The organism is Bacteroidales bacterium, from assembly GCA_012519055.1.
GTDB lineage: Bacteria > Bacteroidota > Bacteroidia > Bacteroidales > Salinivirgaceae > JAAYQU01.
Genome location: JAAYQU010000049.1, coordinates 1 through 99,021 on the forward strand (window position 1 = coordinate 1; position 99,021 = coordinate 99,021).

76 protein-coding genes, 4 tRNA genes and 1 other RNA gene are annotated in these 99,021 nt (G+C 35.8%); 60 read left to right on the forward strand and 21 right to left on the reverse strand.

The window, feature by feature from the left end:
• Window positions 1-119: 119 nt before the first annotated feature.
• Complete coding sequence (locus GX311_10460) at window positions 120-1,685, reverse strand: mechanosensitive ion channel (GenBank protein ID NLK16807.1); 1,566 nt, start codon at window positions 1,683-1,685, stop codon at window positions 120-122.
• A 177-nt stretch (window positions 1,686-1,862) separates the two neighbouring features.
• Window positions 1,863-6,752: a hypothetical protein gene (locus tag GX311_10465; GenBank protein ID NLK16808.1), complete on the reverse strand. Its 4,890-nt coding sequence runs from the start codon at window positions 6,750-6,752 to the stop codon at window positions 1,863-1,865.
• A gap of 189 nt (window positions 6,753-6,941) precedes the next feature.
• Here GX311_10465 and GX311_10470 point away from each other — a divergent pair, with 189 nt between their 5' ends.
• The 4 genes from GX311_10470 (at window position 6,942) to GX311_10485 (ending at window position 16,977) form a co-directional block, all read left to right on the forward strand.
• Window positions 6,942-9,143: a hypothetical protein gene (locus tag GX311_10470; GenBank protein ID NLK16809.1), complete on the forward strand. Its 2,202-nt coding sequence runs from the start codon at window positions 6,942-6,944 to the stop codon at window positions 9,141-9,143.
• Between the two features lie 200 nt (window positions 9,144-9,343).
• Window positions 9,344-11,080 (forward strand): hypothetical protein, encoded by a 1,737-nt coding sequence (locus GX311_10475; GenBank protein NLK16810.1) that lies wholly within the window; start codon window positions 9,344-9,346, stop codon window positions 11,078-11,080.
• A 65-nt stretch (window positions 11,081-11,145) separates the two neighbouring features.
• Window positions 11,146-14,280: a DUF4981 domain-containing protein gene (locus tag GX311_10480; protein ID NLK16811.1), complete on the forward strand. Its 3,135-nt coding sequence runs from the start codon at window positions 11,146-11,148 to the stop codon at window positions 14,278-14,280.
• 366 nt (window positions 14,281-14,646) lie between these two features.
• Complete coding sequence (locus GX311_10485) at window positions 14,647-16,977, forward strand: family 20 glycosylhydrolase (GenBank protein NLK16812.1); 2,331 nt, start codon at window positions 14,647-14,649, stop codon at window positions 16,975-16,977.
• 535 nt (window positions 16,978-17,512) lie between these two features.
• Here GX311_10485 and GX311_10490 read toward each other — a convergent pair.
• Both GX311_10490 and GX311_10495 read right to left on the reverse strand, forming a co-directional pair.
• Window positions 17,513-18,478, reverse strand: coding sequence for a methionyl-tRNA formyltransferase (locus GX311_10490; GenBank protein ID NLK16813.1), 966 nt, complete (start codon window positions 18,476-18,478; stop codon window positions 17,513-17,515).
• A gap of 7 nt (window positions 18,479-18,485) precedes the next feature.
• Window positions 18,486-19,886, reverse strand: coding sequence for a family 16 glycosylhydrolase (locus GX311_10495; GenBank protein ID NLK16814.1), 1,401 nt, complete (start codon window positions 19,884-19,886; stop codon window positions 18,486-18,488).
• Between the two features lie 406 nt (window positions 19,887-20,292).
• On the opposite strand from GX311_10495, the gene mutL reads away from it, so the two are divergent.
• Genes mutL through GX311_10515 form a run of 4 tightly spaced genes read left to right on the forward strand, consistent with a single transcriptional unit; the run spans window position 20,293 to window position 24,977 of the window.
• Complete coding sequence (gene mutL / locus GX311_10500) at window positions 20,293-22,116, forward strand: DNA mismatch repair endonuclease MutL (protein NLK16815.1); 1,824 nt, start codon at window positions 20,293-20,295, stop codon at window positions 22,114-22,116.
• Window positions 22,117-22,125: 9 nt separating this feature from the next.
• Window positions 22,126-22,938 (forward strand): rhomboid family intramembrane serine protease, encoded by an 813-nt coding sequence (locus GX311_10505; GenBank protein NLK16816.1) that lies wholly within the window; start codon window positions 22,126-22,128, stop codon window positions 22,936-22,938.
• An 18-nt stretch (window positions 22,939-22,956) separates the two neighbouring features.
• Window positions 22,957-23,853, forward strand: a complete 897-nt coding sequence (locus GX311_10510; protein ID NLK16817.1) for a rhomboid family intramembrane serine protease — start codon at window positions 22,957-22,959, stop codon at window positions 23,851-23,853.
• Between the two features lie 17 nt (window positions 23,854-23,870).
• Entirely contained in the window at window positions 23,871-24,977 is a 1,107-nt protein-coding gene (locus GX311_10515) for an endonuclease/exonuclease/phosphatase family protein (GenBank protein NLK16818.1), read from the forward strand.
• Between the two features lie 23 nt (window positions 24,978-25,000).
• Here GX311_10515 and ispG read toward each other — a convergent pair whose 3' ends face one another.
• Both ispG and mnmE read right to left on the reverse strand, forming a co-directional pair.
• Window positions 25,001-26,908, reverse strand: a complete 1,908-nt coding sequence (ispG, locus tag GX311_10520) for a (E)-4-hydroxy-3-methylbut-2-enyl-diphosphate synthase (GenBank protein NLK16819.1) — start codon at window positions 26,906-26,908, stop codon at window positions 25,001-25,003.
• Window positions 26,909-26,950: 42 nt separating this feature from the next.
• The gene (mnmE, locus tag GX311_10525) at window positions 26,951-28,366 is read right to left on the reverse strand and encodes a tRNA uridine-5-carboxymethylaminomethyl(34) synthesis GTPase MnmE (protein ID NLK16820.1); all 1,416 of its coding nucleotides are present in this window, start codon (window positions 28,364-28,366) and stop codon (window positions 26,951-26,953) included.
• 139 nt (window positions 28,367-28,505) lie between these two features.
• On the opposite strand from mnmE, the gene GX311_10530 reads away from it, so the two are divergent.
• The 4 genes from GX311_10530 to GX311_10545 all read left to right on the forward strand — a co-directional run bounded on the left by GX311_10530 (window position 28,506) and on the right by GX311_10545 (window position 32,691).
• Window positions 28,506-28,760 carry a (2Fe-2S) ferredoxin domain-containing protein gene (locus tag GX311_10530; GenBank protein ID NLK16821.1) on the forward strand — a complete coding sequence of 85 codons (255 nt, stop codon included), beginning with the start codon at window positions 28,506-28,508 and terminating at the stop codon, window positions 28,758-28,760.
• 127 nt (window positions 28,761-28,887) lie between these two features.
• Window positions 28,888-30,750: a 4Fe-4S binding protein gene (locus GX311_10535; protein ID NLK16822.1), complete on the forward strand. Its 1,863-nt coding sequence runs from the start codon at window positions 28,888-28,890 to the stop codon at window positions 30,748-30,750.
• 89 nt (window positions 30,751-30,839) lie between these two features.
• Complete coding sequence (locus GX311_10540) at window positions 30,840-32,045, forward strand: SpoIIE family protein phosphatase (GenBank protein ID NLK16823.1); 1,206 nt, start codon at window positions 30,840-30,842, stop codon at window positions 32,043-32,045.
• Between the two features lie 100 nt (window positions 32,046-32,145).
• Window positions 32,146-32,691: a hypothetical protein gene (locus GX311_10545; GenBank protein ID NLK16824.1), complete on the forward strand. Its 546-nt coding sequence runs from the start codon at window positions 32,146-32,148 to the stop codon at window positions 32,689-32,691.
• On the opposite strand, the gene GX311_10550 is transcribed toward GX311_10545, so the two are convergent.
• Complete coding sequence (locus GX311_10550; protein NLK16825.1) at window positions 32,688-33,377, reverse strand: cell wall-active antibiotics response protein; 690 nt, start codon at window positions 33,375-33,377, stop codon at window positions 32,688-32,690. The two genes, GX311_10545 and GX311_10550, sit on opposite strands and share 4 nt — an antisense overlap.
• Window positions 33,378-33,705: 328 nt before the next feature.
• Here GX311_10550 and GX311_10555 point away from each other — a divergent pair, with 328 nt between their 5' ends.
• Window positions 33,706-34,995 (forward strand): DUF4407 domain-containing protein, encoded by a 1,290-nt coding sequence (locus tag GX311_10555; GenBank protein ID NLK16826.1) that lies wholly within the window; start codon window positions 33,706-33,708, stop codon window positions 34,993-34,995.
• Between the two features lie 59 nt (window positions 34,996-35,054).
• Here the strand turns inward: GX311_10555 and GX311_10560 are convergent, their stop codons facing one another.
• Window positions 35,055-35,453 (reverse strand): DUF1987 domain-containing protein, encoded by a 399-nt coding sequence (locus GX311_10560; GenBank protein NLK16827.1) that lies wholly within the window; start codon window positions 35,451-35,453, stop codon window positions 35,055-35,057.
• Between the two features lie 466 nt (window positions 35,454-35,919).
• Here GX311_10560 and GX311_10565 point away from each other — a divergent pair, with 466 nt between their 5' ends.
• Together GX311_10565 and GX311_10570 are read left to right on the forward strand one after the other, a co-directional pair.
• Window positions 35,920-36,735 (forward strand): hypothetical protein, encoded by an 816-nt coding sequence (locus GX311_10565; protein ID NLK16828.1) that lies wholly within the window; start codon window positions 35,920-35,922, stop codon window positions 36,733-36,735.
• A gap of 40 nt (window positions 36,736-36,775) precedes the next feature.
• Window positions 36,776-37,597 (forward strand): hypothetical protein, encoded by an 822-nt coding sequence (locus GX311_10570; protein ID NLK16829.1) that lies wholly within the window; start codon window positions 36,776-36,778, stop codon window positions 37,595-37,597.
• Window positions 37,598-37,663: 66 nt separating this feature from the next.
• On the opposite strand, the gene GX311_10575 is transcribed toward GX311_10570, so the two are convergent.
• Complete coding sequence (locus tag GX311_10575; protein ID NLK16830.1) at window positions 37,664-38,263, reverse strand: bifunctional metallophosphatase/5'-nucleotidase; 600 nt, start codon at window positions 38,261-38,263, stop codon at window positions 37,664-37,666.
• A 129-nt stretch (window positions 38,264-38,392) separates the two neighbouring features.
• On the opposite strand from GX311_10575, the gene GX311_10580 reads away from it, so the two are divergent.
• Complete coding sequence (locus tag GX311_10580) at window positions 38,393-38,905, forward strand: GtrA family protein (protein ID NLK16831.1); 513 nt, start codon at window positions 38,393-38,395, stop codon at window positions 38,903-38,905.
• A 270-nt stretch (window positions 38,906-39,175) separates the two neighbouring features.
• Window positions 39,176-40,213 carry a hypothetical protein gene (locus tag GX311_10585; GenBank protein ID NLK16832.1) on the forward strand — a complete coding sequence of 346 codons (1,038 nt, stop codon included), beginning with the start codon at window positions 39,176-39,178 and terminating at the stop codon, window positions 40,211-40,213.
• Between the two features lie 75 nt (window positions 40,214-40,288).
• Here the strand turns inward: GX311_10585 and purS are convergent, their stop codons facing one another.
• From purS to GX311_10625, 8 genes are all read right to left on the reverse strand, one after another.
• Window positions 40,289-40,540 carry a phosphoribosylformylglycinamidine synthase subunit PurS gene (gene purS / locus GX311_10590; protein ID NLK16833.1) on the reverse strand — a complete coding sequence of 84 codons (252 nt, stop codon included), beginning with the start codon at window positions 40,538-40,540 and terminating at the stop codon, window positions 40,289-40,291.
• Window positions 40,541-40,603: 63 nt separating this feature from the next.
• Window positions 40,604-41,308, reverse strand: coding sequence for a CDP-diacylglycerol--serine O-phosphatidyltransferase (pssA, locus tag GX311_10595; protein NLK16834.1), 705 nt, complete (start codon window positions 41,306-41,308; stop codon window positions 40,604-40,606).
• Window positions 41,309-41,310: 2 nt separating this feature from the next.
• The gene (locus GX311_10600) at window positions 41,311-42,285 is read right to left on the reverse strand and encodes an adenosine kinase (protein NLK16835.1); all 975 of its coding nucleotides are present in this window, start codon (window positions 42,283-42,285) and stop codon (window positions 41,311-41,313) included.
• 181 nt (window positions 42,286-42,466) lie between these two features.
• Entirely contained in the window at window positions 42,467-44,677 is a 2,211-nt protein-coding gene (locus tag GX311_10605; protein NLK16836.1) for a sodium-translocating pyrophosphatase, read from the reverse strand.
• A 386-nt stretch (window positions 44,678-45,063) separates the two neighbouring features.
• Window positions 45,064-45,137, reverse strand: a tRNA-Arg gene (locus tag GX311_10610).
• Window positions 45,138-45,198: 61 nt separating this feature from the next.
• A tRNA-Pro gene (locus tag GX311_10615) sits at window positions 45,199-45,273 on the reverse strand.
• A gap of 32 nt (window positions 45,274-45,305) precedes the next feature.
• A tRNA-Ser gene (locus GX311_10620) sits at window positions 45,306-45,392 on the reverse strand.
• A 116-nt stretch (window positions 45,393-45,508) separates the two neighbouring features.
• Window positions 45,509-47,638 carry an RNA-binding transcriptional accessory protein gene (locus GX311_10625; protein NLK16837.1) on the reverse strand — a complete coding sequence of 710 codons (2,130 nt, stop codon included), beginning with the start codon at window positions 47,636-47,638 and terminating at the stop codon, window positions 45,509-45,511.
• Between the two features lie 159 nt (window positions 47,639-47,797).
• Here GX311_10625 and GX311_10630 point away from each other — a divergent pair, with 159 nt between their 5' ends.
• The 6 genes from GX311_10630 (at window position 47,798) to GX311_10655 (ending at window position 54,324) form a co-directional block, all read left to right on the forward strand.
• Entirely contained in the window at window positions 47,798-48,568 is a 771-nt protein-coding gene (locus tag GX311_10630; GenBank protein NLK16838.1) for a PASTA domain-containing protein, read from the forward strand.
• A 93-nt stretch (window positions 48,569-48,661) separates the two neighbouring features.
• Entirely contained in the window at window positions 48,662-50,497 is a 1,836-nt protein-coding gene (locus GX311_10635; protein NLK16839.1) for a T9SS type A sorting domain-containing protein, read from the forward strand.
• A gap of 9 nt (window positions 50,498-50,506) precedes the next feature.
• The gene (locus tag GX311_10640; GenBank protein NLK16840.1) at window positions 50,507-51,568 is read left to right on the forward strand and encodes an RluA family pseudouridine synthase; all 1,062 of its coding nucleotides are present in this window, start codon (window positions 50,507-50,509) and stop codon (window positions 51,566-51,568) included.
• Window positions 51,569-51,596: 28 nt separating this feature from the next.
• Window positions 51,597-51,899, forward strand: coding sequence for a hypothetical protein (locus GX311_10645; GenBank protein ID NLK16841.1), 303 nt, complete (start codon window positions 51,597-51,599; stop codon window positions 51,897-51,899).
• A 26-nt stretch (window positions 51,900-51,925) separates the two neighbouring features.
• Window positions 51,926-53,062 (forward strand): lipid-A-disaccharide synthase, encoded by a 1,137-nt coding sequence (lpxB, locus tag GX311_10650; GenBank protein NLK16842.1) that lies wholly within the window; start codon window positions 51,926-51,928, stop codon window positions 53,060-53,062.
• A gap of 56 nt (window positions 53,063-53,118) precedes the next feature.
• Entirely contained in the window at window positions 53,119-54,324 is a 1,206-nt protein-coding gene (locus GX311_10655) for a SpoIID/LytB domain-containing protein (protein ID NLK16843.1), read from the forward strand.
• Between the two features lie 71 nt (window positions 54,325-54,395).
• On the opposite strand, the gene GX311_10660 is transcribed toward GX311_10655, so the two are convergent.
• Window positions 54,396-55,217, reverse strand: coding sequence for a hypothetical protein (locus GX311_10660; GenBank protein ID NLK16844.1), 822 nt, complete (start codon window positions 55,215-55,217; stop codon window positions 54,396-54,398).
• Between the two features lie 323 nt (window positions 55,218-55,540).
• On the opposite strand from GX311_10660, the gene GX311_10665 reads away from it, so the two are divergent.
• The 21 genes from GX311_10665 to GX311_10765 all read left to right on the forward strand — a co-directional run bounded on the left by GX311_10665 (window position 55,541) and on the right by GX311_10765 (window position 77,333).
• Window positions 55,541-55,801 carry a hypothetical protein gene (locus GX311_10665; protein NLK16845.1) on the forward strand — a complete coding sequence of 87 codons (261 nt, stop codon included), beginning with the start codon at window positions 55,541-55,543 and terminating at the stop codon, window positions 55,799-55,801.
• 173 nt (window positions 55,802-55,974) lie between these two features.
• Window positions 55,975-56,685 carry a YebC/PmpR family DNA-binding transcriptional regulator gene (locus GX311_10670; GenBank protein NLK16846.1) on the forward strand — a complete coding sequence of 237 codons (711 nt, stop codon included), beginning with the start codon at window positions 55,975-55,977 and terminating at the stop codon, window positions 56,683-56,685.
• A 25-nt stretch (window positions 56,686-56,710) separates the two neighbouring features.
• Window positions 56,711-57,556 (forward strand): transketolase, encoded by an 846-nt coding sequence (locus GX311_10675; GenBank protein NLK16847.1) that lies wholly within the window; start codon window positions 56,711-56,713, stop codon window positions 57,554-57,556.
• A 49-nt stretch (window positions 57,557-57,605) separates the two neighbouring features.
• The gene (locus GX311_10680) at window positions 57,606-58,952 is read left to right on the forward strand and encodes a CDP-glycerol--glycerophosphate glycerophosphotransferase (protein NLK16848.1); all 1,347 of its coding nucleotides are present in this window, start codon (window positions 57,606-57,608) and stop codon (window positions 58,950-58,952) included.
• A gap of 97 nt (window positions 58,953-59,049) precedes the next feature.
• Window positions 59,050-59,646, forward strand: coding sequence for an HAD-IB family phosphatase (locus GX311_10685; GenBank protein NLK16849.1), 597 nt, complete (start codon window positions 59,050-59,052; stop codon window positions 59,644-59,646).
• The gene (locus GX311_10690) at window positions 59,619-60,251 is read left to right on the forward strand and encodes an NTP transferase domain-containing protein (GenBank protein NLK16850.1); all 633 of its coding nucleotides are present in this window, start codon (window positions 59,619-59,621) and stop codon (window positions 60,249-60,251) included. The genes GX311_10685 and GX311_10690 overlap by 28 nt, the downstream gene beginning before the upstream one ends.
• 3 nt (window positions 60,252-60,254) lie before the next feature.
• Window positions 60,255-60,893: a class I SAM-dependent methyltransferase gene (locus tag GX311_10695; protein ID NLK16851.1), complete on the forward strand. Its 639-nt coding sequence runs from the start codon at window positions 60,255-60,257 to the stop codon at window positions 60,891-60,893.
• A gap of 98 nt (window positions 60,894-60,991) precedes the next feature.
• Window positions 60,992-61,073 (forward strand) — tRNA-Leu (locus tag GX311_10700).
• A gap of 218 nt (window positions 61,074-61,291) precedes the next feature.
• On the forward strand, window positions 61,292-62,638 hold the full coding sequence (locus GX311_10705) for a hypothetical protein (GenBank protein NLK16852.1): 1,347 nt from the start codon (window positions 61,292-61,294) through the stop codon (window positions 62,636-62,638).
• 12 nt (window positions 62,639-62,650) lie between these two features.
• The gene (gene clpP / locus GX311_10710; protein NLK16853.1) at window positions 62,651-63,340 is read left to right on the forward strand and encodes an ATP-dependent Clp endopeptidase proteolytic subunit ClpP; all 690 of its coding nucleotides are present in this window, start codon (window positions 62,651-62,653) and stop codon (window positions 63,338-63,340) included.
• Window positions 63,340-64,554, forward strand: coding sequence for an ATP-dependent Clp protease ATP-binding subunit ClpX (clpX, locus tag GX311_10715; protein ID NLK16854.1), 1,215 nt, complete (start codon window positions 63,340-63,342; stop codon window positions 64,552-64,554). Before clpP ends, clpX begins: the two co-directional genes overlap by 1 nt.
• 268 nt (window positions 64,555-64,822) lie before the next feature.
• Complete coding sequence (locus tag GX311_10720; GenBank protein NLK16855.1) at window positions 64,823-65,947, forward strand: hypothetical protein; 1,125 nt, start codon at window positions 64,823-64,825, stop codon at window positions 65,945-65,947.
• Between the two features lie 357 nt (window positions 65,948-66,304).
• Window positions 66,305-68,395 carry a methyl-accepting chemotaxis protein gene (locus tag GX311_10725; GenBank protein NLK16856.1) on the forward strand — a complete coding sequence of 697 codons (2,091 nt, stop codon included), beginning with the start codon at window positions 66,305-66,307 and terminating at the stop codon, window positions 68,393-68,395.
• Between the two features lie 383 nt (window positions 68,396-68,778).
• Entirely contained in the window at window positions 68,779-69,585 is an 807-nt protein-coding gene (gene bamD, locus GX311_10730; protein NLK16857.1) for an outer membrane protein assembly factor BamD, read from the forward strand.
• Between the two features lie 21 nt (window positions 69,586-69,606).
• Window positions 69,607-69,930: an RNA polymerase Rpb6 gene (locus GX311_10735; protein NLK16858.1), complete on the forward strand. Its 324-nt coding sequence runs from the start codon at window positions 69,607-69,609 to the stop codon at window positions 69,928-69,930.
• A gap of 11 nt (window positions 69,931-69,941) precedes the next feature.
• Window positions 69,942-71,141 (forward strand): bifunctional phosphopantothenoylcysteine decarboxylase/phosphopantothenate--cysteine ligase CoaBC, encoded by a 1,200-nt coding sequence (coaBC, locus tag GX311_10740; protein NLK16859.1) that lies wholly within the window; start codon window positions 69,942-69,944, stop codon window positions 71,139-71,141.
• Between the two features lie 5 nt (window positions 71,142-71,146).
• The gene (locus GX311_10745; protein NLK16860.1) at window positions 71,147-72,046 is read left to right on the forward strand and encodes a DUF4835 family protein; all 900 of its coding nucleotides are present in this window, start codon (window positions 71,147-71,149) and stop codon (window positions 72,044-72,046) included.
• Between the two features lie 130 nt (window positions 72,047-72,176).
• Window positions 72,177-73,844 carry a DNA repair protein RecN gene (gene recN / locus GX311_10750; GenBank protein ID NLK16861.1) on the forward strand — a complete coding sequence of 556 codons (1,668 nt, stop codon included), beginning with the start codon at window positions 72,177-72,179 and terminating at the stop codon, window positions 73,842-73,844.
• 24 nt (window positions 73,845-73,868) lie between these two features.
• A complete protein-coding gene (locus GX311_10755) occupies window positions 73,869-74,696 on the forward strand; it encodes an SDR family oxidoreductase (GenBank protein ID NLK16862.1) in 828 nt (275 codons plus the stop codon).
• Between the two features lie 209 nt (window positions 74,697-74,905).
• Complete coding sequence (gene rocD / locus GX311_10760; GenBank protein ID NLK16863.1) at window positions 74,906-76,117, forward strand: ornithine--oxo-acid transaminase; 1,212 nt, start codon at window positions 74,906-74,908, stop codon at window positions 76,115-76,117.
• Window positions 76,118-76,472: 355 nt separating this feature from the next.
• Window positions 76,473-77,333, forward strand: a complete 861-nt coding sequence (locus GX311_10765; GenBank protein NLK16864.1) for a hypothetical protein — start codon at window positions 76,473-76,475, stop codon at window positions 77,331-77,333.
• Here GX311_10765 and ffs read toward each other — a convergent pair.
• Window positions 77,334-77,432, reverse strand: an RNA gene (gene ffs / locus GX311_10770) — signal recognition particle sRNA small type.
• Window positions 77,433-77,646: 214 nt separating this feature from the next.
• On the opposite strand from ffs, the gene GX311_10775 reads away from it, so the two are divergent.
• Entirely contained in the window at window positions 77,647-78,501 is an 855-nt protein-coding gene (locus GX311_10775; protein NLK16865.1) for a hypothetical protein, read from the forward strand.
• Here the strand turns inward: GX311_10775 and xseB are convergent.
• Window positions 78,474-78,671 (reverse strand): exodeoxyribonuclease VII small subunit, encoded by a 198-nt coding sequence (gene xseB / locus GX311_10780; protein ID NLK16866.1) that lies wholly within the window; start codon window positions 78,669-78,671, stop codon window positions 78,474-78,476. The genes GX311_10775 and xseB overlap by 28 nt on opposite strands.
• A 232-nt stretch (window positions 78,672-78,903) precedes the next feature.
• On the opposite strand from xseB, the gene GX311_10785 reads away from it, so the two are divergent.
• The 5 genes from GX311_10785 to GX311_10805 all read left to right on the forward strand — a co-directional run bounded on the left by GX311_10785 (window position 78,904) and on the right by GX311_10805 (window position 85,610).
• A complete protein-coding gene (locus GX311_10785) occupies window positions 78,904-80,046 on the forward strand; it encodes a glycosyltransferase family 4 protein (protein ID NLK16867.1) in 1,143 nt (380 codons plus the stop codon).
• A 390-nt stretch (window positions 80,047-80,436) separates the two neighbouring features.
• On the forward strand, window positions 80,437-82,047 hold the full coding sequence (locus tag GX311_10790) for a hypothetical protein (protein ID NLK16868.1): 1,611 nt from the start codon (window positions 80,437-80,439) through the stop codon (window positions 82,045-82,047).
• 25 nt (window positions 82,048-82,072) lie between these two features.
• The gene (locus GX311_10795) at window positions 82,073-83,623 is read left to right on the forward strand and encodes a hypothetical protein (GenBank protein ID NLK16869.1); all 1,551 of its coding nucleotides are present in this window, start codon (window positions 82,073-82,075) and stop codon (window positions 83,621-83,623) included.
• A gap of 301 nt (window positions 83,624-83,924) precedes the next feature.
• Window positions 83,925-84,731, forward strand: coding sequence for a 3'-5' exonuclease (locus GX311_10800; protein NLK16870.1), 807 nt, complete (start codon window positions 83,925-83,927; stop codon window positions 84,729-84,731).
• A 264-nt stretch (window positions 84,732-84,995) separates the two neighbouring features.
• Window positions 84,996-85,610, forward strand: coding sequence for a fumarylacetoacetate hydrolase family protein (locus GX311_10805; GenBank protein NLK16871.1), 615 nt, complete (start codon window positions 84,996-84,998; stop codon window positions 85,608-85,610).
• Here the strand turns inward: GX311_10805 and GX311_10810 are convergent.
• On the reverse strand, window positions 85,607-88,075 hold the full coding sequence (locus tag GX311_10810) for a response regulator (GenBank protein ID NLK16872.1): 2,469 nt from the start codon (window positions 88,073-88,075) through the stop codon (window positions 85,607-85,609). The genes GX311_10805 and GX311_10810 overlap by 4 nt on opposite strands.
• 385 nt (window positions 88,076-88,460) lie before the next feature.
• Between GX311_10810 and GX311_10815 the strand changes: the two genes are divergently transcribed.
• The 10 genes from GX311_10815 to GX311_10860 all read left to right on the forward strand — a co-directional run.
• Window positions 88,461-90,758 (forward strand): UvrD-helicase domain-containing protein, encoded by a 2,298-nt coding sequence (locus tag GX311_10815; GenBank protein NLK16873.1) that lies wholly within the window; start codon window positions 88,461-88,463, stop codon window positions 90,756-90,758.
• Window positions 90,759-90,914: 156 nt separating this feature from the next.
• A complete protein-coding gene (locus GX311_10820; GenBank protein ID NLK16874.1) occupies window positions 90,915-91,544 on the forward strand; it encodes a DUF4290 domain-containing protein in 630 nt (209 codons plus the stop codon).
• The gene (murA, locus tag GX311_10825; GenBank protein ID NLK16875.1) at window positions 91,544-92,851 is read left to right on the forward strand and encodes a UDP-N-acetylglucosamine 1-carboxyvinyltransferase; all 1,308 of its coding nucleotides are present in this window, start codon (window positions 91,544-91,546) and stop codon (window positions 92,849-92,851) included. The genes GX311_10820 and murA overlap by 1 nt, the downstream gene beginning before the upstream one ends.
• A 133-nt stretch (window positions 92,852-92,984) precedes the next feature.
• The gene (locus tag GX311_10830; protein NLK16876.1) at window positions 92,985-93,497 is read left to right on the forward strand and encodes a TlpA family protein disulfide reductase; all 513 of its coding nucleotides are present in this window, start codon (window positions 92,985-92,987) and stop codon (window positions 93,495-93,497) included.
• 137 nt (window positions 93,498-93,634) lie between these two features.
• Window positions 93,635-94,888, forward strand: a complete 1,254-nt coding sequence (locus tag GX311_10835; protein NLK16877.1) for a mechanosensitive ion channel — start codon at window positions 93,635-93,637, stop codon at window positions 94,886-94,888.
• A gap of 88 nt (window positions 94,889-94,976) precedes the next feature.
• Entirely contained in the window at window positions 94,977-96,059 is a 1,083-nt protein-coding gene (locus GX311_10840; protein NLK16878.1) for a DUF1573 domain-containing protein, read from the forward strand.
• A gap of 105 nt (window positions 96,060-96,164) precedes the next feature.
• Complete coding sequence (meaB, locus tag GX311_10845) at window positions 96,165-97,256, forward strand: methylmalonyl Co-A mutase-associated GTPase MeaB (protein NLK16879.1); 1,092 nt, start codon at window positions 96,165-96,167, stop codon at window positions 97,254-97,256.
• Window positions 97,257-97,288: 32 nt separating this feature from the next.
• On the forward strand, window positions 97,289-97,702 hold the full coding sequence (ruvX, locus tag GX311_10850; protein ID NLK16880.1) for a Holliday junction resolvase RuvX: 414 nt from the start codon (window positions 97,289-97,291) through the stop codon (window positions 97,700-97,702).
• A complete protein-coding gene (gene def, locus GX311_10855) occupies window positions 97,699-98,250 on the forward strand; it encodes a peptide deformylase (GenBank protein NLK16881.1) in 552 nt (183 codons plus the stop codon). Before ruvX ends, def begins: the two co-directional genes overlap by 4 nt.
• A gap of 197 nt (window positions 98,251-98,447) precedes the next feature.
• Window positions 98,448-99,021, forward strand: a 574-nt coding sequence (locus tag GX311_10860) for a hypothetical protein (protein ID NLK16882.1), incomplete at its 3' end; no start/stop codon positions are given.

The following is a 99,021-nucleotide window of genomic DNA, read 5'->3' on the forward strand; positions in this document are numbered from 1 at the left end:
AGTTATGTCAGATTCATGTTGATTTGGGAAACTTTTTTGATTTGTCATATTCAATTTATTGATTAAGTGTGGCAAATATAAGTTATTTTACATTTATACCAATGGTTTAGTCCTAATGTTCAAGCTGCTTTTATCAATAATTCGTGGGCAACTTGCCATGGTACTTCGTAACCGACAGCTACGTTTGCATGTACTATCAAGCCGTAATCGCTTGCAGAAAGAGTTAGGTTGGTTACCTGTGACGACAGAATTGAGGAGTTAGGCATGGTTATTATCTCATTTCGTGGTGTTTTTAAGCGTGTTACAAATGGCGTTTTTTCAATTACATCGCCAATTACCTCACCAAGCTTGATTCTGTCGCCAATTCTGAATGGTCGCATATATGTGATTACTAGTCCAGCGATGATATTGCCAATTGCGCTGCCAGAACCTAATGAAACTATTAGACCTACAAATACTGAAACTCCTTGAAAAACGCCTGAACTTGAACCTGGAAGGTATGGATATATCATTGCAATCATAAATGCAATTAACAAAAACCTGACAATGTTGAATGTAGGCATTGCCCAGTCGGGATAAAATCCTGGGATTTTAAGACGTTCTCCTTCGATTTCACTTGCCAAAAATTTCACTCCCCTGATCAAAAATTTTATCAAGTAATAGATTATGATAATCGTGAAAAGGTTTGGTATATAGCCTATTACAGATGCAAAGATTGATTTAAGGGGCGTAAGAATATATCCAAACAGAGTCATTGCCAGATGCTTTGTCTGCGGAAAAATAGAAAAAAGTATGGGTATAGATATAATTAACTGTATTAGAATAATTATATAACGAAATATGGAGAATAAAAACATAATGATCTGAGTTAATCTTTTAACAGTCAGCAACTCATAATCTCTAATAGAGATTGGTTTAAGTTTTTTCTCTGCATATCTGGCTACTCTATACCGAACTTTTCTGTATAGCCAATTTGTTCCGTAAATAAGTGCCACTTGGATAGCAATAACTAACAGAAAAAGCCCTATCCGTTTTAATATGTGTATAAAACTGTTTTTTTCATGTAGTTGTTTAACGACATTGACTATGGCATCTCTATCTTTTTTGGCAAGGGAATCTAACGACATGCCTAACCACATAGCATCTTCTTTTAAGACAGATGTTATTACCTTGTTGGCATACATAATTTCGATTTGTTCGCCATCATCAACCTCTAAAAGGTAGATTGAGTCGGGTTTAACACTACGAGTATCACCCAAGAGAAGAATATTGTGAGTGGTGTTAGCTACTCTGACAGGTACTGTAAAACCACCATAAGAGGTGTAAAAAATGCGTATCGTGTCATCTTCAATAACTACCGGCGTACCTTGAACAAATTGCTTTAAAGAGTCGATAATATCCTTTTTTCGTTGTTCGTGTAGAGAATCTGCGAAAAGCATACCTTTAGTTTTCTCTAACTCAAGCAGATAGCTGGCTTCATTTTGTTTAAGCTGTTGTATTTGTTCGGTTAGCTCAGCTATAATTTGGGAGTCGGATTTTTCGATATTTTCTTCTTTTATCCCTTCCAAAGCATCTTGCTCGGTTCCGAGTATTGCATCTGTGATTTTTGAAAGCTGCCCGTATGCAGGTGTTATAGCCGTAATGACGGCTATCTGTAATGCGAAAAGTAGTTTATATATCTTCATAAGTTTATATTAGTTAAAAGTTAAAAGTTAAAAGTTAAAAGTTTATAAAGTTAAAAGTAGAGACAGAGCATGCCCTGTTTTTACAAAAGTTGAAAGTGTTTGTTGCGACTTCCCTTCACTTCGATTACGCCCAGTGCACTACTTTTACCTTTCTCCTTGCACCTTTTACCTTTATATTTATTTCATTAGGAACATTTTTCCGAACTCTTTGTTGAAAAATTTGTCGATATTTGATGATCGATGTTCAATATTTGTGCCATCAATTGTTGATATAACCCTAAAAAAATAGACACCATTTGCCAATCTGTCACCGTACTGGTCTGTGCCGTCCCATGCAAATTGTGTTAGGTTTTGACCGATTCGTAATGGTCCAAGCTCCGACATCTCAATTTCGCGGACAACTCTGCCCGATACGGTAAAAATCTGTATCCTTAATTCATCGGGCAACCTGTGTCCTGTGATTGTAAAGGCAAAACGTGTGCTTGTGGTAAATGGATTTGGATAATTAAGCAAATGCGTTATGGTACTGCGATTTACAACCTCAAAGCGGATTGCGTAACTGTTGTCGCCAGCCGTGTTGCCGGTTATATCTTTTGCTTTAACTTGCAGTTCGTAAAATCCGTCTGTATCGAAAATGGGATTCCATATTACCTTACACTCGTTTAATGTTCCTGTTGAGGGATACCAATGCAGGCGATTTGCAGCCATTTCGATATCGAACCATATACGTTCGGCTGTTTCGGTATCGGGCTTGAGTAGCCAAATTTCAAATACCGATGTGTCGTTCAATGGTATATACGGATTTTGGTCGTTAAGCGTTATTGTGATATCGGGGCGCGAGCTTACGATTTCGTTATTCATAACGTGTCTGCCGTCGAACATAACGGTTAAAATTGGTTGCCTATCGTCAGGGGTAACTCTGAAGGGCTTCCAGCCGATATTGTTAAATGTAAAAGGTTCGGGAAAGCTTTGCAGTTTAGTGTTCGGGTAGTTTGCTTCAATTTGTAAGAAGTTGTTGCCACTGTTTTGCAAAGTACTAAACTTAATGGTGTCAATATATGAGCTAAAAGGCTGAAGTGAATCTATTGTAACTATACTCTCTTCAAACGCCTTTGTATCAGACTTTAAGTACTTGTAGTTTACCTGAAATTGGTCGGCTTTCTGTTCTGTAACATTTGTAATCGCAACAGCTAAGGCGAGAGAGTCGCCCTCTATCAGCTTGTCGGCGTGAAATGAGTAGCCTCTGTTTGGATTTATCGCCAACTCGGGATACTGTACATATTCGATCATAAACTTTTCAGGTGGAACGGGTGTCTTTTGCTGCAAATCGTAAGTGAAATACTCGAATTTTAAATAATTGATTTCCAGATTGTTAATAAACGAAATATCATAAACGCTATCTTTTACAGTTAGCGAAGCTATTAGCGAGTCGGCTGATGTGGCTGATTTTGCATAAATGTTTAACAAAACGCTGTCACTGCTTTGATAATCAGATATTTTAGGACTCCAGTTTAAGGTGCCCCACTCCCTTGCAGGTCCAATCCAAGGGGTTGTCATAAAACCGTAATAGAAATTTCCCGTCAAAGTTTTTTCTATTGAAATAATTGCGTTTTCGTTGTCGCCAACGACCTCTTCGGCAAAATCGGGGAACCCTTTTTTGCCAACAAATATATAGGGATAATTATTTGGGATAGTGCGTATTGCCGTTGCTCCCATTGTTTCAAACGCCAGATAATCATTGTTTGTCCAGGTCTCGAATTGAGCATTACCAACAGAATATGCCAGAACATAATTGCCATGTTCAACCACATTATTCAAGAAGTTTACCATATTGCTGCGACCTGTTTCGTTTGCCTGAAATGTGAAATAGTTGTTTGGTCGCGTTCGTGGAAAACATATTGGATAATCGATGTGTCCGTAATCACCTCTGTCCGATTTCCACGGTGTTATGGTTATAGAATCAATAACTACTAATACTATTGAAGCACTACCTGCACATGAGCCGTAATCTTGGTTTCCGTCAATATCGAAATTTATGTAGTTGACCATGCTGCCAGTTGCCGAGCCAATATTGTTGCATCTTAGTTTGCGTGGTGTTGACACAAATTGTAATTCGTTGTCGTGGTTGTATTCCATAAATTTAAGCTCATTGCTACTAAACTGACTTTGATTTATTTGTGCCCAACCTGTTTTAGTCCCCGATTTCACAAACGTTGATGAGTGCCACACCATCTGTTCAGTATCCGCCAATTTTTTAGCAACACGCCAAAAATATGGCTTAGCAAAGAGTAACTCTTGCTCTACCTCATATTCAACAACACCGCCACCAGATTGTATTGTTTTAGAAACGGTGTTTGATGGCTCAAAATCGGGCTGCGTAGAGAATTGAAATTCATACGATTGTACTTGCTCGAAAGGATTGCCAGTAGAGGCTTTTAATACCGTCTCAGTTTGACTATGCAGTGCAAAATTGAGCGGATAAATAGGATATATATCGGTCGAAGCAATTGAAAAACTTATGGTTTGTTGATTATTTGTTTCCGAAAGCTCCTCAATTTCGTTTAAATAATCTAACATAACATTTATTCGATTAATTCCCACAGCATTAGACCTGTCAATCGGGAAGTAAATCATAACTGTATCACTGTAATAAAGTTTATCTAAATAAACAATTTTTGTTTGCGTTTGTCCATTTGGTAACAACCGCTCGGCATAAATACTTAAACTATCAGACAGTGCTCTTCCAACGTTTGCTGCGATAATATTCACAGCAAAAGAATCAATCTCGGTTGTAACATTTTGAGGAAAAAGTTTTACGGAATTCTCTCCTAACATAGGGTCGGGCAAGGACCACGTAACAGGTACTACCGCAGGGTCGCCATGAAATATAAACTCTAAACAGTTGCTAATCATGTATGGCGTCGGTGTCTCGTTGAGTAAATCTCTATTTGCTTGCAGAATGCTTTTACCAAAACTTTCGCCGTAGAGTTTCCAAGCAATATTTTTGTAAAACTCTTGTGCGTAACGATTTAAATAGCTGGGATAACCCAAATGTACACTAGCAAGAAACACTATTGCGCCACGATTTGGTGTTAATATCCAATTTTCGCTTACTGTCCTAACTCCCGAATTGAAAAGATCTCCTGAGTAGCACGAGTTTGCTATTATCAATGGGTATTTTCCTTGATTGTTGAACGATTCGGGTTCATCTATATTCTGGTCGAAACCACCTGTCCAGCCGTGACCAAAGAAAGTCATCAAAAGTGGGCCGTTTTCTATTATTGAGCGAATACTGTCTGATTGTGAGCCAATAATAGGTAAAGAACTGTTTTTTAGGAAAGTGCTTACAAATCCTCCAAAAAGAGTATCGGTTATGATTGTTTCGTAGCCTCTCAGATAACCGGCAAATAGCTGTTGCTCCTGTGCATTGTTGCCACCGCCCATATGCAAAACATTTTTCGCCCCCAACGATGGTTCACGTTCAGCATGTTCTCTTACTTTATTAAGATAGGCGTTAACATCTTCATTTGTGAGGGCAGCCAATCGTCCAACCATTACTTCAGGAATTTTGTCATTTTTTGTCAGTCGGGTGGTTAAAAGCATATCCGAAGGCGGTGCTCCACAAACGGGAACTAAGTTTAAATTCCCCAATTGCGGGTTTGCTCGTAATCTTCCCAAGGCAATGCCTTTACCAATTAGAAACAGATATGTTGGTTTTGGGTGTCCACTTTCAATATAACTTTTAAGGAAGTATCTGATAGCCAAAGGGTGTCCGTTTATTCCGTAGGCGTAGCGATTGTATAAAACATCAACGTCAACGGCAAATCCCCCGCGATATGAGGCGTATTGTTGTGCGCTTGACATTAACGATGAGTGTGTTACTACTATAAAGTCAGCGGAGATTTGACTATAAACCATTTGTGCTGGTTTTATTTTTGAAGCCAATATTGTATTTGGCGTCAATCCCACATTAATAACCAGTTCGCTATCTGAGGCTGGTATAGTTACAGCCCAACCTACTGTTGTGTAAGTTGGGATTAGTCGCCAATTTTTGTTAGGAATATAAATTGTAGGTTGTTGATTTTCAGTTAGCCCTGTGAAGATAATTTTTCTCGGTTCATTTGAACCCTCAATTTTGTATCGTGTTTGCTTATCCGGAGAAATATTAAACAGTGCAGGATAATCAACTTCTATCACCGCAACAGCCATTCGGTCAACCGATAGCGACAAATCGTTTATACTTTTAAACTCCAATATCAGCGATTGTCCAACGTCAGAGGCATTGGTAAAAAACTCTCTGCTAATTTTTTTTCTTCCACTAAATGTTGTGTCTAAAAGAACTGTTGTGCCATGTTTTATTTGCAGGTGATGGTTATATCCTGTTGGTGCGGGAGCATCGCTTATGCCAACAACTGTGGGCTTAAATCTAATAACCCCCTCGTTTGCTTTATTTTCAAGAGCAACTGTACGCGAAGTTGTACCTCCAAGGCTAATCTCGGGCAACGAAAACCAACCGTCAGATGTGCCAAATTCGGGACCTATCTCGTCGCTGTAAAATCTGCCTTGTTGTTGGTAAATAATATCTCTATATCCGACTGTTATTTGTGGTGCGCTACTGTTGCCGGAATAGCTTATTGGCTGATATCGTAAGTTTGAAAAACTGTTGTTCCATGTTAAAAAATAGGCTGAAGTATCGGTAACCTGCGAGAAGTGCGGATTTGTTTGCGACAGCGGTGTGACGTACATTCCCGTATCAAGCCAGCCATCGTTTTTTTGACTGATAAATTCGATATACTCAATGCTTCCTTGCGTTTCTCCCTTAATGTAAATGGGTATCTCCTCTCCGCGGAAAAAAATCTGCACATTTTGCGGAGCAAAGGCACTAACGGGAATACCCGCCTGAGTCAGAGCAGCAACAGGTACTTGCACTATTCCATCTGTGGCGCTGAATATTTTAAAATAGCTCTGGGAGTCGTTTATCCAACTATCGGTCTGCTGCGCTTTTAGTGAAAAAACAACAAGAAAACTAACTAGTAAAAAAGATATTCTGCGGAATATTCTTACCATAAAGGGTATATTTATTGTCGAATTAACCAATAAATTCTTGAAACAAAACAAGCTCAAAAATAGTGTTTTTTCGGTATATTCGACATTTCAAACTTAATTTAAAATCAATATGTTAAATTATGTAACAAAAAACATTTCAAATAAAATTACGTTTATATTTACCTTTGTCTAAACTAAAACAATGAAAGTATGAAAGCTATAGAAAAATATTTACATGGAGATGTAAAAAAAACGATTAGGACCGATGGCTTTTGCTCCGACGTAAAAGGAAGTTATGTTATAAAATCACAATCACGTATAATTTTGTTTTTTGTATTATTCTTTGCGCAGATAACCAATCTTGTAACAGCGCAAGATAACAAATACGTTTGGTTTTTTGAAAAAGGATACACCGAGAGTGATATCCTCTACAAGCCACAGGATTACATAGAACAAGAAAAGATTTTTGATGATTTGATAATAACCGCACCATTAGAAACCAATGTACTATCGCCTGTAAACGGAACTATTTCGCGTTTCCAATATACGTATTTTAATAGTCTGAGTTCAAACGTTGTATTTGGAGAGAAACCAACAAATTATAAGGCTGATTCACTGCTTTTTGCCAAGCAATCAACCTATGATGTTAAATTTATTTCAGTATCAATTTCAATAAAAACCAATGACGGTAAGGTTATACATATCAGCGGAATAAGACCAGTCAGAAGTTTCAAAACTGGCGAAAGAGTTAAAGCAGGAGATATTATTGGTAAAATTGGTTACTTCTACAACAAGATTAGTAAACCTGCTATTCGTTTTAGCATTACTGAAAAAGAGAAGCCAATCGATCCGATGTCTCCCTTTGGTTTAAAGAGTAGTTTTGTTGATTTTAAAGCAAAAGAGGTAACCTTTTTATCGAAAGAGGAAGCGAATTACGACTTCGATCTGTTTATCGGTGCGCTGAAAGAGATTATGCCCGATATTTATGACTATGTTTCTGAATCGGATTTTGAAAAGTTTGTAACCTCGAAAAAAGAGGAGTTAAACACACAGGTTCACATTCGTGATTTTGAGAGAGTTATTGTAAACACAATTAATATAATTCGCGACAGCCATTTAAGTATACTTTCGCAGTCTTATTCAAATAAAGACCCATACAGAGCGACTATCTCTTTTGGTTGGCTTAATGATTCTTTATTTGTAACACGAACAACGCTTGATAATTCAAAGTATTATAAAAGGAAGATATCTGAAGTTGATGGGATAAGTGCAGATTCTCTAAAAAAATTAATAAAAACCTATACTAGATCTGCAGGCGGATATGTTGTCAGTGTTCCGGAATTTGCTTTGCTGACAGTTGGTCATCTAGATTATTTCCTATATGGTCAAAATGCGGCAAGCGACCATAGTCTGAATATTAAATTTGATAACGGCGAAATCAAATATTTTGAAGGCATAAAAACCTCTCCGGGTTCATGCGTACCTTTATTTCCAGACTGGAAAGAATTTTACCTTACAAACCGTTATCGTGAAAAATATTTAGTCGATAGTTTAGATAAGCAAACTGCATATATCGGGTTGAGTACGTTTGAATTAAATGAAGTTGAAACTGATAATATAGAAAGTTTTATAAGAGAGATTTCACAAAAAGAGATTCCAAATCTAATTATAGATTTGCGAAATAATCCGGGGGGATATGCATCGGTACTTTCCAAACTCTTCTCTTTTATTGCTCAAGAGCCATTTTATCTTGGCTGCTATACGAAAGTTAATAAGAGAGGCGGATATGAGTATTTTAGCCATTCCTTGAATGATAAAGACAATACTTCTATATTGTTTCCCGATTATCACAAAATGCCCGATAGAAACGGTTTTTACAAATATTACAGAAACGAAATTCAGCCCGATACAACAACTAATTACAAAGGCAGAGTATATGTTTTAACAGATGAAAGATCATTTTCTGCATCAACAGACTTTGCAGGATTATTAAAAAAATATCGGCGTGGTGTAACTGTAGGTCGGGAAACAGGCTCAACGTATCATCAACTAAAAGCAATAAGATTTACCAATTTAAGATTGCCAAACTCAAATATTGATATCAGAATTCCAATGGTTAAGACTGTATTTGACACTGTTGTTAATAATACTTTCCCTTGGGGGCGCGGTGTACTGCCTAATTACGAAGTGAAATTAACTTTAGAGGAGTTGGCTTATGAAAATGGAGACACCATATTAAACTACACCAAAACCTTAATATCTGAAAACAAATACATTATAGAACAGGAAGAGACAAGTTCTGAAACCGTCTCAGAAACCACCAATAAAACAAAACAGGCAATTGCTGTGGCAACTTTGTTGCTTGTGGTTGTGTTGATAGTGATTTTTAAAACACGACGTGGGAAAAAATGAAAATTGTTTTTTATGTTTGTGGGAAGCCAATCCAAATTTTAATTATACCGAATTAGGTACAATTAAAAGAAAACGACTGATAGCAATAACTTTGTTGTTTTGATCAAAATAGTAGCTGTTGATGTGATAGCCTCTTTTATTGCTTTCAACACTTCGACTACGCTCAACGCAACGCTTTACAAACTTTTAACTCAATTAATATGAGAGCATTTGGAAATATTTACAGGTCGGTGAAATATGTGATAATAACTATTATTGCTTTTTTTGTTTTTCAGTCATGTACTTCGGAAAAGAAACTGCCAAATAGGAACAATCAGATTTTTAAAGAGAATTATACATATTTCGCAAATGATGAGTTAAAGATTTCATTAAAATATTTTGCTGATTACGATTTTCAAGAAGTTTATGACCGTAACATAAAACGTTCTTATGACAGCCGTGTTATGAGAAAATATTTCAAAAAGAAATATTTTGTCTATGCTAACAAAACATTTATAGAGCCTTTATTTGAAAGTGCTCTTTTTATCGTACCTGAAGCTAAGTTTAACAAATCAGATTTAAGGTCGTTTACTGAACACAAATTGGAAAATCAAAATATTTTTTATCAACACGTTGATAGCTTGGATTATACAAAGTATAGAATATATCCGTATGCCGAGCAGAACAGTTTTCTGCTTTTTGCATATAAAGCAAAAAACAGGTCGCATTTTTTTAATATTAAAGAGTTTGAAAATTATATTTTTCCTTCGTTAACAATGGGTGCGAACTATAAAAAACATGTTCTGCAATCTCCATTCGATGCGGCTAATCAATCATTTTTTGCAATTGACAGCTCACTGAACTATCTTGCTCCTGTTGCAATGTTGGAAATGTATAAAAAGCAGTTTGAAGAGCAGTACCATGTGTATATTCAGGCATTAGCAACATATACCTCTTTTGTCGAAAATCACGACTCTTTACAAAATTATTTAAAATTCTGGATTGATAATACAAAATATCGGCTAAATAGAGATATTTATTTCGATACCTCAAAAATGGCTTTTGATGAGAGTTTTATCGAGCAGTTGAAAGTTATTGCCGATACAAATCGGGTAATTATGCTTAACGAAAATCACTTTGTTCCGAAAGACAGATTGATGATGTATAACTTGCTGGATTTATTTGCAAAGAGGGGATATAAGTATCTTGCGATCGAAGCTATTTGGGAAGATGGAGACACCTTAACTCAAAGAGGTTATCCTATTTTATCGTCAGGATTTTATACCCGTGAACCGACCATGTCAAATATGATTAGAAAAGCTATCTCTTTGGGATTTAAGATAGTAAATTACGATGCGTGGAAGGGAAATAGAGATTCTTTGCAGGCGAGAAACATCTTTGAAAAAACAATACAACAAGATAGTAGCGCGAAAGTTTTAGTACATGCCGGTATTGGGCATATTAACGAAACAAGAGAACATGGTAAGAGAAAAAACATGGCAGGCTATTTTTACGATATTTCCGGAATCAATCCATTTACAATAGATCAATTAGAGTTTATGCCTCTATTGCATTTGTTTGAAAATCACTACGTAGGGATTATACAAAAAAATGATTTCCCACAAAATGGAAAAGTTATTAATGTAGATGCCTATCTTTTGAACAATCTTGATTTCGAGAATGATTATTTCGGCAATTCAAGAGAGACCTTTGTCGTAAAAATAGACTCGCTCGATAATCCCTATGAAGATGAAACTTTTGTTGCATATTTGTACATAAAAAGTGAATATGAGCAACATGCCAATAAAGCAATTCCAATATCTGTAAAATTAATTAACTATCGACAAGAAAAGGTAATATATAAAATAGACTTATGTGACAAAAACGAACTGCTGTTCATAGTTCGCGACAGATTTAACCAAATTGTATTTGTAAAACCAGTTTCGTTAATAAGATAATAGTAAAGACGGAGCATGCTCCGTCTCTACGATACTTTACAAACTTTTAACTTTTAACTAACCCAATGAAAGCAAAAACATTTCCAATTTTAGCAACACTATTATTAGTATCCAATTCGCTACTCTTCTCGCAAAACGATTGGGAAAATCCCCGTGTTTTTAAAATCAACAGAGAGGATGCCCGTGCAACATTCTTTTCGTTCGATTCCGAACAGCAAGCAATAACAGGCGATTTAAACGCAAATGCCAACATAAAAACTTTAAACGGAAAGTGGAAGTTTAACTATGTAGGCAGAGCCTCGCAACGCCCAACAGATTTTTACAAAACCGATTACGATGTTTCGTCTTGGGACGATATTGATGTTCCGAGCAATTGGGAATTGAGTGGCTACGGCTACCCGCATTATTTGAATGTAGAGTATCCGTTTAAACGTAATCAGCCGTACATTGCCGATGAGTACAGCCCTGTAGGGTCGTACGTTACTTTCTTCAACCTGCCAGCAAGCTGGAAAGATAAGGAGGTTTTTATTGAGTTTGGTTCTGTTAAATCGGGATACTACCTGTGGATCAATGGCAATAAGGTTGGATATAGCCAAGATTCAAAACTTCCGTCAGAGTTTAATATTACGAAATATTTGGTCGAAGGTGAAAACAGATTGGCGGTTCAGGTATTTCAGTTTACAGATGGTAGCTACCTTGAAGATCAAGACTTTTGGCGAATTTCAGGGATACAAAGAGATGTCAGGCTCTATGCGAGAAACAAATTACACGTTGCCGACTTTTTTGCTAGGACCTCGCTTTCAGACAATTACCAAAATGGAGTTCTCGATTTAAACGTTTTGATTAAAAACTACAATAGTAAAAATGTATCGAAACACAATTTAGCGTATAAAATTGAAGATGCTCTCGGAGATGTAATTGCTTCCGAGAGTGCGGTTGTTGGTGTTAAAAAAAATGCATCAGAAGCTGTTAATTTTAAGCATGTTATAAGTGATGTAGAACAATGGTCGGCAGAGATTCCTAATTTGTACAGGCTAACAATTGTTTTGTCCGACCAGAACAACAGGGCTCTCGAGTATATATCTACAAAAATAGGTTTCAGAAGTGTTGAAATAAAGGGTGGTCAGTTATTAGTCAACGGTCAACCTATTCTTTTAAAGGGTGTTAACAGACACGAACACGATATGCATTACGGACATGTTGTTGACGAAAAAATGATGCGTAAAGACTTGGAGCTTATGAAACAACACAATTTTAATGCTGTTCGTACCAGTCACTATCCCAACAACCCTGTGTGGTACAAACTATGCGATGAGTACGGCATCTACCTGTACGACGAGGCTAACGTAGAGTCGCACGGATATGGCTATGCAAGAGAGCACACATTGGCAAACAAGCCTGAATGGGAAGCTGCTCATATCGAGAGAATTATGAATATGGCAAAAAGGGATAAAAACCATCCTTCTATTATTGTTTGGAGTATGGGCAACGAAGCCGGCACAGGACCCACGATGCTCAATGCGTACAAAATGCTTAAAGAGTTTGACGATAGTCGTGTTGTGTCATACGAAAGAGCCGAAATGGAAACCGATGTGAAAGAGAGACATACAGATATTGTCGGACTGATGTATTGGTCTGTTAAAAGCTTGAAAAAATACTGGGTGGGAAGAGACCCAGACCGCCCCTTTATTTGGGCAGAATATTCTCACGCTATGGGCAATAGTAACGGACACTTTCAGGATTATTGGGATTTTGTTGAATCGGAGCGTCAAGTACAAGGTGGCTTTATATGGGATTGGGTTGACCAAGGCTTGGCAAAATATGACGAGCACGGCAAACTCTATTGGACTTATGGCGGGCATTACGAGCCCGAAGGGATAAACCACGACGGAAACTTTTGTCTGAATGGAGTTATCAATGCAGACAGGACAGTCCATCCTGCTATCTACGAAATTAAAAAAGTGTATCAAAACATCGGTTTCAGCAATCTTGATATCGATAAAAACAAAATCACCATAAAGAACAAATACTTTTTTAAAAATACCGAATATTATCTGTTCAACTGGGAAATAGTTGCAGACGGAAAGATTATACAACAAGCCCCATTGGTTGTTCTAAGTTCTATTAACCCGCAAGAAGAAAAAATTGTCGATTTAGATATTAACAAACTTGACCTGAACAAGTACAACGAAGTGCTTTTCAATATTTATGCCGTTAATATGAAAGAGACTATAGGAGTACCATTTGGGCATATCGTAGCTTCAGAACAGTTTATCATTAAAGAAGCCGATTTGAAACCCGATTTTTATAAAGGCGATAAAAAAGTTACAGTTTCCGAGAATAAAAATGAAATACTTTTGTCGGGCGAGAATTTCTCTATAAAATTCGATAAAAATATAAACGCAATAAACAGCTATATACTAAACGATTATGAAATTCTTGAAGCTCCGCTAACAGCCAACTTTTGGCGCGCTCCAACCGATAACGACTACGGCAACGGAATGCAAAAACGCTGTGCCGCATGGAAAAATATTGTTGAAGAGAGCAAAAACTACAAACACGAAATTGTTACAACGGCTGACAGCAGTATTGTTTTAAAAACCTCGCAAATTTTAAATAACAACTACGGAACCCTTGATATTGACTATCAAATTGCCGGAAACGGACAAATTATTGTTTCGTACAAATACACACCTTCAGATACTACAATATCCGAAATTCCAGTTATAGGAATGAAAATGCAATTAAAAAAGTCGATTAACAAATTGCAATATTACGGTCGCGGTCCTATGGAAAACTATATTGACAGAAACAGTGCATCGTTTATAGGGTTGTACAATTCGACTGTACAGGGGCAATATTACCCCTACGCCCGTCCGCAAGAAAACGGATATAAAACCGACACAAGATACCTTTCGCTTACAAATATTTTCAATCTAGGCATTAGAGTTGATGCTATTGATAATTCTTTATGTTTTAGTGCCTTACACTACTCCATTGCCGAATTAGACGAAGGACCTAAAAAAAGGCTAAGAACAATAAAAGATGTTAAGGAAGGCAACTTTACCGAGCTACGCATAGACCACAAAATGATGGGATTGGGTGGAGACGATAGTTGGGGATCAAAACCTTACAACATACATCGTATATTTCCTAACAAAACGTACAGCTATAGTTTTTGTATTACTCCTTTACTGTAAAAGCAATGAGTAATTTTTTATTTATCAGTTGAATGTCAGGATAATGTAGAGACGGAGCATGCTCCGTCTCTACTTCTTAATATTCCTTAACTCCTTATACCGATTGGACATACACGATAGTCCAAACTTCACTATTGTTCGTTTGAACAATGTGTCTGTAACATCGGTATTTACAATTGTAAAATTTTAAAAAGATTAGGCTATTTTAAAATTACAATTGGTATTAATGGTTCAGAAACAAAAAAAATCAGTATAAATCCGTCTAAACTGTGTTTTCTGTGCTCCTAAAAAGGGCATTTGTAGCAAAATAATTTTGAACTGAATTACTTTTGTGCTTACTTTGTATATACCAAAATCATAAGAAACATGGAAAGTGAAAAACAAGTCAATTCAGGATATTACAACAAATCCGATTATATCTGGATATCGGTTGCCTCAATATTTTTGATAGTTCTTATAATCATAGGTTTAACCCGGGAAAGTGTTCAGGAGCCATATAATCAAGGGATAAATATTATTCCGAAACCCAACAGTATTATTATGGGAGAGGGTGTTTTTGAAATAAACAGAAAAACGGTTTTTGTTGTTGCAGAGAGTTTGCAAACAGTGAAAACTATAGTAAATCTGAAAAACAAGATAAAAACAGCCACTGGATTGAATTTAAAAACGGTCACTGTAAAGCCCAAATCAAATTTTATTGAGATATTTTTGGATCATGCAGACACTAATGGAACAGAGGGTTATACATTAGTAGTTAAACCAAATTTCGTAAAAGTTAGCTCTTCGGCATTAGCGGGAATTCATAATGGATTACAAAGTCTTTTGCATCTTTTACCTGCAGAAATAGAGTGTCTTAGAAAAAAGGCTACAGTTGATTGGCTTATACCTTCGGTAACAATAAACGATTCTCCCCGTTTTCGCTGGAGGGGCATGCACTTAGATGTTTGCCGTCATTTTTTACCTGTCGAGGAAATTAAAAAGCATATAGACATGATTTCCAGATATAAGCTAAATACGTTGCATTTGCACTTAACAGATGATCAGGCGTGGCGTATCGAGATAAAGAAATATCCTTTGTTGACTCAAATTGGCTCGAAAAGAATTGAGGGCGAGGGGTTTGAGCATAGTGGATATTACACACAGGAGCAGATTAAAGATATCGTTCAGTACGCAGCCGACCGATTTGTAAATATTGTTCCCGAAATAGAGATGCCGGGACACGCTTTAGCTGCATTGTCGGGATATCCGAACCTATCGTGTACAGGAGGACCATTCACTCCGCGTATTATTTGGGGAGTGGAAGAAGATGTTTTTTGTGCAGGAAAAGAGGAGACCTTTCAGTTTTTGGAAGATGTTATTAACGAGGTGGTTACGCTGTTTCCATACGAATATTTTCATATCGGAGGCGATGAATGTCCAAAAGACCGATGGAAAGAGTGTGAACTATGCCAAGAACGTATTAAAAATGAGAACCTTAAAGATGAGCATGAATTGCAAAGCTACTTTGTAAAGCGAATTGAAAAGGTTTTGCTATCGCATAATAAAAAGATGGTTGGTTGGGATGAAATTCTTGAAGGAGGGTTGGCTTCATCTGCAACCGTAATGTCGTGGCGTGGAGAGCAGGGAGGAATAGAAGCAGCCAATATGGGACACGATGTTGTTATGACACCCGGAAGTCACTGTTACTTAGACCATTATCAAGGCTCGCCTAAGGTCGAACCCGTTGCGATTGGTGGTATGACAACCTTAGAGAAAGTTTATAGCTACGAACCGATACCAGATAAAATAAATCCCGAAAATACTCACCATATACTCGGAGCTCAGGGAAACAATTGGTCTGAATATCTTTATAAGCCTGAGAGAGTCGATTATATCGTATATCCACGCATTTTTGCATTAGCAGAAGTTAATTGGACAACACCAGAATTGAAAGACTTTAATTATTTTCTCATGCGACTTGATAATCATCATGTTCGTATGGATTTGAAGAAAATTAATTATCATATTCCGTTACCAGAAGGTCCTGCAAATGTAGAAGCATTTGTAGATTCTATCATTATTGCATTTACAACGTCACGAGATATAGATATTGTTTATACAACTGATGAAAGTGAACCTCACCATAAGTCTGAGCGCTATGAAAGACCGTTGGTTTTTAAGGAAAGTGCTATTTTAAAAGTGGCAACCGTGTTAAAAACCGGTAAAACAAGTCCGGTAAGGACAATAAATATCATTAAGCAAGAGTACGCGCCATCAGTAAAATCGGAGGAAATTACAAATGGGATAAAAGTTTCTCTAACCAATGGAATATTCCGCAAAGTAAGCGATATTGACAAAGTCAAAGAGTGGGCAGATACAACTATTGAAAATATGAACCGTTTTCATAGACTTTTTAATATAAAAAAACCTTCTGCCGCTATTGCTACAGGATTTATTAAGATTCCTGAAAATGGTGTTTATCGGTTCTCCACAAATGCCGATCACTTTTATATAAATGATAATCTGCTGATTAACAATGAGGGAGAGGTGAAAAAATATTCCCGTAACGACGCAACAATTGCTCTTGAAGCAGGACTACATCGTGTAAAATTTATTGTTATTAATGGTATAACTGGAGGCTGGCCCCAAGCCTGGAATGGTCGCTGGTTAGATATATCAACTGACGGAAAGAATTTTACGGCTGCGGAGTTTTATTAGAGTTTATAATGTGCTAAATATCAAATACATGTAGGAAAATGTATCCGCATTCTTTAATTGTGCAAGTGCCACTTGCACAAATTATTTGGTATCATTGTATCAGTTAAAAATTAAGCAAGCCAAATTTTTTCTCTAAAGACTTAGAGTTTTGGTCTTTTTGGGATAGAATCGTACCTTTGTTTGTCCGTAGGACAACATATGATTAACCATAGGCGCAAGCCTATGGGTGTGCTACAGCACACAACCCCACCCGTAGGGTGGCACATTGCTTTATCGCATAGTGTCGCCCTACGGGCGAAAGTCGAGGGGGGGACACCGTTTCCGTAAGATAAATCTTACGGTTAATCACATATTGTCCTACGGACAATTCCTAATTCCGACCTCACTTCGATGGTTTTTGAGCCTGTGTTTCGGTGGTTATTGAGCCTGTCAAAATATAAAATCAGTGACCGTTTCCCAGTGCACCGCTCGGCTCCCACTTGTACCTTGCACCTTTTACCTTGTACCTTTCTTGCACCTTCTACTTGTCTATCACCTAAGATAAGTTCTCAAACTTCTCAAGCATCTGATTATTCAAACCATTTAAAAAGTCGACAACGCTCATTCGCTTTTTCCCTGCTTGTTGTAGTTCAGTGATATGATACCAACCATCTGATACTGCAACTTTTATGCTGTCTTTGTTGCTTACTACTGTACCTATTCCTTTATTGTTGTTTGAATTTTCATAAAAGCCGTCGTATATTTTTATTCCAACTGTTTTGTCAGCCAAAACCGTCTCTGTATAAGCACCCGGATATGGGTTTAATCCTCTAATGAAATTGTGAATTACCTCGCCCTTAGCGTTCCAATTAATACGACAAAATTCTTTGTCTAATTTCGGCGCGTTTTTTAATTTTTCGTTCTCCAAAACATTTTGCGGAGTCTCCTTATAGCTACCCTTAACAATTGATTCGACCGTGTGATGTAGAACCTTAGCGCCCTCAATCATCAATTTATCGTGCAGTGTTCCAGCGTTGTCGGTGGGGAGTATAGGAATCTCTTTTGAGTCGATAATGTTTCCTGTATCTATTTCGTGTTTCAGGAAAAAAGTTGTTACACCTGTTTTTGTTTCACCGTTGATAATAGCGTGGTTTATAGGCGCAGCTCCACGGTATTGCGGTAACAAGCTCGCATGCAGATTGATAGAGCCTAAGCGTGGCAGACTCCAAACTGATTCAGGCAACATTCTGAATGCCACAATTACCGCCAAATCAGGGTTTAAGAGCGCCAAAGCTTCTATAAAATCGCTACTTTTCAGATTTGTTGGTTGCAAAACCGGAAGACCTACCGATTGAGCAAACTCCTTAACCGGAGTGGGAGTGAGCTTCTGTCCGCGTCCGCGAGGTTTATCGGGAGCTGTAACAACAGCAACTATATTAAAATGTTGGTGCAATATTTTAAGTGACTCCACAGCAAAGTCGGGTGTTCCCATGAACACTATCTTAAAATTATCAGCTGTCATCGACGATTTATTTTTGCTTTTCGTAAACCCTTATTGTATCAACTATTAAGTTTGCGGGCAAATTTTCGGTTTTTTCAAGCAATACGCTCGACAAACCCAAGTATAATGGATGTCTTGGAAGTATTCCAGAATATTCGGCTACGGTATATCCGTTTATTTGCCACCTTAAAAAATTATGACCCCATTCAAGTGAATACAAAAAGTTTGATGCCAGATTTATTCCGGTTATTGTTTCCTCAAAATCGGGTTTATTTTGGTTTTTAAAAAAGAGTCTGACTTTTAATCCTTTTTTCGAGCCAGAGCAAAAAACTTCGATATGTGGAGTAATTGTTTCTGATCTTAAAAACATAGCATGAATGACCTCTTTTGATGATGTCATTCGGGCAAGAACCTCTATTTTGCCCTCTTGGAACCTAAAGCTGTGACCAGTATTTATCATTCCCGAAGTGTATTCAAAATCGCGCATTTTAAATCCAGAAGAGACCTGCCAACGTAAACCTCTAACATTCTCTTTTCTGGTTTCGATATTTATGCAACCGTCCTCAAATTTTAAATTTTTACCGTCTGTGTGAAACTGCAAATTTCCTTCTGGGACATAGCTTCTGCCTTGCAAATTTAGCATCCCTTGGAAAGGAATAGGTATCCACTTACTGTCATCAAAACCTTCAAAAGTATCTTCGAATATTGGATTCCACTCTCTTGTAGCATCAAACTTGTTAGATTTTAGGAGTTTGAAATACCAATTAATTTCTTTGTCTGATTTAAGCTCTTTCAGCTCTTGTTCGTTCCTATAACCTTCTGACTTTTCAAATTTTTTGGGATCTAACAAATATTCTTTTCTATCTTTAAATTCGTCTGAGTTAATATACGATTTTAGCTCGTTATAACGATTTAAAGCAGAGCCGTTAAGAACCTTTTGATATGTTTTGTACTCTTTTGAGTTTTTATATTTATTGTAAAACTTAATATCCTCGTTTCGCTTTAATTCTTTGAAAGCTTTAATTTGTTCTTTATCTTTTTCAATCCCTTTCGAATTAATCAAGCTCTCCATTTCGGTATATTTGGATAGAAAATCAGAATCTTCTATCCTTTTGAATCGAGACAACGCCTCTTCATCTTTAACTTTAAAAAATAATTTTAGCTCTTTGTTTTTGCAAAGATTTTTAAACTCAAGTTCATTTTTATGCTCCTCGCTTCCTTCATACTTGAGCTCTTGCAACTTTTTCTTAGTGTCGTAATGCTCTCGACTTTGCACAATTCTTTCTAATTCGTAGTACCGATTTAGTTTTTCGCCTTTAGCAAATGCGTCAAATTCGTTCATCTCTTTACGAAGCATCTCATTTTGCTTCACATATTTTTCAGTAGCAGGTAGCTGTCCGAAAAGTTTTTTAAAAAACAGGTTTACCATATCTTGTGTCGATAAATTGTTGTTTACTTAATTTTGGTTAGTTTGTTCAACTACTTATTACTCTGATTTCTAACAATATGTTTATTTTTATAAACAATTCGTAGAATTGAGTTTTAGGGGTTAAAGATACAAAACCGTATCGAAAAAACATTATGAAAGTAAAAATTTCTTAATTATTTTGATTTTTATGGACTAAATTAAACTACAAATTTATAAAAAAATTGTGCAAAAATCGAAAATAGAATGCTTATGACACAAATGAAAGGATAAAGTAAAAGTTGTTGTATTTTACAACTTTTACTTTACAAACTTTTAGCTCGATAATTGTTATATTTGCCACTTGTTTAATTGAGAGCTTATCAAAATAAAAAATTACTTTTAAAATCACAGATAAACACCTGTATCTATGAATGTTATATTTCAGCTTCCCGATTCAATAGCGAATCAAATAGCAGCCGGTGAGGTAGTACAACGTCCTGCTTCGGTTGTGAAGGAGTTGATGGAAAATTCTGTCGATGCAGGTGCAACAGCAATAAATGTGGTTATTTACGATGCCGGTAAAACGTTAATTCAAGTGTCGGACAACGGTGTAGGTATGACCGATATTGATGCACGAATGGCTTTCGAGCGGCACGCTACAAGCAAAATACGTACAGCTGCAGATCTATTTAAAATCAACACATTAGGGTTTAGAGGTGAAGCATTGGCATCTATAGCAGCCATATCAAATGTTACACTTCGTACCAGACATAAAAGCTCGGAATTGGGAGTCTCTATTGATGTAAGCGCGTCAACGGTGAAAGCGCAGGAAGTGGCTCAGTGTCAGCAGGGTTGCGTTATTTCGGTTAAGAATTTGTTTTTTAATATTCCTGCAAGACGCAAGTTTTTAAAATCTGACCAAACCGAGTTTCGCCATATAACTGACGAATTTATTAGGGTTGCGATTATAAATCCAGACATTGCGTTTACGCTAACTCACAACGACCAAGCAATTTTCAACCTACCGACTGCTACCTTGAAACAGCGAATCGTAGCTATTTTAGGTCGCAATTACAGTGAAAATTTAATAAGTGTCGATTGTTCAACATCTTTGGTGAATATTTCGGGATTTATTGGCAATCCCAAGTTAGCAAAGAAAAGCACAGGTGACCAATATTTTTTTGCAAACAACAGATATATGCGACATCCCTATTTTCATAGAGCAATTATGAACGCCTATGAGAAAATTATCCCTCAAGGAACCTATCCTGCATATTTTGTTGTTATGGAGGTAGATCCTGAGTGTATTGATGTTAACATACATCCAACAAAAACTGAGATTAAGTTTGAAAACGAAACCGATATTTTTCCATTGCTCCATGCTGCAGTAAAGGAGTCGTTGGGGAAATTTAATTTTGTTCCGTCAATAGATTTTGATAATCAGATAGATATACCAATCTCGTTTGCACGTCCGCCGGCAGACACTCCAATACGTATGCCTGAAATAAAAGTAAACCCTTCGTATAATCCTTTTGACAAAACGCCAATTTATTCACGGCAAGATGGTTGGGCAAAGTACAGCAACAAAAAGAGCGCAAACGATTGGCATAAAATTCTTTCCGATTTTGAAAATCAGTCGAAGAAACAGCCAGATACCGTCGAATTTCCTGACGATACAGATATTATCGAACGCTCATTTATTCAAATTAAAAAGCGGTTTATTTTGACTACGGTTAAATCAGGCTTAATGCTTATTGACCAGCATCGTGCTCATTTTCAGATAATATACGAGGAGTTGAAGCGTAGTTACGATATAGGAAAAATTCCATCGCAACCGATGATGTTTCCTCATACGGTCGAGGTTAGCTTTAAGCAAGGCATGATTATTGACGAAATACTTCCCGAATTGTCCTCAATCGGGTTTGTTTTGAAAAAAGATGAGCAAAACAATTATCAAGTAACGTCTGTACCAGTGGTTTTGCCAATATCATCGATAAATGCCTTTTTCGAAACAGTGATTGAAAAGACGCAAAACACAGGCGAAGATATCGAAGAAAAACTGAAAACCAAAGTGCTACAAGACCTTGCAAGAATATCGTCTATACAGTATGGTAAAGATTTAAGCATCGAAGAGATGAACCATATTACCGATAAATTGTTTGCTTGTCAATCGCCCAATTACACTGTCGATGGAAGGTCGATAGTTCAAATAATATCAATAAACGACATTATACAACGATTTAATAATTAAACAGTTACTATGAGAGGATATCGTCCACCTATACTTGGCTCGGTGCCACCAGTTGTCAAGAATATACTCATTATTAATGTATTAATGCTTCTCGGCTCAGTAATAACAAATTATGAGAAGTCTGTAGAGCTATTTGGACTATTTTATCCAGAATCTGAGTTTTTTAGACCACATCAGATTATTACCCACATGTTTATGCATGGTGGCATTACACACCTGTTTTTCAACATGTTTGCTCTTTATATGTTTGGAAAAGTTCTTGAAATGGTGTGGGGAAGCAAGCGATTTTTGATATACTATTTTGTTACTGGTTTGGGTGCTATGTTGATGCATATGCTTGTGACTTGGATTGATATTGAGAGCATTAAAACCTCTATTGCAGTTTTTAATAATACTCCCACGCCCGAACTATTTAGCCAAATTGTGAGGGATAATATTTCACGTCCAACGGCTATGCTTACAGATTTTATTAACCGTTTTCACGAATATCCCGATAATAAGTTTTTGATAAGCGAGGCAACAGTCTATGCCAATAAAATTCTCGAACTTAGGATGAATGTACCTGTTATAGGGGCTTCGGGAGCAGTATTTGGTGTTTTGCTTGCTTTTGGAATGATGTTCCCTAACACGCAACTTATGTTGTTGTTTCCCCCAATCCCAATAAAAGCAAAATGGTTTGTTTTAGGATATGGAGTTTTAGAGCTTTGGTTAGGTGTTGCAAACAGAAGCGGAGACAATGTCGCACACTTTGCACATTTAGGTGGCATGATATTTGGATTTTTCCTTATCAGATACTGGAGCAAAAAGTTTAAAAGATTCTAAACCATTATTTTTTAAGCGATGAACTTAGTTGACGAAATAAAGACAATTGTTAAGTCTGGTGGTATATTAACCAAGTTGATAGCTATAAACTTAGCTGTTTTTCTTGCTGTAAATATTATTGGAGTTATATTTTTCCTTTCAGCCTCTCAATGGAGTACAGGAACAGTCGTAAGACTATTTGCTGTACCAGCAAGTCTCTCTGCATTAGCTGTTAAGCCTTGGACACTCTTTACATATATGTTTTTGCACGAAGGGTTTTTGCATATATTGTTCAATATTTTGTGGTTATATTGGTTTGGAATTATTTTTTTACGCTACTTTTCACAAAATCAGTTACTTGGGCTTTATATTATAGGTGGCTTGTTTGGTGGTATCTTTTATATTTTATCATTTAACCTCTTCCCTGTATTTAAGCCTTATGTTGAAAGTAGCGTTGCTCTGGGGGCATCAGCTTCGGTAATTGCGATTGTTATTGCAACTGCCTTGTATATACCAAATTATAGTGTAAACATAATATTTTTGGGTCCGGTTAAATTAAAATGGATTGCATTGGTTATGATACTGTTAGATATAATAGGTATAACCTCAAGCAATAGTGGCGGGCATTTAGCACACCTTGGAGGAGCCATAATGGGCTGGATTTTTATCTCCGCATATAAAAAGAGGGTTGACTTAACAAAATTTGTTGGCTGGTTTAAAAATATTTCCAAATTTAAGCTTAGACGCAAGAAAAAGAGTCATTTACGCGTTACTTATAGAAGAGGTGAAACAGAATACGATTATAATGCACGGAAACGTGAAAATCAGAAACAGCTTGACGCAATACTCGAGAAGATTAAGAAAAGTGGATATAGCAATCTAACAGCCGAAGAAAAACAAATATTGTTTGATAGTAGTAAGAAAAGAGACCTATAGACAAATTGACAAAGTAGATGAAATCATTTTTCACAAATATTGCTCTTTTGGTTACAGCATTTTTTGCTCTAATTTTGCTGATAGCAAATTTGGCACCTTTTATATCGCCAAACCTTTTTGCGCTTCCGCAAATATTGGGGATTATATATCCATATATATTGATTATAAATATCTTAATTACAGTTATTTGGATAGTAAAACGCAAATGGGTTTTTCTGCTACCTTTTGTTATTATTGCTTTGGGATTTCAACATATACTGACATTATTAAGCCTAAATTTTTCAAAAAGCGGAAATGAGATTATCCCCAAAGCTCAAACACTGAAAGTTGCCTCGTTTAATGTCAGACTGTTTGATTTATATAATTGGTCACACAATAAGAATACTCGCGATAACATTATGGATTACCTTAAAACCATTGACGCAGACGTTATCTGTTTTCAAGAGTATTACGACGATAAAACAAACAGTTTTGAAACAACAAGCAGGATTAATAAGCTACAGGGAATAAAATCTCACAAAATCGCGCCAACCTATATTGCAAAGGATTTGTATAGATTTGGGATAGCTACTTTTAGCAAATATCCCATAATAAATTCAGGTGAAATACAGTTTGAAAATTCCCAAAACAATGCCTTGTGGACCGATTTGTTGGTGTCTGGCGATACGATAAGAGTTTACAACGTTCATCTTCAAAGTAATCATTTCGATACCGATGATTATAAATTTATCCATAAAATTAACACAAGCCCTACAAGCATAGAAATGAGGCAAATAAAAGGAATTTTTAGCCGATTGAATACTGCATATAAAAAACGTGCTGACCAGGCTGCTAAAGTCAGAGAGCATATTCAGGAAACAAAATTACCGACAATTGTTTGTGCCGACTTAAACGATACTCACTTATCGTACGCATATCGTAAAGTCAAAGGGAAACTGAGCGATGCTTTTCAAAAATCGGGGTTAGGCTTTGGACATACTTTTGGTAGTGCACCAGTCTCTGTTAGAATTGATTATATATTCTTCGACAAAAATTTTGTTGCAAAATCATTTCAAACAGGTGAAGGTAAATTAAGCGATCATAATCCTATTATTTGCACTTTGGAGAGAGTTGTAGGCAACTAAAATAGTGGCTGAGCTCTTCTAAGTTAAGGTTCAACCCAATCATTATTTTCCTTAATAAGTTCAATAAGCTGTTCTACAGCTATATCGGCGGATATATTTTTCTTAACCGCAACTTTACCCTTGTATAAAGCAACTCTGTTTGGTGCAGCTCCAACATAGCCATAATCGGCATCTGCCATTTCGCCGGGACCGTTTACTATGCAGCCCATAACGGCAATTTTTAAATGTGTTAGGTGATTAGTTTTGCTGCGAACTTCGGCTAAAACCGATTCAATATCAAACTGCGTCCGACCGCACGAGGGACACGCAATATATTCGGTTTGACTTATCCTGACCCTTGAAGCTTGAAGTATCTCAAACGTTAGCCTGCGATTATCCTCCACATCGGTTAAGAAAGGATTGGTAAGCCAAACGCCGTTGCCCATTCCGCTAACCAACAGGCTTCCTGTGTCGGCAGATGACTCTATTACAAATGTTTCCCAATCGTCAGAGACATAATTTCGCTTAACTATTACGGGATTGTTTATTTGTGCCGATTTTAGTTTAAGAAAAGCCGACATCTGGTCTGCATATCCGTTTTGAGACATGGTTTCTAAAACTATTACGGTTTTGGGGCTGTTTCTTAATTGCTCAATAATCGCAGGTTTAGATAAATCGCTATTTGTTAACGATACCCATTTTGTAAACTCTTTTGATTTGTCGGCTATATATATAAATTCCAGATTGTTAAATAAAGGAGTGGCGTTTTCGCATGGCATTTTGGTTGTGCCTGCTTCATAAATAATGGACAGGTTTTCGGGCAGTTCGGTTATAATTTCAATATCTTTAACATAAACAGCATCAGCGGCTTGACTTGTTGCAATCCATTTTTTACCGTTAAACTTATATCCTAATTTTTCGAGCATTATATTGTCAAGAACACGATAATTTCTAATATCGCACACAGCAATAACAGGTTTTTTGCCACCAATATTTCCAACTTCGTGTGACTTATAAAAGCTAAAGTCAAGTGGATTGTACTCTTTCCAGTTGTTATTTGTGTCTGTCAGTGGTTTTCTGTGTTTAAAGTGTTTAGCGAGTTTTTGCGCCGCAGGTATCTCTTTTACAGGGTTTTCGGTTAATGATATTCGTATAGTATCGCCAATTCCATGACCGAGCAATCTTCCTATACCTATAGCCGAGCGCACACGCCCAGACAAATCGTTTCCCGCTTCGGTAACGCCCAAATGAAGTGGGTAGTGCATATCTTCTGTCTGCATTTGTTTTGCTAACATAAAATATGCGCTGTTCATTATCCTTATATTGCTCGATTTAAGCGAGATAACTACGTTTTGAAAGACCCTTTTCTTGCAAATTCTAAGAAACTCCATTGCCGACTCGACCATTCCCTCGGTGGTATTGCCATATTTTGACATAATGCGGTCGCTTAGCGAACCGTGATTAACTCCAATTCTTAACGCAGTATCGTGTGCAACACAAATATCAATTAGTTCATTTAGAGAGAGTTCTATTTTGTTTAGCTCTTCTTTCCACTCCAATTCGGTGTAAGTTTTTGTGTCGAAAGTGGCTCGTTTGTCGATAAAGTTTCCGGGATTAATTCGCACCTTATCAACCAACTTAGCTGCAACAAAGGCTGCTTGCGAACTAAAGTGCACATCGGCAACCAAAGGGGTGTTAATATTATCTTTAAGTAGCAGTTCTTTTATTTTGCCAATAGACTCGGCGTCAGCTCTGTTTCTGACAGCAAAACGCACCATCTGCGCACCTGCTGATATAACCTCTTTTGATTGTTTGTATCCCGCTTCAATATTGCCTGCAGGCGTATTGCACATGGTTTGGATTACAATATCGGAGTCTACGCCTATGGTTATATTTCCAACTCTTACTTCGTGGGTTGGGAAACGTTTGATTGAGAAAGGTGTGAATATCATTGGTTGTGTTGATTAGTATCTGAAAATGAGTGCTTTATTTTTTTATTTCCCGATGCAAAAATTTTTAAAAATATTTCCCAATATCATATCCGGAGTAATAGCAGTTCCCGTTAATTCGCCTATAAGCGACAAAACTTTTCTAAGTTCAAAGGCTAACAAATCGCCTGTTAAGTTTTTTTCAATTGCTTCAATGGTGCTGCCAATGGCAACCAATATTTTCATTAATAGCTCGTACTGTCGGGTGTTGTGAATTATTATGGAGTCCTCAGATGGCAACATGCTCTGTGCCAATAGAGTCAATCGGTTTATCAGAGAGTCTAAGTTTTGCTCTTTTTTTGCTGAAATCAGTAGAATGTCGAGCGGTTGTATGTTGATTGAATTGGATATTTGTTCTATCTTGCTATGATATTCATTCTCAGGCAACAAGTCAATTTTGTTTGCCACGAAAATTATCTGCGAGGTGTTGTCAATATTTGCCATAACCAAATCGCAGGCGTGTTTAATATCCTCAATTTTGCTTGTTGCATCGAACAGGAAAATAATAATCCACGCTTTGGTGATTTTGTCGATAGAACGTTCTATGCCGAGCTTCTCAATGTTATCGGTGCTTCTGCGCAAGCCCGCCGTGTCAATAAAACGGTACTCAATGGAATTGAGAGTTATTGTGTCTTCGATGGCATCGCGGGTTGTTCCGGGAATATCGCTAACGATGGATCTCTCTTCTTGCAGAATTTTGTTTAACAGGGTCGATTTTCCTGCATTCGGCTGTCCAACAATGGCTACAGGGATTCCCTCTTTAATCGCTTGACCAGATTCATACGAGTCGTGTAGTTTTTTTACCTCATCTTGAACATCGTTAATCAGTGAACGTAGCGTGTTGCGGTCGGCAAATTCGACATCCTCTTCGCTGAAATCTAACTCCAATTCAACTAACGATATAAGGTTCAGCAGCTTGTCCGATAACTGCATAAGTCGCTTTGAAAATGAGCCTTTGACTTGCGACATAGCCATTTTATGTGACATACTATTGCGAGCGTGAATTAAATCGTTAATAGCCTCAGCCTGAGTTAAATCCATCTTTCCGCTCAAAAAAGCCCGCATGGTAAACTCGCCAGGTTTTGCGGTGCGACAGCCGTTCTCAATTAACAGTTGCATTAGCTGCCGTTGAATATATTGCGAACCGTGACAGCCTATCTCAATAACATCATCGCCCGTGTATGATTCAGGAGCTTTAAACCATGTCACAACTACCTCATCGACAATGTTGCCGTGGCTGATTATCTGTCCGTAATAAGCCTTGCGAGGCTCAATTGAAGATATATCTATTTTGGTGACAGGAAAAAATAGGTTTTCAAGAACTTTTTTGGCTTCCTTTCCCGAAATACGAACAATAGCTATAGCCCCAACGCCATGTGGTGTTGAGATTGAGCATATAAGGTCATCGAAGTCAAAATTCATTTTAGCTCATTTTTGGTCTCAAAATTACTGATTTAAGCGAAATGTAGGAATTATATTCAAAAAAATGACAAAAATCAATCAAATCAATAGCTTTAATTTTTATTTTAACTAATATTGCAAAACCGAAAATTATATAAACATGCTCGATAAAAAAGAGATTACAATATGTTTGGGAGGTTCTTGTTTTATCCGCGGAAATAAAAGGGTATTGCAAGTAATAAACAATTTTATAAAAGAACATAATCTTGCACAATATGTACAACTCAAAGGAGATCATTGTTTTGGACATTGTGTAAACGGTCCTGTTTTGAAAATCGACAATAATATCTACGAGAACGTTGATTCAATGAATGTTATCGATATTTTAAACGATGTTTTTGACGGATATTATTAGGCTTACGAAATTTGAGCGTACAGCTTGATTAAAAACATCTATGACATAAATTTGTTATGTTTAACAAAAGGGTCTATAATTAAGAACCATAGCGCAATCAACATTAACAACTCTCAAATTAACTAATATGCAAGTAATAAAAATAAACCCCGATAAATGTAAGCTCTGCTTTGCATGCGTGAGAGTATGTCCTGCAAATGCCATCAAAACAAAGGAAGATAGTTGTGAGATTGTTCCCGAACGCTGCATTGGTTGTGGTAGCTGTTTGCGTATTTGTCCATACGACGCAATTAGAGATTTGGATGCTAAAAAAGAGGTCAGGGCACTAATTCGTTCTGGAGAAAATGTTGTGGCGATATGTGACCCAAGTATTTCAGGAGAGTTTGATGATATTACAGATTACACAAACTTTGTGGGAATGATAAAAGCTCTTGGGTTCAAATATGTGTGCGAGGTGTCTTTCGGAGCCGACCTAGTTGCATTAAAATATCGCGAGCTTTTTGAAAATTTTAAGGGAAAATATTTTATTACAGCCAATTGTCCCGCAATAGTAGGTTATATTGAAAAATATCACCCATCGCTAATTGACAATATGGCACCGCTTGTATCGCCAATGATTGCTACTGCGCAGGTAGTTAGAGAAAAATATGGTCAGGATATAAAAGTGGTTTATATAGGACCGTGTACTGCAGCAAAAGGAGAAGCTCACCATTTATCAGACAACAAACGTGTTGATATTGTTCTTACATTTAAAGAATTGCGTGAGATGTTTGCCGAAGCTGGAATAACAGAAAACAATGTTGAGTTTTCTGATTTTGATCCGCCAATTGGAGGTAAAGGTAGTCTGTTCCCTATTAGTCGAGGAATGTTCCAAAGCGTTGATATAAACGAGGATTTATTGAGCGGACAACTAATTTGCACTGATGGTAAAACCAATGTTTTAAGAGCGTTACAAGAGTTTGAACACTTTAGTCAACTAAAACAGCATTTGGATCTGTTTTACTGTGACGGAAATTGCATAATGGGACCAGGTACCAGTAAAGGAGGAAAAAAGTTTGTAAGACGTTCGTTGGTAATCACATACGTCAAAAAACGATTGAGTAGATACAATAAAGAGCAATGGGAAAAAGATCTTAAGAAATACTTAAATTTAGATTTTACGAGAACATATCAAAACCGTGATATGCGCCTTCCCGAGCCAACCGAAGAAGAGGTAAAGAAGGTTATGGCTCAACTAGGTCGCGATAATTCAGAAAACAAATCGGGCTGTGGCACTTGCGGATACGAATCATGTCGTGATTTAGCTGCTGCCGTAGGTAATGGGCTTGCACGTGTAGATATGTGTCCCACATATGTTATTCAAAGTAATATCAGATATAAAAAACGTCTTAGATCTGCCAACGAAAAACTCAGTAATGCTCAAAAAGCACTTGTAGAGAGCAAAAAATCAACCAAACAGGAACAAGAGGCATTTCAAGAGGCTTCAAAAATTAATTTGGGACTGTTGAACAAACTTCCGACAGGTGTTGTAGTCGTAGATGAAAAAATTAAAATTTTGCTTTCAAATCAAAGTTTCATAAACCTACTTGGCTCTGATGCCGTGGAAGTAGCTGAAGTTATACCTGGATTAGTAGGCGCAGATCTTAAAACTTTGGTTGCACCACATATTTATAACTATTTCAGTTTCGTATTAGAAACAAATGAAAGTGTGGAAAATAAGGATATTCATCTTGGAGAAAGCTTTCTAAACTTGTCAATTTTTCCAATTAAACCAAACAAAATTGTTGGCGCAATAATCCGTGACATGCATGCCCCAGAGGTTCATAAAGAGGAAGTTATTAATAGAATCAACGAAGTTATTGACAAAAATCTGAAATTAATTCAACAAATAGCCTTTTTATTAGGAGAGGGAGCTTCAGAGACAGAACATATGCTCAATTCAATCATAGAGTCATATAAAGATATAAAATCCAATAGTGATTCACATTAAAAAGCAGGTGTGTTATTAAACAAACATTTCAACTCAAACTTATACGCAGCGGGATGGTTATAAGATGTGTAAATTCCATACGACCATAGATGAAAAAATATAATCATATGAAAGGATCATTCTATGTAGAAGTAAATTGCCAGCAAGACAACTACGAGGACGAACGTATTTGTGGAGATGTGTTTGTAACCAAACGAGTTAAAGAGGAAGGACGCATTATTGCTGTTCTTAGTGATGGTATGGGACACGGAGTTAAAGCCAATATTTTGGCTACATTAACTTCAACTTTAGCTGCCAATTTCACAGCCGAGCATAAAGATTTTAAGACAACAGCTGAAATGATAATGAATACTTTGCCAGTATGTAGCATTAAAAAAATAAGTTATTCTACATTTACAATTGTTGACATTAATACTTACACCGGTGAAGTTGAGATATTGGAGTACGACAATCCCGAATGTTTTGTAATTAGAGGCAAAGTACCGCTAAAACTTACGTGGGAAAAACTAATATTAGATAGTGAAAACAACAAAGGGAAAGAGTTGCGCTCGACAAAATTTACAGCTCAAAAAGAGGATAGAATTCTGTTCTGGTCCGATGGTATATCACAATCGGGTTTAGGTACTCGTAAATATCCATTAGGATGGGGAATTGATGAGGCTAAGGTTTTTGCGTTGTCAATTGTAGAACAAACACCATTTATTTCAGCACGGAAATTAGCACGTAGAATCGTTAATATGGCTGTTATGAATGACAGCTATCATCCCAAAGACGACATAAGTTGTGCAGCAATTTATTTTAGAGAACCTCGTAAACTGCTTCTTTGTTCTGGTCCGCCATATGAAAAAGAACGCGATGTTGAATTGGGAGATATTGTACGTCAATTTGAAGGGAAGAAAATTTTGTGTGGAGCTACTACGGCTGATATTGTTTCACGAGAATTGGGAGAAACAATCGTTGATAACTTTGAATTTGAAGATCCTGACTTGCCTCCAACCAGTAACATGAAAGGGGTTGATTTAATAACAGAAGGCATTTTAACATTAAGTAAAGTCTCAAACATTCTGCTTAATTTTGATAACAACACCAATTTAGGCAGAGGACCTGCCGATCAGATTGTTCAGTTACTTTTAAAAAGTGATAAAATAACAATGGTTATAGGGACACGTATAAACATCGCGCACCAGGATCCAAACTTGCCTGTTGAGCTGGAAATTAGGCGAACCGTTATGAAGAGAATCGCAAAACTTTTGGAAGAGAAGTTTTTAAAAGAGGTAACGATTAAATATCTGTAATCTATTAAGATACAATTGTTAAAAACAACTTATACATTAATTTTTTGTCAATTAAAACCATTTTTCTAAATTTGTAGGATACAAATTAAAACCAAAAGCAATGTCTAAAATATTATCGTTTAGTTTTCTGGCAGTTTTTTTTATAAATATTATTATTCCAAGCTATGCACAAAAAGGCAATTATGAGTTAGTCGCAGAGTTTCAACCTCCTCACATTGATTTCTCAAAAAATAAAAACAATAGAAGGTACCAGTTAAATGACTTAAAGCTTAGTGAAAGCGGCAAAATGTTGCTCGCTGAGTACGGAAATAGAAACTCGTTAATAGCAATATATAATCTTGATTCGATGAAGTGTGTTGGAGCCTATTGGATTGATAATATTGTGGAGTTAGGGGAGTGCTATCTTACAGAAAATGACACCAAACTATATGTTCGTGTTAGCAGATATTCGTCCGATTACAAAATAATACTTGTAGGACAGAGATATATTCGCGACGTAACTTGCGACAAAACACCCAAAGGATGCTATATGGCCAAACCGACTCAAGAAACGGTTCAGTTTTATAGTCCCGATCAGAAATATTACTTTGCTCGGAATGCTAACAATAAGCGTACATTACATATATATAAAAGGGCAGGTGATTAAACATATACAACCTCTACATTTCCCAAGACAACTCTACCAGTAATTACTAAAACATTTTCTTCTCTGTCTGTATTGGCATCTTTATTTTTAATTAAGATACCTCCAAGCACATTGGATAAATCGTTTTTTATTGTCCAGCCAGTGGGCACAAACAGTTTAACACTACCCAAAATGGAAGTAACATCTAATGTGGTGATCGTGTTATCAAGTTTAACTCCTTTAAAGTCAACATTTACCCCTGCAAGAATAGATGATATTCGCCCACCTTTAAAAGTTGGACTTTGATGAGTATAGTTCTTACTACTTAAAATATTAAACTCATCAATGTAGTCACTAAAAGCTAAAGTTTTGTCACCTTTCTTATTTTTAGATCTCCACTGAGATAAAATTGCTAAGCCTGTAAAAATTATTATTATGGGCCAAAATTGCTTAAGCTTAACTTCAATGTCAATAATTCTAGGTACAAGGAAAAAACAACCTGTAAAAATTATGATTGAGGCTGCAGTGTAATTCCTCCCTGCTAAACTTACCAATCCTACGGCAATCAAAAGCATAGGCCAGCTTAGAAAGATATCCTCAATTTTTGGTGGTAGCAGATAAAAATTGCGTAAAAGCAGTAGTATTCCGAAAATTACAAAAAGAATACCCGTTACAACTCTTTTTGCATTAGATGAATTTGTTTTCATAGGTTTAATTTTCAGTTTATGGTTATATTGAATTTACATGCTAACCAATGTATGAAAACTCATACAATAGCGTCATAATAATATTTATTAAAATGTAAAGGTCAAAGTTATAAAAACTCCTGAGTTTACGAACTATTAATATAAAATTGTTTATAAGTTGTTGACAACATTTTCCGCACGCGTTATATCTCGTGTTACAGAGCTTAATAACTAATTTATAGGTTAATTACTAAGCTAAATAACTATTTTGAAAATTATTTTTTTTATGCAAATACGAAATAATGGATTAAATTTGTAGTATTACCTTTTTGTTAAATTTGTTATATTAATGCAGCAAAATAACCACAATCATAATACTGAGCGCGACATTTCGAAAGGCAATTATTTATCACGATTTTTTGCATGGTGTAGTGGAGCAAGACTCTATTTGTTAAAGCATTGCCCAACAGAAATTAATGTTTATTTAGGAATAGGGATAATAGTTTTCTTTACAGGGGCTTTAGCAGCAATATCGGGAGGTTATGCAGTATGGATGATATTTGAAACAACGTGGGCTGCAGTTGTATTCGGAGTGTTTTGGGGTATGATAATATTTTTTCTTGATTGGTATTTAGTCGCTTCACTACGCAAAGAAAAAATGTTTGGAAAGGAGCTTGTTATGGCTTTTCCACGATTAATACTATCAGTACTTATTGCTATTGTTGTTTCAAAACCAATTGAGATGCGATTATTTGAAAAAGAGATTGAAGCAAGAATGGCTCTCTCACAACTAGAACAGCGTCAAGAAGCTGACAGTATACTTAATGCTCAATTTTCGGAAATTGAAAAGTTAGTCAATGCAAATAATTCTCTGCAGAGTAAAATAGATGAACTTAGCCAAAGACGCGACCAATTGTTCTCAATGTATATAGCAGAAGCAGAAGGCACTGGTGGTACTGGTGTAGCTGGGAAAGGTTCTGTATTTAGAGAAAAGAAAGAAGAATATGATAAAGCCGAATCAGAACTTCAGGATGCCAAACTGCGTTTCTTTCCACAAATTGAACAAAACAATGAACGAATAAAATTTTTACAGAGAGAAAGGGACCAACTGTTAACCACCAACCAGATGATTATAACTCGCACAAAAGGTTTCCTTGCGAGGTTTCGCAGTATGAGCTTATTACAGGCAGAAGATCAAAAAGTAGCTGTTGTATCTTATTTTATTCTGTTGTTATTTATATTAATTGAGATATCACCAATATTCGTAAAACTAATATCAAATCGTGGCCCGTATGATGATTTGCTGGCGCTTGAGCAACTTAGAACGAGTGCAGAGGCAAAAAAATCATACACCAGTATCAGGAACCATTTGCTTAGAGAGTTAGATTTAGAGCATGAAATGGTGCAAGCTGAAATGTCTATTCATCAAGCAGCAAGTAAAGAATCTGTTGAAATGTTAGCTGATGCGCAAAGGGAAATTAATGCTGTAAGGATACAGAAGTGGAAAGAGTATCAGTTAGGTTTAAATAGTAATACAACAATGGGAGATAGACCCATTCTTATAGATTTTTTGCGTAAAATAAATGTGGAAGATAGTGAAGATAATACAGATGATTCTAAATTAGAAGAAAAAAACTGATATAGAACGCATATAAGTGTGTTTGTTAACTAATTTTTAATATTTTGTATTAGAAAAATTTACACTTCTACAAATTTCAATTGAAAATTGATCATTTCTGCTAATTCCTTACCAACTTCTAACATATCCTCATCGCCTTTTTCATATAGCCATTCTAAAGACACATTCAATCCATTTTTATGCATCATATTTAATAATAGCATTATATCTAGAATAAATTTTGCAGAAGAGGAGTTAAAGTATGATAATTTAATTTTAAAAACTGCGGCATCTTTTTTAAACCTTTCTATATAATTGACACTATTGGCATTGAGAGTCATTAACCAGTCAACTATAGGCATATAAAAACTTCTGACATCTTCTGGTCTTGAGCAACCAGTAATTTCAAATTGGTTTTTATTAATGTCAAAAACTACCCGTGGAGTGGATGCCGTTTCTTCTAGTACAATGGGTTTCATTATGTTCTTCATTTGTTTTTTCAAGATTACTACAAAAATAATAAAAATATATGTTTTATGTATCATGCTTATCTAGATAAAGTAAAAATATATGTCTTACTTTTTTATTTTTTCAGTTTTACAATATTTAATTGTGGAAGTAGCTTAAACACATAAATAAACATTTAATATCTTTTGTTCAACTAATTTTTCATATTGCAAAACTTATCAATTAAGTTAGAGCGTATTAGAAATACTCTAAAATTAAGTACATTTTTCCAATAATATTTTTATGCTTATATTTACGTGCAATTTTAAATTTGATGTTATTTTTGGAAAATATCGTATAGACAGTGCTGTTACCACAATAACCTATTTTGGTTGTCGTTATTTATATTTTGTAAAATAGTGTTGTCTATTTAACTTTAATGTTATAATTTTGTAACCACTAATTTTAAATGTTTAACAATTAAAAAAAATCAAAACTATGAAAAGAACACAACAGTTATTAGCTTTGTTAGTTGCTTCATTTGTGATGTTTAGCAGCTGTTCAAAAAAAGTTGAGACATCAGCTTTAACTTTAGACCAAACTAAAAGTGCAACTCTAGTTGTTCATTTTTATGCAGAATTGGATCAAACTATTAACGGCTTAGAAAAAGCACCCGATGGTACAAAAGCAATTATTCGAATTGACAACAGTGAGTTTAACCCCGTTGCTAATGGATTCTGGTCAAAGCTCGTTACCATACAAGACGGTAAAATAGAACAAAAAATTCCTGTTACCGATCAAGGAGTTACAGTTGAAATTTTCCCGGTTGAATTTACTTACGAACAAGTACAGCCTTATGGAAGCGTTTCTGAAAAAATTAACAAAACTTACAGATTTTCAGGCAACGCTGCTGAAAATGGTGTTAAACCCAATGAAATCAGAACTCACGAAATTAATTATGATTTTATAACTAGTTTCGACGATTTTGTTGAGACTGTTAATCAGAAATTTGAATTACGTGCAGACATTGATGCTACTAACCCAGGTTTAGAATATATTCCAAATGGTTCTTCTGTAACATTCTTCACCGACGAATGGTCAAAAACAGTTACAGTTGGTGCTGCTGGACGTGTTGATATCAGCGTACCTACTAATGTAAATATTTCGGCACTATATATTGGTCCCAAAACATACAATGACGGAAGTGGCGTGGTTACCAAAACTTTCAGATTTGAAGCTATGATTGGAGCTTATAATATGTCGATGCCGATGGTTCAACAAGTTAGTTTAGGCAACGGTATTATATGGGAATAATTTAGTAAATAATAAATATAACGACTTATAAATTATAAATATGAGAATATTAGCTTTAGTATTTACGATAGCTTTTGGCGCTGTGTCTCTATTCGCACAGAATAACGAGACCAAAGAAGAAAAGATATATACACCAGAGGCTGGCGATATCAGTATTGGTATTGACGGAACTCCTGTTTTCAATTATATTGGAAATATGTTTAACGGAAATATGGGCAACGCTTTTAATCCCGGAGACAATAGGCTTTATTTCAGATATTTTCTAACCGATAACTCAGCTGCACGTATTGTTTTAGGAGTTACCAACGGTACGACTATTGACAGGTTTTATGTTCCTGATCAAGCAGCATTGCTCTTAGACCCTAACAGCAATGCACAATTGGAAGATGTTATGAAAGTGAAAACCAGAGATATGGAAATTCGTTTTGGTTATCAACAATTCCGAGGATATAAACGACTGTTAGGTTTTTATGGTGCAGACATTGGATATAGATACCAAAAAATACACAGAAGCTTTCAGTATGGAAACGAAATGAACGAACTAAATCCAGCTCCAATAACTAATTGGGGAAATATGGCTATTCGTCCATTAGAAGTCAACAATGGAGCTATAAATAGTATTTTTGCCGGAGCATTTACAGGTGCAGAATACTATCTGCTACCCAAAATTTGTGTTGGTATGGAATTAGGTCTTGCTTATGGTGTTAACTTTGAAAAACAATCTTGGACCAAACAAGAAAGAATGGTTTTAACTCAACATGTTGAGGAAGAGGTTGCTACCGATCCAGGTTCACGTTGGAGAGGCACAGTTACACTATTCCCATATACTTATGGAAACTTTTATTTTGCAGTACATTTCTAGAAACTCAATAAAAAAATAGCGGCTACAGCCGCTATTTTTTTATCTAATTTTCTATTTTCTATTTGATTATACAATTGATGTTTTTTTGTATAACTCCTTAATTTCCTTCCAATTAAACACTCTAATAATATTTTTGTTTATATAGCCATTCCGGTTCCACGGTCTATCCATTAAAGCAACTTTAATATTTAAGTGTTCAGCTAAATAGTTTGCCGTTGATAAGGAATCTTCAATTGCAAAATCTATTTTTAAAGAACGCAAATACTCTAGGGGTTTAGCTATAGTTTTGTCCATACTGGGACGATTATACTTGTCGACAATTATAAAATCATTGTATGGCACTTTGTTATTTGCCAACCATTCTATTGTAGAATCATATGCAGTAGTTAATCGTCCTGTAACAATGCCTATTTTGTTGCCCTTTTTTGCCCATTCGTTCATTGTTTCTATTGCCCCTTCTACAGGTTTAAACTTTATAAGTTCTTCGTGTGAATGTATAATTTCAAAAAAATGATCATACTGCTCCTGCGTTAAACCGAATGACTCTTTTAAATCAAACGATTTAATGTCTTCAAAGCATCGGTCAATACCAAATTCTCTTTTAATAATCTCAATATACGATGATGTACTCTCTGATATTACATCGTCGCAATCAACATAAATCATATTTAAAATTGTTTTCGTTTGCGAATATACGTACTTTAATTAAATGGTTAATACATAAAGCAATCTATGCGCGTTAATATAACATATTAGAGCGAATTTTATTATTTTTGGCCAAATTTTATGTAGCAGATGTCATTGTTAAAATTAGTACAGAATAGAATAATACACTTAATTGGTTATTTTCATAAACCTTTTAAAAAGATAATTCCTTTAGAGACCTTTACTTATGCTGTCTGTGGAGCTTCTAATACAGCGTTTGATATATTTTTGTATTTTATTAGTTATAATTTTATTTTAAAAAAAGAGGTGGTTGATCTGGGATTTGTAGCTATTTCTCCACATATAGCGGCGTTTATTATGTCATTTTGCATCTCCTTCCCAACAGGATTCGCCTTAAATAAATATATAACTTTTAATAAATCGAAGTTAAAAGGCACTAAACAGTTATTTCGGTATGGGCTTGTAGTATCGACATGTATTCTCCTGAACTATTTGTTCTTAAAGCTGTTTGTCGAAGTGTTTTTTTGGTATCCAACACCATCAAAAATTGTCACAACTATAATTGTAACTATTTTTAGCTATTTCTCACAAAAATATTATACCTTTAAAACTCTTAAAGAAACTGAACACGAGAATATATAAAAAAACAGATGAATACAGAACAATGCTTATATAATCATGTGTCATATATGTTTTACTTTTAATGAATATTATTAATAAATTAACAATTCAATAAGAAAAACTTGATATGAAGTTATCAATAAATGTTGTAGTTTTGTGGATGTTGTTTTATGCAACAAATAAAACACCTAAAATATGAAACGAACATGTAAAACAAAACTTAATACTAGAGAGCGTAATTATTAAGCATGTGAGTTCTATATTACCTTAAATCGATAAAATTAGAAACAAATGAAAAGATTAGTTATATTTTTTATTGTCAGTCTCTTTGCTTTCAACGTATCAAATGCTCAGGAACAAGACGATTTAACCTTAGCCATAAAAAATATTGCTAAAGACTTGGAAAGCAAACACTCGGGTGCAAATAAAATAAAAGTTGCAATTCTACAGTTTCGTACAAAAGATAACAAACTTACCAAATTCAACGATTTTATACAAGACGAACTGTCTTTGGCATATAAAAACAGTACACGTTTTGAAGTGATTGATCAGAATGCTATAAATGATTTGATTCAATCATATGGTTGGACAAATGATAAGGCCCGAAGTTTTGAACACAATGAAGATTTTGGCAAATTCATTTTTGATCAATTGGGCTATGTGGCAAATGCATTAATTTACGGACAAATTGCTGATAACGAGGAAACAATTACACTTACAGCCTATCTGATTCCAAATGGAATTAATAGAAACATTGTATCTATAGAGAAGTTTAAAAGCAGTGCTCTTACAGACAAACTATTAGGCAAGCCTGTTCGTGAAGATAAAGTAGAGCCAAAAGTTGTATATGTTGAAAAAGAAGTTATTGTTGAGAAGCCTGTAATTGTTGAAAAAGAGGTTATTGTTGAAAAAGTAGTGGAAAAAGAAGTAATAGTTGAAAGACCTGTTACGGTAACTAAGCCCGTGACAACAACTTTTAAATCAAAAATAGGAGACTATAATTTTGAAATAGTATCTGTTATGTTTACAGGAAATAAAATTGCAATAAATATAATTGTGCAAAACGACGTTGAGGACGGGTACATATATGGCGTGGATGCTCGCTTCTTCGATCCTGAAGGCAATGAATTTAACAGCGGTCTGTCATTTAACACATTACGAGATCGTAAGCTTATAAAAGGTATTCCCCTCAGAGGAGTTATTAATTTTGAAAACAAAGAAGTTGCACGAGTAACAGAAATGCAAGCACTCGAAATCAATGTATATAAATCATTTGGGTCTGAGATGCTTGGAACAATGCGCTTTTACGATATTCCTGTTACAAAATAAGATTATATATCAACAAATAGTTACTATATAAAGGAGCTGTCTCAAAACGAGACGGCTCTTTTTTGAAAATAGCTTTTATAAAGCTTTAAGTCTAAATTCGTAATTCTCCATTATTGGATTTGACAAGATTTTTTTGCATGCTTCGTCAATTAATTGACGCGCTTGCTTTTCATCTTTAGCTTCAATTTCTAATGAAATATGTTTGCCAACTCTAACGTTGTCAACACCTTTGTAACCCATGTTTTGCAATGTTGTTGTTACCAGTTTCCCTTGTGGGTCAAGTAGTGCCTTTAAAGGCATTACGTCAATTTCTGCTTGGAATTTCATATGTATATATTTTTTCAGTTTAAGATTAATACAATTAAAGTTAAAAATCTGTGTTTGTTGTTGTTATCCTTGAGGTAAATTTTTATTGTTTACTCCTGCAAATATTGTCGCAATTCCAGAGAACAACAAATAAAAAGGTATAATAACTACTCCTGCAAAAAGTTTGAAATAAACAACAGCAATAATGCTGACAATTGCTAACAATATTGCATTAACAAGTTTTAATTTATTAGCTGAAAGTTTTTTCAGTGAAAATACTTTTATCTCCGAAACTAATAATAGCGAAAATAAAACAGTTATAGCTCCTATTAACACCTGACTCATAATAAATTCTGAATAGTATATTAAATTAGCAAAAGAAACAAAAAATAATGCATTTGCGGGTGTTGGCAATCCAATAAAATCAGTTTCTTGTCTTGTGTCTATATTAAATTTCGCTAATCTAATTGCTGAGAATATAACTATTAAAAACGGCAAATATTTAAAAAAAGCAAAGCTCCAAATATCTTCGCATGCAACGTATAACATTGTCGCTGGTGCCATTCCAAAACTGATCAAATCGGCAAGTGAATCAAGCTCTTTCCCAATAGCTGAATAGGCTTTTAAAAGTCTTGCTGCAAAACCATCAAGAAAATCAAAAACTGCTGAGAGTAAAACAAAATAAAGCGCAATATCAAGTTTGCCTTCAAACGCAAACACAACAGCTAAACAGCCGCAGAAAAGATTGGCTGAAGTAAGCAAATTCGGGACAAACTTGAAAAATTTAATCACTATTTATGGTTTTTAATTTGTTTTAAAACATTTTCCCATCTCGAGTCACTCATTTTTGCACCCACCTCCTCAATAACATTTCCACTTAAGATGGCTCCATACCAACCGCATTCGCTTGGTGCTTTCTTTTTTATGTATCCATATAGGAATCCTGCAGCATATAGGTCTCCCGCACCAGTTGTATCAACAGGTTCGGCGTTAATAACTCCAACTTTAACTATTTCGTTATTTGCCCAAATCAGCGAACCCTCTTTTCCTATTTTAACAACTGCAACTTTGCATACTTTTGAAAGCTCTTTTATAGCCTCTTCAGGCATTTTTTTAGTGAATGATTTGGCTTCCTCTTCGTTGGCAAACACAATATCTACATAGTTGCCAACTATACTTTTCAGAAACTCTAAATTTTCCTCAACAACATTGAAACTTGCTAAGTCAAGAGATACTTCTAATCCACACTCTTTGGCAAGTTTAACCGCATTTAGTATTAAATCGTGATTTTGGACTAAATAGCCTTCAATGTGTAAAATGTTGTATCCTTTAAAATTATCTGCTTTGATATCGTTTGCACTTAGCTCAACTGCTGCACCTAAATAGGTTGCAAAGGTGCGCTCACTATCGGGACTTATTAAAGTAATAGCACGACCCGATTCTGTTTTTGAATTATTTAGATGGTTTTTTATATTGGCAGCTTTTAAGTCGTCAGCAAAAAAATTACCAAGCTCGTCATTGCCCACTTTACCTATAAAGCCAGTAGTTATTCCAAGTTTAGCTAATCCGTGTATTGTGTTTGCAGCTGAGCCTCCAGATGATTGGCTAACATCAAGACCTGAAACTTTTGCAAGAACTTCATTAGAACGTTTTTTATCAACCAATTGCATGCTACCACGAGGGAATCCTAATTCGTGTAAAGTATTATCGCTTTTAAGTTTGATTAAAATATCAACAAGGGCGTTGCCCATTCCTATAACCTTCATTTTTTGGAACCATTTAGCTTTAATGAAAAACAAAACTCAAAAATACTCAATAAAAATTGAAAATTAAGTATCAATTGAAAAATTGGTTAAAATAAAAGAGACAGCGCATGCGCTGTCTCTACTTTTACTTTATAAACTTTTATACTTCGACTTCGCTCAACACACCGCCTTTCAACTCAAATTATATCAGATGGAATGACACGGTTACACCAGCTGTAACGATAGCAACCATGCTCATAAGTTTAATCAAAATATTTAAACTTGGTCCAGCTGTATCTTTAAATGGGTCACCAACCGTATCTCCAATAATAGCGGCTTTATGTGCTTCTGAACCTTTACCGCCGTAGTTACCCTCTTCGATATATTTTTTTGCATTATCCCAAGCCCCACCAGAGTTGGCCATGAATATAGCAAGAACAAAACCGGAACCTAATCCGCCAACTAATACCCCCATTACCCCGGGAACACCGAATATAATTCCAGTAACAACCGGGATTATTATTGCTAATAGTGATGGTAACATCATTTCTCGTTGGGCTCCTTTAGTTGATATTTGAACGCATGTAGCATAATCAGGATCGTCTTTACCTTCAAGAATACCGGGCTTAACACGGAATTGTCTTCTAACTTCATCAACCATTTTTTGTGCTGCACGGCCAACGGCATTCATTGTCAAGCCGCAAAATACAAATGCCATCATAGAACCAATAAAAACACCTACAAGAACAGTTGGGTTCATTAGATTGATTTTGTAATAGCCAATTAAGTCAACGATATTTAGTTCACCAATATTCTTAATTACTCCGTCTGCAAGTTCAAGAACTGTTTCTCCAGCATTAATTAGTGCAATTTTAATTTCTTCCATATAAGATGCTAACAGTGCAAGAGCGGTTAAAGCAGCCGAACCTATTGCAAATCCCTTGCCTGTAGCTGCTGTTGTGTTACCAAGTGAATCTAAAGCATCTGTACGTTTACGTACTTCTTCTCCAAGTCCACTCATTTCAGCATTTCCTCCTGCATTGTCGGCTATTGGTCCGTAAGCGTCAGTTGCTAAGGTAATACCAAGTGTCGAAAGCATACCAACAGCTGCAATTCCAATACCATATAGTCCTAACTGTAAATTTTGTGGTTCGAGCATACCTCGAACATTAAAATTGGTTGCACATAAGAATGCAATAATAATTGCTGCACATATTGTTATTACAGGAATGGCTGTTGAAATCATTCCTAATCCCATACCAGATATAATTACAGTGGCAGGACCTGTTTGAGTGCTTTCTGCAACTCTTTTTGTAGGCTTATATGATTGCGAAGTAAAGTACTCGGTAGATTGCCCGATAATAATACCGGCTATTAAACCTGTAATTACAGAGAACGATAATCCTACCCAATTGTGAAGTCCTAATAGATAAAGAATTACAAATGTTGATATTGCAATTAAAATTGAACTAACATTTACCCCAAGTCCTAAAGAACCAAGTAGTTGTTTAATTGTGGCATTCTCTTTTGTTCGTACTAAAAATATACCAAAAATTGAAAGAAATATACCTACAGCAGCTACCAACATTGGAGCAAGTACGGCTTTTAATTGCATATCACCTTCGAAGGAGTAGAAGGCAGCGGCACCTAACGAAGCAGTTGCAAGAATTGAACCAGCGTACGATTCATAAAGGTCGGCACCCATACCCGCAACGTCTCCTACGTTATCACCAACGTTATCGGCAATTGTAGCTGGGTTACGTGGGTCATCTTCGGGGATACCGGCTTCAATTTTTCCTACAAGGTCGGCACCTACGTCAGCAGCTTTTGTATATATACCGCCTCCAACACGAGCAAACAGTGCTTGAGTTGATGCACCCATACCAAACGTAAGCATGGTTGTAGTTATAACCACAAGTTTTTGGGCGGATGTTGCTTCAACAATAAATCTGTCTAATATGATATACCATAAAGATATGTCAAGTAATGCTAACCCAACAACAACTAAACCCATTACAGCACCCGAGCGAAAAGCCACTTTAAGACCATTGTTTAAAGAGTTTCGGGCTGCATTTGCGGTTCTAGCTGATGCGTAAGTAGCTGTTTTCATTCCAAAAAATCCGGCTAAACCTGAGAAAAACCCTCCTGTAATAAATGCAAAAGGCACCCAGGGATTTTGGATTTTCAAACCATAGGCAAGAAATGCGAAGATTAATGTAATAACAACAAAAACAATGGCTACAACTTTATATTGCTGTCTTAGATAAGCCATTGCTCCTTGACGAACATGAAGGGCTATTTTTTTCATCATATCTGTCCCTTCATCAAGGCTTAGTGTTTTTTTGTAAAAATAGTAAGCAAAACCTAAAGCTACTATCGAACTGATTGGTACTAACCAAAAAATAATTGGCATGACGTGTTCTCCTTTTTTTTAATTAACAATTCGAATTATTTTTCTCAGAAATTTTATTCGTGTTTTGTAAACGAAAATAATTAATCGGCGAAAATCGTAAAAAAATCTTAAATTATTATTATAAGTTTCTAAAATTTGTAAAACGTTTTTGTAACATAGACTTAAATTTTATAAGTCTAAAACTGTTAGTTGCTGAATAACAGTCATATACGCAAGGATAATAATTTGAGATTTAACGAGAAGATTATTTTTGTTTTCTCATAATGATTAAAAGTTTTTTTTGAAAAATTTGATTTTTTTAATCATACGTGGAACAATAATAAACTAAATTAGGTAATATTTACAACAAAACAGGTCACTACATAGAAGCGACCTGTTTTATTTTGCGACCTCGAAGGGATTCGAACCCCTGACCGTCTGATCCGAAGTCAGATGCTCTATCCAGCTGAGCTACGAGGCCCTTATATGTTGCTTAAATCAAAAAGAGGTCAACAACTAAAACTGTTAGACCTCTTTTTCCGTCGGGGCAGCAGGATTCGAACCTGCGACCCCCTGCTCCCAAAGCAGGTGCGCTAGCCGGACTGCGCTATGCCCCGTAAAATTAATTTTATTTCTTAGACCGTCCTCGCGGAGAGGGAGGGATTCGAACCCTCGGTACAGTTACCCGTACGACAGTTTAGCAAACTGTTGGTTTAAGCCACTCACCCACCTCTCCGAATGAGAGCGCAAAGATAAACAATCTTTTTATCTATCAAAAAAATATTAGCTTTTTATATCGGATTTTTTTCTTTATTGTCCTCGAATCGTGCTGAATATAAAGATATAGGATTACTATTCAACGTTTTTCATTGTCAATTGTATTCGTTCTCTATCACGGTCAATCAAAAGCACTTTAACTTTCACGGTCTGGTGCAATTTAACAACATCTGCAGGACTTTTAATATAGGTGTTGCTAATTTGTGAAATATGAACCAATCCGTTTTGTTTGATACCGATATCAACAAAAACTCCAAAATTTGTAATGTTGGTAACAATTCCTGTAAGTATCATTCCCTCTGATAGTTGGTCAATAGAAGATATTCTGTCGTCGAACTGAAACGATGTTATTTTTCCACGTGGGTCTCTTCCGGGTTTTTTAAGTTCTTCAATTATGTCATTAAGAGTGTATTCTCCGCATTCTTCATCAACCAACTCGGCTATATTTACTTTCTTTAGCAGTGCCGAATTACCAATTAGCTCCGAAACAGTGGTGTCGAGCTTTTCCGCCATTAAATGTACGGTGTCGTAATTTTCGGGATGTACCGCCGAGTTGTCTAAAGGGTTTAAGCCACCTGGTATTCTCAAGAATCCTGCACATTGCTGAAATGCTTTTGCGCCTAATCTGGGAACATCGTTTAACTCAGTTCGCTCTTTAAAAGCCCCATTCTCTTTACGGTATTGTACAATATTTTGTGCCAATGCAGGTCCAAGTCCAGAGACATACGACAATAGTTGTATCGATGCAGTATTGAGATTTACTCCCACTTTGTTAACGCTACTTACAACCACTTGGTCGAGTTCTGTTTTCAGTTTCGTCTGGTTTACATCGTGTTGATACTGACCAACTCCAATCGATTTTGGGTCAATTTTTATAAGTTCGGCTAATGGGTCTGAAAGTCTTCTCCCTATTGATACGGCTCCGCGCACGGTTACGTCATAATCGGGGAACTCGTCCCGAGCGATTTTTGAGGCTGAATAAATTGACGCTCCGCTTTCATCGACAACGTACACCTTAATGTCTCTACGAAATCTGAGTGATGAGATAAACCGTTCGGTTTCTCGGCTTGCTGTGCCATTTCCAATAGCAATCAGCTCAACGTTGTAAGCTTCGATAAGCGTGTGCATTTTTCTTGCTGCTGCAATCTCTTCGGATTTTGGAGGGTGCGGATAAATGGTTTCATGGTGTAGCAAGTTCCCGTGTTCATCGAGGCATACAACCTTGCAACCTGTTCTGAAACCAGGGTCAATTCCCATAATGCGTTTCTCTCCGGCGGGAGGCATCATTAATAGTTGTCGTAAATTTGATGCAAACACTTTAATAGCCTCATCATCAGCGAGTTCTTTATAGTAATTTAATGTTTCGGTCTCCATCGACGGAGCCAAAAGACGTTTGCAAGAATCTTTTAAAGCAATTGTAACCTGCTCGGCTGCCTTGTTTCGTGATTTTACAAAGCGTTTTGCCACAATATCTTCCATCTCTTCAGTTTCGACTGTTACGCGTACACGCAATAACCCATCTTTATCGCCGCGCATCATAGCCATTAAGCGGTGTGGTTTACACTTTTTAATCTGTTCCGAAAAATCGAAGTAATCGCGATAAGTAGCGGCTTCTTCTTCCTTTCCTTTTACAACTTGCGAGCTAATAAATGCCTTTCTGATAAAGTGTTGTCGTAAGTTGTCACGTACTGCAGCATTTTCGCTAATTGTTTCAGCAATAATATCTCTGGCACCAGAGAGAGCCTCTTCGGTGGTTAGCACATCTTTGTTAATGTAGGCTTTTGCAAGAAATTCGGGATCGTCGTTTTTCTGAGCCAATATCATTTGCGCCAAGGGTTCAAGTCCTTTTTCGCGTGCTATTATTGCTTTGGTACGTCTTTTAGGTCTAAACGGTAAATATAAATCTTCAAGTTTAGTGGGTTCAACCTCATTTTCAATGCTTTTCCTTAAATCATCTGTCAGCAAACCTTGATCTTCTATCGTTCGTAATATCGTATCTTTTCGCTCTTCTAACTCATAATAACGCTTTAACGATGCTTCGATTTCAAACAGAGCTATCTCGTCGAGATTTCCGGTTTTCTCTTTTCTATATCTGCTAATAAAAGGAACAGAGTTTCCGTCTTCAAGTAACGAAATAGCCGCATTTAGGTTTTTAATGGGAATATTTAATTTTTGGCTTACAAAATCGAGATAATAATTTTTCACTTTGTCGATATTTTTTGATGTGAGACAAAAATAAACAATTTTATACCAATTGTAATTTTATAATAGATTGAACTTTTATAAAATCACAGTTATTGAACTATGTCAAATATTTATGAATTATGCTAACTTTGCAGATGTTTTACTATTCAATCGATATTTATGAGCAAAATACCGTTTTTTAAGCAAAAGGTTTTTTGGAAACACCTTGGCATAGCTGCTGCAAGTGCATTTGTATTTCTTTGGTTAGTGTTTTTCTCATTAAAGATTTTTACTCGTCACGGTCGTTCGCAAATTGTTCCTGATTTTACAGGGTTAACAATAGATGAAGCGAAACAAGTTGCAAAAAGACATGGATTAGTTCTTCAAATATCTGATTCAACGTTTGTTAGAGGAAGGCAAAAGGGAACTATCGTCTCACATGTTCCGCGTTCAGATGATAGAGTAAAAAAAGGTCGTAGAATTTTTGCCACAATCAATGCTTTTACAGTTCCTCGTATTCCAATGCCTAATGTTACAGGTGTTTCGTACCGGCAAGCGAAAGTAACGCTCGAAAGCTCAGGTTTAAAAGTTGGACAACTTAAATATGTACCCGATCCAATGAAAAATTATGTTTTAGGACAACAATATGAAAACAGAGCAATTGCCCCCGGAACCCCCATAGCTACAGGAGAGCCTATAGATCTGGTATTAGGTCAGGGTGGTTCGTGGCAAACAACCTCAGTAATTGATGTTATAGGAATGACACTCGATGAAGCCTGTAGTGCCATTAACAATGAATATTTAAACGTTGGTTCGGTTTTATATGACTCATCAGTACAAACTTATACCGATTCGCTAAAATCTCGTATTTACAAACAAAGCCCTCAAAGTGGTTACAGTGCACGATTAGGTACTTATGTCGATTTATGGCTTACTATTGATGATGAATAATATATTCAGCAAAAAAATACAATTATATGTTTTGGATAACGTTTCAATTGTTTTGGTGTGTAATTGTGAATAAAATTTAAAAAACAAAAATCGATGAATAAACTTCCCAATATCACAAAACATATATTTTTCTCTGTTTTTGTAGTATTTCTGACAGCTTCAATCTGTTTAGGTCAGGAGGAGCTTACAGGGCTATTTTCGAATCCGGCACTGCGTAAACAATCGCCATCATTTAGCAAACGAATAACGACATTACCATTAGAACTGCCGTTTTTTGATGATTTTTCAACCACCACGGGATATCCAAATCAAGACTTATGGAGTGATTCTACTGCATATATCAACCAACACATGTCGTTATACAGCATAAGTGTCGGTGTTGCTACGTTAGACGGTGCAGATTCGAAAGGTGATTTATATCCGTTGGGCTTTGGTCAAAGTCATAGGAAAGGTGATTCACTTACATCGCATTCTATTAATCTTGGCGGACTACAAATGTCCGATTCTATATATCTTAGTTTCTTTTACCAGTCTGGTGGGTTAGGAGCCAAACCGGGGAAAGGCGACAGTCTAATTGTAGAGTTTTACGATACTGCAAAATGGGTAAAAATGTGGGCTACAGATGGAGGAATACAAGATGACGAATGGCGACAAGTGTTAATTCCTGTAAAAAAAGTAGAATTTTTACATGACCAATTTCGTTTTCGTTTTCGTAATTTAATCAGCCCAAGCGGTGGTGGAGTTATTGCAACCAACTGTGATATGTGGAATATCGACTATGTTAGATTGGATAAAAACAGACATAGAAATGATACAGTTGTTAAAGATGTTGCCTTTACCCGCCCTCCAAATTCGGTTTTAAAGCAATATTCGTCAGTACCGTGGAAGCATTATATTCTGAACTCGGCTAATGAACGTGGAAACATAGATTTTTATTTCGCTAATCACGACAACATTGATAACCAGAATATTACCATTTATTATAAAGTCAGTCGTTTAGGAAGTACCTATAGTGACAGTGTTTTTATTGGAGCTATGAATTATGCAGCTTTTGAGCATGTGAGCCATTCAGAACCAGTTACGCAAAATCTGTTTCCATTAGCTACAGTGGATTCGATTGAATTTTTGGTTGAAACAAAGTTAATTACATCGGCAATGTATCCAAAGTCGAACGATGTAGCTTCGAGAGTACACCATTTTTCGAATTATTATGCTTATGACGATGGTTCAGCAGAAAATGGTTACAACCTTAATCAAGCCGGGAATATGGCTGCAATAAGGTACGAGACAAGTCAAGGCGACTCGCTCAGAGGGGTATATATGTTTTTTAACACAACGCGCGACACGATGTACAGCACCAATTATTTTGACCTGTGTGTGTGGGCAAACGACGGAGGAATGCCGGGTAGGTTATTATACTCAAAGCCCGGATTTACACCATCATTCAGCAACGATAATAGTTTTGCAAAACTATTGTTCGACTCTGCCATTTACGTTTCAGGATATTTTTTTGTAGGTTGGCGAAAAACAACCGATAGAATTATGAGCGTCGGTATCGACAAAAATACAACTGTATCGCAACGAAATTTTTATAATACTGGTCAAAATTGGCAAGCATCGCAATTTAACTATGCAATAATGATAAGACCAATTTTATCGCGCAGTAGTATTGTAGGGATTGATTTACCGCAGGCTGAGACAGAGAGCATTAACGTTTATCCTGTGCCGGCAAGTAGCTCAATATCAATATCGTATCCGGACATAAAACGCCCTTGGATAGTTACAATTACCGATTTGTCGGGAAGATGTATCTACCAGTCGCAAAGACCTGACAATATCGACTGTTCGCATTTTGATAATGGTATCTACATAATCTCATTCTTCGACTGCCGAGAGAGACATCATCAGCGAATTATTATCCAAAAATAGTGTGTCGGCATGACTCAAGACGACTTACAAGAGAATTTTCAGGGCGAGTTTCAAGATGATAATCTCGAAATGTTCGAACACTTTAGGATTGTAGTCGATTCGGGTCAGGGGATAATGCGTATTGATAAATTTTTAAATGACCGTATTACCAATGCAAGCCGAACGAAAATACAAGCGGCTTCGGAGGCTGGTAATATTCTTGTTAACGACCAATCTGTAAGGTCGAACTATAGAGTGAAGCCCGGCGATATCATTCAGGTAATGATGACATATCCGCCACGCGAAATAGAGATTATCCCTGAAGATATCCCTCTGAACATTGTTTTTGAAGACGACCATTTAATTGTTGTGAATAAGCCCGCGGGAATGGTGGTTCATCCAAGTTATGGACACTATCAGGGCACACTTGTTAATGCTTTGGCATATTATCTTAAAGATAATGAGATGTTTAAAGGCAACGATCCGCGTCCGGGATTGGTTCATCGTATTGACAAAGACACATCGGGTCTTTTGATGATTGCCAAAACCGAACAAGCCAAAGTTAACCTGTCGAAACAATTTGAGGAGCGAACCACACGTCGTACATACAACGCATTGGTTTGGGGAACTTTCCCAGAGATGCACGGCACCGTGATTGGAAATATCGGAAGAAATCCTAGAAACAGAAAAGTAATGTATGTTTATGAAGATGAAAATATTGGTAAACACGCAGTTACACATTATTCGGTTCTTGAAGATTATGGATATGTAACTTTAGTAGAGTGTCGTTTGGAGACCGGAAGAACACACCAAATAAGGGTTCATATGCAATATATCAAACATCCTATATTTAACGATCCGGAGTATGGTGGAGATAAAATACTGAAAGGAACAACGTTTTCAAAGTACAAACAGTTCGTTCAAAACTGTTTCGATATATGTCCACGTCAAGCTTTGCATGCGAAAACGTTGGGGTTTGAACATCCAGTCACAGGCAAATCAATGGACTTCGATTCAGAGTTGCCCGATGATTTTCAACTTTTAGTTGAAAAATGGCGCGGATACGTTGAGAATAGAGATATAGAGAATTAGTAACAAAATGTCATAAAATCTGAATAGAATGAAGTTTAATAAATTTATACACGGATTTTTAAGTGGAATAATTATCACAACTCTTGTGTTTTCGCTGTTTGTATATAGAAATTGGGATAGTTTTGGTTCGTGGGAGGGATTGTATAGGTTTATAAGATATGGAAAAATGATGTCACCACTGATAAGTTTGTGTGCTCTTCCAAATCTAATATTATTTCTATATTTCATGCGCACAGACCGCTATAAAGCAGGTAAGGGGCTTATAGCTATAACCGTGGTATTTACGATAATAGTGTTTATACTGAAATTCAATACAGGTGTTGAAAACTAAATTAAAGTGCTTTAAACTCAATTGTTATGAGATATTACATTATAGCCGGCGAGGCATCAGGCGATTTACACGCAGCCAATTTAATCCACTCTTTAAAAAAAGTTGATAAAGAGGCTCAAATACGTGGAATGGGAGGCGATAAGATGGTAGCAGAAGGTGCCGATATCTGGAATAATTATAAGAACACAGCTTATATGGGTTATGTGAATGTAATAATGAACCTCAGAAGCATTCTTAACCTAATGGAACAGTGCAAACAAGATATTCAGCAGTGGAACCCCGATGTAGTTATTTTGGTCGATTATCCCGGATTTAATCTCAAAATTGCAGAGTTCGCTCATAACGCAGGAATTAAAGTTTACTACTATATTGCTCCCAAAATTTGGGCTTGGAAAGGGTATAGAATCAAGGAAATAAAGAAATATGTACACAAACTTTACTCTATATTGCCTTTTGAAGTTGATTTTTATAAAAAACACAATTATCCTATAAACTATGTTGGAAATCCTGTGTTAGACAACATCGCACGTACTTTAGACAGAAACCAACAACGCAACGATTTTATCACCAAACATAAGTTAAGCGGAAAACCAATAATTGCAGTATTGCCAGGAAGTCGCAAGCAAGAGATAAAATCTTTATTGCCAACCATGTGCGCCATAGCCGGGCAATATCCAAATTATGAGTTTGTTATTTCGGGCGCACCTGGGATTGAAACAGAATATTATAACAAATTCACAAAACTACAGAAACATAAAGTTGTTTTTAATGATACTTATCAACTTGTATATCATTCTGAAGCAGCGTTAGTGGCAAGTGGAACAGCAACATTAGAGACTGCTTTGATTGGAACACCGCAGGTCGTATGTTATAAAATTGGCGGAGGCATATTTACTTACGCTATCGGCAAAATAGTTTTTCGAAAAATCGGCTTTGTTTCGTTAGTCAATTTAATATTAGGAAAACTTTGCGTAACAGAACTTCTACAACATCAATTCAACAAACGAAGATTAAACAGTGACTTACAAAAAATAGTTAAGGGAGGAGAAAATCGCCAAAACATGTTGGCGCAGTACAAACAGCTGAGAGAGATAATGGGAGAACCCGGTGCATCAGACCGGGCAGCCCAAAATATTGTCGGATCATTGACCCAAAAACAATAAAAATGCTTATTTTCACGCCCTTAATCTTATCACGACAAAGGAAAAACGTTTTGCCAATGACCTTAAATTACTTATTAAAAAGCAGATATCTTTTTAATATTAACTATAGATTTTTAATATTTTTTACCATTGCCATCTCGCTGTTTTCAAGTGTTACAGGTCAAAATATTAGAGTTGGGTTATATCGTGATTTTGAAATTAGAACTGTAATTTTTAAAGTATTAGAAGGTTCTTATACTCTTACAACCCAAGACTCGCTTAAAGTAGAGATGGAAACGTCAGACATTCTATTCATAACGTCAGTCGGAGATCGTATAAGCCTGTGGAATACTGAGAAACATTTGGGAGTACATTCAAAAATACAAATAACCTCAAAAAATCCACAGTACAAAATGATGCTTGACCCTGTTTATCCAACTCTTCCCGCACGAAAATATTATGGCGATTTTGCTATATGGACAGACAGCACCTCACGCATGACGTTAGTTAATATTGTTTCTTTTCGAGAGTATTTGGCAGGAGTTGTAGAAGCTGAGTCGGGAGTTAGGTCAAAGCCTGAATATTACAAGGCTCAGGCAATTATTTGTAGGACCTATGCGCTTAATCATATCGACAGACACCAAGCAGAAGGCTTTCATATGTGTGATGAGGTTCATTGCCAAGTTTACAAAGGATTTGGAACAGAACACGGTCCAATTTTGAAAGCAGTTGACGACACTAAAGGATTAGTAATTGTTGATAATCAAGGTATGTTAATAACAGCTGCGTTTCACTCAAACAGTGGAGGGCAAACCGCCAACAGCGAAGATGTTTGGAGTACAACAGTGCCATATTTGAGAAGCAAGCCCGATATCTATTACGACAAACAGAGAAATAGCAATTGGGAAAAATCGGTTCCCATCGACGAATGGGTCGGATTTCTTAAAACAATGAATATTCAAGCATCAGAAAATACTGACTACAGATTTTCGCAACCAAAACGCCAACGATTTGCACTAATTGAAAATCAACCAGTTTTACTTAGCGATATAAGAAACGCTTTTAAACTTAAATCAACTTTTTTCTCTTTTGAAAACAACGGCAATAAAATAGTATTTAAGGGGAAAGGATACGGTCATGGTGTTGGACTTTCGCAAGAGAGTGCTATGGAAATGGCGCGCAAAGGGAAAACCTACAGCTCAATAATAGAATATTTTTATACCGATGTCAAGATAATAGATTTATACGAAACCACTTATTTGATGTCGCTACTACCAGAATAGCCTATCTGAAAGTTTTATGGCAGTAAGCTAAAAAAAGGAGAAAACCTATATCAGATTGTCTCCTAAACTTCTTACAGTTCCTTATTAAACTCTCTTTTAGAGAAAGATAGCCCATAAACAAATTCAAAGCCAATGTAGTTTATATTCTGTTCAACAGTACCATAACTATCATATCCAAGATTATAAAACTCATACCATCCTTTACCTATTATAGTGGGAGAATAGTTTGCTACAATATTGAAATGTAGAGAGTTATGCTTTTTTGTACACTTTATTATTCCTAGTTTCAAAAAATAACTAACTATATGCTTTTTTCCAGCGTCATCTATTTGAAAGTTAAATAGATCTACATTTGTGTTGTTATCATCAATGTAGTAGCTACTTCCTATTATAGTAGTAAAGTCTTTGCTCATAAGTGTCTGATACTTTGCTCCTATATCAATAGAGAAGATAGAGTTCTTAATTGGTAAAACCTTGTTAACTGATATTGGAAAAACGTACATTACTGAAGGATAGTCGTAATCCCGTAAATCTAAGTATTCATATTTATTATTATTAGTGAGATAAATACTATTTTCGGGTGCTTTAAAGTTGTAATTCAAATTGTAAGGAGCAACATTTAATCCAACACCAATATTAATGCCATACCCCTTATATATATGATTGTAATATGATATTAAAGCTTCGCCACTAATTGTTGGACTTGATTTTAAATGTTTTTTACCTTGGTGCTTTATCTTTAAGTTATCATACACAACCGGCGACAAAGAAAATCTAATTTGCTTATCGAAAATAAGATTTTCGTTTTGTTCTGTCTCTTGCGCATAACCTGTGGTTAACCCTGCTGATAGCAGTAGCACAATTGTTTGTAATAATACGATTGATTTTTTCATGGTCAATAAGTTTGATTTTTATTTACCTTTTAACAGTATTAATTTTGTTAGTCGTTTTAGTTGTTTAAAAAGGGATTTGTAAGTACAAGTTCAAATAGTAAACGCTTTTTTCGAAAATAAAGTATAAACACATTATTTAAAATAGGTTATCATTATTGACAACTTTAATTAAGTAAGTTAAACAGAATTGTTTTACAGCAGTTAGCTTTACATAAAGAGTGGCGTCAGTAAAAGGAAGCTAACTCATAAAAAACAGATTGACAAAAAATAATTATATTTGCTGATTACAGAGAGCTTTTAATTAGTTCGCAAAACCACACATCATGCTTAGAATCAAATTCGTACATACTCCAAAACCCAAACAGTTCAAATACAATCCACGGTATTACGATCCTGAAAAAGAGGAATTCGAAAAACGTAAAGCCGAATTAAGAAAGCAAAAGGGTTATGATACTGGCAGTAGCATTCGCGGGGCTTTCACAAATCGTTCATTAGCAAGACGTAAGGCTCAACGGTCATCCAATATACGGCTACTGATTATTCTTGCAGTTTTATTAATTATAGGCTGGTGGCTACTACAGTAAAACCATTATCAGTCCCAATTTAATGAAAGCCAAAGTCATAATTCGTAATTCATGACTCGTAATTTGTAATTCGTAACTCGCAATTGAAAAAAAAGTACGTTACTTTGTCCACCCAACATTAAAATTGTAAATTTGTGACATCAAACAAAAAAATATAAGAAAACTCCATTATCATGGGAAGAGCATTTGAATATAGACGCGCAGCCAAAGAGAAACGTTGGGACAAAATGTCGAAAATATTCCCTAAATTGGCGAAATCCATTACAATAGCAGCGAAAGAGGGCGGACCAGACCCCGACCTAAACGCAAAACTAAGAACGGCAATCTTGAACGCCAAAGCTCAAAATATGCCCAAAGATAATATCGATGCAGCTATAAAACGAGCCGCGGGCAAAGATTGCGAGGACTACAGCGAAGTTCTGTACGAAGGGAAAGGTCCTCATGGAGTTATGGTCGTGGTGGAATGTGCTACTGATAACCCAACGAGAACCGTTGCCAACGTAAAATCGTACTTCAATAAAGCCGGTGGTAGCTTAGTGCCAACAGGCTCATTCGAGTTTATGTTTACGCGTAAAGCAGTTTTTGAAATCACAAAGACAGATGACATTGATATTGAGGCGATTGAGCTAGAGTTGATAGATGCAGGATTAAGTGAACTTGAAGAACACGAAGATACAATATATCTATATGCCGATTACGTAAATTTTGGAACAATGTCCAAAGCTCTGGAAGATCTGAATATAGAGCCTGAAAAATCGTCATTGCAACGAATACCAAACACAACGGTTGAGTTTACCGAAGAGCAGTTAGTCGATATAGAAAAAATGCTCGACAAAATTGAAGATGATGATGATATTCAAGCTGTTTATACAAATATTGAATAGTTATTAATTTGTAAAACCATTAGTAATGAGCAATATAAAAAGATTAGAAGATATAGCAACTCAAGTACGTCGCGATATTATTAGAATGGTACATGGAGCAAAATCAGGGCACCCTGGAGGCTCTTTGGGTTGTGCCGATTTTGTGACAGCCCTCTATTTCGAAATTATGGATCACAATCCAAAAAAATTCGATATGAACGGAAAGAACCAAGACCTCTTCTTTCTCTCAATCGGACACACTTCACCCTTGTTTTACAGTGTGTTGGCACGTTCGGGCTATTTTGATGTAAAAGAACTGGCAACATTCCGTAAATTAAATACAAGGCTTCAGGGTCACCCAACTACACATGACAACCTGCCGGGAGTGAGAATAGCGTCAGGATCATTAGGACAGGGGCTTTCTGTAGCATGTGGAGCAGCACTATCCAAAAAACTTAACGGGGATAAAAAGTTGGTTTACGCGCTACTCGGCGATGGCGAGATACAAGAGGGGCAGATTTGGGAAGCTGCTATGTTCGCTTCTGCAAGAAAAATTGACAATCTAATCGCAACCGTTGATTATAACGGCAAGCAGATTGACGGACCAGTTAAAGATGTTCTCGATTTAGGAAATCTACGAGCCAAGTGGGAAGCATTCGGCTGGACAGTTGTAGAAATGAATGGCAACAATATGGCTGATGTTGTTAAAAACATTAATCACGCTAAAACGTTGACAGGCAAAGGGAAACCCGTCTGTATTATTATGAAAACCGAAATGGGTTGCGGAGTAGATTTTATGATGGGAACTCACAAATGGCACGGAGTAGCGCCAAATGACGAACAAACCCAAAAAGCTCTTGCACAACTACCAGAAACGTTAGGCGATTATTAATTTTTTAAAGGCGAGATAAGCAAACTATTCCGCACTTTTTTATAACTAAATGAAGTTTTTACTATTAATAGAGTCGATATTGCAAAAGCTACTACCCAAAAAGTGGAGACTTGCATTATCGAAACTAAGGATAAAAGTTTATTGGTTTATAAGTTGGTGTGGAAAACCATATTTCTATTATCGGCAAGCCAAATACAAAAAGATTGTCGCAAAAACAGGTAAAAAAGAGAGACTTAAGGTTGCTTTTTTCGCTTTTCAAGACTCTATTTGGAAGTATGATTCGCTCTACAGAAACTTAGAAAATCACCCAAAATTCGACCCAATAGTAGTGGTAATCCCTTACGTCACGTACGGAGATGAAGCTATGCTGGCAGAGATGAATAAAACAGCTGAAGCTTTTGTAAATAAGGGATATAAAGTAGTTAAATCATATAACGAAGAGACAAAACAATTTATTTCGGTAAAAAAGGAGATAGACCCTAACATAATATTTTTCACCACCCCATTTCGTTTAACATCGCCTAAGTTTCAAATATCCAACTATTTAGACCGACTAACAGCATACGTTCCGTATGGTATTATGGCTGTAAAAATGGAGGAGGATCAATATAACCAAATGTTTCACAATCTAGCGTGGCGTTGCTATTACGAAACGTCCATTCACAAAGATATGGCTAAAAACGTATCTCACATAAAGGCAAAAAATGTAGTTGTAACAGGGTATCCGTTGGCTGATAAATATTTAGATACATCTTACAAACCAAAAGAGGTTTGGAAAAATGCAGATCCTTCAGTAAAACGAATAATATGGGCGCCACATCACACATTGGAAGCAAACGCGACCCTTAGTAGTTATTCAAATTTTTTAACATATAGCGAGTACTTTTTTAAACTAATAGAAAAATTAAATCACAAAATTCAAATAGCATTTAAACCGCACCCAATACTAAAACTCAAGCTATATAATCACACTGAATGGGGGAAAGAGCGAACCGACCAATACTATTTACGTTGGGCAACAATGCAGAATTGTCAACTGGAAGAAGGTGACTATGACGATCTGTTCTTAACATCAGATGCTTTGATACACGATAGTATCTCGTTTATATCGGAGTACTGTTTTACAGGAAAGCCGGCACTTTTTACTGTAAGCGATAAGAAAATAGCTGATAGGTTCAATGTTTTTGGAACTAAAGCATTCCAATTGTCGTATATGGCTTATAGTGAGTCAGATATATGTCAATTTATTGAAAATGTAGTTTTAAATGGCAATGACAGTCGAAAAAATGAAAGACAAACATTTGTAAATGATATATTAAAACCACCGCATAATCAAACCGCTGTAAGTAATATTATTAACGATTTAGTCGAAAATATTTGGCAAAAAGAGCAGTAGCGATGTCTGGGCTGTAGTATTTGTACAATCGGTGTTAATTTGTTTCTAAAAAAAATGTAACTTTGCACATTTTGTATTAACTGAAAACATAAACCCTATGAAGTTCGTTTTCGATTTAGACGGTACTATAACATCACAGGAAACACTTCCGCTAATAGCCTCGCATTTTAAAATTGAAGCTGAGATTTCGGAGCTGACGCGTGAAACTATTCAAGGAAATATCCCATTTGTAGAAAGCTTTATTCGTAGAGTTCATATTCTGGGTGATTTACCTGTAGATCAAATAGATAGATTGTTAGGAGAAGTTGAACTATATCCAAATCTTCTTAAATTTATAAAAGAGAATATTAACAGTTGTGTTATTGCAACCGGAAACCTTGACTGTTGGGTAAAAACATTAGTAGAAAAGGTTGGATGTGAGGCATTTACATCAACGGCAAAAGTAAAAAACAATAAAGTAGAAAAAATTGAAAAAATCTTAAAAAAGGAAGATGTTGTAAAACATTATCAAAAAATGGGAGAGACAGTTGTGTTTGTTGGCGACGGGAACAACGATGTTGAGGCAATGCGTATTGCCGATATTTCTATAGCAGTTGGCACAACGCATCATCCGGCTAACAGCATACTTCCATTTACTGATTATCTGATATTTAACGAAAAATCGCTATGTCTGCAGCTAAATCAATTATTATAAGTTGTGCCGGAGTAGGCTCACGCTTAGGACTTGGACAAACAAAAGCTTTGGTAAAAATCAATGACCGAACAATTATTTCTTGGCAACTTGAACTATTTAAAGATATTGAGGATGTAAGAATTGTGATAGGTTATCAGGCAAAAGAGGTTGTAAAAGAGGTACTTAAGCATCGCAAAGATGTGATTTTTGTGTACAACCACGAGTATTACAGTACTAAAACCGGGGCAAGTTTTTATTTGGGTTGTCGTCACGGAAATGAGTATGCAATAGAGTGGGACGGTGACCTATTGGTTCATCCCGACGATGTTAAAAAGCTACTACAGGAGCCCGGCGAATTTATTGGTTACTCCGAAATTACGTCAGATGAAGCCGTTTATGTTCAAACTGACAAACAGGGTAATGTTTTAGCATTCTCTTGGGAATCTGGACAATATGAGTGGACAGGACCAGCATGCATAAAACGCGACAAGGTAGTTTTTACAAAAGGTAATGTCTTTGAACAAATTGAACCTCATTTGCCAATTAAAGGCGTAAAAATAAGAGCATACGATATTGATACTTACGATGATTATAAACGTGTATCCGAATTTGTAAAATCTTGGTAGAATATGGACAACACCCTTTCAAAAGCGTTTTTTGCAAATATGGCAAAAAATCAGCCTGACCAAAAAAGTGTTAAAATCAACTCATTCAATGATTACACACAATACGATGTTGATTTTATTCTTAAGTATGCCAGTCAGAATACATCAGTTTTAGATGTAGCGTCAGGAACAGGACTGATTATAAATAAGTTATACGATAAGGTGAAAGACATTACAGCAGTTGAACTTTTCACTGATTTTTCTAAATTTATTGTCGAAGCACCGAATGTTATAGTTGTCAATCAAGATGTTGCAAAATTTGACACAAAAAAAACATTCGATTTAGTAACAATGTTTGGCATAATGCAATATTTCAACGAAGAAGAGAGCCGTGAGATTTATAAAAAGTATTTTAATTTTGTAAAAAAAGGCGGAACCATTATAGTTAAAGGACAGCTTGGTGTTAAAGAAGATGTTACTGTATCGGGCTTTTCTGAGGAGCTTAAAACTAACTACTATTCACAATACAGATTCAAAGAAAAAGAGATTGAGATGATTGAAAGTGCAGGTTTTAATAACTCGCAACTTTTTGATATCTATCCAAAGGAGTGCAATAGGTGGGAGAATACTCATTTTTATGCAATTGTGGCAAATAAGCCTTAATTAGAATTGTTTGAGGTTTAAAACATCAGTTTTTTTAAAAATAATCTTTTTTAGAACACTCTTATTTCAAAAAAGTAATTACCTTTGCAACGCAATTTGCGGATGTGGCGTAATTGGTAGCCGCGCTAGACTTAGGATCTAGTGTCGAAAGACGTGGGGGTTCGAGTCCCTTCATCCGCACAGCAAATATGAAAAAGAACCGTCAACGGAAACGCTTGGCGGTTTTTTTTAGTTTATGTCAATTTTATTGTAAATTTGTCGGTTTAAAAAACCTAAACTTTAAGAAATTAGAAAATAAAATAACAGAACAGCAGTTTAGCATAGGCAAGATATGAACAAAAATACCAAACCTTGAACTTAAATTGTTGATTGCTAATGACCTTAAAAATAATAAAAAAATGAAAGTCGAATTAAATAAAATCGATGACTTAAATGCTGAGTTAACTGTACAAATCAGCGCTGAGGACTATAATCCAAGAATTGAAAAAACACTCAAAGAGTATCGTAAAAACGCGCAGATGCCGGGTTTTCGCAAAGGAATGGTGCCCTATGGACACATCAAGCGAATTTACGGAAACGGCGTTAAAGCGCAAGAAATTCAGGGACTTGTCTCTGAATCAGTTTCAGAATATTTAAAAACTGGAGAAGTTGATATTTTAGGTGATCCTCTAATGAATATAGATAAAACTGATAAAATCAAGGGTTTAGATAATTCCGACGATATTAACTTTGTATTTGACTTAGGCTTACGACCCCAATTTGAAGTTAAACTTTCAAAGAGAAACAAAATACCATACTACAAAATCGACATCACAAAAGAGTATATCAATGATACAGTCAATAATATAGCAATGCGAAACGGCACATTGGACGATGTTGATGAGATTGCTGAAAGTGACATGATTATGTGTAGTGTAAGGCAACTAGACAGTGAAGGGAAAATTTTAGAGGACGGGATTGTTAATGAGTCAACATATATAAGAATTGAAAGTATAGAGGATGCTAAATCGAAGAAAAAATTTATCGGCAAGAAAAAGGACGAAAAGGTAATATTTAACCCAAAGAAAGCAGTAAAAAATGCAACCGAAATTGCAGCAATGCTCAAAATAGAAAAAGAAGACGCAGAGGCACTCGACTGTAATTTTGAAGCTACTATAATAGAAATCAAAAGATTGAAAAAAGCTGAGATAAATACCGAGCTATTTGATAAAGTTTATCCGGGAAAAGAGATAAAAACCGAAGAGCAATTCAAAGAAGCTATTTTTTCTGAAATAGAAAAATCTAACCATTATAGTCACGAATCGAAGTTCTTAGAGACAGCAACTAAATACTTAACCGAAAAAATCGACCCCAAACTGCCCGAAGAATTTTTAAAACGCTGGTTAGTTGATACAGAAAAAGTTGCAGAAGATAAGATAGATGAAGTGTGGGATAATTACCGAAAAATATTCCAATGGAGAATTATTGTTGATAAAATTGCTAGCGATAACGATGTTAAGATTGAAGAAAACGATGTAATGGAGAGAGTTAAAGAAGATCAAAGAATGGCATTTTTACGTTACAATATAACTGATATTCCAGATGAAACTCTAACGCAAATGGCTATAAAGAGACTTAGTGAGGAAGAAAACGCATATGGTCATTACTTCTCTTTAGCTGCCGAAAACAAGGTTCTTGAGTTGCTTAAAGAGATAGTAAATGTTGAAGAAACCGTTGTTCCTGTAGATGATTTTTTTAATAAATAAAACCAAAAAGACATGTTTCCACAAAATGAATTTAAAAAATATGCTGTTAAACACCACGGAATAAACAGCATGACTTATGATCGCTATACTTCAATCGTAAGTAATTACATATCACCAACAATTATCGAGGAGCGTCAGTTAAACGTTGCCAGTATGGACGTTTTTTCACGTCTGATGATGGATAGAATTATATTTCTGGGGCTTCCAATAGACGATTATGTAGCAAATATCGTTCAAGCTCAATTACTGTTTTTAGAATCAACCGATCCTGCAAAAGACATCCAAATTTATTTTAACACACCGGGTGGCAGTGTACACGCTGGACTTGCCATTTATGACACAATGCAATTTATTTCTGCAGACGTTGCAACCATTTGCACAGGAATGGCTGCAAGCATGGGAGCAGTTCTTCTATGTGCAGGAGCAAAAGGAAAACGTTCAGCATTACTACATAGTCGTGTAATGATACACCAACCCATGGGAGGAGCGTCAGGTCAGGCTGATGATATGGAAATTACTGTTAAAGAGATACAAAAGCTTAAGCGCGAGCTGTACGAAATAATTGCAAATCACAGTGGAAACGAATACGAAAAAGTTGCAAAAGACAGCGAACGCGACTACTGGATGACAGCCAAAGAAGCATTGGATTATGGTATGATTGACGAAGTCTTAGAAAGAAATAAAAACAAGGAACAGAAATAATGGGACGATGTTCGTTTTGTGGACGAAAAGAGGGAGAGGTAAGTTTACTTTTATCTGGTATAGACAGCTATATTTGCAATTATTGTATTGAGCAGGCACATACCATACTAACGGAAGAAAACAAAAAAAACAGCACCTTTAGTGTTGAAAATGTCAAACTCCTCAAACCCAAGGAAATCAAAGAGTTTCTTGATCAATATGTTATAGGCCAGCATGATGCAAAAAAATTTCTTTCTGTAGCAGTATATAATCATTATAAACGTCTTGTGCAGCAGGGTACTGATGATGGTATCGAAATTGAAAAATCGAATATCATAATGGTAGGCCCAACAGGGACGGGAAAAACGTTGTTGGCAAAAGCGATAGCCAAAATGTTAGAAGTTCCGTTTGCTATTGTTGATGCAACTGTATTGACTGAAGCGGGATACGTTGGGGAGGATATTGAAAGTCTTATTACCCGGTTGTTGCAAGCTGCAGACTATGATGTTGCTGCTGCCGAACGTGGAATAGTGTTTATAGATGAAATAGACAAAATAGCACGTAAAAGCGATAACCCTTCAATCACACGTGATGTGAGTGGTGAGGGTGTTCAACAAGGATTGCTAAAACTGTTGGAAGGCTCAATAGTAAATGTTCCCCCACAAGGTGGACGTAAACATCCCGAACAAAAAATGATAGCTGTCAATACAAATAATATTCTTTTCATTTGTGGAGGAGCTTTTGACGGTATTGAACGTAAGATCGCACAGCGACTAAATACGACTGTAGTTGGATTTAACTCTTTAAAGGAAACTGATCCAATAGACAGAGCAAACTTAATGCAATATGTAGCACCACAGGATCTTAAAAGTTATGGTTTGATACCCGAAATTATTGGACGTTTACCCATATTAACCTATCTTGAACCATTGGATGCTAAAGCTTTACGCCAAATTCTTACAGAACCGAAAAATGCAATTACAAAACAGTATGTTAAACTGTTTGCAATGGACGATATTACATTAACATTCGAAGATGAAGTGCTTGATTACATTGTAGAAAAAGCTATTGAATTCAAATTAGGTGCACGAGGTTTGCGTTCAATTTGCGAATTAATTATGATTGACGCAATGTTTGAATTACCTTCAAGCCGGAAGAAAACCATGACAGTAACAATAAGTTACGCAAAAGAAAAACTACAAAAGGCAGATTTATCGAAACTAAAAGCAGCATAATCAGCAATTAGAAATTAATATACTGAAAATCAGGATTGTAGAGACGAAGAATTCTCCGTCTCTTTTGTTTTAGTCGCTAAGCTTGTTAAAAAGATCAAGCTCAGTTAACACGTTTTGTTTTTGCAAAACGTGCGCAAAAAAGTTATAAAACTGTTTGTTTATTTGAACTCATATTGCTAAATTAAATTTATATATTGTTGTGTATAAAGCTAAAAGATATATATTTGTAAGATATAATACTTAAATAAACATTTAAATACATTTTGCCATGGATTTTATTATCAGTAATCTTCTTCCTATTATTGCTGCAGTAATAGCTGCAGCTCTTATCTTTAGATATAAATTTAAAGGTTCTGTTTTTGTAAGAGTGGGCTTATGGTGGCTCGCTTCACTACTTTTTGTTATGCTTACCATGGGTTTTAGATACACTTATTACCCTGGAAATGGTACTGTCAAGTTAATTGTTACAACTATGAATATCGTGGCAAGTGTGGTGTGCTTTTACTACGGTTCAATTAATGTGGTTAGGCCTATCAAGGAAGTATTGGCTATGTTAGAGCGCATTGCTAAGGGTAACCTTGAGGAGGCGCATTTGAAGCATAGTTATGTTCGTGAGGACACAGATATAGGTAAGCTTGTCGGTTTTACAAGAGAAATTAGAGAGAGCCTGCAAAACGTGGTGTCGCAACTAACATCAGAAGTTGAGCTATTAGGCGAGACAGGATTAGCATTAGAGAAAGCTTCAGAGCAAATTTCTACTGGTGCCAGTAGGCAAGCGGCTAATGCTGAGGAGGTGTCAGCGTCGGTAGAGGAAATGACATCAAACATTGAGCAAAACAGCAATTCTGCCCACCAAGCCAATCTAATTGCATTAGATGCCGCAGAGGCTATACACAAGGTGGGACGTTCATCAGATGAGACATTAGAATCGGTACGTGATATTGAAGCCAAAATAAGTATAATAAATAATATTGCATTTCAAACCAATATTTTAGCATTAAATGCTGCAGTGGAGGCAGCTCGCGCAGGTGAATATGGACGTGGTTTTTCAGTAGTAGCCACTGAAGTGCGTAAGTTGGCAGAGCACAGCAAGACTGCTGCAGACGAAATAGTTACTTTAGCATCGAAAAGTGTTGAGGTGTCAAAGTTGTCATCTGAAATGGTGGCACAGGTGATACCGCAAATAGAAAAGAACGCTCAAATTGTGCAGGAAATTTATGCTGCCAGTAGTGAGCAGTCGTCAGAAGCACACCAAATAGATAAGTCTATACAACAATTAACCGATGTTGCTCAGCACAACGCCAACAGTAGTGAGGAGATGTCGAGCAGTGCAAATGAACTAAATATGTTGGCAGGGCGTATCAGAGAGCTGGTGTCTTTCTTTAAGTTATAGGTCAACAATTAATGTGCTGAAAATCAAAGTGTTGCACAAACAGAGGGCACGCTCCGTCTCTTTTGTTTTTGGCAATAAGCTTGTAGAAGCGACAAAGCTCTACTCATGCGTTTTTAATCTGGTAAAATAATAGTTTCAAAAACTAAAAATTCTTTATCTGTTTTCAAAATAATTTTTTTAAATAACTATTATTTGTTTACTTTGTTATGCTTTACAGAAAATCTTGTTTTTATAAATATAATGGTAGATATTTCATTTAAACGTTTTAAACAATGTATCGGAAATGATTATAATTTTTCGGCATTTATTTTGTAATCTTCTTCAAATAATATTAAAATAAATTTAACTTAAACATCCATGAGACTAGGTAATTTAAAAATCGGCACAAAACTGAGATTAACTATTGGAACCTTTATGACGTTGTTAACTATTGTCGCATTTTTTGGGTATTATGGCATAGTACTATATTCAGGATATACAGACGACATTCAACATGCTCAATTAGCCGAAAAATCTTTCATTAATGCACGCTTTAGCGTTCAAAACATGACCAACTCGAAAAATGATAGTGACTACCAGCAAAGCAAAGCCTATATTGATACCTGTATTACCGATATTAAAACCTTAATTGAGAATTTATCAGATACTCAAAAAATAAAAGAATTAAATGAGCTTATTAACAATTTTGAAGAGTATGGTAGAGAAACTGACAGTTTATTTGCAGTCATTAATTCTGAGACAGAAATGTTGGCACAGACAATAGCCATAGGTGAAAAGATGATGCATTTAGTCGCCCAACATCATGGGACGACGAGCGAGATATATGGCCAATTAATGAGAGGATATGTTAACTTTTTATTATTTCTATATGCAGGTGAAGATAGATTTTATGAAAATTCACAACATTTTTTCAGTTTGGTATATGAAGAAGCTAATTCAGAAGTAACTCCTTTAGTGAAAGATTTCTCTGAATCTTTTACAAAATACGGAGATGTAGTTAAACTCGTTGAAGAAAAAACAACAACTCAAGGAGCATTTGGTGAAAAAGTGATGGAACAAATAAAATATCAGACAAATGAAACTATGTTGACTCGGGAATTAAACGAAAGCAGAACCCATATTAGTATCATTATTGTTTATGTTATAGCTTGCGTATTGGCTTTCACTATTAGCTATGTAATAACTAGACACATTCAATTAGGTATTAAAAATGGAGTCTTCCTTGCAGAATTATACGCTAGTGGAGACTTAACATTTATTATTCCAGAAGAGCAACTAATACGAAAAGATGAATTTGGCGATTTAGCAAGAGCAATGTCAGATATGGGCAATAAAATGAAAGCAGTTTTAGCTGATGTTTCCAAAGGAGCTGAAAACGTTTCAGTGGCGAGCAATCAAATGAGCGGAATGTCGCAACAAATGTCGCAAGGAAGTAACGAACAAGCCTCATCAACTGAAGAGATATCTAGTTCTATGGAGCAAATGGCAGCGAATATAGAACACAATACAGATAATGCACAGCAGGCAGAGAAGTTGTCCGAAGTTGTTTCAAATGGTATTGGAGAGGTTAGTATAGCCGCAAGTAAAAGTATTGACTCTATACGAAACATTGCATCAAAAATTACAATTATTAGTGATATAGCAGCTCAAACCAATATACTAGCCCTTAACGCAGCTATTGAGGCTGCACGTGCAGGTGAACATGGTAAGGGATTTGCAGTGGTTGCCGCAGAAGTAAGAAAGCTTGCTGAGCGTAGCAAGGTTTCTGCAGATGAAATTATCGGCCTTGCTACTGAAGGAGTTGAAGTGGCTGAAGGATCTGGCAAACTCTTAAACACATTAATAAATGAAATCGAGAAAACCGTTCAAATGGTACGCGAAATAGCTGCTTCAAGTATAGAACAGCGAGGTGGAGCAGAACAAGTAAATAATGCTATACAACAACTTAACCAGGTGGTACAACACAATGCTGCCTCTAGCGAAGAGATGGCAACAAATGCCGAAGAACTTGCAAATCAAGCAGAACAGCTAAAAGATGCTATAAGCTTTTTCAGAATTGACAATAGTAAAGAAAAAAACAGACAGACAAGTAAAATAGTTAAGCAAGTAAATAAGACAGACAAAACTTACAATAAATATCAAGCAAGTAAAGTAGAGAAAACAAGCCCTATAATAGTTAAAACAGATAAAGCGAGCCCAACAACTAAAGCAGACAGAACTGGACAAACAATTAAAACTAATAAAACAAGCAAAACAAGCAAAACAAGCAAAACAAGCCAAACTTATAAAACAAACAAAACAGACAAGAAAAGTCTAATAGACGATATAGAAGAATTAAAAATTGATGATTTTGAAATACCAAAACCAAAAACAAAGTCATCCACAAAAGGAATAGACTTTGATATATACAAAAGTTTAGAAAGTGATAGTGATTTTGAAAAATTCTAGTTTAAATTATTAAATAACGTTTATGACAATGGTTGTAAGCGAAGGTTAAGAGTATATGAAGTGAACATTATAATTAAAATTTAAACACCAACCTGATTATAAATGGTACGGCTTTTCACATAATCTTACACCAAATATGTATAACAATCATATAAGTATCAGAATAATACAGAGACGAGGCATGCCCCGTCTCTTATAGTTGATTGATTTTCAATTCATAAGCCGCTCGATATTAATTGCCAACATAAATTGTTATTTGCATCGTGTACCAAAAACAATTATTAATCGTTATCTTTGCAGACTAATTTTTTTGCACTTAGTAAACGATCACCCATTTTGGTACTAATAAGTTTTTAGTAATATAGACAATTTTACTGTTAATAATGAGAAAAGAGTTTTTGTTCAAATATTCGTTTTTGATAATATTAATAGTAGTGCTGTTTAGCAGTTGTTCCGATTTTCAAAAAGCACTTAAATCTAAAGATCACGCAATGAAATTCGAGAAAGCAAAACAGTATTACGAAAAAGAGGACTGGTATAGGGCAGAAGCTCTATTGAACGACGTAATGCCGATATACAGGGGTACTGAGCAAGCTCGTGAAATGAATTTAATGTATGCCTATTGTCAATATAACTTAGGCGAAAACATAGTTGCAGTCTACTATTTTAAAAATTATTCGCGCACATGGACTAATACTCCTGAAACTGAAGAAGCCGATTTTATGGTAGCGCAGTGTCTATACGAAGAATCTCCACGATATAACTTGGATCAATCAAATACTTTAAAGGCAATAGAGTCAATGCAATACTTCATAAACATGTATCCTTTGTCATCGCGTATTGATTCTATAACGGTACTGCAAGGGTTGTTGAAGAAGCGATTAGAAAAAAAATCGTTTTTCGATTCAAAACAATACTACATGTTGCAAAATTATAAGTCGGCTGTAATATCTTTAAGAAATACTCTTAGAGATTTCCCTGATACCGAACATCGTGAAGAAATTATGTTTCTGATACTTAAATCAAACTATCTACTTGCGCGAAACAGTATCGAAGAGCTTAGAATGGAACGACTTCAAGAGACAATAAACGAGTATTATGCCTATATCGATGAGTTCCCGACAAGCCCACGATCTAAAGAGGCTGAAAAAATTTACGCAAGTTGTGTCAAAGCAATAAAACGACAATAAAATAACAGTAAACCAAATATCATGGACTTTAAAAAAGTAATGGCGGCAACCAACACTCAAACACGCGATTTGGATTTCTTTGAAAAAGAAGCCGGAAGTGTTTATGCAGCAGTAAATATCATCGCAAAACGTTCCGATCAAATAGGTGTTGAAATTAAGGAAGAGCTAAATCGTAAGCTCGAAGAGTTCGCCACACAGCAAGATAATCTAGAAGAGATTTTCGAAAATCGTGAGCAAATTGAGATATCAAGGTTTTACGAAAGACTTCCAAAGCCGACGGCAATTGCTATCAAAGAGTTTGAAGATGGCAAAGTATCATATCGTTTGCCAGAAGTAGAAAGTTAGAAAAACCTTTTATGGCTCTTAAAGATAAGAACATTATTTTAGGCATAACAGGGAGTATAGCAGCATATAAAGCAGCTTCTCTTTGTCGGTTGCTTGTTAAAAATGGTGCAAACGTAAAAGTAGTTATGACGCCATTGGCAACACAGTTCATTACACCCGTAACCATGGCAACCCTTTCCCAAAACAGTGTTCTTATCGACTTTTTTAAACATGACGACGGCTCATGGAACAGTCACGTTGACCTTGGCTTATGGGCTGATCTTATGTTAGTTGCCCCTGCGTCAGCCAATACAATGGCTAAAATGGCAAACGGCGTTTGTGACAATCTACTATTAACAACATATCTGTCCGTACGTTGTCAGGTAATGTTTGCGCCGGCTATGGATATGGACATGTTTAAGCACCCTGCAACCATACAAAACATTGAAAAATTAAAATCGTTCGGGAACATATTTGTTGAACCAAACGACGGTGAACTTGCAAGCGGGCTTATTGGGAAAGGACGCATGGCTGAGCCGGAACAGATAATTGCGGAGGTAAAATCCTTTTTCAGTCAAAAAAAAAAATTCAACGGTAAAACCATATTAGTTACTGCAGGACCAACGCACGAACCTATCGATGCAGTGAGGTTTATAGGTAACCACTCATCAGGGAAAATGGGTATTGCCATCTCTAAAGAGCTCAGCAACCAAGGAGCAAATGTAATATTGGTTTTAGGTCCCGTTGCAGAAGTACCCCAAATACCCAATTGTAGAATTGTAAACGTTACTACAGCCAAGGAGATGTATGATGCATCGTTTATTGTGTTCCCCGAAACAGACGGAGCAATACTTTCGGCTGCTGTTGCCGATTTTACACCAACAACAAAAAGTGACCGCAAAATAAAAAGAACCAGCGACTCGTTAAATATATCGCTAAGTCCTACTGATGATATCGCTGCAGCATTGGGGAAACAAAAACGGAGCAATCAGTTTTTATTAGGATTTGCATTGGAGACCGACAATGAGTTAGAAAACGCAAAACTAAAAATGAAGAAAAAAAATTTAGATCTAATAGTTCTTAACTCGCTAAATGATGATGGAGCTGGATTTGGCTACGATACAAACAAAATTACTATATTGACGAAAAACGGAACCACCAAAGAGTTTCCATTAAAGTTGAAAAGCGAGGTAGCTAAAGATATTTTAAAAGCAATACAAGAAATAATCTAATTTTTATGCGATACTTATCAATACTCTTTATTTTATTGACCTTTTCTGTTAGTGCGCAGGAACTTAACTGTCATATACAAATAAATTCAAGTAAAATACAACAGTCTGACAGAACTCTGTTTGAGCAGATGCAGAGAGCTGCGTATGAGTTTTTTGCCAATAATGTTTTTACAGAACACAAAATGAAAATTCAAGAGAGAATTGAATTTAATATTGGTATAATTTTACACGAAGAAATGGGGTCTAATGAGTATAGGGGAGAAATCCAGGTAACTTATGCGAGACCAATATTTGGTTCAGGGTATAATTCGCCGGTGATTGATATTCGTGACGAAAACGTTATATTTAGATTTTCGATAGGAGATGTTATAGAGTTTAATTTGAATTCAAGTACAGGCTCATTGGCATCATTATTAACTTATTATGCATATTTGATTCTTTCTATAGATTACGACACATTTGCACCTCTTGGCGGACAAGGATTTTTAAAAATAGCAAGTAGGGTAGTTGAAAATGCACAAAGCGATCCATCTCCCGGTTGGCGTAGTTTTGAGAATAACGGTAAGAATAGAGCAGCTATTATCGAAGAGTTGATGAATGATATGTATGAGCCCTATCGTATGTGTCTGTACGAATATCATAGACTTGGATTAGATTATATGCACGAACAACCAGAACAAGGACGTACCGCAATTATTGAGGCGTTAGAAAAATTACGCCCAATATATCAGCGAAGACGTGATTCGTACCTGTTAGCACTATTTATTAGAGCCAAAAGTGACGAAATAGTGCAGATATTTTCAGAAGGATCTCCAGATGAAAAACGCAGAGCATACAACATTATGAATGCCATTGACCCAGCTAATCAAGATAAGTATAAGAAAATAATGTCTCAGGGTCGATAATTTTTTTAACTAGAAAAGTCATTGTAATTTTCTATCCCAAAACGTTATAGTTAATGATAAAATATAACGAACGAGTTTAAAAGTCGTATTAAATCATTAATTTAGTGGGATATTAATAAACGTCGTCATTATGCTTTCCAAGATTTTTGTTCAGAACTATATATTAATCGACAGTTTAGAAATAGCATTCGACAAAAATTTTTCTGTTCTCACGGGCGAAACCGGTTCTGGGAAATCTATTTTATTAGGAGCATTGGGCTTGGTTGTCGGAAATAGGGCAGACACATCTGTACTGAAATCAGATGATAAAAAGTGTATTATCGAAGCGATGTTCGACATTGCCAATTACGACCTTCGACACTATTTTGAGGAAAACGAAATAGACTATGACGAGCAAACCGTATTACGTAGGGAAATAAGCCCACAGGGAAAATCGAGAGCTTTTGTTAACGATACTCCAGTAAATCTCAGTGTGTTGCGCGAATTGGGAGAAAGGCTAATTGATATACATTCACAGTATGAGACTTTAAATTTGTCGAACCGTGAATTTCAACTCTCATTGGTAGATACCGTTGCACAATGCCACGAAAAAGTTAAGGAGTATCAGCAAGAGTGGCACCGATTGCTAGAAATTCAAAAGAAAATAGAGCAATTACAAGCTAAAAATTTAGAATTTAAAGACAAACACGATTTTCTAACCTATCAGTATCAACAACTTAAAACTGCTAAGCTCCAATCGGGAGAGTTAGAGGAATTAGAATCAGAGATGAAGCAGTTGAATAACAGCGAATTAATTATTGGGAATTTATCATCTATTATTTCTATTGCCCAACACGATAATGGACTATTGATTGAACTAAGTCGTTACGAACAGCTTATAAGCGAGTTATCCGACTTTTTACCACAAGCCACTGAATGGAAATCGAGAATTGAGTCATCAAAAATTGAAATTCAAGAAATCACCCGAGAAGTCGAGCGATATGCCGACTCTTTTGAATTCGATGCACAGCGACTTACACAAGTAAGCGACCGCGTTAGCACTCTGTACGACCTTTTGCAAAAACACAAAAAGCATAATATTGACGAACTGCTAGAAATGCAAGAAAGGTTAGAAAAAGAGATTTCTGAATTTGAATCGTTCGACGTACAACTAGAGACATTGCTGAAAGAAGAATCTGTGCAAAAATCAGTGGTAAATAAATTTGCAAAAGAAATTTCGAAAGCTCGTATAGCCGTTTTCCCAGAAATAGAACAAAACATTGTTGAATTGCTGAAACAACTGGGTATGCCGCACGCGCAGTTTAAAGTTAGACATCAACTAGTTGAGCCGGGAATAAACGGCATAGATGAAATTAGATTACTCTTTTCGTCTAATAAGCAAATAGCACCAGACGAAATTGGGAAAATCGCCTCAGGAGGTGAACTGTCGCGTTTGATGCTAGCGTTGAAAACCATATTAAGTGATCGCTTAGACTTACCAACCATAATATTTGATGAAATTGATATAGGTGTTTCAGGAGAAATTGCCGATAAAATGGCACGTATTATGGCGCAAATGGCGCAAAATATGCAAGTCATAAGCATAACGCACCTGCCACAAATAGCGGCTCAAGCACATAAACATTACCTAGTTTACAAGGAGATTGAAAACGACGCTTCAACAACTAAAATTCGAATGTTGACTGATGAAGAAAGAGTTATGGAGATTGCACAGATGCTAAGTGGCGAGCAGTTGGGAAAAGCAGCAATAGAAAATGCACGCGAGCTTTTATCAAATAGAACTATTTTAAACAAATAAAATCTTTAATTAATACTTAAAAACATGTCTTACAATCTTTTAAAAGGGAAAAAAGGGATTATATTTGGAGCCCTTAATGATAAATCAATAGCTTGGAAAGTGGCAGAGCGAGCACACGCTGAGGGAGCAACTATGATTTTAACAAACACGCCTATCGCTCTTAGAATGGGAGATTTAAAATCATTGGCAGAGAAAACAGGTTCGCATATTGTTCCAGCTGACGCCACAAATGTCGACGATTTAGGCAATTTAATTGATAAATCAATTGAGTTGTTAGGAGGTAAGTTAGATTTTATTCTTCACTCAATAGGGATGTCGCCTAATGTTAGAAAAAAATTACCCTATGATGATTTGAATTATGATTATTTTCATCAAACATTAGATATTTCATCACTGTCGTTTCATAAAGTGCTGCAAGTGTGTCATCAAAAAGATGCCTTAAACGAATGGGCCTCAGTAGTAGCTTTATCGTATGTTGCAGCACAACGCACACTGTTTGAATATAATGATATGGCAGATGCTAAAGCATTATTGGAAAGTATTGCTCGTAGCTTTGGTTATATTTACGGAAGACAGAAAAAAGTTAGAATAAATACAATTTCACAATCTCCTACATTAACAACAGCAGGAAGTGGTGTAAAGGGTATCGACAGACTTATGGATTTTACTGAAAGAATGTCACCGCTTGGCAACGCTTCAGCAGATGAGTGTGCAGGGTATTGTATCACTCTTTTCAGTGATTTAACCAGAAAAGTAACCATGCAAAACCTTTTCCATGACGGTGGATTTTCAAGCATGGGTATGAGCCAAAGTGCAATGATGCAATATCACAAAAGCTTTGAAGACAAGTAGAATGATAAGTGGTTTTAGAAACTTTAGATAAGTTTTTTATCAAAACATACTAATCTGTTTTTAATGCACTTATATTCAACAATATATTTAGTATGATATGCTTTATAGCATATGTTTGTTTGGACTAAAACTTTTGCGGAAGCAAAATCGTATTGCTATTTTTGTAAAAAAACATAAAAACCGATAAAAATAATTAAGTCATGGCAAAAATGACATCAAAAGATTACATTGACAGAGAATACAAGTATGGAGCGCATAATTATGAGCCACTTCCAGTTGTATTAGAACGAGGCGAAGGCGTTTACCTTTGGGACGTTGAAGGCAAAAAATATTATGATTTTTTATCTGCTTATTCGGCAGTTAATCAAGGACATTGCCACCCAAAGATTGTTAAAGCTCTAATCGATCAAGCTCAAAAGTTAACTTTGACATCGCGGGCATTTTATAATAATGTATTAGGCGAATTTGAAGAGTTTGTAACGAAGTTTTTTGGCTACGACAAAGTTCTTCCAATGAACACCGGAGCCGAAGCTGTTGAAACAGCCATTAAGCTTACTCGCAAGTGGGCATATTTAGTAAAAGGCGTTCCCGAAAATGCTGCAAAAATAATCACTTGTGAGAATAACTTTCACGGACGTACCGTAACCATTGTTTCAATATCAACCGATCCGGTTGCAAGAAAAGATTATGGTCCTTACACTCCAGGTTTTGTTACAATTCCATATAACGACTTGGATGCATTGGAACGTGAACTTAAAGATTCAAATGTGGCAGGATTCCTTGTTGAACCAATTCAAGGAGAAGCAGGTGTTTTTGTTCCCGATGAAGGATACCTAAAAAAAGCATATGACCTTTGTAAAAAACACAATGTACTATTTGTCGCAGACGAAGTACAAACAGGTATCGCACGTACAGGAAAAATGTTAGCATGCGATCACGAAAATGTACGTCCCGATATTTTGATTTTGGGTAAAGCCATTTCGGGAGGTGTTTTCCCAGTATCATGTGCTTTGGCAGATGATGAAATTATGATGACAATTAAGCCCGGACAACACGGTTCTACATTTGGAGGAAATCCAATAGCAAGCAAAGTTGCGATTGCTGCTTTAACAGCTATTAAAGAAGAAAAAATGTTGGAAAATGTTGAAAAAATGGGCAAAATTTTCCGTCAGGAAATGAAGTCAATAAAATCAGATATGATAAAGTTAGTGCGCGGTAAAGGTCTGTTAAATGCCGTTGTTATAAACAATAAGCCAGGAAGAACTGCATGGGACGTTTGTATAGAAATGGCAAATAACGGTGTTTTAGCAAAACCAACACATGGAAATATTATCCGTTTTGCTCCTCCTTTGGTAATTACCGAAGCACAAATGAAAGATGCTGTTGAGAGAATAAAACTATCATTTGAAAAATTTGATTAGACACAATTAAATTAGCAATTAGATATGCAGAGACGTCATATTATGGCGTCTCTACTTTTTTTCACAAAGTTGACTTCAAAGGTTATTAACACACACACTTTGAAGAGAAAAAATATTTATGTCAGAAATTAGATGCTTATTTTTATCTGCATATAAACAAAAATGATTAAGTTTGCAAGTGAACACATTATACCAATTGTAATTTTAAAATAGTCTAATCTTTTTAAAACCTTACAATGGTAAATACCGATGTCACTGATACATAGTTCAAACGAACGATAGTGAAGTTTAGACTATAGTAGATGTCCAATCGGTAAAAACACTGTTTTAGCTCATAACAAAAGATGATAATAAAATGAGAACAAAATCCCTGAAAATATTATTTCTTTTACTTATTTGTTGCGGATTAAATGCACAAGCACAAAAATTTGAAATAAAGAAAAACCCAATCTGTTTACCCGATACAGCAGAATTTCGTTATGTATCACAAAATTTGACTTCGGTAACATGGAAATATCCTGCAGATGCTACTATCATTTCCTCAACAGCAGATGGCACTGGATTTCAAAGAGTTACATTTAGCACACCGCAATCGAAGACCATAATAGCTACCGCAATTGTTAATGGTTTTCAACATATAGATACTTTGATAGTTAATGTTTCGCAATTGTTTGAATCATACGTTAATAGAACAATTGAATTTCATCCTACGGCTACATATGTCCTTAATATGTCGGCAAGTATTAACAACCCATTGTCAATTGCGCCACATTGGTACACCTGGACAATTAATGGTCAAAGTACATCTCTTCCTCAAGATGTATCAATTCATTCACATATATTTAATGATGAAGGAGATCACATTGTAAGATTAAATGTGAGAGATGCAGGAGGTTGTACAGTTGAGATGGATACTACAGTTACAACTGTTAAACTTTTTGAAGCACCTAACGTTTTTACACCTAATAATGACGGAGTAAACGATAATTTTATTGTTAAAAGCACAGGTGATATTCCTTTCAGCATCGAGATATACGACCGTTCTGGCATTATAGTTTATAAACCTAATTTGACAGTTACCCAATTAGTTTGGGATGGAAGAAACAGTGCAGGAATAGTAGTTAAGCCCGGGGTTTATTATTATGTGATAACACCAGAAGATACTAGTATAGAGCCCCTTAAAGGATTTGTTCACGTATTTCACGAGGAGAAATAAAAAGGGTAAGCCCCCTGTATCGCACCGCTACAACCACCTACCCTTGCTTCCTTCCGAACCTGGGGGATTTGGTGGGAGCTGGTCGTACAGAACTTACCCGGCACAAAAATACAATTTTTAGAGATAATTGCAATAGATTTCAGTTACTTTTTGCAAACTAATACTGCGTGTAAATAGGAAACTTAATTAGTATGAATGTATTCGGCACTATAAATTTATGAGACAAACATGCCAAGTAAATTTGATACAGTGTCGTACTTATCATAAAAATTGAGAGTTACAGATATCTTAAACTGAAGAAAAAATATTTTAAGTGATTATCGTAGCAGACAGCGGTTCAACCAATACAGTTTGGTATTACTCATCACCAGAAATTAAAGGAACAGTTCAGACATCGGGACTTCATCCTGACAATCTTGATAGCTTTTCTCCAAATGATTATGAGCAAATTATGTCTCTAATGAACAAATCCGGGAAGTTGTATTTTTATGGATCGGGATGTGCTACCAAAGCAAGACAAGAGACAACATTTAATTGGCTTAAAGAGCGATTTCCATTGTTTGATATAGTAGTGCAGTCAGACCTTATAGCCTCGGGATTAGTTTTATACGGAAGCCAGCAGGGAATTGTTGGGATTTTGGGAACAGGAGCATCAATGGCTGTCTGGAGAGATCAAACAATGAAGATGCCTATTCCGTCCCTTGGCTGGGCAATAGGAGATGAGGGAAGTGGTGTTGATATTGCAAGTCGATTTTTTAAAAACTGGTATAGTGGAAAGTTTCCCGATTCTTTAGTTAAGCTACTAGACTCAAACGATAATTTGCCAAATGCAATTGATTTAATAAGTGATGTTTATAGTTCGAAACAACCTAACAAAATAATAGCATCATTCTGTAATGAGATTTCCAAGCTAACAACTTTCGATTCGGTACGAAGAATAGTACAACAAGCCTTCCACGATTATTTCGATTACTACAGCAATCTGTTGCTCAGCAACAAGGATCTGCCCATAGCTTTTACAGGAGGGGTAGCCAATGGATTTAAACCAATATTAACAGCTGTTGCAAAAGCACGAGGCTATGATATCTTCTCGATAATAGAGAACCCGATAAAAAAACTAGCAGCCTACCATATCGCCAGCTATTCAGATTTATCAAATAGTTTTTGAATATCCTCCTCCGTTTCCTGCAGTTCAGATTTACACTCAGTTAATAGTGAAATGGCACGTGATATTTTGTTACGCACCACATCTATGTCGGGTGGATTTGATTCAATAAATTCAATAATTGACTCAATCTCTTGAATTTTTTCTGTATAGCTTAAACTCTTTTTAGCCATTGTTTTTTATATCGTTACAAATTATACCAATTGTAATTTTAAAATAGTCCAATCTTTTTAAAATTTTATAATTGTAAATACCGATGTCTAATCGGTATTAATTAACACAAAAGTACGACAATAGTTTTATAAATACAATGTTCTTTTGTTTAGTTATAAAAAGTTGTTTTAAGAGGGATTTACGTTTTCATCAAAATATTCTGTTTAAATTTGCGGTATAAATATATATTTCATGCCTACTAAGAATAAAGGTATTACAAGCACAAGCGAACAAATAGTTTGTGTACATACGCATGATGACTTTGGTGGAACATCTCTTATTATTTCTGAAATAATTGAGGGATTATTAGAAAAGGGTTATCATATTGAGCTTTATTCAGCAAAGTCAAAACACAAAGGTTTTTTATCAACTTTTACCAATATCAAGCGGTATAACTACCATTATCGAAGATCGAATAATTCCTTTCTGTTAGTTATTTATCTTTTTGTATCGCAATTTCTACTCTTTTTTAAGCTACTGAGATATTACAATAAGGACGTTATTTTTTACATTAATACCTTGATGCCATGGGGAGCAGCTATTGCCGCCCGTATAATGAGAAAGAGAGTGGTTTTTCATGTACATGAAATTTCTACGAAACCACTGTTTGTAAAAATGTGGTGCAAGTGGGTTGCAAAACATACCGCACACGATCTTATTTACGTGTCAGAATTTGTAAAAATCAAAAAATTAATTGACGCACCAAGACGATTTGTAGTGCATAATGCCTTGTCGCCTAGATTCGTTAGAAATACTATCCCAAATTACCATAGAGACGAGTTTATTGTCTTAATGCTCTGTAACTTAAAAATATACAAAGGTGTAATTGAATTTGTTCAGATAGCCAGATTGTTACCTCAATATAGCTTTGAATTAGTGTTGAACGCTACTGACGATGAAATAAACTCTTTCTTCAAAAATATTCGATTTAGCGAAAATCTTGCTGTACATGGTTCGCAGCCGAGTGTCCACAGATTTTACGCACGGGCAAGCGTAGTTCTTAACTTATCGCATCCGGATAAGTGGCTTGAATCGTTTGGAATGACTGCTTTAGAGGCAATGAATTATGGACTTCCTGTTATTGTGCCTCCACGTGGAGGGATTTCCGAACTTGTTGTTGATGGATATAACGGTTACCACTTGTCATATACCGATTTGGATAAAATTGTTGCGACAATAATAAAAATTGCAGAAAACCCAGATTTATATTTGGAGCTATCAAATGGAGCAAGAGAGATGGTCGAAAAATTTAGTTACACAGATATGATCGAAAACATAGAATCTATATTAAAAACAGGAAAATTAAAGGGAAAAGCTTTAGAGTCAGTAATATAAGCTTGCTTGTTAACTTTACAAACAAGTTTGAGAAATATTTATGTAACTATATTACAATCAAACTATGTTTTTTATTATTAAATCAGTATTGAATTAAGCGGTTTATACATAAAGCTTTATAGTTTGTCAAATATTGTGATTTTTGGAGCATAAAATTGCTTGATTAATATATAAAATGTAAATTTGCACATTAGTATTACAGAATATGGGATAATAAGTTTTGTTGATTATTGATGAATTGATATTTTTTAATTTGAAAAATACAGAGTCAGTGAACGAAAGAATATTTTGATAATCATTAATTATCAGTATTTTTTCGTATAATTGCGAAAACCTATAATTTATAGTAAATAAAAAATGCTCTTTTAAGTTAACTCAACAGTCAATTGTATGATAAAAGCAAATATAGTTGCGTCATTTTGCAGAAAACGATTGATGCAAGCAGCAGTAAGCATAATAATAATCTCTCTTTTATTTTTTAGTTATCCGGGTTTCGCGCAGCAGGATACAGAGATTGAACTTGCAAAGAAATATGCCGAATTTGGTTTTCGTGAAAAGGATTACGACTTTGCTTTAGAGAATTATCTAAAGCTGTATGAGCTAGATAAGAAAGATATTAATATAAACTTCAGAATAGGAGTCTGTTATACAGAGACAAATAAAGATAAGACAGGCGGTATCTCATATTTAGAGTACGTTGTTTCACACAATAACTTCCCACGCGAAGCTCTATACTATCTAGGAAAGGCCTATATGTTTAACTATCAATTTACAGAAGCAGTTGAGGCTTTGTACGAATATAAGATATATGGTATTGATAGAGAAATACTTGCTTCTACTGAAAGGCTTATTGATATGGCATATAATGCCAGAGAGTACATAAACCAACCCAAGCCAGTAAGATTTGAACTTCTTGATACTGCTGTAAACTCTATTATGAACGATTTTAGACCGTTAGTAACTTCTGACGGAAAAAAACTGTTTTTTACAAGTAATCGAAGATATGTTGACGAATTGGCAACGAATGTTAACGATATATACATGTCAGAATCAAGTCGCGATAGTTGGGGTAAGGCAAGAATGTTGGAAATTAGTACTTTCGATCATGAAGAGGTTGTCGGAATTGCTCCCAATGGTGATATGTTGATGATTTTCTGCGATGGCTACTATTCTAGTAAAACCATAAAAATGGCCACAAGAAAAGGGAAAAAATACGAACTTGTTTCTCAAGATCGTCTTCCTGCAGATTTAAATTCACCCGCATTTGAACATGGAGCATGCATTAATACCGAAGGAACGATGATTATTTTTGCAAGTGACAGATTGGGAGGATATGGAGGTATGGATTTGTATAAAATAGAGAAAAAAGATAGGCGTACATGGGGAAGTGCTCAAAACTTAGGAAGCCAAGTAAATACCCCATTTGATGAAAACTTTCCAACTCTCTCCTATGATGGACGAAAACTGCACTTTTCATCAAATGCACACTCTTCAATAGGGGGTATGGACCTGTTTTATTCTACATATAATGCAGCGGATTCAAGCTTCCAAAGACCTTTAAATCATGGATTTCCTATAAGCACACCTTTCGACGACATTTCTATCTCATTTAATGCTGATGAATCTATTGCATACGTCGCAACTACGCGTAATGAAGGAATAGGAAACTTGGACATTTATAAAGTTCACGTTGGCAAAGAATCTACCAAAACAATCATTATTGCAGGTCTTGTTATGATTGGAGATGAAAACTCTTCAGTGCCATACGAAATGGACTTTGTAAAAGTGTATGCCACTGTATATGACAAACAAGGTAACCTGTTTTCGAAATATGATCTTGATGAAAGTGGACAGTTTTTTATAACACTCTATCCGGGTGAATATATTTTAGACGTCAGATTTGATAAGGCAACTACAGGTTACAGGGAAAAAATTACTTTAGTTGAATCAGAAGATGATGAGCCAATATTTAAAACTGTTTATATAAAGCCTCTGCAATAAATCATATAATATAAAGCTACTTATAATGTTTTCTAGAGTTTTAATGTTATTTGCTTCGCTAGCACTAACATCGGTGTGTTATGGGCAAATGACACCAAAAAATGCTGATGAACATTTCCAAATGGGAAATTACGAGCAAGCACTTAAAATTTACGAACGCTTATACAAACAAGACTCCACAAATACCGAATATACATATAGAATAGGTGTTTGTCATTTGAACCTGACATATGATAGAGCTAAAGCTGTTCCTTTTCTCGAAAAAGCGTCAACAATGAAAGGCGTTTCTAACTTTGTGTGGTTCGATTTAGGTTCGGCATATCGTTACACCGGACAGTACGATAAAGCTAAAGAAAATATTGAAAAGTTTATTGGAATTACGAGAGATAATTACGAAAAGGCTCAGGCAGAACTGATGTTAAAGCAACTTGAAAATGCAAAAGTATTAATGTCAAAGCCTGTAAATGTTAAGTTTAATAATTTAGGAGGGAATATTAACTCAGAATACGATGACTTTTATCCGTACGTAGATATAAAGAACAAATGGATGATATATAATTCACGTAGATTATTCAGTAAGTGGGAAGAAGCGCGTATTGTTAATGTCCATAACGCTGTTTTCAAAAAAAATGAATGGAAACGTTCAATGCGTTCGAAATCAGTAAATTCAGCTGAAAATAACTACATTGTGGGGAAAAGTTCCAATGATGATTTTATTTTCATTAAGCCTTACAGATACGAAATTTACGAAGACATAATGATGATTGATGTTACAAAGGGTAATATTGGAGCTCGCCCTGTAGTACTACCAGAACCTGTAAATACGAAAGACGAGGAGAGTGGTGCCACTCTTTCGCCAACAGGCGATACTCTTATTTTTGCATCGGCTCGAAAAGGTGGAGTAGGGGAGTTAGATCTATACATGTCTGTTAAGTTACCGGACAATTCATGGGGTACACCTGTGAATATTGGAAATCAGATAAATACACCATACAATGAGGACTATCCAATGTTTTCATCAGACGGAAAAAGCCTCTACTTTGCAAGTCAAGGACATACAAGCATGGGAGGTTATGATATTTTTGTTTCAAAATTCAATCAATCTGACGGCACATGGGGAGCACCAAGAAATTTAGGATATCCAATTAATAACTTCTACGATAATTACACAATCTGCTATACTCAAAATAGCAGGTATGCATACGTTGCCGATGTTAGACCGGAAGGGTTAGGAGGCTACGACATTTATCAACTTGTATTTAAAAACGAAGAGAAAAGTATCCATTTACTTAAAGGGATAATATCAAAAGGTTCAGTATCAGCTAAACAACAGCTTACAGAAGCTGACAGCATACAAATATCTATTTATAACGAGCAAACGAATGAACTTGTAGGTAAATATAAAATTGACTACTCAAGCGGACGTTACATAGCTGCCATTTTTCCGGGAACCTATGTTTTAAAAGTAGAATCAGCAACCTGTAAAACCTTGAATCACAAGTTTACAATTCCTGATATGCTTGCAGATGAGGAGTTTGATTTGGGAGAATTGTTCCTTGAGGCAATTAGCAATTAAGTTAAAAGTTAAAAGGTGAAAGTTAAAAGTAGGGGAACGTACGTATTCCACTCATATTAAGTCAATTGAATGTCGATGTAATGTAGAGACGTCATATCATGGCGTCTCTAAGTTAAAAGTTGAAACTAGAGGCAGGGCATGCCCTGTCTGTACAAAAGTAGGGACGACCCTCGTGGTCGCCCAAAATGAAAATGACAACAATAAAGAAAAAATAACAAAAAAGATTATGTGATTGTAGAGACGGAGCATGCTCCGTCTCTACGTGAAATCCAGAAAGCAATATTTAAAATACATACTACAAATGGAAATCAATATAAGAAGACCCTTGGTTTTTTTCGATTTGGAAACCACAGGAGTAGATGTTTCAAATGATAGAATTGTTGAAATAGCAATGCTCAAAATTTCTCCGGGAGGTAAAGAAGATGTTTTTCAGAAAAGAATAAACCCTGAAATGCCAATACCCCCACAAGCTTCGGAAATCCATGGCATTTATGATAAAGATGTTGAAAATGCGCCACGCTTTAAAGAGGTTGCAAAAGAGGTAGCTCAATTTATCGAAGGATGTGATTTAGCAGGTTATAATTCTAACAAGTTTGATATACCGTTGTTAGCAGAAGAGTTGTTAAGAGCTGGTGTTGATTTTGATTTAAGAAGAAGCAAGTTTGTAGATGTGCAAAATATTTTTCATAAAATGGAAAAGCGTACATTGTCAGCAGCATATAAATTTTACTGCAATCAGGAGTTGGAGAATGCACACTCGGCGCTTGCTGATGCCCGTGCAACTTATGAAATATTGAAAGCGCAGTTGGATATGTATCAAAACGTACCGTATGACGATGGCAGGGGTAATAAATCTTTTGAAGTTGTAAATGATATACCCGCTTTATCGAAATTTTCTGCACAAAATAAAAACGTTGATTTTGCCGGTTACATAGTATATGATGACAAAGGCGTACCCGTAATGAATTTTGGTAAACATAAAGGTCGTTCAGTTTCCGAAGTATTTGATACTGACCCAGGTTATTACGGTTGGATATTGGATAGTAAATTTCCCGCATTTACCAAAAAAGTACTGACAGAAATAAAACTAAGTAAACTAAATGAGTAGCTTAAAAGCAATTAGCAATTAACAATTAACAATGACAATTATTCAGTTGAATATCAATCTGTTGTAGAGACGTCATATTATGGCGTCTCTGCTGAATGCCAATAAGTTGTTGAGACACAATGCATTGTGTCTATACGTTGAAAACGCTGCCCGCGTAAACAATACGGTGTATTGAGCGAAGTCGAGATGTAAAAGTAGAGATGGAGCATGCTCCGTCTATACATAATTGCACATTGTTCATTGTCTTAAAGTAATACATTAAAAATGAAGACAATATGTATAGTAAGCAACTATGCTGAAAGTGCAAAAGAGCAAGACAATCAGATAACTGAAAATCCTATATTTTTTTTAAAACCAGAAACAGCTCTTTTAAGAAAAAACCAACCCTTTTTTTATCCCGAATTTTCAAAAAATATTCATCACGAGGTAGAGTTGGTATATAGAATTTGCAGAGTAGGAAAAAATATTTCGCAACGCTTTGCACACAGATACTACGATGCTGTTGGAGTAGGAGTAAGTTTCACTGCAAGAGATATTTTAGAACAGTGCAAAACGCAAGGATTGCCATGGGAAATTGCAAAAGCCTTCGATAATTCTACAGCAATAAGCGACAATTTTATCGAGATAGCGCAGCTACCCAATATAAATGAAATTTGCTTCAGGCTAGAAAGAGATAGTGCCGTGGTTCAACACGGAAAAAGCAGTGAAATGATTTTTAATATTGACAAAATAATAGCCTACGTTTCAAAGTTTGTAATGTTAAAAATAGGCGATTTGATATTTACGGGGACACCTGCAGGTACAGGCAACATCGAGATAGGCGACAACTTTAAAGCCTATATAGATAATAACTTGATGCTAACAACAAAAATTTGTTAGCTTGTAAGCATAAAAAGCTTATCTGCAATTTGATACAGTTCAGTTTTATTTATTGGTTTTAACATAAACTCAGCAAAACCCATTTGAAGAAGGCTTGTTCTTTCCGATTCCATAGCATGTACACTTTGAGCTATTACTGGTATTTTATTAGACTGTTTTTTCAACTCATACATGGTGTCAATACCGTCCATCTGTGGCATTTTGATATCCATGATTATTAGGTCGAATTTAAAAACCTTAATCATTTCTAAAATCTCTTGCCCATTTTTTGCATGACTCACCCGGGCGTTTGTTGGCTTTATATAGTTTCTGAGAATTTCAAAATTTAAAAACTCGTCATCTGCAATTAAAATATGTTTATCGTTCCAACATGGGAAAACCTGTTCGTTCTTTTGCTTGGTTGTTTCATCATGTAGTAATGGTAAGATAAAATAGAACATATTGCCCCAGGTATTGCTGGTCTCAAAATTCAAATTGCTGTTGATACTTTGAACTATTTGGCAAGTGTGAAATAGTGGTGATAGGTTTTCGTCATCTAATTGACTATGGTTAGTGACACCCATGTTTTGCCATTGATAAATAGCAGTTTGAGTGCTGATAGGAACATTTATTCGACTGTCGTCAACATAAAATCTGATTTGCTTATCGACAACCTTGTATCCAATTTTTATAATACCTTGTTCTTTGTATGTAAATGCATTCTCTATAAGAAATTCAAATGCCCTGATTATTGCTTTTTGATTAGAGTACAATTTGAATGATGATGCTACTTGCGGAAATGAAAAAACAACTTCCAAAAACTCGTTTTCTATCTGTTTCTCTTTTACAAATTTAGTAGTTTCGGCAGCAATAACGTTAATATCACAAATATCAAAATCGTGTGTTGAAGAGATTATTTCACTACTGGTTTTAACCATTTTGTTTAAAATGCGTTCCAACGCTTTACCAGAAGCATGAATTTTTTCGAGATACATTTTTTGCTTGTTGTCTATATCGCTTCCCAACAGCATATTAGACGAAAATGTAGTTATGGTTTGAATAGACTCCTGCATATTATGCTTCGAGAAATCAATTGTTTCAGCCTTTGTTTTTAAAAAGCTGTTTGTCTTCTGCTCCTTTTCTAATAACCGACCGTAACCGGAGGACATTAAAGTATGTTTTTCCTCTAAACTTTGATAATCTTGTTCTAAGCGCTTTTTCTCCTTTAATTCAGAATTTAGCTGAAGCGTTTGGTTTTTACGCCCTTTATAAAGTCGAAACAAAATAATGGTTAAACCCCCGGTCAGCAATATAAGGGTTGCTACTGTTATGGCATGTCTTAAGCTGCTTTTCTGCGTTTTAGTTAGAAGTAATTTTTGATATGTTTCAATTTCCTTTTCTTTTTCTCCCATATTATAAATAAAGGCCAATTGAGACATTTTATCCTCTTTGTCTTCAGTAATTAGCGAGTCGGTTATAAAAATTGTTTTTTTAGCAAATTGTAATGCCTTTTTCAAATCATTTTTGTTTTCATATATGTCAGAGAATAGGTTATAGGCTCTCTTTTTGATTTTTAAATCTATTGAAGTTTCCACTTCCGGATATACTGTCAGAAGCATCAGCTCAGCATTGTCAAATTGAGACCGCTTTATCAATATTTCTGTAAGAGTAAGTTTCAGTGATACGATATCTTGCTGTGCATTAATCTTGTTCGCCAAATCTAAAGCGGTCATTGCATAATGGAAAGCAGAATCGAGCATATCTTTTTTTATATATAGACCCGCTAAATTTTGGCAAGTCTGTATTTGTCCAATTATGTTGTTTGATTGTTGCTCTTGCTTGATAGCTTTGTGGTAATAGAACAGAGCAGAATCCATGTGTCCAAACTTCTCTTCTATTTGACCGGCGTTGTCTAAAATCATTGCTCTTAAAGAAACATCATTAGTATTATTAATATGTTTTACCGCTTTTTGGATGGTTGCTTTAGCCATATTTCCTTCGTTTATTTCAAAGTATAGTGCGGCTAATGCATTTTGTGAGCAAACTAATGTTTCCGATTCCTCTAAGTCGTGTCTTATTTTATAGGCTTTTAACAGGTATTCCATTGCCTTTTCGTAAACCCCCATTTTAGTAAGCAACATGCCCCAGCGGTTATAGTTGCTTGCTATCCTCGACATTTCAGATGAGACATATAACAGCGAGTCCATCTCTTTTAAAGTGTTGTAGGCTTTGTTGTAATCCTTAAGCATTAGGGCAGCACGGCTCTCTAAATCATAAATTTGAATCTTTAAGTTTTGATTTTCATTTACCTCGGGTAGCTGTTTAAGGGAATCGATAATTTTAATAGCCTCTTTCGGGTTTGCATTAATCAAATCAGAAGTTTTCAACAACTTTTTGTAGATGTTAGAACCATTTACACTGCTCAAAGGGGAAAAGAAAAGTAGTGATAGTAGTAATAATGATAGCAGATGCTTTGTTCTTAGCATAATCTTTTATAAACAAATAAATTGGATTAGGTACGGAGAAAAGCCTCAATTTTTATGCCACAAACAGATAGAGCTTAATGCTTGAATCTACTAATAACTAATATAAAATACACAGATATTCAGTCGGACTAAAATTTATATACAAGCTCTAGTTTAATATCACAATAAAGAGTTATAAAATTCATATATTTGTAAAAATATTTCTGCTTTGATATTTTATTTGTTGGTCAATGTTTTTCAATAAGTTTATTGAAAAAAGTACTTTACGACAATAAAAATCACACTGTTTATAACGGAACAACCAACATGCTAATCTAAAGTTGATAACCAAAAGTATGTTTATAAAGCAAGTGAGTTTTCCATATTTTGAAACAAATTTATGCTAATGAATAGTAATTATTTGGAAGAATTGAATGAAGCCCAATTAAAGGCAGTTGTTGATTTTAACTCTCCCAGTTTGATAGTAGCAGGCGCAGGTTCGGGGAAAACGCGAGTTTTGACTTATAGAATAGCCCATTTGTTGCATAACAATGTGCCACCATATAAAATTTTAGCACTCACATTCACAAATAAGGCTGCCAAAGAGATGCGCGACCGTATATCACAATTGGTTGAGCCTGAAAAGGCAAGAAGTATATGGATGGGCACTTTTCACTCAATTTTTGCACGTATTCTGCGATACGAAGCCGAGTATATTGGTTACGACAAAAATTTCACAATCTATGATACAACAGACAGTCAAAACCTGATAAAAGCAATAGTTAAAGAGAGACAGTTAAACTCTAAAGATTACAGGGCAAACCTTATTCATGGGAAAATAAGCAGAGCAAAAAATAATCTCGTAACACCAAGAATCTACGCTTCTAATAGTGAGCTTATTAATCATGACAATATGAATAGAATAGGCGAAACTTATATGATATACGAAATATATCAAAATAGGTGTAGAACCTCAAATGCAATGGATTTCGACGATTTGCTGTTGAATATGAATATTCTTATACGCGACAATCCTGAAATTTTAAAAAAATATCAAAACAAGTTCAGCTATATTTTGGTTGATGAGTATCAAGACACAAACTTTTCGCAATATCGTATAATACGACAGTTAAGTGAGTTGCACAGAAATATTTGCGTAGTCGGCGATGATTCACAAAGTATTTATGCATTTAGAGGAGCGCGAATTGAGAATATTTTAAACTTTCAAAGCGATTACCCCGACTATAAAGTATTTAAGTTAGAGCAGAATTATCGCAGCACTCAAACTATAGTGCAAGCAGCTAATAGCCTTATTGCAAAAAACACAATGCAACTGCCAAAAACAATATATTCCAAAAATGACTACGGCTCCGCAATAACTATAAGCGAAGCCATAACAGAAAACGACGAGGCTTTTAAAGTTGCAGAGTATATTATGTCAGACAGTTCTGAATTGGAAATGCCCTACAGTGAAATTGCTGTTTTGTACAGAAATAATTCTCAATCGAGAATTTTTGAAGAGGCGTTCCGTAGGCGAAATATACCATATAGAATTTATGGAGGAATAACGTTTTATCAACGAAAAGAGATAAAAGACTGCATCGCTTATTTTCGAATGGTTGTTAATCCCAATGACGATCAAGCCCTTCTTAGGGTTATAAATTATCCAGCGAGAGGAATTGGCAAAAATACTGTCGAGCGAATAGAGAGTGTTGCTTTAAGTCTTAACGTTTCAATATGGCAAGTAATTAGTTCAGACATTGTTAACAAAATAAATATACAGTCGGGCATTGTTTCAAGAATACAAAAATTTGTTGACTTTATATTAGAACTACAACGCGTTGAACAAGAGATGGATGCTTATGATTGTGCAATGCATGTTGTTAGGGTGTCAGGATTATATCAGGAATTATCGGAAGATAAAACAACAGAGGGTTTAGATCGCTTGCAGAATGTTGAAGAGCTCTTTAACGGAGTTAGAGACTTTGTAGCAGAAAACTACAATGAAACAAGTGATTTAGTGAGACTATCTGATTACGTTGAAAATGTTTCGTTGTTGACAGATTTTGATAAAAATGAAAAAAACACAAATGTCGTTTCGTTAATGACAGTACACGCTTCCAAGGGGTTAGAGTTTAAAAGTGTGTATTTAGTTGGAGCAGAAGAATCTTTGTTTCCCTCAAGTATGTCGATCGGAAGATTGAAGGATGTTGAAGAGGAGAGACGTCTGTTTTACGTTGCACTCACACGAGCCAAGATAAAAGTAACCATATCGTGGGCGAGACAACGAAATATGTACGGAAGTCTCGACACACGACAAATGAGTCGTTTTGTCCATGAAATTGATCCTGAATATTTAGTTCACACATCAAGTTATTCATCTCGAACGGAAGGGACAAGATTAAAAGGCTATAGTTTCCAAAAAAGCAACGGAGCGGGCTTCAATTTTGATTTTAGAAAAAATGTTAATGAACAAAAGCCATCACTAAATATTTTTACAAAACAGGCAGATAAAAATTATGAAGGTGTTTTTATCGAGTTTGCGACTTTACCAATAGGACAAAAGGTTTTACATCAAAAATTTGGCAAGGGTATTGTAGAATCAATTGAGGATGAAGGAACAAACACAAAAGCAATAATTAATTTTGAAACCGGCAAAAAAACACTTTTGCTTCGTTTTGCCAGATTGCAACTGCTAGATTAAAACCGATATTTTTAAAACAAATATTCAACTAAAAAATAGCAAAGCACTTGTTAGACACCACTCGTTGTTTACAAAATTATAATAACTATATTTGCATAACTGAACACAATATTAATCAGCACAATTATTAACAAACAGAATTTTTTAAATAAAAACATGAATTATAATACAGAACGTGAAAAACTTATAATGCCCGAATATGGGCGATATATCCATCAATACGCACAACATATAAAAACCATAGAATCGCGCCAAGAAAGGACACAAGCAGCGCATGCGCTAATATCTATTATGGCAACTCTAAATCCGGGATTGCGCGATTCGTCTGACTACAGACGGAAACTTTGGGATCATTTAATGATTATTACGGACTACGAGTTAGACGTTGATAATCCCTATCCAATGCCCGACAGAGCAATGTTAGAAGAGCGACCATCTCCTGTTAAATATGACTTTAAAGAGATAGATAAAAGACATTACGGCAAGTTGATTGAGCGTATGGCAAAAAAAATACCAGAGTATGAAGGGGAAGAGAGAGAAGTGCTTATATCTCTGATTGCCAATACAATGAAAAAGAACTATTTGAATTGGAATAAAAATGCTGTTGACGACTCAACTATTTTAGAAGATTTAAGGCGATATGTTCCAAAGGGTGTTGAAATACCAGACGATTTACAACTGTTAGAGACACGAGATTTGGTTAATCGTTCAGCATCAAGCCAGAGGGGCAGTTCAAAGTCACAACAGAAGCATAGAAGTCGCAGACAAAATAAAAAGAATAAATAATGGCAACATTTGTAGTTGAAGGGGGAAAACCGCTTAAGGGCGAGATAATTCCACAAGGTGCTAAAAATGAGGCATTGCAAGTAATTTGTGCAGTTTTGTTAACATCTAAACCTGTAACCATTAATAATATCCCTGATATTAGGGATGTTAACAACTTAATAGAACTACTGCGTAGCATGGGAGTTAAGGTTCGGCAAAATTCAGTTTCGAGCTACACTTTTCAGGCTGATGATATCAACCTAGATTATCTTCATACCGAAAATTATCAAAGGCAAAGTACATCTCTGCGTGGAAGTATTATGATTGTGGGTCCTTTGTTGGGACGTTTCGGAAAAGCATATATTCCACAGCCAGGTGGAGATAAAATAGGACGCAGGCGATTAGACACCCATTTTATAGGACTGGAAAAATTAGGTGCAAAGTTTAAATATAATACCAAAGAGGGGGCTTATACAGTAAAGACTAGTGGATTGAAAGGCACATATATGCTGCTTGATGAAGCATCGGTTACCGGTACGGCAAACATTCTTATGGCAGCAGTTTTAGCCAAAGGAGAGACAACAATATATAATGCGGCTTGTGAGCCATATTTACAACAGCTCTCTAAGATGTTAGTAGCTATGGGTGCCAAAATACAAGGTATAGGTTCAAATAAATTGATCGTAGAAGGTGTCGACGAGCTTGGAGGTACGGAACATACTTGCCTGCCTGATATGATTGAAATAGGCAGTTTTATTGGACTTGCGGCTATGACTGAGTCGGAGATAACAATAAAAAATGTATCGTATCAAGATTTGGGAATAATACCAGATGTATTTAAACGAATGGGAATTGCTATGGAGTTGCGTGGTGACGACCTTTATATCCCATCGCAATCGCATTACGAGATTCAAACTTATATTGATGGAGGTATATTGAAAATTGATGATGCTCCATGGCCAGGATTTACCCCGGACTTGATAAGTATTGCATTAGTAGTAGCAACACAGGCACGGGGAAGTGTACTTATTCATCAAAAAATGTTTGAATCGAGGCTATTCTTCGTTGATAAATTAATTGATATGGGTGCACAAATCATATTGTGTGATCCGCATAGGGCGACTGTGATAGGTTTAGATAAATCTCAAAAACTACGTCCAACAGTTATGACAAGCCCGGATATTCGTGCAGGAGTCGCGCTTCTGATTGCAGCACTAAGTGCCGATGGTGTCAGTAAAATACACAATGTTGAACAAATTGACCGCGGTTATCAACGTATTGACACTAGGTTAAGGAAAATAGGTGCACATATTACGCGTATTGATTAACTGAACTTTAACAAATATTTAATAGCAGTAGAACAAAATTGGATTTGTTTTTGTTAGTGTCTGTTAATAAAAATGTAAATATTTTGAAACGTAAAAGTTCCATAGTGAATTTAAACTGAAAAATTATAAACATATGAAAAAATTTGTTTTTGTTATTTTGGCTCTTTTTGGGATAAACTTTACATCAAATGCTCAGAATGTTGGTACTCAAATTGGACAAGAAGCCCCGGAATTAATGATGACATCTCCAAGCGGAGAAATGTTAAAACTTTCTGATTTACGAGGTAAGGTAGTATTGATAGACTTTTGGGCTGCGTGGTGCGGACCATGTCGTCGGGAAAATCCCACAGTAGTACAGGCTTACAATCAGTTTAAAGACAAGAAGTTTAAACATGGAAATGGGTTTGAAGTTTTTGGAGTATCACTTGATCATAACAAGCAAGCATGGGTAAACGCTATTGAGCAAGACAAACTTGCATGGAAATATCATGTAAGCGATTTGAGGGGATGGAACTCTGCACTTGGAAGGTTGTATGGTGTTAACAGTATTCCTGCAAACTTTTTGATTGATAAGGACGGGAAGATTTTAGCAAAAAACCTTAGAGGACAACAACTTATTGCTGTTTTAAACAGTATGCTTAAATAGTTGATTTTAGCAAATAGTGATAAATTAACATAATATCTGACGATGAGATAGCTTAAGTCTAGCTCTTTGTTGGATATGTTTGTAAAATTGAAAAATATAAAAATCAAACTAATAACATATCAATAAAAAATTTAACAATGCTTGAATTAAAATTAGGACTCGAACAGTGGTTTTCAAACTTTGGATTTAGTGACTATTGGGCAAACCTTTTTTGTGATGCAATTTTCTTTATTAGTTTACTATTAATTAGCTACATAGCTAACTTTATAATTAAAAAGTTAACACCATTAATAGTAACGCGATTGGTAAGGAAGACCAAAACTAACTGGGACGACATAATGCTTAAACGCAAAGTTTTTACCAGGTTGAGTCATTTAGCACCGATTTTAATAATTTATTACGGTATTCCCAATATATTTCCAGAAGCTCCAGACTTTATATTGTTGGTACAAAAGAGTGTAAGAATCTACTTAGTTTTTTGGATAGCACTTATCATCAATTCATTTTTACATAGTCTGAATGATATTTACGAAAGCTACGATTCAGCTGCTGAGCGTCCAATTAAAGGTTACATACAGGTTGTCCAAATAATAGTTTATGTGTTGGCAGTTGTAGTAATGATTTCTATTATTATGAATAAGTCTGTAACTTATCTGTTTGCTGGTATAGGAACAATGTCAGCTGTACTTATGATAATTTTTAAAGACGGTTTGTTAGGACTGACAGCGGGCATACAGATGTCAATTAATAAAACAGTCCGAATAGGCGACTGGATAAGCGTTCCTGCCCAAAATGCAGACGGTACAGTAGTTGAAATTACTCTTAATAATATAAAAGTAAAAAACTTTGACAATACAATAACAGTTATCCCCTCGTATGCTTTTGTCAGCGGCTCATTCCAAAACTGGCGCGGAATGCAGGAGTCGGGAGGAAGACGTATCAAAAGAGCTATTTTAATAGATCAGACATCAATTAAATTTTGCACCAAAGAGATGTTGGAAAGGTTCAAAAAAATTGAGTTGATAAGTGAGTATATAACAGAAAGAACCGAAGAGATAGAAGAATACAATAGCAAAAATATGGCATCAAGCGACATGGCAATCAACGGTCGTAGAATGACTAACATAGGTACTTACAGAAAATATGTAACCGAATATCTGCAAAATCATCCTATGGTTAATACAGAGTTGACAGCTATGGTACGGCAGTTAGCACCAACAGAAAAAGGGATACCGTTAGAACTATATTTCTTTAGTAAAGAGAAGCGTTGGGTATTTTACGAAGGGATACAGGCAGATATTTTTGATCATCTGCTAGCAAGTATAGAAACTTTTGAATTGCGTGTTTTCCAAGCCCCATCCGGACACGATATGCGGCAGTTGGTCAAATAATAACATGTTTAAGAATAATAAGAGAGATAAATCCATATTTTTGTAAGAAATACTTTTTTAATCATAGTTTATCTTAAAAATTATATCAATGAGAACTTTTATATTATTCACAGTCTTAAACTTCTCTTTCGGGCTTCTGTTTTCCCAACAAGAAGGACCTAACATAGTTTTTGACAACTTACAACACGATTTTGGGACAATCAAGGAAGAGGCAGGAAAAGCAAACTGTCGATTTGTTTTTAGCAACACAGGTTCGCAACCTTTAGTTGTAACACGGGTGCAAACGTCGTGTGGATGTGCATCGTCTAATTACACTAGACAACCGGTAGCGACAGGGGGGAAAGGATTTGTTGAAGTGTCATACGATCCCGCTGGCAGACCCGGTCCATTTGCAAAAACTATCACTGTCTATTCCAATGGAATCAATCCAACCACAGTTTTAACAATAAAAGGAACTGTTACGCCAAAGCCAAGAACAATTGAGGATGATTACCCCCGAGTAATGGGAGATCTAAGGTTACAAAACAATCACTTCTCTTTTATGAATGTTTTTAATACTGAAAAATCTACAACAGAAATTCCTGTGGTTAATGTAGGGGAAACCAGTCTAATAATTGGATTTGACAAATTACCGTCTTATTTGACAATTCAAGCGATACCTTCTGAGTTAAAACCAAATGAAAAAGGCGTTCTTAAAGCAGTATTAGATGCAAGTAAAGTCAACGATTATGGTTTTATTGTACACAGAACAGCAATTCTGTTAAATGGACAAAAACCACAAAACAGTTTGATTTCAGTAACAGCCGTTATTAAAGAAGACTTTTCCAAACTGACGCAAAAAGAGTTGGCAAAAGCTCCCAAAATACAGTTTAAGAGTACAGACTTCGATTTTAAAACTGTAAAAGCGGGCGATGTTGTTAGCTGCGAATTTGAATTTGTTAATGAGGGAAAAACACCTTTGATTATTCGTAAAGTAAAAACAGGATGTGGTTGTACTGCATCAACTCCGCCAACTGAATCTATTAAACCAGGTGAGAGTTCAGCAATAAAAGTAAGCTTTAACACCAGGAATAGGAGTGGTCGTCAGGCTCAATATATTGATGTATATTGCAACGATCCGAATCAACCTGAAATAAAATTGAAAATCGGAGGAGTTGTTGAGAAAGAATAATATTAACACTTGCTGATTAATTAGTTAATTTGTAAAATTAGATAAAACTATCGATCATGTTTTAATAACTGTTTGGTAGTTTTTTGTACGATTTCGTTGTGAATAATGAAACCCGATAAAGAGAAACAAAAAAGTGCCTTACAGGTAAATCCCGGAATTGAGCCACCACCAACCGTTAACCCAAATGCAGTAAATGCACTGAGAAAACGAAGAAGAAAAACTTATACGGTTAACGAATACGTTGAGGGGGTTTTAAGTGGCAGTCGCTCTATGCTTGGGCAGGCTATAACATTAATAGAGAGCCATTTGCCCGAACATATCGCAATGTCGTATGAGATAATAGAAAAATGCTTGCCTTATTCGGGTAACTCCGTCAGAATAGGTATTACGGGAGTACCGGGTGCTGGAAAAAGTACTTTTATTGAGGCACTTGGCAACGAAATCACTTCACAAGGTCATAAATTAGCCGTTTTAGCTATTGACCCAAGCAGCCAGCGTTCAAAAGGCTCTATTCTCGGAGATAAAACCCGAATGGAGAAATTGTCGACCAACGATAACGCGTTTATCAGACCATCACCATCGGCGGGTTCGCTTGGTGGTGTTGCAAGAAAGACACGTGAAACCGTTGTCCTTGTCGAAGCAGCAGGATATGACACAATATTTGTCGAAACCGTAGGAGTAGGGCAGTCGGAGATTGCCGTTCACAGTATGGTCGATTTCTTTCTTTTGTTGATGTTGGCAGGTGCAGGAGATGAACTGCAAGGAATTAAGCGCGGAATAATGGAGATGGCTGACCTGTTAATAATAAACAAAGCTGACGGAAATAATATAGACAAGGCAAATTTGGCTAAAGCCGAATATTCAAGCGCATTGCAACTGTTCCCGTTAAGCCCATCGGGCTGGAGACCTACGGCAATGACAGCTTCTGCTCTTTATAGTATTGGCATGGTGGAAATATGGGATACAGTCAAAGCATATATGAATATGACAAAAGAGAATAATTTCTTTTATGAGCGTAGAAATGAGCAATCTAAGTTTTGGATGTATGAAACCATAAATGAAACATTGCGCGAAACGTTCTACTCTAATCCGAAAGTTAAAGAGGTTATAGCAGATATTGAAAACGAAGTTTTGAGTAATCAAATGTCGCCATTTAAGGCGGCAAACTCATTGTTGGATATTCATAGTCGCTCTTAGTTTGGTAATTTATTTATTTCAATTGGATTAATATGTCGCGAATACTTGCAATTGATTATGGATTAAAGCGTTGTGGTATTGCAGTTACTGATCCGTTGAAAATAATAGCACAAGGAGTTACAACCGTGCAAACATCAACGCTTATGAGCTTCCTAGACGACTATATACAAAAGGAGCAAGTTGAGTGCATAGTTGTAGGACTTCCAAAGCAGATGGACAATACACCAAGCGAGATTGAGCCTCATATTGCAGGATTTATTAAAAGATTTGGAGCTAAATATCCGGCAATACCAATAAAACGCGTTGACGAACGTTTTACAAGCAAAATGTCGCAACAAGCATTAATAACGGCAGGAGCCACAAAAAAACAACGAAGCAACAAAAATTTAATAGATACCATAAGCGCAACAATTATTTTACAAACATATTTAGAACAAAAACAATGATTTACCCTATAGTTGTGGCAGGACATCCAGTCCTAAAGATGAAAGCCCAAGAGATAGACAAAAATTTTCCTGATTTAGATAAATTGATTGAAGATATGTTTGAAACAATGTACGTTTCAGACGGGGTTGGATTGGCAGCACCTCAGATAGGAAAGTCAATACGTCTGTTTGTGATAGATGGGAAGCCAGCAGCCGAAGATAATCCAGAACTCGAAAACTTTAAAAAAGTATTTTTAAACCCATATATTATTGAAGAGAGTGGTGAAGAGTGGTTCTTTAACGAGGGTTGTTTGAGCGTGCCCGGCATAAGAGAAGATGTTCAGCGCAAATCGATTGTTAAAATCAAGTATTTTGATGAAAATTGGCAACAGCACGAAGATGTTTTCGATGGTATGGCAGCCAGAATAATTCAACACGAATATGACCACTTGGAAGGCACTCTGTTTACCGACAGACTATCATTTTTAAAGAGAAAGATGTTAAGAGGCAAACTGTCGGACATCTCAAAAGGAATAGTTGATGTTAGTTATAATATCCGAACGAAATAACAAAGTATTTGTACAGTCGGTATTAAGATTAAATATATCTCAAAAAAGGTTGCTCGAAAAAATAACGGGCAACCTTTTTTTATTCTAAAAAGCACTGTATTTAAAAATAAAGTGTTAGATTGCAAAACATAGTGCGGATTTTTTTTACAACATATATAATACAACCAAACAATTATAGGAACATTAAGTGTACTAAAATGAAACAAAAACATATTCTTTCACTACTAACAACATGTTTGTTACTAACATGCACAGACCTCTTTAGCCAATTTTTTACGAACACCCAAACAGACACACCTCAAACTAAAGGCGACTTTTGGGTAGTACAATTACCTCATTACGGAAGAGTAAATTTTATGTTGGAGGTTGACGACGGTTATATCTTATCTGCTCTTAGCGGAACAGCAATTGGCTCGGAAACTTGGGTACCAACCTTTTACAAATACTCCAAAACCGGCGAACTGCTTTGGTACAGAGAACACCCAGATGCTTACAGATTTCCCAAAGACTTTATAAAAACACAAGACGGTGGCTTTTTGGTTACGGGAGGAGGTGAACTTTTTAAGATGTATAGCGATGGAAGCAAACATTTTCATTATGTGCCAGACCACTCAATGTGGCCAACAGCGGATGAATTTTTGAGTGCTAAAGCGTTTAGTTTTGGAACACCTGAACGATATGGACACTACTTTAAAGTTATGTACTACGAAGATTCTACTAATTATTATTCTTATCCACTAATTGTTGATGGGGGGGGGGATTTAGTAAAAA

Excerpts from the sequence above, each read along its gene's own strand:
- GX311_10550 (NLK16825.1), bottom strand. The coding sequence starts at position 33,377 with ATGAAAACAAATTCATCTAATGCAAAAAGAGTTGTAACGGGTATTCTT.
- GX311_10640 (NLK16840.1), top strand. The coding sequence starts at position 50,507 with ATGACTCAAGACGACTTACAAGAGAATTTTCAGGGCGAGTTTCAAGAT.
- GX311_10555 (NLK16826.1), top strand. The coding sequence starts at position 33,706 with ATGCAGCAAAATAACCACAATCATAATACTGAGCGCGACATTTCGAAA.
- GX311_10670 (NLK16846.1), top strand. The coding sequence starts at position 55,975 with ATGGGAAGAGCATTTGAATATAGACGCGCAGCCAAAGAGAAACGTTGG.
- murA (NLK16875.1), top strand. The coding sequence starts at position 91,544 with ATGGCAACATTTGTAGTTGAAGGGGGAAAACCGCTTAAGGGCGAGATA.
- GX311_10785 (NLK16867.1), top strand. The coding sequence starts at position 78,904 with ATGCCTACTAAGAATAAAGGTATTACAAGCACAAGCGAACAAATAGTT.
- GX311_10600 (NLK16835.1), bottom strand. The coding sequence starts at position 42,285 with ATGAAGGTTATAGGAATGGGCAACGCCCTTGTTGATATTTTAATCAAA.
- GX311_10815 (NLK16873.1), top strand. The coding sequence starts at position 88,461 with ATGAATAGTAATTATTTGGAAGAATTGAATGAAGCCCAATTAAAGGCA.
- GX311_10790 (NLK16868.1), top strand. The coding sequence starts at position 80,437 with ATGATAAAAGCAAATATAGTTGCGTCATTTTGCAGAAAACGATTGATG.
- GX311_10765 (NLK16864.1), top strand. The coding sequence starts at position 76,473 with ATGAGAACAAAATCCCTGAAAATATTATTTCTTTTACTTATTTGTTGC.
- GX311_10495 (NLK16814.1), bottom strand. The coding sequence starts at position 19,886 with ATGGTAAACCTGTTTTTTAAAAAACTTTTCGGACAGCTACCTGCTACT.
- GX311_10755 (NLK16862.1), top strand. The coding sequence starts at position 73,869 with ATGTCTTACAATCTTTTAAAAGGGAAAAAAGGGATTATATTTGGAGCC.
- clpX (NLK16854.1), top strand. The coding sequence starts at position 63,340 with ATGGGACGATGTTCGTTTTGTGGACGAAAAGAGGGAGAGGTAAGTTTA.
- GX311_10835 (NLK16877.1), top strand. The coding sequence starts at position 93,635 with ATGCTTGAATTAAAATTAGGACTCGAACAGTGGTTTTCAAACTTTGGA.
- GX311_10725 (NLK16856.1), top strand. The coding sequence starts at position 66,305 with ATGAGACTAGGTAATTTAAAAATCGGCACAAAACTGAGATTAACTATT.
- mnmE (NLK16820.1), bottom strand. The coding sequence starts at position 28,366 with ATGAATTTTGACTTCGATGACCTTATATGCTCAATCTCAACACCACAT.
- ispG (NLK16819.1), bottom strand. The coding sequence starts at position 26,908 with ATGATATTCACACCTTTCTCAATCAAACGTTTCCCAACCCACGAAGTA.
- rocD (NLK16863.1), top strand. The coding sequence starts at position 74,906 with ATGACATCAAAAGATTACATTGACAGAGAATACAAGTATGGAGCGCAT.
- GX311_10460 (NLK16807.1), bottom strand. The coding sequence starts at position 1,685 with ATGAAGATATATAAACTACTTTTCGCATTACAGATAGCCGTCATTACG.
- GX311_10630 (NLK16838.1), top strand. The coding sequence starts at position 47,798 with ATGAGCAAAATACCGTTTTTTAAGCAAAAGGTTTTTTGGAAACACCTT.
- xseB (NLK16866.1), bottom strand. The coding sequence starts at position 78,671 with ATGGCTAAAAAGAGTTTAAGCTATACAGAAAAAATTCAAGAGATTGAG.
- GX311_10470 (NLK16809.1), top strand. The coding sequence starts at position 6,942 with ATGAAAGCTATAGAAAAATATTTACATGGAGATGTAAAAAAAACGATT.
- coaBC (NLK16859.1), top strand. The coding sequence starts at position 69,942 with ATGGCTCTTAAAGATAAGAACATTATTTTAGGCATAACAGGGAGTATA.
- meaB (NLK16879.1), top strand. The coding sequence starts at position 96,165 with ATGAAACCCGATAAAGAGAAACAAAAAAGTGCCTTACAGGTAAATCCC.
- GX311_10675 (NLK16847.1), top strand. The coding sequence starts at position 56,711 with ATGAGCAATATAAAAAGATTAGAAGATATAGCAACTCAAGTACGTCGC.
- GX311_10505 (NLK16816.1), top strand. The coding sequence starts at position 22,126 with ATGAGAGGATATCGTCCACCTATACTTGGCTCGGTGCCACCAGTTGTC.
- GX311_10560 (NLK16827.1), bottom strand. The coding sequence starts at position 35,453 with ATGAAACCCATTGTACTAGAAGAAACGGCATCCACTCCACGGGTAGTT.
- GX311_10465 (NLK16808.1), bottom strand. The coding sequence starts at position 6,752 with ATGGTAAGAATATTCCGCAGAATATCTTTTTTACTAGTTAGTTTTCTT.
- recN (NLK16861.1), top strand. The coding sequence starts at position 72,177 with ATGCTTTCCAAGATTTTTGTTCAGAACTATATATTAATCGACAGTTTA.
- GX311_10535 (NLK16822.1), top strand. The coding sequence starts at position 28,888 with ATGCAAGTAATAAAAATAAACCCCGATAAATGTAAGCTCTGCTTTGCA.
- GX311_10605 (NLK16836.1), bottom strand. The coding sequence starts at position 44,677 with ATGCCAATTATTTTTTGGTTAGTACCAATCAGTTCGATAGTAGCTTTA.
- GX311_10820 (NLK16874.1), top strand. The coding sequence starts at position 90,915 with ATGAATTATAATACAGAACGTGAAAAACTTATAATGCCCGAATATGGG.
- GX311_10645 (NLK16841.1), top strand. The coding sequence starts at position 51,597 with ATGAAGTTTAATAAATTTATACACGGATTTTTAAGTGGAATAATTATC.
- def (NLK16881.1), top strand. The coding sequence starts at position 97,699 with ATGATTTACCCTATAGTTGTGGCAGGACATCCAGTCCTAAAGATGAAA.
- GX311_10705 (NLK16852.1), top strand. The coding sequence starts at position 61,292 with ATGAAAGTCGAATTAAATAAAATCGATGACTTAAATGCTGAGTTAACT.
- GX311_10490 (NLK16813.1), bottom strand. The coding sequence starts at position 18,478 with ATGACAGCTGATAATTTTAAGATAGTGTTCATGGGAACACCCGACTTT.
- GX311_10570 (NLK16829.1), top strand. The coding sequence starts at position 36,776 with ATGAGAATATTAGCTTTAGTATTTACGATAGCTTTTGGCGCTGTGTCT.
- GX311_10840 (NLK16878.1), top strand. The coding sequence starts at position 94,977 with ATGAGAACTTTTATATTATTCACAGTCTTAAACTTCTCTTTCGGGCTT.
- GX311_10720 (NLK16855.1), top strand. The coding sequence starts at position 64,823 with ATGGATTTTATTATCAGTAATCTTCTTCCTATTATTGCTGCAGTAATA.
- GX311_10660 (NLK16844.1), bottom strand. The coding sequence starts at position 55,217 with ATGAAAAAATCAATCGTATTATTACAAACAATTGTGCTACTGCTATCA.
- mutL (NLK16815.1), top strand. The coding sequence starts at position 20,293 with ATGAATGTTATATTTCAGCTTCCCGATTCAATAGCGAATCAAATAGCA.
- GX311_10540 (NLK16823.1), top strand. The coding sequence starts at position 30,840 with ATGAAAAAATATAATCATATGAAAGGATCATTCTATGTAGAAGTAAAT.
- GX311_10575 (NLK16830.1), bottom strand. The coding sequence starts at position 38,263 with ATGATTTATGTTGATTGCGACGATGTAATATCAGAGAGTACATCATCG.
- GX311_10810 (NLK16872.1), bottom strand. The coding sequence starts at position 88,075 with ATGCTAAGAACAAAGCATCTGCTATCATTATTACTACTATCACTACTT.
- bamD (NLK16857.1), top strand. The coding sequence starts at position 68,779 with ATGAGAAAAGAGTTTTTGTTCAAATATTCGTTTTTGATAATATTAATA.
- GX311_10795 (NLK16869.1), top strand. The coding sequence starts at position 82,073 with ATGTTTTCTAGAGTTTTAATGTTATTTGCTTCGCTAGCACTAACATCG.
- GX311_10680 (NLK16848.1), top strand. The coding sequence starts at position 57,606 with ATGAAGTTTTTACTATTAATAGAGTCGATATTGCAAAAGCTACTACCC.
- GX311_10805 (NLK16871.1), top strand. The coding sequence starts at position 84,996 with ATGAAGACAATATGTATAGTAAGCAACTATGCTGAAAGTGCAAAAGAG.
- GX311_10510 (NLK16817.1), top strand. The coding sequence starts at position 22,957 with ATGAACTTAGTTGACGAAATAAAGACAATTGTTAAGTCTGGTGGTATA.
- GX311_10480 (NLK16811.1), top strand. The coding sequence starts at position 11,146 with ATGAAAGCAAAAACATTTCCAATTTTAGCAACACTATTATTAGTATCC.
- GX311_10475 (NLK16810.1), top strand. The coding sequence starts at position 9,344 with ATGAGAGCATTTGGAAATATTTACAGGTCGGTGAAATATGTGATAATA.
- purS (NLK16833.1), bottom strand. The coding sequence starts at position 40,540 with ATGAAATTCCAAGCAGAAATTGACGTAATGCCTTTAAAGGCACTACTT.
- GX311_10485 (NLK16812.1), top strand. The coding sequence starts at position 14,647 with ATGGAAAGTGAAAAACAAGTCAATTCAGGATATTACAACAAATCCGAT.
- GX311_10585 (NLK16832.1), top strand. The coding sequence starts at position 39,176 with ATGAAAAGATTAGTTATATTTTTTATTGTCAGTCTCTTTGCTTTCAAC.
- GX311_10735 (NLK16858.1), top strand. The coding sequence starts at position 69,607 with ATGGACTTTAAAAAAGTAATGGCGGCAACCAACACTCAAACACGCGAT.
- lpxB (NLK16842.1), top strand. The coding sequence starts at position 51,926 with ATGAGATATTACATTATAGCCGGCGAGGCATCAGGCGATTTACACGCA.
- GX311_10530 (NLK16821.1), top strand. The coding sequence starts at position 28,506 with ATGCTCGATAAAAAAGAGATTACAATATGTTTGGGAGGTTCTTGTTTT.
- GX311_10695 (NLK16851.1), top strand. The coding sequence starts at position 60,255 with ATGGACAACACCCTTTCAAAAGCGTTTTTTGCAAATATGGCAAAAAAT.
- GX311_10690 (NLK16850.1), top strand. The coding sequence starts at position 59,619 with ATGTCTGCAGCTAAATCAATTATTATAAGTTGTGCCGGAGTAGGCTCA.
- GX311_10665 (NLK16845.1), top strand. The coding sequence starts at position 55,541 with ATGCTTAGAATCAAATTCGTACATACTCCAAAACCCAAACAGTTCAAA.
- GX311_10635 (NLK16839.1), top strand. The coding sequence starts at position 48,662 with ATGAATAAACTTCCCAATATCACAAAACATATATTTTTCTCTGTTTTT.
- GX311_10800 (NLK16870.1), top strand. The coding sequence starts at position 83,925 with ATGGAAATCAATATAAGAAGACCCTTGGTTTTTTTCGATTTGGAAACC.
- GX311_10565 (NLK16828.1), top strand. The coding sequence starts at position 35,920 with ATGAAAAGAACACAACAGTTATTAGCTTTGTTAGTTGCTTCATTTGTG.
- ruvX (NLK16880.1), top strand. The coding sequence starts at position 97,289 with ATGTCGCGAATACTTGCAATTGATTATGGATTAAAGCGTTGTGGTATT.
- clpP (NLK16853.1), top strand. The coding sequence starts at position 62,651 with ATGTTTCCACAAAATGAATTTAAAAAATATGCTGTTAAACACCACGGA.
- GX311_10655 (NLK16843.1), top strand. The coding sequence starts at position 53,119 with ATGACCTTAAATTACTTATTAAAAAGCAGATATCTTTTTAATATTAAC.
- GX311_10545 (NLK16824.1), top strand. The coding sequence starts at position 32,146 with ATGTCTAAAATATTATCGTTTAGTTTTCTGGCAGTTTTTTTTATAAAT.
- GX311_10580 (NLK16831.1), top strand. The coding sequence starts at position 38,393 with ATGTCATTGTTAAAATTAGTACAGAATAGAATAATACACTTAATTGGT.
- GX311_10830 (NLK16876.1), top strand. The coding sequence starts at position 92,985 with ATGAAAAAATTTGTTTTTGTTATTTTGGCTCTTTTTGGGATAAACTTT.
- GX311_10515 (NLK16818.1), top strand. The coding sequence starts at position 23,871 with ATGAAATCATTTTTCACAAATATTGCTCTTTTGGTTACAGCATTTTTT.
- GX311_10685 (NLK16849.1), top strand. The coding sequence starts at position 59,050 with ATGAAGTTCGTTTTCGATTTAGACGGTACTATAACATCACAGGAAACA.
- GX311_10745 (NLK16860.1), top strand. The coding sequence starts at position 71,147 with ATGCGATACTTATCAATACTCTTTATTTTATTGACCTTTTCTGTTAGT.